The following is a 115,343-nucleotide window of genomic DNA, read 5'->3' as shown; positions in this document are numbered from 1 at the left end:
GGCAGAGCGCTCTTGTCTCGACCGCAGCTTCTCTTGTTGGACGAGCCTTCTCTAGGATTGGCTCCACTGATTGCCAAAGAAATCCTGACGATTGTGCAGGAGATTCGCTCGGAGTGGGGCACCACGGTGCTGTTGGTCGAGCAAAATGCTCGCGCAGCGCTCGCTATTTCCGACCGGGCATACGTACTCAGTACGGGCACCGTCATGCTGGAAGGGAACGCAGACGAGATTAGCAATGACCCGCGTGTACAATCTGCTTATTTGGGAAGCTCACATGAAGCTGTTTGACAAAGATAAACCACATACATGAGGGGGAACACCCATGAAAAAACAAACATTCAAAAAATGGCTATTTCCAGCAGCAGTCGCTTCGCTCGTATTCTTGAGCGCCTGTGGAGGCGGCGCTACGCCAGCAGCAGAGTCAGGCACTGGTGGCGCTAGTAAGGACCCGATCAAGGTCGGCGCTATTTTCTCTCTGACTGGTCCGAACAGTCCGCTCGGCGTACCGGAGAAGCAGGCGGTAGAGCTGTTGGTAAAAGAAATCAACGGTGCAGGCGGTGTGGATGGCCGACCGGTGGAAGTCATTTTTGAAGACGACAAGTCTGATAATACGGAAGCAGTAAAAGCAATCAAAAAGCTCGCTTCGAAAGAAAAAGTCGTAGCTGTACTAGGCTCCTCAGGCAGCGGTCCGTCTCTCGGGATGGCTGAATATGCCGCAGCAGAAAAGCTCCCGCTGATCTCGATGGCAGCGGCAAACCAAATCACCAATCCGGTTCGTGCAGGCATCTACAAAACACCGCACACGGATGTGCACGGAACGAAGCGAATTTTTAAATATTTGAAGGAAAAAGGCATTACAAAAATTGCTACGCTCAATGACAGCAATCCATACGGAAGTGGCTGGACGACGCAATTGCAAAAATATGCGCCTGAATACGGAATCACGATTATAGCGGAAGAAAAATACGGCACAAAAGATCCGTCCATGAGCTCCCAATTGACCAAGATCAAAGGGACTGATGCGCAGGCGCTGATTGTGGCAGGTACGAACCCTGGACCCGCTACGATTGTGAAGGAAGCCAAGCAACTGAACCTCACTATTCCGATCATTAGCAGCCATGGCTCTGCGAACAGCAAATTCCTCGAACTGATTGGAGACGCAGGCGAGGGTGTCCTGATGGTAGCTGGAAAACTGCTCATTCCTGAACAAGTAGCGGCAGACGATCCGCAATCTGCGATCATCAAAAAATTCGTGGATGGCTATCAAGCTGCCTACAATACACAGCCAGACGGCTTCGCGGGATACGGATACGACGGCTTGAATTTGCTCGTGGAAGGCTTGAAGCAAGCAGGCGGCGACACATCCAAACTGGGCGAAGTATTGGAAAAGGTGAAATACGTAGGGGTAACCGGAGAATTCAAGTTCACGGCTGATGATCATAACGGTCTGACGGAAGATAGTATGATCATGGTTGAAGTGAAGGATGGAAAATTCCAGCTCGTTAAATAAGTGAAAGAAGTTCGTTCCCTCCGCGTACTGAAGAAGAATGCGGGGGGAATCGTTGTTTTCATCAGAAGGGTAGGAGGATCATGCATGTCTCAATTGCTGAATAGTGTCTTAATGGTCGCACCGATTTTACAAAAGGCATTTTTGTCCGAATGTATGGTAGGAGTCACTGACAAAGAGAAGTTTCTCGCCTATTATCCGGCACAGGGCTTGAACTTGGGAATTCGAGTAGGAGACGAATTGCGCCCGGGGAGTATTAATGCGACGGCTGTAAAAGAGAGAAAGCGGGTCGTGAAGAAGATTTCCCAAGAGCTCTACGGCATTCCTTATATCGCAGTTGGTTATCCGCTTGTCGAAAATGGACAAGTAGTCGGTTGCTTGGCGACAGGCGTGACGACTGATCAAGAGGATCGCTTGCACGGCTTGGCTCAAAACTTGACTGACGCGCTGGAAAATATTGCTCAGCACACAGAAAGTCTGGCAAAGGACGCGGACCATTTGGCACAAGCTAGCCACACACTGAGTGATGCAGCGGGTCAATTAGGACTGAAAATTGCAGAAACGACCCAGATCAACGAATTGATCCGCAATATCTCAACGCGCTCCAATGTACTCGGATTGAATGCCGTCCTCGAAGCGGCACGTGCAGGTTCTGCTGGTCGCGGCTTTTCCGTGGTCGCAGAGGAAATCCGTCAGCTTTCCCAGACAACCGCTACTTCAGCGAAGGGTATTTTTAGTCTGTTAGATGAAATGAATGCACTCGTCGGGACGGTAACGGGCGAAATGGAGAAGACGATGAATCACAGCGTACAGCAGTCAACGCGAATACAGGAGCTGGATGCAGTCATGCAAGAGCTGCGGCATATGACCGAGCAATTGAAAAAGGCAGCAGAAATAACTGGGCGTGGAGAATAGGAGAGTCCCTATGTAAGCGTATTGCAAAAACGTATGACGATATGTTATTATTGCGTTATAAAAACGTATTATAATTTTAACATAATGCATATCTGATAAAAGGAGGGCGTTCTCCATGCAAATGAGGCTCGAACATGCCGATCTGACTGAAAACGAAAAGTTGGAAGCGTTTTTAGCGAGAATCGATCGCGGGGAAAAAATAGAGGCAGACGATTGGATGCCAGACGACTATCGCAACCAGTTGATCAAGCTGATTTCGATGCATGGCATCAGTGAGATCATGGGTGCCTTGCCGGAAAAAGAATGGGTACCAAAGGCGCCAACACTGCGCAGAAAGCTGGCAATTATGGCAAAGGTCCAGGACGAGATGGGGCATGGTCAATTGCTGCTTCGTGTCGCAGAAGACCTGCTTGAGCCATTGGGCAAGACGCGCGAGGATATCATGAATGATTTGTTTACAAAAAGACTGAAATTTCACAATGTATTCCACATGGAAGCGCCTACCTGGGCTGATGCTGGTGTGATTGGTTGGCTGGTTGACGGAGCGGCTATCATTACGCAATCGATGTCCCTCGATACATCTTATGCACCGTATGCCCGCGCTCTGCATCGGATCTGTGCGGAGGAAAAGTTCCACGCCCAACACGGGGAGAGCATCGTCTTGGAGTTGGCAGAAGGCACCGATGAACAGCGGCAAATGCTGCAAGATGCCATTCATCGTTGGTGGCCTGCCCTCTTGATGTTTTTCGGACCGCCGGAAAACGGCAACATTACGAGCAATCAGGAAGCCAACATGCGCTACAAGATTCGTACACAGACCAATGAAGAATTGCGCCAAGTATTCCTGAAAAAGTATTTGCCGCGTATTTTCCACCTTGGCTTCACAGTTCCAGACGATACGATTCACTTCGACGATGCTGAAGACAAATGGGTCTACCAACAGCCTGACTGGGAAGAGTTCAAGCAAATCGTCAAGGGAAACGGACCTCGCTCCGCTCACCGTCTGAATCTTCGGGTAATGTCTTATGAGGAAACCAAATGGGTGCGCGACGCAATTATGTCGTACGGCCGACAAGTAGGGTAGGTGAATGTGGATGAGCAACGAGAACTTTTTCATATACGAAGTATTCAGCCAAAAAAGCGTAAATGCTCCGTTCGTCCAACAGTTCAGTTTGTTGGCACCCAATAAAGAAGTCGCATTGAGCATGGCGAGGGAGAACTTCCTGCGCCGCGAGCCTTGTTTTAATTTGTGGGTAGTCAAGCGCGACGACATTTTTGGACTGCCGCCAGAGGAGCGTCCTTTCCTAGAAAGACTCGACAACAAGAGCTATCGGGAGACCAGAGGATATGGCGACTTGCAGTCGAGATGGCGTAACCATCGCGAGCAGTACGAAGAAAAACAGAAGCATGCAGGCAACGGCAGTTAAGCAGGAGGGATACAATCATGGGCGACCGTTTACATGTAGAAACAGTGGAAGCAGCAAAACAAAACCCGTCATTTGCAAAAGCCTTGACCGACCTGTTGTTCCAGCTTGCTGATGACGATTTTATATTGGCATATCGCGGATCGGAATGGCTTGGGCTTGCTCCGCATATTGAAGAAGACGTGGCTTTTTCATCGATGTCTCAGGACATGATGGGCCATGCCGTGATGTTTTATGAAATGCTTGAGCAATTAGGGGTAGGCAAAGCAGACGATCTCGCACAGCTGCGTGAGGCGAAGGCGTTTTCCAATGCGATCTTGGTAGAGCGTAAAAACGGTGACGGCGATTACAACGATCATCCTCATTATGATTGGGCTTATGCGATTGTTCGCAGCTATGTGTACGGCTTATACAAGCAGGTTCGCTTGGAGGCTCTTACGCAGTCGTCATACGCACCACTCGCGCTGGTCAGTCGCAAAATGATGACAGAGCATCGCTATCATCTGATGCACTGGCAAGTTTGGTTGAAGCAATTGGCGAACAGTACGGCTGATGCGCGTCAGAAGCTGGAGGCAGCCATTGCAAAAGTTTGGAAGGATGCCGGGGAGCTGCCTCATCTAGGACAAAACCAGGGCGATATCGTTCAATTTGGCCTAATTGCAGAAGAAGAGCAACTGAAACAAAAATGGCTGACACTGACCAAAGACATTTTCGAAAAAGCAGGACTCAACTGGCCGGGTGAGCCAGGAGTGCCACAAGAACGCGGCCGTCACGGTGAACATACTGCTGATCTGGTGCAAGCTTTGGCTACCTTGTCTGAAGTGTATCGCATTGATCCGGCTGCAGGCTGGTAAAAAGGAGTGATTCTCTCATGGCGCAAGAAGAACTGCAACTGCATGAAGGGCTTGAAGCGACATGCTGGGAACTGCTGCAGCAAGTAACGGATCCCGAAATTCCGGTGATCAGCATGGTGGAGATGGGGATGATTCACAAAGTGCGCGTCGAGGCAGACGTCGTACATGTCGAGGTGCTCCCTACCTTTGTCGGCTGTCCGGCACTCGAGATCATGAAGAAGAACATCACAGAAAAGCTGGTGGAGGCAGAAGGAATCAATCAGGTTCAGGTAGCGTTCGTCTATGATCCAGCCTGGACATCTGATCGTATCGCCTTGGATGCTCGCGATAAGCTGAAAAGCTTTGGCATCGCGCCGCCACCGCTTGACTTCAAACCGGGAGATACATGGGAAGTGGCATGTCCCTACTGTGATTCCCCGTATACACAAATTGAAAATTTGTTTGGCCCTGCTGCTTGTCGAAGTATTTTGTATTGCCGGCACTGCAAAAATCCGTTTGAGGCCCTAAAACCAATCTATTGAGAGAGATTGAGAGGAGCGAATGTCATGGGAGAGTACAAGCAAATGTTTATTAATGGAGAATGGGTGACTGCCGAGAGTGGCGAGTCCATTCAGATTACGAATCCTGCTACAGGTGAAACAGTTGGAACAGTAACCTTCGGCGATGGGCGTGATGCCAACAAGGCCATCGACGCTGCTCATCAGGCATTTGCAAGCTGGTCTCGACTGACTGCTCGCGAGCGCGCCAAATATTTGTACAACTTGTCCGAGCTGGTGAAAAACAATCGGGATGAACTGGCGGGCATCATTTCTGCTGAAATGGGCAAGCCTTTGGGCGAGGCAAAAGGCGAAGTGCTGGGTGCCGCTGATAACTTTGTCTGGTACGCAGAAGAAGCAAAGCGTGTCAACGGAGAAACGATCCCATCCTCGGTTGCGAACAAGCGCATCATGGTGCTGCGTCAGCCAGTAGGAGTGGTAGGGGCGATTACCCCGTGGAACTTCCCAGTGAACATGGTTGCACGTAAGATCGCTCCGGCTTTGGCTGCGGGCTGCACGGTGGTATTAAAGCCAGCAGAAAGCACGCCGCTGTCTGCGATTCGCATGTTTGAGCTGATTGAGCAGGCTGGATTTCCAAAAGGCGTCGTAAACCTTGTCATTGGAAATCCAGAATCGATTGGGAAGGAGTTCATCGACAATCCGAAGCTCTCCAAAATCGGATTTACAGGCTCCACTCGTGTAGGCAAGCTGCTGATGGAGGGCGCAGCAAAGCAAGTGAAGCGCGTCAGCATGGAGCTTGGCGGTCACGCACCGTTCATCGTATTCCCGGATGCAGATCTGGATGCAGCCGTAAAAGGTCTATTTGAGAGCAAGTTCCGCAACTCCGGTCAAATGTGCATTTGCACGAATCGTCTGTACGTCCACGAGGATGTCGCAGATGCGTTCACAGAAAAGCTGGTAGAGCGTCTGAAGCGTGCGAAGGTAGGCGATGGACGCCAGAAAGAGACAGAGATCGGTCCACTGGTGAACGAGCGTGCCTTGAACAAGGTGCTCGAGCATATCGAGGACGCCAAGGACAAAGGCGGGCAAGTGGTATACGGTGGAAATCGTTTGGTTGAAGGTGATTATGCGAAGGGCTTCTATTGCGAACCGACCTTGCTTGCTGGCGTTACATCGGATATGAAAATCTCCTTTGAGGAAACGTTCGGTCCTGTCGTTCCACTCGTGCGTTTTACAGAGGAAGCGGATGTCGTACAGATGGCAAACGACACACGTTACGGCTTGGCTGCTTATGTGTACACCCGCGATAATCAGCGTTGCTTCCGTATGGCTGAGCTTCTCGAATACGGAATCGTTGGAATCAATGATGGTTCTCCTACGCAGACGCAAGCGCCGTTTGGCGGATTCAAGGAAAGCGGAATCGGCCGTGAGGGTGGTCGCTACGGAATGGATGAGTACCTGGAGACGAAGTTCGTTTCCTTTGGACTTTAATATTAGAAAGGAAAAAGAGTTCAGACAAGATCTGGACTCTTTTTTATTTTCATATAGGAAAGGTTTTACAAGGTAACGATGAACCAATAAAGCTGGTGAGAAGAAAAAGCACAGGGCTCGTAGACCTTGACAACGTCTACCCAGTCGGAACTTCAAAAAGGGGACCCGCTTGTCGAACACTTCTTCCCTGAGAATCTTCCGCCCGTAGGGTGGCTTTGGCTCGACGGTCCCCTTTTTGAAGTGGAGACGGCCAGTGATGCCCCCTTGCGGGCGTGTCAGAGTCGAAGAGAACTGTGCTTTTTCTTCTCCTCCACTATGTTGACTCCACTCATAAGGAGTTTTTTTGTGTAAATTTTGTGAATTGTATTGTTCAACACTTTGTTCATTTTTATCTACAAAGAAAAAGGGAATCAACGGTATAATGGAGATTGGATCAAGGGCAACATTTAATAGATAAAAATTGGTATTTCATATTGACACAAAACGTACATATGACGACGCCCAGCGAGAGTGGTATCGTCCAAGATTTTGCATTTGGAAGGGAGGATATAAAAATGGGAAATGAACATCAAATGCACGAGATGTCACCGGCTACCGGATCAGCAACCTTTTCGGATTTATGGAGTCCGGATGTGATGCTTTTGTCGTTGCTTGTGACTACTGTCTACTTTCTCGTAACAGGTCCTATGCATAAACGTTTTGAAAACGCTACACCGGCGACTGGCAAGCAAAGATTACTTTTTGTGTTGGCAATCGTGTTGTTTTACGCCGCACAAGGAAGCCCTATCAGTTATTACGGCCATCATTACATGTTTAGTTTGCACATGCTCCAACAATCGATCTTGTACTTTGCCCTGCCACCGCTTATGCTCCTGGCAATGCCTGAATGGCTTTTGGCCAAGATTTTCCGTCCGAAAGCACTGAAGTTCATCCTAAACTCTTTGACACATCCGTTAGTGGCAGCGCTGTTGTTCAACTCACTGTTTTCGTTTTACCATGTTCCGTTTATTTTTGATGCCGTCGCGATCAACCATGAGTGGATGACGTTTTATCATGTCATTCTCGTGATTGCCGCATTTGCGATGTGGTGGCCAATTGTGAGTCCGTTGTCTGATAACAAGCGACAACTGGCCGGATTGAAAAAGCTGTCGTACGTTTTTGCAAACGGTGTCTTGATTACGCCAGCCTGTGCGCTGATTATTTTTGCCTCGGAACCGCTGTACGCTACTTATATAGCTGCTCCACAGCTATTCGAGAGTCTCGACGCGTTTAACGACCAGCGTCTTGGCGGAATCATTATGAAGCTGGTACAGGAGCTTGTTTACGGCTGTGTGCTGGCCTATGTCTTCTACCATTGGTACAAGGCAGAGAAGCAGGACGACATGCCGATGGATCAATCATTCGGTGCTGAAAAGCCGACTTTTTAAATACGCGCGAACAGCAGAAACGTTTGTAGAATGAGGTGAAAAAATGGGGCTCATATTGCCTACGGTAAGTACGGCTTTTATCGTCATTAGCGGAATTCTCGTTGCGATTGGCTGGTACGCCATTGCGAAAAAACAAGTAGAAAAGCATATGAAGATTATGAAATGGGCTGCGATCTGTGCCACGATCTTCTTTATCACGTATGTCTCCAGAACGGTGTTTATCGGAAACACGCATTTTGGCGGACCAGACAGCATCAAGCCAATCTATCAGACGTTCTTGTTCTTCCACATCATCCTGGCAACAGTCGGTGGTGTGATGGGCCTGATTACACTCAGATACGCTTACAAGAAAAACTATGCTTCACATCGTAAAATCGGTCCTTGGACGTCCATTGTGTGGTTTGTCACTTCGATTACAGGAGCTGCGGTTTATTTGTTGCTGTACTGGGTTTATCCAGGTGGCGAGACGTCTGGCGTGCTGGATGTAATTTTTGGTAAGTAATCGTTTTCGTAGTTTTTTGGGCATTGGATACAATGTAGTTAGTTTATCCAGACAAGATTCGGATGTTCAGATAGAAGGAAACAGGAGGTACAAAACGTGGACCAGCAAATGACCGTGCAGGAATCGCTTGATGCCGATGCTTCTTTGCAGACACAGCCGGTAGGGCCAGCTACCTTTGGGGATTACGTACAACTAACGAAGCCTGGCATTACCCTGTCAAACTTGATGACCACTTTTGCTGCTTTATGGTTAGCGTCCTACGGTTATCCGAACTGGAAACTGGCTCTATTCACCATGCTGGGAACCGCTTTGGTCATTATGTCGGGTGCTGCTTTAAATAATTTCTACGACCGTGATCTGGACAAAAAAATGAAGCGGACGCAAAATCGTGCGGTAGCGACCGGAAGAATTTCTGCACGTAACGCAATCCTCTTAGGGATTGGCCTGCTGTTGGCAGGGGTTACCGTTTTGGCTGTATATGCGAATCCCTTGGCGGCGGTTTGGGGATTGATCGGTCACATTTTTTACGTGCTGATTTACACGCCGCTGAAGCGAGTGACGACTCTCAATACGGTGATTGGCGGTATTTCAGGTGCAGCTCCTCCGGTGATTGGGTGGGTAGCGGTAACAGGCACCATGGACATGACGGCTTGGCTGTTGTTCCTGGTCTTGTTTTTGTGGCAGCCTCCCCATTTTTTGGCGTTGGCCATGCTGAAAACAGAAGAATACCGTGCAGGTAATCTGCCGATGCTACCGGTAGTAAAAGGCTTTGCCGAGACGAAGCGACAAATGGTGCTGTGGGGTTCGGTATTGTTCCCAGCTTCTTTGCTGCTGTTTGTCCATGCTAGCCTAGGCTATGTGTATTTGCTCGTCATGGGCGTGATGGGGATTGTGTATATGGTTCTGCTTTTACAAGGGTTCAAAACCAAGGATGATCTTGCTTGGGCACGTAAACTGTTTGGCTTTTCCATCCTTTATTTGACCGTATTTTGTGCAGCGATCGTCATTAGTACCATGGTCAACTATTATTGACACGAAACACTCACTAAATGTTCACGGAACATCCCTTGCTTAGCAGGGGATGTTTCATTATCGTAAGAGAGGACATAGAACGAGGTGTTGTTTGATCCTCACAAGAAACAGGGTGAATTACTATGGAAAAATGGCTAAAGCCGTTAGCTTTTCTCGCTACCTTGATCATGTTTATCGTGATGGTAGCCGGTTCGCTTGTTACAAAAACAGATTCAGCACTCGGCTGTGGAAATGACTGGCCGCTGTGCAACGGTAAATGGGTTCCAGAATATACGTTGGCATCCATTATTGAATATTCTCATCGCCTGATTACAGGTGTTGCCGGTATTGTTGTCGCGATTTTCTCTGTACTTTGCTGGCGCTATTACAAAGGCAACCAAGAAGTTCGCAATCTCGCTATTTTTGGTTTGTTTTTCATCGTAGTGGAGTCCATTCTCGGCGCTTCTGCCGTTATTTGGCCACAGTCCTCATCTGTTTTGGCTCTGCATTTCGGATTCTCTTTGCTTGCTTATTCAGGCGTATTCTTGTTGAGTGTGTTCGTTTATCAGCGAGAAAAAACGCAAAGCTTGGTGAAAACGACCGTCTCAAAAGGCTTCCGCAACTGGATGTGGTTCGTCGCTATTTATACGTACGCTGTCGTTTATCTCGGAGCGTATGTCAGACATACAGGTTCAAGTATGGCGTGCAGTGACTGGCCGCTGTGTCAGGGACAGGTCATCCCAGAGTTATACGGACAGACCGGTATTCATTTTGCCCACAGAATCGCTGCGTTGGTGTTGGGATTCTTGTTGTTGGGGACAATGATTTACTGCATACGTCATTTCAAGGAAAAACGGCGTGACTTGTACGGTGCAAGTATCCTGAGCTTTATTCTTTGCATCGCGCAGGTGTTCAGCGGCGGCTTCGTCATTATTTTCAAGCTTCACCTGTACGCTACGCTGACTCACTCCATGATTATCACGATTTTGTTCGGGATCATCTGCTACATGTGCTTGCAGACGTTGAAGTCACCGACAAATGAAAAGCTGAGAAGGTAAGAGGAAAGCTGCGCTCCTGATTCGTGGGAGGGCGGCTTTTTTATCATGGAGCTGTGGTGGGGGAAGAAGTGCATTTCCAGTCTACGCTTCGGCCTACGCCCTGCAAGGGGGAATTCACTGTCCGCTCCGAAATGAATGGCAGGAGCGCTTCAAACGTTGAAGTTTCGAGGAAGGATCTCATAAGTGAAGCTGAAATTCCGCCCGAACGCAGAGAGGAAAAAGGCGACTGGAGAACATGTGGCAAGTCTTCGTCCCGACCCCAACGGATAGAGGACAGCGAATTACGAACCGTCAGGCTATTGCCCTGGCGGTTTTTCTGCATTCAAAGGAATAAAAACACCATTTTCCCAACGATACATTTGCAAAGTAGTCTCAGGCTTGCCCAGCAGTAGTTCACCTGTATCCGGGTTTAGCTCCTGCTTCGTTTGCCAGTGGTAGAGCAGTGGTTTTGCTTCGTCATCATGTACGATTTGATAACTGCCGACAGTTCGAAAAAGTTGACCACCCGGCACGGAAACGGTTTCCCGCAGCAGTCCTTCCCATGCTTTGACCAGACGACCTTTGTCCAAATACCACAGATTCGCCTCGTAGACCGATACGCCTGATCCGCCAGTATGCTGGACTGTTTCAAAAACCCGTTTTCCTGCGAGTAGACGCGGTTCATCTTCCGCGTTCTTATCAATCGCGGGGGAATTCACTTCACGTGTATAGTCCCAGTGGTCCAATTGCAGGCGCGGTGGATTCCATTCCTCTTCCGCGATGAGGGCATACGCACGATCTGGCCTTTGATCCAAAATGTAAAAGTTACCGATATGTACGCTACCGTTATGCTTGGCGACAATTTCTGGTACCGGGTCATCATCGAGATTGACGAGTTGAAAATCAAAGTTGTCGGTAACAATTGGAGCTTTGGCTTGCTTGTTAATCCATTCCATCACTTGTGATGTGGTAGGCTCCTTGGACGCAAGGGGCGCAGGGGTGGCTTGGACGAGATAAGGGGCGGCAAGTACAGCTGTTAAGCTAATTAGCAGGCGGGAAGTACGCAACGGTAACGAGCTCCTTTCCGGGATGAAATCGGGGATGACGATCTGTTCAGTTGGAAGACGAGCGGTCAGGAGCAAAAGTTACGGGGAAGTGGAGTAAATTTCAACCGCGAACAGCGCTGTCTTTTGTTACAATGAAAAGCAAACACATGATCGTGGAGAGTGATAGGAGTTATGCGGATATTACATACAGCCGACTGGCATTTCGGGCGGCAGCTGGAAGGGCGGGACCGCCGGATTGAGCAAGCAGCATTTGTGGACGAGCTTTGTCACATAGCTGATGAGCGGGAAGTAGATTTGGTACTCATTGCTGGGGATGTGTATGATTCGGTCAATCCGCCTGCTTGGGCGGAAGAGCTTTTTTATGATGCATTGGAGCGCTTGTCTTCGGAAGGCAGGCGTGGTGTTGTCGTGATCGCGGGGAACCATGACCAGCCTGAGCGGGTGCGAGCAGCAGCGCCGCTTGCCACAAAGCACGGGATCGTTTTGTTGGGCTTGCCGAAGGAAGCACCATTACTGACACAGGAGTCATCTTCTGATCGCGTGCAAATTGTGCAGGGAGGCCCTTCTTGGCTGGAAATGAAGATTCCCGGCTGCGCTGCGAATGCAGTAATTTTGGCCTTGCCTTATCCTTCTGAATCGCGATTAAAGGAGCTATTAAGCGAAAGCTTTACCCTGGAGCAGATGCAGCTTGCTTTTTCCGAGCGCATTGCACAATTGCTTGCTGATCTGTCTGTTCATTTTCGCGAGGATACGGTTAACCTGGTCACGAGTCACTTGTTTGTCATGGGCGGTAAGGAAACGGATTCCGAGCGACCGATTCAAATTGGGGGAGCGTTGACTGTATCGCCGCAGGCTTTTCCGAAGAACGCTGATTATGTGGCACTCGGCCATCTCCATCGACTGCAAAAGCTCAGTGACAAGCCGTTGGTGCGTTACAGTGGCTCGCCGATTTCGTACAGCTTTTCTGAAGCAGGTCAGAGCAAGGCAGTCGTACTGGTCGAGGTGGAGCCAGGGCAAGAAGTGCGTGAGGAGATCATTTATTTGACGAGCGCACGGCCATTGGCACGGTGGAAAGCAACGGAGGGAATCGAGCAAGTCGAGCGCTGGTTGGCAGAGGGACGCGATGCAGGGGCGTGGATTGACTTGGAGCTGCACGTATCTGGCGTGATCGACCCAGCAGAATTTCAGCGTGTCCGCAAGCTTTCGGATGATTTCTTGAAAATACAGCGTGTTGTTGTGAGGGAAGAGCGTGAGGAGGAAGAGGAACAGCGGGTCGAGCTGACAGAGCTGACGTCCGATCAATTGTTCAAGCGCTTCTATGAACGGAGACGGGGAGCAGAGCCGGATGAGCAGCTGGTGGCCTTGTTCCAGCGTCTATTGGCAGAAACCGGAGGAGAGGGGGAAGAAGAGTGAGACCGATACGATTGAAGCTGGCAGGGATGCACAGCTATCGAGAAATGCAAGAGGTCGATTTCGAAATGCTATGTCAGGCGGGATTGTTTGGGATATTCGGCCCGACTGGAAGCGGGAAATCGACGATCTTGGACGCGATCACCCTAGCGTTGTACGGGCAGGTCGTCCGGCTGGGCGGGGGTAACCACCCGAAAGAAGTGCTAAACCAGCTGGAGCAGCGCGTTTTCGTTTCCTTTACCTTTGAGCTGGGGACTGGCGAAGAGCGCAAGCAATATACAGTGGAACGAGAATTTGGTCTGGATAAAAAGGGGAACAAGCGACAGCCGGAAGTGAGGCTGATTCAGTCGGGAGCCTTGACCGGAGAGCCGGATGTCGTATTGGAGTCCAAAGCCACGTCCGCGACAGCCGCGATTGAGGCACTGATTGGTCTCACTTTGCAGGACTTTACCCGGGCGGTCGTTTTGCCACAGGGTCAATTTTCCCGCTTCTTGACGCTGAAGGGCAGTGAGCGCAATGAGATGCTGCAACGGATGTTCCGCCTACATATTTATGGGGAAAAGCTGAGTGAGCGCGTACGACACGCGTTGGAGCAGGTCAAGGAACAGATGCATCGTTTGCAACTGGCGAGTGCAGCTCTGGGTGACGCAGGTCCAGAAGCCTTGGAGCTGGCGAGACAAACGTGGGAGGAAGCTGCGCAAAAAGAGCAGGAATTCACCCAGCAAAAACAGGAGCTGGCCGGGAAGCTTAAAGAGCTGGAACAGCTTAACCAGTGGCATCAGGAGCTAATGCAAGTCCAGGCGCAACTACAGCAGCAGGAAGCAAATGAAGCGGAAATGGCATCCCTAACCGCGAAGATTCGTGAATGGGAGTCGAGTATTCGACTGTGGCCATTAGTCCAGCAATATGAGCGTTTGGATCAGGAATGGCATGCGACTGGTGCGGCATTGGAACGCAGCCGCGAACAGCAGGAGAGTGCTCGTTTGGCCGTAGATGAGGCAGAGCAAGCGTATCAGAAGGTCCATGCCGAGTTGGCTGAACAGGAGCCGTTACTGATTCAGCAAAAGGGTAGGCTGGTACAGGCGCAGGAGTGGGAAGAGGAGCTAAAGGCGATCCGGGAAGAGTGGACAGGTCTGGAGCGAGAGTGGAATGAAGTGTCAGTCGCCTTGACTAACACAGAACAACAGCTGGAAAAGGATGAAGCCGACTTAAAAAACTGGGAGCTTGCGTGGGCGGATCTGCAAGAACAGATGAAGCAGGTCACCATCTCTCCTGAATGGCGTGCACAAATAGCAGCAGCCAGAGAAGCGAAGCAGCAGTGGGAGCGGGACCATGCCAAGGTACGTGAGCTGGAAAAAGAACAACTCGCAGTACAGGAGCACATTCAGGAGGCAACCCATACTGCCGATGAGCACAAGCGCAGCTGGGAAGCGTGTGCGAACCGCTTGGCACAAAAAAGAGAAGAGCTGGCAGCACCAGCTGACTCGGCTTTGATGAGCGAAGCAGAATGGGAGAAAGCAAGAAATGTACTGGCAGACATGAAGCAGGTAGGTCGCCAGTGGCGGGAAGTATTGCAGGCTTTCTCATCCTGGCAGGAGAAGTCTCAACACATCGTCCAGGAGCGCAAGCAATTGGATGAGCGCAATCAAGAGCTGACTCGGGCAGTAGAGGCAAGCGAAGCACTTGTGAGGAGTCAGCTGGCCCAACGAGATGAGCTGCGCCAAGAATGGGAACGCTGGCAGCAGGAAAACATGGCGCGATTTTTGCGCGAACGTTTAGAGGAAGGCAAGGAGTGTCCGGTATGTGGTTCCGAACACCACCCACACGGCCACCAGAACGATACAAAAGCGACTGATGCGGGAACGGAGGGGGATGCCCTGCGTGCCCGAATCAAAGCGTCAGAAGAGGCTTTGCGTGCGGCTGAACAAGAAGCAGGTAAGACCAAGGAAGCCTGGTTGGCAGCAAAGGGAGCGATTGCTGCTTTTGATGAGCGCCTAGCAAGCGTAAAGGCTGAACAGGAACAGCTGGAAGCGCGCTTGGAAGCGATAAAGGCAGAGTGTCGCGGCTACGAACAGCCTTGGATCGTGGATTCTTTTGAAGAGCTTCTCGCTGTCTATCAGCGCGAGGAAAAAGAACTGATCGCCAAGCAAGCGGAAAGAGAGCGACTTAAAGCAGAGCGTGAGCAATTGCAGCAGCAGTTGGAGGTCTTGCGTGAGGAAGAAGCGGAAAAGAAACGCTTGATGGAGCGGAGCACGCTGTTGCTCGAGCAGGCACAGAAGGCAATCGATGAGAATAAAGCGCGTATGGACGCTGCTTTCACGCAAGAAAAGCACTCCAGAGAAGAGCTGGACGAGAAGCGTAATGAGCTTCCCATCGAGGAAATCGAACAGCGGTACGAGGAAATCGGAAAATCAGATCGCCGTTTGGCAGAACTGCAGCAGGTACGATCAGAGAAAGAAACACTGCGTGGAAAGCTGACGATGCAGGTAGAAGCCGCCAAGTCGCGTAAGGTAGAGGGCAAATCACGGGAAGCGGCTCTGAAGGAAAAGCTTGAAGATAGAAAGCGCATGTGGGAACAAAAGCATGCCCAATGGCTGGAGCGCACAGGAGGACTTACTGCGCAGGAGTGTTTGATGCGGGTAGAGGATTCTCTCCTCGGTTTGCGTCAGGCAGTCACGCTGGCAGAGACAAAGCGCAAAGAAACAGCCGAAGCGCGGGAAACGGTGCAAAACAATCTGGTCAAGTATTCGGAGACACTAGCCATCCTCACACGGCAACGCACGGAAGCTCACGAGACCTTGTACAAGGGCTTGCAGGAAACAGGTCTCGGTACTGTTGAGTATGTACGGGAGCGGTACGCAGAGCGCGAGCAATTGCCAAAGGCACAGGAACAAGTCGAGGCTTACACGCGAATCGCAGGGCAGCTTCGTTACGAGGAAGAAAGGCTGAAGCAAGCAGTAGCAGGCCGTTCGTTTACGCAGGAAGAGCTCACCACTGCAAAAGAGGCGTGGGATCAATGGGAGCAAGCCTTCCAGGAGGCGCAAAAGCAAGTCGCTGTCGCTAAAGAGCACGTGGATCGCATGGAAAAAAATCATGACAAATGGCAAGAGCTTCATAAAGAGATGGTACAGCAGCAGGATGAGCAGAGCCGCTTGGAAGAGTTGAAAAAGTTGTTCGAAGCCAAGGCGTTTGTCCAGTTCATTGCGGAGGAAAAACTGGTAACAATCGCAAGAGACGCTTCCTATCACCTAAAACGGATGACCGCCAACCGTTACGGGCTGGAAATCGGGGACGAGGGCGAATTTGTTTTGCGGGATGAGGGAGCTGGAGGAATGCGCCGTCCAGTAAGCACATTGTCTGGTGGGGAAACATTCCTGACCTCCTTGTCGCTGGCTCTTGCCCTGTCGATGGAGATTCAAATGCGTGGCGGGCGCCTGGAGTTTTTCTTCTTGGACGAAGGCTTTGGGACACTCGATCCGGAGCTTTTAGAAGTCGTTATGGATGCGCTTGAGCGACTGCGCATGGACGATTTCACCATCGGGGTCATTAGCCACGTCCCGGAAATACGTGTGCGCATGCCGCGTCGTCTGGTCGTGACACCTGCAGAACCGATGGGAAAAGGAAGCATGCTGCATCTGGAAATGGAGTAGGGAAGGGGAAAAATCATGGCAGTCCAATTTATACTGGGACGGGCAGGAACGGGGAAGACAGAATCGATTCATCGGCAGATGCAAGCCCGGCTGCGGGAAAAGCCGTTGGGTTCGCCTATGATTCTGCTCGTGCCGGAACAGGCCAGCTTTCAGGAAGAGTATGCGCTTGCTACACTGCCAGAGCTAGGCGGTGTGATGGGGACACAAGTGCTCAGCTTCGGTCGATTGGCTCACAGGCTCATGCAGGAGCTGGGCGATCTGACTACCGTGCCTGTTGACGATCTGGGTAAGCATATGGTTTTGCGTATGCTTTTGGAGCGGCACAAAGAAGAGCTGAACGTATTCGGGCGCTCGGCGACACAGCCTGGGTTTGCTTCTCAGCTCGGTCGCTTGATTAGCGAGTGCAAATCGTACGGGGTATCCTTCTCCCATTCCGAGAATCTGGAGTGGGGAGGAGCCAATCTCAATCAAAAAATACATGACCTTCGCTTGATTATGAATGCGTACGAGGCTTACTTGTCAGAGGGGTATTGTGATGCGGACGACATCCTGAACCGAGTGGCCACGATGGTGCGTGATTCCCTGTACATCAAGCAGGCTGAAATATTTATCGATGGCTTTACCGGGTTTACGAATCAAGAGCTGCGCTTGATCGAGCAGTTGATGCAGCACGCCAAGCAGGTGACGATTGCGCTGACACTTGACCCGAATGAACGTGACGCCTCTGTGGATGAACTGGGGTTGTTCCACCCTACGCTACGAACGTATCAAGCCTTGACACTGATGGCGCGTGAATCGGGTGTATCAATCGCCAAGCCGCTTTTATTGACCGAGGCGCAGCGATTCAAGAGCAGTCCATGGCTGCGTCAAGTCGAACAAGTATATTTCCAATGGGGAGACCCGCTGCTCCCGGATCAGCCCGGACGTGCGGACGAAGTGACGATGCTCTCAGCAGTGAACAGGCGGGCGGAGGTAGAGGCTGTGGCGCTGAAGCTCCTGACTCTGTCGAGAGAAGAAGGGTATCGCTGGAAGGACATGGCGATTTTGCTTCGGGAAATTGGGACGTACGCTGATGAGATTTCGGCTGTGTTTACCGAATACGGCATCCCGCACTTCTTGGACCAGAAGCGCTCCGTCATGCACCATCCCTTGGTAGAGCTGGTGCGCTCGGCATTGGAGGTCATTGTTACAAGGTGGCGATACGACGCTGTATTCCGCTGCTTGAAAACAGACCTGCTCCTGCTGGATATTACCGATGAGCATACAGCCCGGAAGGAAATCGACCGACTCGAAAACTACGTGCTGGCTCATGGTGTCTTTGGCTATCAATGGGCAGAAGAGTCCGCGTGGCATTTCCGTGGGCAAGCTGGTGCTGAGGAAGACGCGAAAATCGATGAGTTGAGACGCAAATACGCAGCGCCGCTCCTGTCCTTTGAAAAAGAGATGAAGCAAGCAACGGGCAAAAACGTACAGGAAATGACCCTTGCCCTGTACAACCTTCTGATCGCGCTGGATGTGCCTAACAAGCTGGAGCATTGGCAGCGAAAGGCAGAAAATGACGGTGATCTCGATGCGGCACAGGTGCACGGACAAGTATGGACGGGATTGATCGAGCTGATGGATCAGGTCGTGGAGGTCATGGGCGACGAGAGCATGGACCTGGCGACATTTGCCCGTGTGCTCGACAGCGGTCTGGAGACGATTGAATTGGGACTCGTTCCCCCGGCACTGGATCAGGTGCTGATCGGGGCCATGGAGCGCTCCCGTCAACCGGATGTCAAAGCTCTGTTTTTGCTTGGCGTAAACGAGGGCATTATTCCGTTGCGTCCAAAAGAAGAAGGGATTCTGGATGAGGCGGAACGTGAGCGCCTGGCTGAAATGGGCATGTCTCTGGCACCGAGTGCGAAGCAACGGCTGATGGCAGAGCCTTACCTGCTGTACCAGGCGATGACGAGACCATCGGAGAGGCTGATCCTGAGCTGTGCTTTAGCGGATGAAGAGGGCAAGGCACTGCTGCCCTCCTCCGTGTTTACCCGCATCCGGGAAGTGCTGCCGGATATCCCGCATCAGGTGTTTTACAACGAACCGACGGGGCAGCACGAGATAGATGCATTCCTGCTCGGACATCCGAGGCGTGTGTTCCGCCATCTTTTGACGCTATTGCGATCTATGAAGAAAACGGGTGAGCTGCCAGACTTCTGGTGGGAGGTATACGACTGGTATATTCGCGCTTCTCCCGATGTCAAACGGGAGCAGTGGCTGTTGTCCGGCTTGCGCTACTTTAATCGGCCGCAGGAGCTGGACTTGGAAACAAGCACGACCTTGTATGGCAAACAACTAAAAATGAGCGTGTCACGTCTGGAGCGGTTCCAGTCATGTCCGTTCTCGCATTTCTCTTCCCACGGTCTCAGATTGGCGGAGAGAACGATGTACAAGCTGGAGCGTTTCGATGTGGGGGAGCTGTTCCACGCTTCACTCAAGCGAGCCGTTGAAAAAATGAACGAAGACAATCTGGAGTGGAGCAAGCTGACGGAAGACAATAGCATGCAGCTTGCAAACGTGGTTGTAGAAGAACTGGTTCCAGCGACTCGCAGCAGCATTTTGACGCGGACAGCCCGGTATCGTTATTTGTCCGGCAAGCTGAAGCGAGCAGTCGGCCGCGCGATTTATGTCCTTGGGGAGCATGCGAAGCGCAGCCGTTTTGCACCAGTAGGGCTGGAGGTTTCGTTTGGGCCGAATTCAGATTTGCCGGGATTGGCTTTAACGCTTGAAAATGGCGTGGAGCTTCAGCTAATCGGACGGATTGACCGCGTTGACCAATCACTGGATAGTGAGGTCCCGTATTTGCGTGTGATTGACTACAAGTCCAGTCCCAAGCAGCTGTCTCTCTCCGATGTTTGGAATGGCCTGAACTTGCAACTGCTCGTCTATCTGGATGTCGTCGTGGCAAATGCCGAGGAATGGCTGGGGAAAAAGGCCGAAATGGGAGGCGTTTTCTACTATCAGGTAGCCGATCCTTTTGTGACGGCAAAACGCTTGCTAACGGCTGACGAAGCGGCAAAGGAGCGGGCAAAGCGCTTGCGTATGAAAGGCTTGATGCTCGCAGACCCAGAGCTGGCACGAATGATGGATGGCTATGTAGAGCAAGGTGCGTCAGAGCTGGTGCCATTTGAAATCAAAAAGGACGGAACGCTTTCGTCGCGATCATCTGTGGCAACAACCGAGCAGTTCCAAGCCTTGACCTCCTATGTTCGCGATACCGTGAAGCAAATCAGTACGCGCATGACCAACGGGGAAATCCAGATCGAACCGTACACAAATGGGACGATGACCGCTTGCGATTACTGTTCGTACAAGCCAGTATGCAAGTTCGATGGAGATGCAGGCGGGAATGAGCACCGACAGCTTGCCAAGTGGAACAACAAGCAAATATGGAGCATGCTGGCAGAGCAGCAGATGGCAGGAGAAGGAGGAATGACCGATGGCGGATCAGCAATTGCAGGCCAAGCCTGAGCAATGGACGGACGAGCAATGGCAAGCGATTATCCAGCGCGGGAATAATCTCCTGGTGGCAGCGGCGGCAGGCTCTGGGAAAACCTCAGTCCTGGTTGAGCGGATTATCCGACGTATCATGGACGAGAAGGACCCGGTTGGAGTCGATCAGCTGTTGGTGGTGACCTTTACCAATGCGGCAGCCGCTGAGATGCGTCACCGGATTGGCGATGCCTTGCGAAAGGCATTGAAAGATGACCCGCACTCTTCCCACCTGCGTCGACAACTGGCACTGCTCCAGCGGGCGACGATTACGACACTTCACTCGTTTTGCTTGGGAATTTTGCGCCAGTATTACTATCTGATTGAACTCGATCCTGATTTTCGCATTGCCGATCAGATGGAAGGGGAGCTTTTGCGGCAGGATGTCTTGGAGGAACAGCTGGAGAGCTGGTATGAGAATGACGTGGATTTTCATGCATTAGCTGATGTGATGCTGGATGGTCAGGACGATCATGCCCTTACCATACTACTACTCCGGCTCTATGAGTTTTCGCGCAGTCATCCAGCACCAGAACAATGGCTCGGGGAAGCGGCTGGTAAGTTTGTGGTTCATGATAAAAACGGTCTGGACGGGCTGGAGTGGACCAGAAGCGTGCTGCGTTCTGTGGAGCTGGCACTCGGTGGAATGACGGCTAAGATGCGCAGGTCAGTTCTATTGGCAGGCTCCCCGGAAGGGCCTGCTGGCTATTTGCCTTTGCTTGAGGCGGAAGCAGCTGCCCTGCACCGTGCTGGAGCGGCTTGCAGAGATGGCTGGGAAGCGACCGTCGAAGCGGTTCGAGGTGTTGTATTTGCCAAGCTGCCTCCAGTGAAAGGCACAGATCCGCTTGTGAAGGAGCAGGTGCAGGACCTGCGAAACAGCGTGAAAAAGGAACTGGCAGAGCAAATCGAGCAATACTTTTCTACGAGAGCCGAGCAGTACGTAGCTGATTTGCAGCGGATTGCTCCTCACATGCAGACATTGGCCAGGCTGGTGACAGCATTTTCGGATGCATTTCAATTGGAGAAGCGCTCGCGTGGCTTGGTCGACTTTGGCGACTTGGAGCATCTTGCATTGCGCGTTCTAACCGAAACGAATGAGCACGGGGAGACTGTTCCTTCTTCTATCTCCACTCAATTGCGTGAACAGTTCGCTGAAGTGCTGGTAGACGAATATCAGGATATCAACCTCGTGCAGGAGACAATCTTGCAAATGGTTTCCCGAGACGGAGCGAATGGTCAGCCACCGAATCGCTTCATGGTGGGGGATGTGAAGCAGAGTATTTATCGGTTCCGCTTGGCAGAACCGAAGCTGTTTCTCGAAAAATATGTGACCTATCAAAAAGATGGTGATGCTGACGAAGCGTGCATCGGTCGGCGTATCGATCTGGCGGCGAACTTCCGCAGTAGAAGGGAAGTCGTAGATGCCGTTAACTTTTTGTTTCGTCAGATCATGTCTCACGAGGTAGGTGAGATTGGTTATGATCCATCGGCGGAGCTGATCAACCGTGCGTCTTATCCTGAAGCACAGCCGAACCGTTTGCAGGCAGAGATGCATCTGATCGACCGGAATACAGCGATAGCGGAAGAAGGTCAGGCGGTAGTTGCAGAGGCGACAGATGAGGGCGAAGCAGGTATTCCCGAGGGAGAGTCCGCAGAGGAAGCGAGTGTAGCACAGCTGGAATCACGTTTAATCGCCAGCCGTATTCGCCGCTGGATGGAGCCAGGCGAGGGAGAAGAACCACTGCTCGTTTTCGATAAAAAGGCTGGAGGAATGCGCCCGCTGGCCTATCGAGATATCGTTATTTTACTTCGTGCGACCTCCGGCTGGGGGCAGACGATGCAAGAGGAGCTGCACGCTGCAGGAATTCCTGTGTATGCGGAGCAGACTGCGGGTTATTTCGCGGCGACTGAGGTAGAAACGATGCTCTCCTTGCTGCGTGTCATTGATAACCCGCTCCAAGATATTCCATTAGCAGCTGTATTGCGGTCTCCTATCGTCGGTTTGCGGGAGGAGCAACTTGCTCAAATCCGCATTCATTACACGACAGGGCCGTTTCACCAAGCCGTACTCCAATATGCTGAGGAACGCCCGGCCCAAGAGCCGTGGGAGAAAAGGCTGCGACAGTTTTTTGTCCGATTGGAACTATGGCGGACTGAGGCTCGCAGAGGTGCTTTAGCGGAGCTGCTGACGATGCTGTACCGGGAGACGGGCTATCTCGATTATGTGGCGGCTTTGGAAAACGGTCAGCAGCGACAGGCCAACTTGCGTGCGCTCTATGATCGTGCGAGACAATACGAAGCTGGCTCCTATCGTGGTTTGTTCCGCTTTTTGCGCTTTGTCGACCGTCTGCAAGAAGCAGGCAATGATATGGGCGAAGCACGAACCATCGGAGAAAATGAGGATGTCGTACGCATCATGACGATCCACAAAAGTAAGGGGCTGGAGTTCCCGGTTGTTTTTGTGGCGGGTATGGGCAAGCAGTTTAATACGATGGATTTGAAAAGCCAGTTTTTGCTGCATAAAGATCTGGGCTTTGGCCCGATGGCTGTTGAGCCCTCCATGCAGCTGCGCTATCCGAGTCTGGCTGCGCTAGGCATCCGGCAAAAGCTGCGCCGGGATATGCTGGCAGAGGAAATGCGTGTGCTTTATGTGGCTTTGACGCGTGCACGCGAGAAGCTCATTCTTGTCGGTTCATCCAAGGATCTCGCAAAAAGTGCGATGGACTGGGGCAGACAGGATGACAGCGAGCGGCTTAGTGACGAAGACTTGATTCAGGCAAAGGGATACCTGGACTGGGTAGGGCGTGCGATGCTGCGACATCCTGGTGCAGGATTGCTGCGGGCATATCCAGAGCAACAAGGCTCAGGTGAAGTCGTAAGAGTCAGAAGTGTGCCGGATGATTCGGTTTGGTCGTTTCACTTCTATCAGGCCGATGAGCTCCGTGCCCAAGGAGAGTCAATTAACGACGAGGTGTCACTGTGGGAGCGCATGACCAGACGAGAGGCGATCGAGGAACGACCGTCTGATGACACTTTGCGAGAGATTATCGACAAGAGATTAGGGTGGCAGGACCCACATCCAATTGCGCCACGCGTAGCTGCGAAATGGAGTGTCAGCGAACTAAAGCGACATGCCAAAGTTAGCAAAGACGGACAGCCACTCACACTGCCGTCGATTACGGAAAAGCCAAAGTTTTTGTCTGAGCAAAAATCCAATCGACTGACAGCAGCTGAAAAAGGGACAATCACGCACTTAGTGTTCCAGCATCTCGATTTGAAGCGTCTGCTGGATGAAGCAGATATTCGGGAGCAGGTGACAGCACTCGCCGCTCACCGCTTTTTGACTGACGAGCAGGTACAGGCAGTAGATGTTCCCCAGATCGCCCGATTCTTCGCTGATCCTTTGGGGCAGCGAATGAAGACGGCGGCGGTCGTGCATCGTGAACTGCCATTTACCCTCGTGCTTCCTGCTTATGAAGTAGAAGCGGAGTTAGGTGAAGAGAGCGACGAACAGGTTGTCGTCCAAGGAGTCATTGATTGCCTGTTGGAGGAGCAGGATGGAAGCCTCGTCCTGATCGATTTCAAGACAGATTGGATGGCAAAAGAGGCAACTGCTGTAGCCATCGAAGAGATGAAGAGAAGATACGAAGGCCAGATCAGGCTATACGTCCGGGCGATCAAACAGATCATCAAGCCAAAAGGGAACGTGTCTAGTTATCTTTATTTACTCTCAGGTGGATTCTCTCTTTCGTTTTCGGATGAAAGCATAGATTAGTATGTTGGACCGTCAGGGTTAATAGCTCTGGCGGTCTTTTTGTTTATTAGAGCTGCTGTGGTGGGGGAAGAAGCGCATTTCCAGTCTTCGCTTCGGCCTACGCCCCGCAAGGAGGGATTCACTGTCCGCTCCGGAATAAATGGCGGGAGCGCTTCAAACGTAGAAGTTTCGAGGAGGTAGTCCATAAGTGAAGCTGAAATTCCCTGCCATTTTTTCCTACGCTCGGTTGGGCTCTAGAGGCGCTTGGACTGGAAATGCGCTTCTTCCTACGCGGCTTTGGCTAAAAGGCTCAAGAGCAGATTCATGGAAGCAACTCTGAATTGCCCCTCCAAGATGATCTAAAAGACGGAAGAGGATCAAAGCCATACGAAAGTACTGTCACATGTTTGGAAGGAGACTGCCCGAACAAAGAGAGGATACAGGCGACTGGAAAACATGTGGCAGGGCTTCACCCGACCACTACGCTTAGAAGACAACCACTAATGGTTGTACGGAATGGGAACGTATGTGCTATAATGAGTTAAAATTTTCCTAATCTACATAATCATCAAACAAAGGGTGAACGCAATGAAGATGTTTTTCCAGTATAACTGGCAGGTACGGGACGAGTGGATGGAATGGTGTAAGCAGCTTACACCGGAAGAATTGCTGCGCGAGCGTACCGGTGGGGCTGGCACGATTTTGTATACCTTGTTTCACATTGCTGACGTCGAGTATAGCTGGCTTCGAGGTGTACAGGGGAAGCCGGATATTCAGGTATCGTATGAAGATTACAAGTCTCTGGAAAAGGTAAAAGAACTATCAGATGCATGGCGCATAGAATTGCGTGATTTCATCGAGAATTGGTCAGCGGAGATGGAGAACGAATCAGTAAAGGTCGCCTGGGATGATGAAGTGTACACGAAGGGGGAGCTGCTTCGCCATGTCATCGCTCACGAGATTCATCACATGGGGCAGTTGTCTGTTTGGGCAAGAGAGCTCGGGATTACTCCTGTTTCTGCCAATGTCATTGGGCGCGGATTAACACGCAGGTAGCCCTGACAAAATCCGATCCAAGCTGCACACATGCATAATTTTCCTCCAAACGGATCATACTCCAACTGTTTTCAATCACGGTTAGAAGTGAATGACCCGCTTGGGAGGTCGCACATGATGTCATGGAAAAATCAATTGCTGAGGAAAAAGTCAATTGCGCAAATGCTGGAGCAGGTGGATAAAAACGAGAGCTCTCTCAAAAAGTCTTTAGGTGCTTTTGACCTGACGATGCTGGGCATCGGCGCGATCATGGGAACAGGGATTTTTGTGTTAACGGGCGTTGCCGCAGCCTTGCACGCTGGACCGGCACTTGTTTTGTCTTTTGTTATTTCGGCACTGGCCTGTGTGTTTGCCGCGCTCTGCTATGCGGAATTTGCTTCGACTGTTCCGGTGTCGGGAAGTGCTTATACATACAGCTATGCGGCATTTGGCGAATTTGTTGCGTGGATGATCGGGTGGGACTTGATTCTCGAATACGGAGTGGCTTGTGCTGCGGTGGCAAGCGGATGGTCGGGGTATGCTCAGGGATTGTTAGCCGGGTTTAACATCTACTTGCCGCATGCGCTCACGAGTGCGTTTGATGCATCAAAAGGAACGATCATCGATCTACCTGCGGTCCTCATCATTGTCATCATTACAGCTTTGTTGATGAAGGGAACGAGAGAGTCAGCCAGCTTGAATACCATCATGGTGTTGATAAAAATAGCGGTAGTTGTCCTGTTCCTCGTCGTTGGAGTCATGTATGTCAAACCGGAAAACTGGAGTCCATTCATGCCGTTTGGTTTTGCGGGTGTGGCGACTGGTGCCGCAACGGTGTTTTTTGCTTTTATCGGATTTGATGCGGTGTCCAGTGCGGCCGAAGAAGTGCGCAATCCCCAGCGCGACATGCCAATCGGGATCATCTCGTCCTTACTCGTCTGCACGATTTTGTATATTGCAGTCTCACTGACATTGACAGGGATTGTTCCGTACAAATTGTTAAATGTCAAAAATCCGGTCGCGTTTGCGCTCACCTATGTCAATCAGAACTGGGTAGCAGGTTTCATTTCGTTGGGAGCTATCGTCGGGATCACGACAGTTTTGTTAGTCATGATGTATGGACAGGCACGGTTGTTTTTTGCAATGAGTCGAGATGGCTTGCTCCCCGGGCTCTTCTCGCACGTACATCCCCGCACACAGGTTCCACAAAAGAGCACGCTCGTCGTGGCAGCATTGGTAGCAACCTTCGGTGGATTATTGCCCCTCTCTAGCTTGGCCCAGCTCACCAACATCGGAACGCTGTTTGCTTTTATTTTGGTCTCGATTGGGCTAGTAGTATTGCGCCGCACTCATCCCCAATTACCGCGGGCTTTTCGCGTCCCATTTGTTCCGCTTGTTCCCTTGCTCTCGGTTCTCTTTTGCGGATATCTCGTTTTCAACCTGCCTACGCTGACCAAGTTCGGTTTTCTCGGTTGGCTGTCGGTCGGAGCGACCGTCTATTTCCTATATGGGCGCAGACACAGTCGATTGGCAACAAAAGACGACTCCTCCCAAACATAAATGGCAGGTTAATCCGTTTAGGCATGTTCTTCGTGAGCATGTCTTTGTTTGCTATCTGACAAAGAAATCCAATTCATGGTAGAGTAAAAGCAACCAAAACGACGAGGGAGAGCAGGCTATGAAGCGAAAACGAGCAGATCGACCTGGTTGGAGACGTGTAAAGCGATTGGGCTACCAGCAAAAATGGGTAGAATCTTTATCTTTCTCTGGGTACACTGTCCGCCTGTCACTGGACGAAGTCAGTGAGCCTGCCTACATGCCTGTCGGGGACAAAACTCTGTGTGTGGGCGATAAAGGATATGTGTACATGCAATATTTTCCCCATGGTCAAGCTTATGCCGTTACGAAAATGATGGATGAGTTAGGGAATACCGTGCAATGGTATATCGATATTTGCAGGGGACATGGCAAGGATGAGAACGGGCATATCTGGTATGACGATTTGTACCTCGACATCGTGGTACTGCCGACAGGAGAAGTATACCTGCTCGATCAGGATGAGCTCGATGAGGCATTGAAAAAAGGCGTTATCACGAGCGAGGATCACCAGTTTGCCTCCGAGACCGCTGATCTTTTATTACGAAATATTTTGGCGGGCAAACGGGATGACTTTGACTTTCCGAATTTTTTTGCATAAGCATATGAAAGAACGAAGGCGGTTGTTGCTTTCGTTCTTTTTTTTGTCGACGTACCGCTTTTGGAGTGGAGACGGAGGCCCAGAGCTTGCTCCGAGTTTTCTAATTTAGGAAGGTCACGATGGATGAAAGAGATCCTAGTCCAAAATAACCATGTTTTTATTTCGTGTAAAAAACTGTATGTTACGCCTAAAAAATAAAATACGATTTTTATGAACAAACAAACCATTTAGGAGGAGAAGTATGAAGAGTATATTTCAAGCCTTACTCGCAGTAACACTCATGTTCAGTCTAACGCTAAACAGCAACAACGTATCAGCTAAATCGGAACAAGAAGAGCTTGGTGTACCGAAGCAGTTCCTTGATGATGAGCAGCTAGAGGGAATTGACGCGCAATTTAAAAGTGAATACCAACTCGATAGCACGTATATTTCCGACAACCTAATCAGTTATCCAAAACCTGGGGATGTGTTCGTAACAGTTTCTAATCCTATTATTGCGCAGACAGATGTTCCTACAAACATTCAACCTGCGCTAACATTCTCGATGCCAATTGCTTTTGACAATGATCCGTCAACGGTAGTATCTCTCTATAAGGTTGAAGGAAAATCACCAGTCAGCGGAAAATTGGAGATTAAAAATAACACAATCTATATTCGTCCTGACAAGACTTTGGAATCAAATACGAAATATGCGATCGAGATCGACAAAGGAGCAATTGTAAGTACCACTGATTCTACTAAATCGATCGATAAGTATTTATCTCAGTTTGTGACCAGCAACAACGAAGCGCCTATAGTAATCGATGTAAAGCCGTATGAAGAGGAAACAAAAGTGGATGTAAATGCGGTGATTACAATTCAGTATGATCGCAAAGTGAAAAGTGGAACAAACGAATTCCTATTAATGGATGAAAATGCTGCGGAGGTTCCTGCAACTTTTATCGTCAATAATGATACTGTAACGATCCAACCGAATGCACCTTTAAAAAATAATGCAGAGTACTACTTAGCGGTAGTCCAAGGAGCAGTTAAGGATACATCAGGGAATGAAAGCTATAAATATTTTTCCGCGTTTTCAACAGGCACCCCATCTAATGGAGGGTCCATTCCTGAGAATCCAGAACCAACTCTACCAGAACCAATTGATCTAGAATTAGGTGACATTTCAACAGAGTTTGAGTAGAAGAAATCAGTGAAGAGTGAAATTCAAGGGTGAAATGTAAAGATAGAAGGGTTGTTTCTATTCCAGAGACGGCCTTTTTTCATTCATTACTGAATCCAATTTCCCCTCCCTACGGCTTTTTTGTTTACAATCGTTACAGGGATGTTTGACTAGGTTTGAAAGGTAGTCAGAAGGGATTTGCGTGTCATGGATCAGGCCGCAATGATTTTGGCCAGAGACCACCAATTACTGCTACACGTGTTAAACTTTGACCAGCCGGGAGCCATAGCGCAGATTTGTCGTGGGGAGCAGGTAGGAGACAGATCCTGATAAAAGAGACAACGGTAGCCTAGGACAAGAAAATAAAGTCCTAGACTGCCGCGGATCATTACATCTCACCTGGCGTTTTCTGCCCGATGGGGGGGATATGCCGAAGCTTGATCACGGTGAGTATGGCGATAGCGATCATGAGCCCGCCGCTAACGGCCACAACAGCATGCATGCCGTCTGTAAATGCTATCTGGGCGCCATGAAGAAGTGTTGAACCAATTGGTTCGGGTAATGCTTTAGCTGCCGAGACTGCCCCAGCCAGACTTTCGCGGGAGGCTCCGGCTGTTAACATCGTAACATCTCTCGGGATGAAGCTGGCAATTTGAGTGCGGTACACGTATGTTCCGATGCTGCCTAATACAGCGATACCAAGTGCGAATGCGAATTCACCGCTCGTTTGCAGCAAGGACGCTGCCGAACCCGCTTTCGCAGGTGGGGCCGAGCCGATAATTAGATCGCTGGATAAGCTCGCAAACGGGGCTACTCCCACATTAAAAAAGATATAACCGACGATCAGGGTAGAGAGTCCGGTTCCCGCGCCTACCTGGGACAGTAGAATACAACCAGTCGCCGAGACGGCAAGGCCTGCCCCGATAAGGAGTGACGGTCGAACCCGCCGAGCGATGATCGGCGACAACAACATGCCTGCCATCGACGCAACCACTCCCGGAAGCATGCACATCGCTGCCGCAAGCGGCGATAGTCCTTCCACGAATTGAAGATGCTGTGCGATGAAGAGCATGGAAGCGCCTGTCAAAGTGATCCCGAACAAGCCGCCCAGTGCTGTGCTGAAGGAGGGGTTTGCGAATAGGCGCAAATCCATTAGCGGACTGTCCAACCGTTGCTGCCGTCTTACGAATAACGTCCCACAAACAACTCCTGCCGCGATGGCAATGAGCGGCAAGATCTGTAGACCTTGCTTAGCGATTTCCTTTAGGCCGTATATTGCCGGTAGAATGGTGCACATCGACAGCATGACGCTAGTCATATCCAAATGACCAGGTGCGGGATCCCGATATTCAGGCAGAAGATGGGATGCAGTCAACAACAGCAGCGCCATGACTGGAACGCCGAGTAGAAAAATCGAACCCCATGAAAAATGCTCCAGCATCATCCCGCCGACTACTGGGCCAAGCGCCATGCCTCCCATCGAGCACATGAACCATATGCCTATGGCGAGGGAGCGCTGCTTATGATCACGGAACATATTGCTGATTAAAGCCAGGGACGAAGGCGATACCGTCGCCCCGGCTATGCCGAGCAGCGCCCGTGCTGCAATCAGCATGCCAGAGGTGCTGGAGTAAGCGGCCAACACCGAAGCCGAACCGAATGCCGCTGCGCCGAACATCAGCAGCTTTCGGCGGCCGAGTCGATCTCCGAGCGAGCCCATCGTGATCAGAAACCCCGAGAGCATGAAGCCGTATATGTCCATGATCCAGAGCTGTTCTGTACTGTCAGCGCCGATAGAGAGGCTTATGTGAGGAAGTGCGAGAATCATGACGGACAAGTCTATCGTAACGAGCAGTGCAGGCAATGAAAGCACGGCAAGTCCAATCCATTCGTTCAAACCGGCTCGTTTACTCGATTCAAACGCAACAGCTTTCATTGGGCGTCCAGAACCTCTCCGAGCCGATCCAACATCACCTTTGTTCCGTGCTCACGCTGTTCAGGCGTATCGAGACCATCCAGAAAAACGCCCTGCTCGGTATAGATCAAGCGCGTACCGCCGTCTACGGAATCGAATTCCACCGTCGTCACGGAGACAGACATCCGCTTGTCCTCCATGTCCAGCGTGTATGAGTATACAATTCGCCTATTCTGAACGATTTCCTGATAGCAGGCATCGAATGTGTAAACGGGTCCCCCAGGCGGACCACCGCGATTGAATTCGCGGCCGCCGACGCGGAAGTCGAACTCGTCGGCTTTAGGAAACCAACTAGCTTTGGCTGCTTGACCCGCCCATGCAGCGAATACATGGGCAGGGGAATGCTTATAGTTCCTTTCGATGACAAATGTGGAATGTTTGGCTGATCTTTCACTCACAGTTGAAACCTCCTTGTCATGGTTCTTCCGGATGCTCATCTAAATATTCACCAAGTCGGTCGAGGTGGCGATCCATACTCGATTTTCTCTCGGCGAAAAATTTCTCATGCTTCATTCTCATCGTCCGTATGATGTTCATGAAATGCTCAACGGTAAACGGTTCGTTCCTTTGCATCCGACTCGATACATTCTCAAGCTCATGCAAGAGTTTCTGCTGCATGCGGATACTTTCTTTCAGGCTGTCTATTTGAATGGTAACAATGTCTGACAGGCTGAGTTGGTCTCCGGCCATAACGGCTTTAATCTGCTCCAGCGATAGACCCAACTCCTTTAAGGACAAAATTTGCTGTAGGCGTGAAATGTCCTTTTCGGTGTAGAGTCTGTATCCGGATGGCGAATAGTCGGATGGCGAAAACAAGCCTATCTGATCGTAAAAACGTAAAGTTCGTATCGTAATTCCCGCTATTTTCGCAAGTTCTCCGACTTTCCAATTTCGTTTCATGATCAGCCCCTTTCTTGATCGCTAGCGTTTCACCGGTAACTTCACTATAAACTGTTACGTTACGTAATGGTCAAGGAGCGCTTTGAAGTTTTTTCCAACACATCGCGTGAGCTTGCCCGTTAGCGTTTCATCACCCTAAGAGTCTAAAACTTTTTTTCTCGAAATATTTCTAAGCCCCTTCTTCCTGCTTTTTTGTTTACAATGGATACAGATAGTTGAATTGGTTTGAAAGGATGTCGTACATGAGTAAAACAGTTGTACTGGCAGAAAAGCCTTCGGTTGGACGCGACATTGCCAAAGTATTGCAGTGTCACAAAAAAGGAAATGGCTTTTTTGAAGGAGATAAATATATTGTAACGTGGGCACTGGGGCATTTGGTCACTCTCGCTGATCCTGAAGCGTACGGGCAGCAATTTAGCTCGTGGCGAATCGAGGATTTGCCGATTATGCCGTCCCCATTGCGCTTGGTCGTGATCAAGGAAAGCAACAGGCAATTCCAGGTAGTCAAACAACAATTGAGACGCAACGATGTCGGGCAGATCGTCATTGCGACGGATGCAGGGCGTGAAGGAGAGCTCGTTGCCCGGTGGATTCTCGAGCTGGTTCACGTGAATAAACCAATCAAGCGTCTGTGGATTTCCTCGGTGACAGATAAGGCGATCCGTGAAGGCTTCCGCAATCTGAAGGACGGCAAAAACTACGAAAACTTGTTTGCCTCCGCCGCCGCTCGTGCAGAAGCTGACTGGCTCGTAGGAATCAATGCCACCCGCGCTTTGACGTGCAAGCATAACGCCCAGCTCTCATGCGGTCGTGTCCAGACGCCAACACTCGCCATTGTAGCAACGCGAGAAGAGGAGATTCGTCGCTTTACACCCAAGCCATTTTACGGGCTGTCTGCGGTGGCCCAAGGTCCGATTCAGCTCCAATGGCAAGATCAGCAAACGAAGGATTTCAAAACGTTTTCCAAGGAGAAAGCGGATCAGCTAATAGGCGCTCTCAAACAGGAGAAAAACGCAGAAGTCATCGAGATTACTCGTGCGCACAAAAAGACGTATGCTCCACAGCTGTACGATTTGACGGAGCTGCAAAGGGATGCCAACCGGATGTTTGGCTACTCACCAAAGCAGACGCTGTCCATCATGCAAGGGTTGTATGAGCATCACAAGGCAGTGACGTATCCACGAACGGACTCTCGCTATCTCTCTGCTGATATCGTCGAGACGCTGCCGGATCGTATCAAGGCTGTCCAAATGAAGCCATATGCGCCCCTCGCGGCCAGAATCCTGCGTGTGCCGATCAAAACGAACAAATCGTTCGTAGATGACAGCAAAGTATCGGACCACCATGCGATCATCCCGACGGAGCAAGCTGTTTTTCTCGGTGATTTGAGCGATAAGGAACGCAAGATTTTTGACCTCATCGTGAAGCGCTTCCTGGCCGTTCTGTTGCCTGCCTTTGAATACGAGCAAACGACCATCCAGGCGAAAATCGGGAATGAAACGTTCCTGGCAAAAGGAAAAACCGTGCTCGCCCAAGGCTGGAGAGAGGCGTATGACCACGATGTAGAAGAAGACGACGCGAAGGACGGCGTAAAGGAACAAATCCTGCCTACACTTGCAAAAGGAGATCGTCTGCACATCCAGTCAGTATCCCAGACCAAGGGCGAGACGAAGCCGCCAGAGCCATTTACGGAAGCGAGTCTGCTGACAGCGATGGAAAACCCGGCGAAATACATGGCGAACGAGAGCAAGGATTTGATCAAAACGATTGGGGAAACAGGCGGACTAGGTACGGTAGCAACCCGCGCGGATGTGATCGAGAAGCTGTTCAACAGCTTTTTGCTAGAGAAGCGCGGCAAGCATATTTTTGTGACCGCAAAAGCCAAGCAATTGCTAGAGCTCGTCCCAGATGAAATGCAGTCGCCGACCTTGACCGCTCAATGGGAGCAAAAGCTCGGTGCCATCGCCAAGGGCAGCTTGAACAAGCGAGCGTTTATCGAAGAGATGAAATCGTACGCAAAAGAAGTCGTCCAACAGATCAAGAACAGCGATCAGACTTTCCGGCACGACAACCTGACCAGAAGCAGGTGCCCGGAGTGCAATAAGTTTTTGCTGGAGGTAAATGGAAAGCGCGGCAAAATGCAGGTGTGCCAGGATCGGGAATGCGGCTATCGCAAAAGCATTGCCAAGCAGACCAATGCCAGATGTCCAAAATGCCACAAAAGATTGGAGCTGCGCGGAGAAGGGGAAGGACAAACCTTTGTCTGCGCGTGTGGGCACAAGGAAAAACTGAAGACCTTCCAGGAGCGTCGCGACAAGGAAAAGGGCAGCAAGGTTTCGAAGAAAGAAGTATCCAAGTATTTGAAGGGGCAAGACAAGGAGCAGGACGAAGGAATCAACTCAGCGTTGAAAGACGCACTGTCCAAATTAAAGTTCGATTAAAGAGGCATGAAACAAAAGCATGAAACAAAAGCGTGAAACAAAAGGCGGCCGACAATTCCTGTCAGCCGCCTCCTTCTATTTACTTTTTCTCCAACACAGCAAAGTAATTTTCTTCATCGTCTGCGAAGTTAAAGACGCGGCCCGAAGGCATCGTAACAATGTCTCCAACCTTCACATTTTTATTCATGAGGTCGTTACGCAATTCCTCGATATTTTCCGAAAAGAGCAGGAGCGAAGGAGTGCCAAGATTCATTCCGGGCGACATTTTCGCAACAAATTCCTTATTGTGTAGAACGATGCTTGTTTCAGCGCCTTGAGCGGGAGCAATTTCAATCCATCTCATTTCACCGTTCTTCTCTTCTGAAACAACACGGAACCCTAGTTTTTCGGTCCAAAAGTTCACTGCTTGATCCTGGTTATTGACATACAGCATGATTTGACCGACTTTGCTAATCATCATAGACATTTTTCACTCCCTAAATAGTAGTTAAAAACCCGATGCTCCTAATCCTTTCCATCCCGATGGTATCTGATACCCGATGCCAAAGGACGTGGTCTAGCTTGTATTCATCATAGCATGAATAATCAGATAGGATTTCTTTTCAATTGCGCTTTTTAGAAAAAGGAATTGCATTTCGTAAAAGAGGAGCATATACTCACGAGTAAAAGTGAGTAATCACTCGCTAATCTAAAAAGGTCTTCTCGAGCCTGATTCTGTGGCTTGTTTTTTCATCATAAAAGAAAGTGATTACTCACTCGATTATGTAGCTAGGGGGAAGCGTTTATGAAACCAGTTGTTCGCTCCATTTGTATCGGGGGACTGTTACTGGCATTGTCGGGCTGCAATTGGACATCCGAAAATCATCCGTCTCTGTCCGGCACAATCGAGGCCATCGAGCTGCCGATCGTAGCTGAAGTAGGCGGATTGGTTACAAACGTTACGATAGAAGAGGGAAGTGCAGTAAAAAAAGGACAAGTGCTGGCCCAAATCGATAAACGAAGCTACCAAATTACTGTGGCAGAAGCGCAGGCAGCACTGGACCAAGCGACAGCCAGGCTGGAAGAGGCGAGAGCTGGTTCACGCGACACGACGATCCAAAGAAGCATTGCCAACGTCCAGCAGGCCAATGCGAATATCCAACTGGCACAAGCGAGAAAAAATCAGGCGGAAGCAGGAAAAGCACGTGCTGCTGAGCAGATGACACAGGCAGAATCGCAATGGCAGGGGGCGCAGCAGACCCTTTTGTATCAACAAAAAAGACTCGAGGAATCATCAGAGCTCTTCGAAAAAGGAGCGATCTCTGCCAAAGACCACGATGCGCAAAAAGAAGCAGTGAACCAGGCAAAAACGCAGGCAGATCAATGGGCGGCACAAGTAGCTCAGACACAGGCACAGTACCGTTCTGCACAAGGAGACATCGCTGCTGCTGCGGCCCAAATCGGTACAGCCCAAGCCGCGCAAGCCGGAGCGCAGGCGGATCTCGATCAGGTGAAGGAAGGAAGTACCGATTACGCGATTCGGGCACTGCTCGCCACCCAGCAGCAGGTGAAAGCGAAACTGGATCAAGCCTTATTGCAGGTGGAAAAGGCCCAGATTACGGCAACAGACGATGGTACTCTCTTGCGCTCCTCTATCGAACAGGGGGAAGTAGCCAAAACAGGCGCCACCTTGTTTACGATGATGAAGCCAGATCAGCTTAAGCTTGTCGTGTACATCCCGGAAGCACAATTGAATCGGGTGAAAAAAGGGCAAGAGGTTGGCATCAAGGTGGATGCCTATCCTGAAGAGACGTTTACGGGAACGATCAGTCGCATCTCGGAAAAAGCAGAGTTCACGCCGAAAAATGTACAGACGCCGGATGAACGCACCAAGCTTGTGTTCGCTGTTACGATACACATCACAGATGGACTCGACAAAATTAAACCAGGTATGCCTGCTGATGTGCTGCTGACAGACGAGGAGGGAGGTCAATGAACGCCGCCATCCAATGCGAGCAGTTGACGAAGCGTTTCGGTGATCGAGTAGCTGTGAACAGCTTGACTCTGACAGTTCCGCGAGGTTCGATTTACGGTTTTTTGGGCCCGAATGGCTCAGGGAAATCGACCACAATCCGGATGCTTTGTGGTTTGTTGACCCCGACGACGGGAAAGGGGACGGTTCTTGGCTTCGATGTCATGACACAGAGCGAGGAAATTAAGCAACGGATCGGATATATGTCGCAAAAGTTCAGCCTGTATGAAGATTTGACAGTGGAAGAGAATCTAGATTTTTATGCCGGGGTTTATCGATTAGGTGCAGCAGAACGCAAGGAGCGGAAAGCGGAACTGATTGAGATGGCAGGCCTGACAGGCAGGGAAAAGCAGCTTGCGGGATCGCTGTCAGGGGGATGGAAGCAACGCCTCGCCCTCTCCTGCGCTCTTTTGCACAAGCCGGAGCTGTTGATTTTGGACGAACCGACAGCAGGAGTCGATCCTGTTTCCCGCCGGATTTTTTGGGACGTTATTCATGAGCTGGCGAGACAGGGGATCACCGTGCTGGTGACCACACACTACATGGATGAGGCGCAGACATGCGATTGGATCGGCTTTATCTTTTTCGGCAATCTGCTTGCGGAAGGCACTCCACAAGAGTTGATCGATCGTATGGGAGTAGGCCATCTGGAGGATGTCTTCATCGATCTGGTTAGGCAGGAGGAAGCCAGACAGGCGGCGGAGGAGGGAGTCCGATGAGGCATTTTGTCTGGGAGCGTTACTGGTCTGTCGTGAAGAAGGAAGTCATCCAAATCAAGCGGGATCGTCCAAGTCTGGCGATTGCATTGGTCATGCCGCTGATGCTGTTGTTTTTGTTCGGATATGCTGTCAATACAGACGTGAATGACATCCAGATGGCAGTCTGGAATCAAAGCCCTTCTGCTGCCAGCCGAGAGCTGGTGGATCAGTTCGTCAATACGCGTGTATTCGAGGTGGCAGCCCATGTAAGTGGCTACGAGGAGATCGAAGCCATGTTAGACGATGGCTCCGTAAATGTCGCGCTCATTATCGGGCCAGACTACACCCGAAAGCGTGATCGCAACGAGCCGGTAGACGTGCAAATGCTCATTAATGGTTCTGATCCGAATATCGCCCGGACTGCCACTTCTCAAGCCCAGTTGATCGTCCAACATCAAGCGATCACGTTGCAGGAAATAAAACTGCAAAAACAAGGCTTGGGGGAACTGGAACAGCCACTCGGCTTGGATACACGCGTGCTGTTTAACCCCAATATGGAGAGTATTGTCTTCAATATTCCCGGTTTGATTGGCTTGATTATGCAAAACGTCACGATGATTCTGACGGCGTTTTCCCTCGTACGTGAGAAGGAGCGAGGAACAATGGAGCAGTTAATCGTGACTCCGATACGCCCATTGGAGCTGATGCTCGGCAAAATTACCCCATATGTAGGCGTAGGTCTCTTTTCGTTTTGTCTGGTGCTTTTGGTTGGAACGTATTGGTTTGGGGTCCCTGTCAAAGGTAGTATTTCGCTTCTGGTGACTTTGTCTGTCTTGTTTTTGGTGACGACGCTTCTCTTGGGCATTTTCATTTCTACGGTGGCAAAGACCCAGCTGCAAGCGATGCAAATGGCATTCGCCTTTATCCTGCCTAGCGTGCTTCTTTCCGGCTTTATGTTCCCGCGCGATTCGATGCCGCTCGTGATACAATGGTTAGGCGGGCTCGTCCCGTTGACCTATTTTCTGGAAATCTTGCGAGGAATTTTCTTAAAGGGCGTGGACATGGATGCGCTCTGGAAGGATGTCGTCGGAATGAGCAGTTTTTGTCTCTTGATCCTGACCGTCGCTATCCTGCGATTCCGCAAGAAGATCGAATAAGAGGAGCGTAATAGAAGGATGAACAAGCCGCCAACATTTGTAGAAGGCCTGTTGCAATATGTAGAAGAGTTGAAAGACGAGAGTGAGATGACGGAGAAGCAGCGCAATATTTTGCGTGCATCAGTGAAGCTATTCGCCGAAAAAGGCTTTCATGCCAGCTCAACCTCTGAAATTGCCAAAGAAGCAGGAGTGGCAGAGGGAACGATTTTTCGCCACTACAAATCGAAAAAGGATATTTTACTCGCTGTCGTAGCACCTGTATTGGTCAAATTCGCGGCGCCGTTTATCTTGAAGGATGTCCGTGAGATCTTCAAAGAGCAGAATAAAAAAACATTCTCCCAAATCGTGACAGAGCTGTACCGAAACCGGATCGACCTGGTGCTGGCGAATGAAAAGCATATTCGCATTTTGTTGCAAGAAGCCTTTTTCCATGACGAAATCAGAGAAGCACTGATCGCTACGGTTTTTACGGGTGTGAAGGAGATGGCAAATAAGCTGATCGAGGCAAAGGTAGAGGTAGGCGAATTGCGTCCGCTCCCGACACAGGCTGTCTTTCGGGCGATCCTGTCCTCGATGATCGGGCTCGTTTTGTTCCGGCAAGTTTTGGATACCGATGAATTTACGCAATTCAGCGATGACGAGCAAATCGCCTTGACCGTAGATATTTTGCTAAACGGGATTGGAAATCACTCTATCTAAAAATTTTTATCGATAAGTGAACATTTTTCTCTCCATTTGGGTATAGAAATCCCTTCAGGGAATGGTATAATTGCAAACAACTTTTTGCTGTTTTTTATTATGGAGGAGAGTAAACCATGCAATTGTTATCAGAGAGAGAATGGCTCGCGTATCGAGAGAAAAACAAAGATCGTGCGCGCATGCTGATTTCTTGCCCGGACCGCGCGGGTATCGTCGCGGCGGTGTCGAACTTCTTGTTCCAACAAGGAGCCAACATTGTTCAATCTGACCAGTACACGACCGATCCGGAAACAGGCCGGTTCTTCATGCGCATTGAATTCGATCTCATTAATCTGGACGAGCGCTGTGAAGAGATCAAGGAAGCATTCAGCCCTGTAGCCGAGAGCTTTGGCATGGAATGGTCCTTGGTCGAAGCAAACAAGCGCAAGAAGGTCGCGTTGTTTGTTTCCAAAGAAGATCACTGTCTATTAGAGTTGTTATGGCGTTGGAAGTCCGGGGAGCTGTTCGCGGATATCGCGGTTGTTGTCAGCAACCATCCTGACATGCAGGAGACTGTCGAGTCCTTCGGTATTCCGTATCGTTGCATTCCAGTCACGAAGGATAACAAGCCGCAGGCAGAAGAAGAGCAGATTGCAGCGGCGGAGGGTGTTGATCTGATCGTTCTGGCTCGCTATATGCAGATTTTGTCCCCTCGCTTTTTGGAGGACTACGCGATGCGGATTATCAATATCCACCATTCCTTCCTCCCTGCCTTTGTGGGAGCGAAGCCTTACGAGCAGGCGTATCGTCGCGGCGTGAAGCTGATCGGAGCGACAGCGCATTACGTCACGGAAGAGCTGGACGCAGGTCCAATCATCGAGCAAGACGTTCAACGTGTATCGCATCAGGAAGACGTCGAGGCATTGAAGCAGCTGGGACGTCAGGTGGAGCGTACGGTGCTTGCACGTGCGGTTCGTTGGCATCTGGAGGATCGGGTGCTGGTATACGGCAACAAGACGATTGTGTTTCCATAAGCATTGCGTATAAGAAGAGGCTATTCCTTTTGAGGAAAAGCCTCTTTTTTGCGTGTTTTCTGGAAGAAGGCTGCACTCACGAAGATCTCTCACGCTTGATCAACTCCAGAAACTGAGCAACAACAGGCCGCTGGTCTGTCTCATCGTCACGCGTGCAGACATACAAGGGACGCTTGATCTCTACCCCTGAAACGGTTACACGACCGACCTCACCCTGTTCTACCATTTCCCTAACGGCTAGAGCAGGAGCCAACATCGTCCCATATCCCGCGCGAATGGAGTGGATAGATTCGACCAGACCGTGATACTGAATACCGACCTGTGGACGTTTCACACCATGTTCGCGACAGAGGGAAAAAAGCCAATCGCGGGTAGAACTGCCTTGCTCCCGCAACAAAAATGGTTCCTCCACGAGTTGCTCCATACGAATCTCTTTTCCTGCAAGCGGATGCTGGGCAGGCAAAATAAACCAATAGGGTACATCCATCAAATGATACCGCTTGATAGGCAGCTCATCCCACGATTCCTTGAGAATGACGGCCACATCGACCTCACAGCTAAGAAGCAGTTCAATGGACTGCATGGAATTACGGGTGCGAATTTCCACATCGACTCCTTCATAATCGCGCTTGTACTGAGCGAGCCACTGTGGCACGAGATAATGGGAGGGGAGATAGGTAGAAGCAATCCGTAGCCGTCCCTTCTTCCCTTGCTTGATTTCTGTTAGCTGTGATTCGATTTCGCGTTCCCAGTCGTAAATGCGGCGTGCTTTTTCAAAAAGAAAGCGCCCCTCATAGGTAAGAGAAATTCCACGGCCATCCGGGATGAGCAAAGTGATTCCCGATTCATTTTCGAGCTTGCGGATTTGAGCACTTACAGCAGGCTGGCTGATCGAGAGTGCGATTGCTGCTTCGGTGACACTGCGTCGTGACGCTACTTCTACGAAAATGCGGAGTGCATGTAAGTTCATCATGTGCCTCGATTCATAACTTTTGTTTATGAGTGATAGATAAAGATGTATTAGATATGATGAGTGATTGCGCGTAAGGTATACCTCAGAAAGACAGAAAAAGGGTAGAGAGAAGGATCAGGAGATGAGAGAAGTCAGCGGAAAGACACAAGTCGTGGCAGTCGCACTGGTGACAGCATTATGTATGATAGGAGATTCGATGCTGTATGTGGTGCTTCCTCTTTTCTGGAAGGAGGCGGGATTAACTTCGCTGTGGGAAGTGGGGGTATTGCTTGCGGTGAACCGTTTCATCCGTGTACCACTCGGCCCCCTTGTTGGAAAATGGTATGAGCGCTCGGGCGGACGCACGGGTTTGATTGTGGCAGTGGTGCTGGCTTTTCTGACGACACTTTCGTACAGCTTGGAAGGTTTTTGGTTGTGGCTTGTGATGCGATGCTTGTGGGGAGTCGCTTGGACATTTTTAAGACTAGGTGCGTTTTCCTTAATCGTGAACGTTTCCGAAGGGCATAATCGTGGGCAGCTCATGGGCTTGTACAACGGACTGTATCGATTGGGCAGTCTTGGCGGCATGCTGGTTGGAGCGCTGCTGGCCTCTTGGTACGGGCTTTCTGTTGCCTCCATCGCACTTGCGGTACCTACCTTGTTTGCATTCATTCTTGTTTTTCGCTATATACGTCCTTCCTTTACCAGTCAGCATCCGGCAGACGTGAAGCAGATGGATACAGGAAAACGCTTGTGGAGTCAGGCGCAGGTACTGTTGACGCTGACGACGGCATTGCTCGTCACGATGGTGTACCAGGGGGTGTTTACCTCCACGTTAAGCAGAGTGATCGAAGTACGCGAACCGCTTATCATGATTGGCGGAGTCGTGCTGGGGGCAGCGGTGATTGCAAGTGTGATCCAAGGCATTCGCTGGGGGTGGGAGCCGTGGGCGGCCCCATTGGTAGGCAAATTGTCGGACAGGCATGGCCGGACGAATCTATTCATCGGGACATTGCTAGTCGCCTCCGTTCTGTTTGCCGCGTTGCAGGCAGCGTCTTCGCTTGTTCTATGGTTTGCGATTTTATTCGGCATCCAGCTGACCGCAACGATTATTACGACCGTGATGGATACCCTTGCGGCAGATGAATCTGCAAAACAGGCGAACAGCCAAGCAGTAATGACACAATACTCAGTTGTAAGTGACCTGGGCGCAGCGCTGGGGCCGCTCTTAGCCTTCTGGCTGGGTGAACAGGTTGGTTTGGGTCCAATGTACACCGGAATAGCGATCATCTTGCTTCTGGTCGGACTTGTATGGTTGGGCCGACCAAAGCTGATCAAGATGGAAAGCGCTTCTTAATAGTTGTCATGACGTAAGCAATGGCTGCCTCCTTGTCCGGACCGTGCAGCAGCATATGGTTCGAATGCTCGTACCAGGTGATTTGCGGGGAGGCCGATTCGTCTACGCTGGTTGCGAGTATTTGTGCGCTCACGGCGTGTACAGTGTCATCTCGCCTTGCTTGCAGCAGGAAGTAAGGGGTCTTAATTTGAGACAAAAGCGGCTTCGTTTCTGCCAATAGCCTGCGAAATTGCAGCATACTGCTAATAGGGATTCTGCCGATGCCATGTATGTAGCGTTTGGAGTGGGTAGAGAAATCCTCACGCAAATAGTGCATCGCCTCTTTGACATCCCAATATTTATAAGGGGTGTTGATGGTAATCAGCAGGGCGACGGGGTATTTCGTCGTCAAGTGAAAGGCGAGCAGTCCCCCCATGGAAAATCCGATAACCACGATGATGTCAGCGCGCATGGACAGTCGCTTGTAGCCTTCTTCTGCCGAGCGGAGCCAGTCGTGGCGGGTGCTTTTTGCCATGTGTCGACGAGTAGTCCCATGTCCCTCCAAGGTAGGGCATTCCACCTGATAGCCAGCTTCGCGAAGCTTTTTGGCGAGTGGGAGTATGTCGTTGATGTCTCCGGCAAATCCATGGATGAGTAAGCAACCGACTGTTCCTGACATGGAATCTCTTCCTCTCAGATACTGGGAAATTTGATGGATCATCCATATTATATACGAAAAGGTGAGAAGGAGGCGACCGCGCAAGTGTGCCCACACCAAGCAAAAAAAGAAAGAAAAAGCGACTTCACGCAGCTGCGATGAAGTCGGCTATTTACTAACGGGGGGTTCTGTACCTGAAAAATAGGTTACAGCCCAATTGTTTTCAGTTCTGGAGAGATAACTAGCGTAGGTTGTGTGCAGGCTTGGATATCTTCCGCTGTATAGCCTTCTGCTACTTCGACGAGGACGAGCCCATCTGGTGTGACGTCCATGACAGCTCTGTCTGTAATGATACGGTTGACAACCTTCTTGCCGGTAAGTGGCAGAGCACATTCATTCAAGATTTTTGTCTCACCATGCTTGTTGACATGATCCATGATGACGACGATTTTTTTCGCGCCGTGGACGAGATCCATGGCACCACCCATGCCCTTGACCATTTTGCCAGGAATCATCCAGTTTGCGAGATCACCCGCAGCAGAAACCTCCATCGCGCCCAAAATAGCGAGGTCGATATGGCCGCCGCGAATCATCGCAAACGATTCAGCACTGGAGAAGTAGGCCGCACCTGGAATAGCCGTAACGGTTTCTTTTCCGGCGTTGATTAGATCAGGATCGAGGTTTTCCTCTGTCGGGTAAGGGCCAATTCCAAGCAAGCCGTTTTCCGATTGCAGAACAACCGTTTTTCCTTCCGGGATGTAGTTGGCGACGAGCGTGGGCATTCCAATCCCCAAGTTTACGTAAAAGCCATCTTCTATTTCCCCGGCGGCACGAGTGGCGATTTGCTCACGTGTAAGCGACATCTGTGTTTTCCTCCCTTGAATGTAATCCGGTTCTCGCTTTTGCTACTTACGAGCGGATAGTGCGTCGTTCGATGCGTTTTTCGAACGAAGGTGCCTGTATCACACGTTGCACATAGACACTTGGTGTGTGAATATGCTCAGGGTCCAGTTCACCTGTCTCTACGATTTCTTCCACTTCGACGATGGTGATTTTTCCGGCTGTTGCCATCATCGGATTGAAGTTTTGGGCTGTTTTGCGGAAGACGAGATTGCCCATCTTGTCAGCCTTCCACGCTTTGATCAGTGCGAAATCACCCGTGATGCCATACTCAAGCAGGTATTCTTTCCCTGCGAAATCACGCGTTTCCCGTCCTTCAGCGATAGGTGTGCCGACTCCAGCTGGGGTATAAAATGCCGGAATACCAGCTCCGCCTGCACGAATTCTCTCCGCCAGCGTCCCTTGTGGCGTCAACTCGACTTCGAGCTCACCCGACAGAAATTGACGTTCAAATTCCTTATTTTCTCCCACATAAGAGGAGACCATTTTTTTGATTTGCTTTTCGCGTAAAAGGAGACCGAGTCCCCAATCATCTACCCCACAGTTATTTGAGACGACTGTCAAGTTTTTCACTGCTTTGTCCCGCAGGGCGATAATCAGATTCTCTGGAATTCCTACCAGTCCGAAGCCGCCCACTAATAAAGTGGCTCCATCGTGAATATCAGCCACGATGTCCGTGTAAGAAGTGTAAATTTTGGCCATGACGATCACTCCCACCATGAAAAAATAAAGGATTTGTGTAAGCGCTAACAATAGGGTCGGTGCAGATGCCCCGTTTCCCTGCCCTTCTATCATACTAGATACGAGTTACAAACAAGTGACGAGACATTTGGATTAGAAAAAATAATGTAAAATGACAGAAAAGTAGTACAACTATACCATTTTTTTCTGTAAAATATATTTTGTCAATATTCGTCGTTTCTTTGTCAGTATAGGAAGATTCAGGGGGAAATGTGGGGTTGCAGGAATGAAAAATACGAATAAATGGATAAGTCTCACGGTTGTGGTCCTGTTGCTCGTAGGGTGCGAAAAGCTAAATGAGGATGTTTCAAGTCTGAAACGAACGAAAGAAGAAACTGTCATCAAGGTGAAAACGGTAAGTGCGTATACGGTGGAGAATGGCAAGGATGAGCGACTGATGGAAGTAGCAGGTGTAGTGGCACCGCGTCAGGAGCTGGCATTATCGTTTGGCGCCTCAGGCAAAATTTCAGGCATTCTCGTTGAAAAAGGTGCCGCTGTCAAGGCAGGGCAGACGTTGGCGACATTAGATGGAACGGCCTTGCAGCAAGGAATTCACGCAGCCCAAGGACAAGTAGCAAGTGCTGCGATCAAGCGGGAAAAGGCCGCCAAGGGACCGGAGAGTCATGAGGTGCAGACCAAGAAGCTACAGGTAGAAAAAGCGAGAGAACAGATGCAAAAAGCTCGCGACGAGCTCTCCAAAGCGGAGATTCTGTATGCGAATGGAGCCATCTCGAAAGATGAAAAAGACAAGCTGACCTCAGTACTTCGACAGGCCGAGTTGAGTCTGGAAGAGGAGCAAGTTGCGTACAACAACCTGCTGAAGGGCGCCGATCCACTGGATATCGAAGAAGCGAATGCAAGTATCCAGCAGGCCAATGTTCAATTGAGCCGCGCGAAGCAGGAAGCGGCTGATGCGGTGATCAAAGCTCCGTTTACAGGTGTGGTAGCTGCGATCTCCAAGACAGCATCAGAGCAAGCTGGCCCTGGGACAGAAGTCATTCGGATGGTCGATACGAGCTCTTGGCTTGTTAAGTTGCACGTAGAAAGAGAGCAAGTCGCCCATTGGCAGGCAGGTAAAGTGGTAAAGGTAAAAGCTCCGGACGGCAGTGAAGTAGAAGGAAAAGTGACGTTTGTCTCACCTGTTATGGATACCAGCTTGGGGTCTTATCCAGTCGAGGTGACCGTAGACGGCAAGAATGTAGCGTGGAAGGGTGGCATGACTGTCACTTGTCAGTATCCGCTGCCAGCGTCAAATGTTGCGCTCGTTCCTGTTAGCAGCATCGGTGTCTCTGATGAAGAATATTACGTCATGAAAATCAATGAACATTCAGTGGAAAAGACGTTTGTCAAAGTGGGGGCATTGCAAGGAACCTTCTATGAGGTAGTGGAAGGCCTCGTGCCTGGTGACCAGATTGTTGCTGCAGGCTTGTCGTATGTAGTGGATGGTGAGGCGGTGAAGGTGGCGGATGAATAACAAGACATTTTTATCGATTATCCCCTCCTTTGCCCGCATCCTGGCGGTCATTTGCTGTCTACTTGCGGTAGGAGCTTGGTTCGGGCTTGATATCAAGACGTTTCCGGATCGGTCTGTGCCTGAATATACAATCAGTCTCTCAGCACCCAAACTCTCCTCTGCGGAAGTAGACGAATCTGTCGCGAGAAAAGTAGAGGAATCGGTACGTTCATTGGGCAGTGTGCTCACGATTGGTTCCGAATCTCGGACGGGGTCGGCGGTTATTACTGTAAAAACATCGGAACAAATCGGTTCGGATTACAAGGAACGGTTGGAAAAGAAGCTGGGAGAAATCACGAAGCAGCTGCCAGTGCAGGAGTGGAGCGTCAGTCAAAGCAATCTGGCAGATAGCAAAATTGGCTTTTATGTCCTGTACGGCACGGACTTGCAGACCTTGTCAGACGTTGCCCAAAATACCGTCTACGACAAACTGATCAATTTGCCAGGAATTGCTCGCATCGAAATGGACAAGCAAGCCTTGAAAGAGCAGGTAGATATTATTTTCCGACCGTCCATGCTACTCGCTTACGGGCTCACACCTGCTGATGTTCTGTCGCAACTGCCGACAGATGTGGTTGGAAAAGAGGTAGGCTCTGTTGGAGCTGATAAGGATCGAACCATTATTCAATGGACGAGTAAATCGGAAGGGCTGCAAGATCTGGGTAAGCACTTGATCTCCACCGATAAAGGATACGTGCCACTAAATACGTTGGCTGACATTCGTGATCGACGCGGGAGCAAAGGCGAACAAATCGGGATGTATCGAGGCTCGCCTGCATTAGGAATCAATGTGTACGCAGCAGATGTCGGGCAATTGCCTGTGATCAGCAAGCAAGTAAAGGAAGCGGTTGGCGAGTTGAATCAGGCTTCAGGAGGCAAGTACCGCCTCGATTTGTTTCGTGACGACGCGCAGACAATCACCGCTGCATTGAGACAGCTTGGGGCACTGGCTGTTCTAACCGCTGTCATTTGTTCGCTCTTTTTGTACCTGACCCGAAAACAATTGTCAGGGGCTGTACTCGCGCTTTTGGCAAACGTTCTAGCGGTCGGCAGTGTTCTTGGAGGCATGTGGCTTTGGGGCATCCCATTGACGCTCTCCACGCTTGGACCACTCGTATTGTTTTCGCTATTGTTCACAGGAGCAGGCAATGCGTTATTTCATCAGTTTTCTCGATTGCCCGCGTACTCGGTTGTTCGTTGTTTGCAAGTGGCGTGGGGGTTGATGAAGCCGTTTTTGCTCACGGTTGTCGTAGTGGCAGCCTGTTGGACAGGTGTCGTTTTCACTGATTTCCTCAAGGCAGAAGACAAGGTTGTCTTGTACGATGCTTGGCCAGTTCTTTTGCTGGGGGCGTTTGCTCTTCTTCTTATCTATGGATTTATCACGCCAGTACTGACAGGAACGTGGCTGGAAGCTTCCGAACGAGTAGAGGAGGATACACCACGGCCTTCCAATAAAGTGACAAGTTATTTTCAAGATCGCTGGGAACGACTGGTGGAACAAGGGTATTTGCCTTATGGAATCACACTGGTTGCCTCGCTTGTCTTTGTCTTTTTGCTCAAGTCGTTTATTCTTGTAGATCCGTACGCCAAGCTTGATTATGGCGACAAGTCGCTTTCTTTGCCAATGGTGCAGGGAAGCAGCATCGATGAGGCTATGCGGGCAGCACAAATAGCTGAGGAGCGCTTGCTCGCCATTGACGAAGTCCGAGATGTCTATACGATTGCCTCCGAAGAAAATCTAAGCTTTCAACTAAAGCTCGTGGACAAATACGACTGGACGCAATCGGTCTCGGAGCTGGAAAAAGTACTGGACAAAGAGCTGCGAGATATTCCTCAGACAGATCCGTTTGCGCTGGTCATTAATAAAGACAAGGCAACTCGTCTCGTCTTGACGATCATGGGGCCATCCTTGCAAACGACGCAGAACATTGCTAATGAAGTATTGGCATTCATGGAAAAACAGAGTGCGAAGGATAAAGAGGGGCGAGAACTGGTAACAGATGAACGAATCGGTCCAGGTGCAGAGGGGACCTTTATCGACATTCGTCCGAAACAAGAGATGCTGGCACGCTACCGGATTACGCAAGAGGAGATCAAGAGACAACTGGAGAGCTATTTGGGAGAAAAAACAGCTGGCAGTGTCTATTGGAATGAGCGTCAGGTACCTATCCACGTCCGATTCGCTGACGGGTGGATGGACTATCCGGATCAAGTGAAAAATATTTTGATTCGAACCTCACAAGGTACGGTGCGATTATCTGAGCTGGTAGATTGGTCGATCGGCAGCGAACCGCCCATTTATCAACGGGAAGACGGACTGTATGTCTTCAAGGTAAGCAGTGCCGTCTCAGACCCTAGTCGAATTGAGCTGTGGTCTTACATCATTCCTTATTCCATGCAAGAAAAGGTGACGATACCTGAAGGCTACACGGTATATAACGACGATGAGCTGAAGAAATTGGAGGAGAAAAAGCTCAACAAGGTTGATTGGAGCAGCCGCTTCTTGACGATTGGCAGTCTGGTTGCCCTCGTACTTATCATGAGCTTGCTTTTGCAACGCAGAACACGCGATGGATTGTTTGCCCTCGTTCTCTTGCCAGTCTTGTCTGGAGGCTTTGCGCTGGGATTGCTGTGGTTGGATCGACCCATGAACGTTATGAGCTTCTACGGTATGGTTGCTGCCATTGCCGTCATCGTTTTGCAGGCACTTCTTGCGATGGATGAGCTGTACAAGGCCCAAGCCGAACAGGAGCGGGTTTGGGTCGGTATCAAGCTTGGGGCCAAACGCACCATGGTCAATCAAGCGGGGATATATTTGGCGATCGCTTTAGCCAGCCTTCCGCTAGCTGGGGGCTTGGGTAATGGGAATGATTCGTTTGCGTCCTTTGCCAGCGTATTGTTGTTTGGCATTCTAATGGGGGCTTTTGCCACAATGGCACTTCTTCCTGGTATGCAACTTGCAGCTGTGCAAAGACAGGCTGCCCATTCTGAGATGTCCTTGCCGATCCTCGCTCGTCATTTGCGGATTTGGTGGGAAAACAACCAAGTACGTCGCCGCGATTTCAAAGAAAGAAAACGGGAACAAACCCGCTCACAAAAAACAGGGCAAGCCGAAGACTCGAACCACGATTCTCGGGGGTATGTGCCTGTACAAGAGGACTTCCTGCCTCTTTCTTCTTCTACACATGACGCCAACCGCTAAAATAGGTTGGCGTTTTTCTTTTTCAATCGTTCACGTAGCTGTAACCGACTAACCAGGTATGCGTCATGGTAAGATAGGAAAGAGAATCGAAAGCAGGGGGTAGCAAACACGTGCGTCGATATCGAAAAGTATGGGATTACTTGCTTTTGATTGCCATTCTACTCGGGTTGTTCATTTCTTCTTCGCAGCCATACGCTAAGCAAGACATGCGAGGGACGATAGACAAGCTCGTGGATGAACAGAGCTTACAGGACCGTATAGGCGACATATCGATTCCTTACGGAGGCAAGGATGTGAGCCTGGAAGAAAAGGGAGCGGCTGGTTTTATCGAGTTCTTGATACGGAAAGGAACACACTTTACAGTTTTTGCCCTCTTGGCTTATAGCTGGTATCGCGTATTTTCGCATCATCTCTCGTTTGGGCAAGCACTGCCCTGGAGCGCTTTTTGCAGTGTGATGACGGCAGTTTTGGATGAATGGCACCAGACGTTTACACCGGATCGAACTGGAATGGTGCAGGATGTTTTGCTCGATGCATCTGGATCTGTCACGATGTTGTTGATAATTGCTCTCAATTACCTGTATTCACGAAGAGCATATCGTTATAAAATGTAGGGAGCCTATCCATCCTATGAGGAGAGAAGGCTGCGATTGAATGATTGGAGAGTGGAGTAGATCGTGGTAGAAAAAAAGAATGTCCTTGTACTGAACTGCGGAAGTTCTTCGGTGAAGTACAAGCTGTATGAAATGCCTTCCAAAACATTGATTGCGCATGATTATTTGGAGCAAATCCAGCGTGACCAATATGAAGATGCTATTCGGGGAGTGTTTGAATCCCTCAAACAATATTCGATAGATATCGTTTCCCATCGTGTTGTCCACGGCGGGGAAGCATTTAAGCAGTCCGTTATTGTCAATGACCAAGTAAAAGACGAAATTCGTAACCTGTCCCGTTTCGCCCCGCTTCATAACCCCATTAACCTGACCGGGATTGAAGTTGCTCAAAGTCTGTTTCCTGATTTGATTCACGTAGCTGTTTTTGATACAGCGTTCCACCAAACCATGCCACCATCTTCTTATTTGTACGCACTGCCTTATGAATACTACGAGCAATACGGTATTCGCAAATACGGTTTCCATGGAACGTCTCACCGCTATGTCATGGGCCGTGCAGCAGAAATGATGGGTCGCCCGAAAGAGCAGCTTCGTCTGATCAGCTGCCACATCGGAAGCGGGGTAAGTATCACGGCGATCCGAAATGGTGAATCGTATGATACGTCGATGGGGATGACGCCGTTGGCTGGTTTGTCCATGGGTACGCGAAGCGGAAACATTGACCCAGGTATCATCCCGTATATTGAGGAAATTGAAAAGACCGACACGGCTGGCGCTATTAAGATTCTGAATAACAATAGCGGTCTCATGGGCGTATCGGGTGTATCCAACGATTTGCGCGACGTTATGAAAAAAGCAGAAGATGGACATCTCCGCAGTAAGCTTGCGCTGGAATTATTTACCACTATTCTGCATAAACATGTGGGACTGTACCTTGCTCGACTGAATGGAGTCGACGGCATTATCTTTACGGCAGGTGTCGGAGAGAATAGTGCTGCCGTGCGTGATTTGGTGTGCTCTGGTCTGGAGTTTGCCGGGGTAAACCTGGATCGTGAGGTAAACCGCACCAGCAAAGGTGAGACATTTATCAGCACGAAATACTCTCCGGTAAAAGTCATGGTAATCCCGACAAATGAAGAACTTGTAATGGCAATGGATGCATTCGAACTGGGGCATAACTAGCTTGGAGTAGGTGCCTAGAAAGAATAGGCTTTTCAGTATTGGAATTTCTCTGCTATACTAAGAGAATGAGGCTTCTGGTTTGAGGTTCTCACCATTTTTCTGAAAAAATAAAAGGAGTGCAAACTGAATGGCAGTACAAGTGGGAAGCATCATCGAAGGAAAAGTGACAGCGATTAAACCGTTTGGGATGTTCGTAGCAGTCAGCGAAACCGAGCAGGGGCTGGTCCACATTTCCCAAGTAGCAAACGGTTTTGTTAAGGATATCAATGATCACTTTACCGTGGGGGCACAAGTAAAGGTAAAAGTACTCTCCATTGATGATGCAGGTAAAATCTCGCTTTCGGTTCGCGCAGCACTCCCAGCGCCTGAGCGTCCGGAACGTGAAGAACGCCGTGGTGGTGGATATCGTGGAGGCGACCGCGGAGGGAATGCAAAACGAGAAAGCGGAGCTTCTTTCGAAGATAAGATGAAAAAATGGATGAAGCACAGCGAAGAGAACCTTGCGACAATCAACAAAAAGAACGCAAAACGCGGCTACTAAGCCTTGCGATAACGTGAAAAGGACGGGGATGATTCCCGTCCTTTTTTGCGTCTAGTGTTCCAGTGGATTTCCTTCTTTTAGCCAGTATTCAAACCCGCCGAGCATTTCTTTTACTCGAAAGCCAAGAGCGGCCAGTTTCGCGCACGCCTTCGCAGCACCGTTGCAGTTGGGGCCCCAGCAGTAGACGACCATGAGCTTGGTCGGGTCCAGAGCAGCCGTCGTTTCAGCGAAATTAGGGAATGGGGGAGATTCAGAGCCCCGGGAACGTGACCATCCCGATACGCTTTCTCGCTGCGAGCATCCAGGATGTAGAAGCCTTCCACTCGGTTTTGGATGTCATTCCATACATCAGCGACATCTGTCTCGAGAGAAAGCTTGTTGAGAAAATGAGTGAGGGCTACTTCATATGACGCGGCGGGTGTTTGTAAAACAAGGGACATATCAAAATCCTCCTCGGTACGTATGATGGTTATGTACAGAGCATAGCATTGAAGCATTCATCACAGTTATCTATACTATTCAATGAGGATCATTACTGATTTCTATGGGAGGAAGCGGGATGGAGCTGGTCTATTTACATACTTTTCGCGAAGTAGCTCGATATGGGAGCTTTACACGGGCAGCAGAAGAACTGGGCTATGCTCAACCGACGGTAACGGCACAAATGCAAAAGCTGGAGCAGTCGTATGGAGCCCCGCTATTTGAAAGATACGGACGTAAGCTGCGACTGACGCAAGCAGGTGAAGCCTTGCTGCCGTATGCACGGGAATTGATTCGTCTGTATGGGGAATCTAAAGAAGTGATTAAGCAACAGATGACAGGTCCGATTGCCATTGGAACGATCGATACATTGGCGGCGTTCTTTCTGCCGCCGTATTTGCAGGCTTTTTGTCAGCAATACCCTCAGGTTGATTTAGTATTGCGGACGGCTGGGGAAGCAGAAATTGTGCAACAGATCAGAGATGGTTATCTCGATTTCGGGATCATTTTCGATCGCCCTTGTACAGACCCTGAGTTAGTCACCCACGTTATTCGTGAGGAAGAATTGGTGATCGTCATGCCACCCGCACATCGATTCACAGCAGCAACGGCACTCACTGTCCATGATTTGAGCGGCGAGCCACTTGTATTGACCGAAGAAGGCTGTACGTATCGGGGCATGCTGCTGGAGGCCTTTGGAGAGGCTGGGATGAGTCAGCGAATCGCCTGCCAGTTCAGCAATCCGGAAGCGATCAAGCAGTGTGTACGCTGTGGCTTGGGTGTAGCTTTGCTGCCGCTCATGGCGGTCAAGAGAGAGCTAGCAGATGGGGTGCTCACAGCCGTCCCGTTTCAGTCAGATAAGCCGCCTTTTTCCATTCAGCTTGTTTATCATAAAAAGAAATGGCTATCACCTTCGATGGTTACGCTTGTGGATACGATTACGAGATCACAGAGAGAGGAATCGTGAGCAGGATGCAGCTAGATACTTCACCATTTGTCGCATGTACACCCGAGGAGACAGTCCATCCGGGAGTGCGACTCTATACCGTCAGCTACTACAGTCAAGGCTTGCTGGTAAAAGCTGCCTTGGCTGTACCAGAGGCCTATTTTCAGGAGGGAGCATGTTTGCCGGCTCTCCTGTATTGCCGAGGCGGGATAAAAGGAGTGGGACGTGTCAGACCCGAGCGAATCAGTCAAATGGCCGCCTTTGGCTACGTGGTCCTCGCTCCTCATTACCGTGGCAACGAAGGCGGAGAGGGCCGGGATGAATTCGGAGGGGCAGACAGGCATGATGTGTTTGCTGCATTTGAATTGCTCGGCAACCTAGAGAAGGTGGATAAGGGGAGAATCAGCGTCTACGGCTTTTCACGCGGTGGCATCATGGCCTTGTTTGCCGCAATTGAGTGCAAGGGCGTGTTGTCTTGCGTCGTATGGAGCGGTGTCAGCGACATGTTTTTGACCTATGAGGAGCGGGTTGATCTGAGAAGGATGCTGCGCAGAATCATCGGTCACCCGCGAAAGCAGGAGGATGCCTACCGCGATCGGACGCCTTTGTATCGGATGGACGAGATTTCTTGCCCTGTGCTGATCATACATGGAACGGAAGATGAGAATGTGGGAGTGGAGCATGCTCATAAATTGGCAGATGCGTTGACGCGAGCAGGCAAACCGTATGAAAAATGGCTGGCGCAAGGGGCCAGCCATCTGTTTGTCGGAGAAGATATAGAGATGTATACACGCAAGATGTTCGCTTGGCTGGATGCGCAAGCCTAATCTTCTTTTGGTGTAAGCGGTAGCGTGATGATGATTTCCGTTCCTTTCCCCAGCTTACTGTTCACGTGCAGCTCCCCACCGTGGTTTTCAACCATTCGTCGGGAAATCGGCAGCCCCAGACCTGTTCCATCCTCTTTTAAGGAGAAGAACGGATCGAATATACGCACCAGATACTCTTGGGAAATGCCTTCTCCCGTGTCTCTGACATGAATATGGACAGCCTGTTCGTCCAGGCGGCTTTCAATGGAGAGAACGCCGCCGTCTTTCATGGCTTCAATGCTGTTTTTCATTAAATTTAACAGGATTTGCTTTAATTGCTCGACATCGACGTGAATGCGAATGCTCGGATCACAGCGGTCTACGATTTGAATCCCGTGCAGCATAGCCTCGGCATTCATCAAGGGAAGAATCGAATGAACGACACCGGCTAACGGAACCTCGCGATAATCGGGCTTGGACGGTTTGGATAGCATCAACAACTCCGTCACAATGCGGTTGACCCGTTCAATTTCCTGCAAGATCAAGGGCAAGTAGTACAAATCGCGCTCTTGATTCGATAAACGCTGTTCCAATAGCTGAATAAAGCCGTAGATGACCGTTAGCGGATTGCGAATTTCATGAGCGGCTCCCGCTGCCAGCTGACCGACCATGGCCAGCTTCTCGGATTGATTCAAGTACTCTTGAATTTGCTCTTGCTCCGTAATGTCCAAGAAGGCGACCATCCACCCGGTTTCCTGATCGTGGTGATGATTGTGCAATGGGATGTAGGAGACAAGGGCAATGAATGGTGTGTCGTCTTTTTTGTACAAGGTCATTTTGCGATTGACGAACCAGGGAGTCGGCTCATTGCGTGTGGGTGCTTCAAAGGAAACCTTGGACACGGGGTAACCGTGATCGTCGAGCTTGACCAAATGCTGTGCCAACTGGTTTACATGAAGACCGACTGTCGCATGCGAATGAGTAATAATGCCAACAGGCAGAGAGTTTAAGATTTGCTCCCGGATGTTTTTTTCTTCGGTTAAAATTTGCCGTTGCCTTTCATCTTGTGCGAATAGATTGGCGATGCTGCTCGACATTTTATTGAACTCTTGCGCCAACTCAAGGAATTCATCTTGATGGGTATAAACGATTTGTTGGCCGAATGTTCCTTTCGATACTTCACGCGCTTGCTGCATCAGAGACTGGATCGGGCGCAGCAGCTCATTTCGGAAGTAAAACGTACAGAACAGCCCAAACAAGATAGAGGCTACAGAAACCGAATACGTCAGAATCAACGAGACTTTGATGCTCTCATTCGAATTCTGAAACTCTTTGTTCGTCTGATACTCCAGCTGATTGAGTGAGAAAGAGAGATCTCGTTCCAATCGATCAAGCAAGGGCTGTACTTCATTGGAAAGGACATAGCTGACGGCGGGAACATTCCCTGCTTGCAGCAACGGATTTATTTTGTTCAAAAAAATAAAGTCCAGTTTTGATATCGATTCAATAATGGTAAACAAGCCACTGTTCGCCTCGGTTTTGGGAAGCGAGGAAAAACGAGCGGTATCGATCAGATTTGTATAGTACTGATCCAGGTAAGACTCGTTGCGTGTCAATGTATACATGTTCAACGCATATGTCTTGGTGTAAATCTGGTTTTTGACTTCCAGTAAGGCGCTCGTTTGAGGTAAGAGGTTTTGCGTCAAATACACTTCATCAGAGGTGACCTTTGTCATTTGATAGCTGAACAGGGTCGTTACGCAACCGATGAGAAGCATCATTACGAGATAGCTGAGCATGATTTTTTTCTGAAATCCGAGATTGCTGAAAAGGGGCATGCTGATTAACCTCCATACGAGCCACGGGAAGGAATGAGATTTTGCAATTCCCGTTCTAAATCTTCACGTACATTTGCTGGCACCATGTGACCGAATTGACTGAGATGGTTGACTCCTTCGGCAAGTCCGTACATAACTTTTCCATTGGGGAGTTCCCCTTGAATAAACTGTTCCATGATGATGCGGTAGCATTGACGAACATCCTGCATCATGGAGACCAGCACGTAGTCTGGAGCGATGTAGCGCTGATCGGCAATGTATCCGATGGTGAATACTCCTGCGCGCTGCGCTTCTGTAATCACTTCAAGATTGAAGCTGTCGCCTGTGGTGTAAATGACATCCACACCTTGAGATATCATGTCGCGAGTCGTGCGAATGGCTCCCTCAATATCATTGAAGAAATCAGGAACTTTTCCCACGACAATAGACGTGTTGGGCGATGCCTTTTTCACACCCTCGATAAAGCCTTCTAATTGCAGGAGCTCTGTGGGCTTGTCTACCAAGATGTATCCAACTTTATCCGATTTCGACATCTTCGCCGCAAGTATGCCGACGAGCTTGCCAGCAGGCTTCATATCGTAACGAATCGTCGTCTGATTCGGATGCGGAGCCTCTCCGTTAAAGGAAACAAAATGTGATTTCGGATATCGAAGTGCCACGTCTGTAAAAGGATCAGAGAAGATGAGGCCATGACCGAGTATGAGATCATAGTCGTTGGCTGCATATTTCTCAGCCACCTTCGTGATCTGCTCCGGTTTTATATTATTAGCGATTTCGAGTGAAAAGTTAAATCTTTTTTGCAGTTCTGTCATACTCTCCAGTGCACTGCTGTTCCAGCCTTGATCATAAGTGGGGCCCTCCAGTAACAGGGCGACACGCACTTTGTCAGAAGAATGGCTGCTTTTATTTATGACTTTATCGAGATGCTTCATGCTTGTAACGAACTGACTGGTAATGAGCAGAAGCAGCCCGACTACCAAACCGGTAAATAAGACGGGAAATGGCAGCAGCTTTGGCATGCGGGATTCCTCCATAGAAAAAAAGCATAATCCACTTAAAAATATAAATACACGTCATGTCTATTATATCGGTTCTGTGAAGGTTGTGCATGGAAAAAAGGGATACGGACAGGCTAAGCGTATGGAGAACATCCTGCCAAGCGGGAACAGAAGGGAGGCGTACACGCGATGGAAAACGATATGGTGGAAATCCCCCAGATTCATATTCCTGATGAGGTAACACAGGTCGATCGACCGGAGATTGGAGAGACCACTCCACACCCGAAACCAGATAGTCCTCTGGCGTCGAGCGGGACAGCTGAACCCGCCAGTGACAGCGATTCGAAAGAGAGCAGCGAGCGAATCGGCTTTATTTCATAAAACCGATCGGAGTTCGCCACATTCGACAAAAGAAGTCATTTTCTCTCGTGGACAAGGCTTGCGATTTCTGCAAAAGTAGGAAGTAGAATAGCAAGCGAGATGCGAGGGGATAAGACTGCATGGCCCGATTGCTGATAGTAGATGACGCAGCCTTCACGAGAAGGGTGCTGACGGATATGCTAGGCGAACAACATGAAGTTTGTGGAGAAGCGAGCAATGGTTTGGAGGCAATTGAAAAGTACAAGGAGCTCAAGCCGGATATTGTCACCATGGATATTACTATGCCGCACATGCACGGGATTGAAGCCATGCATCACATCTTGGAATTTGACCGTGATGCCAAAATTTTGATCTGCTCGGCAGTCGGGCACCGGCAGAAGGTGCTGGAAGCGATGAAAACAGGAGCGAGTGATTTCGTCGTGAAGCCTTTTCAAAAAGAGCAGATACTCGATGCAATCGCACGACTTTTGTAAACAGGAAAAAGCAAACAGCCGCCAAAGCCCGGGTGGGAAGGCGGCTGTTTTTTATAAGCCAAGATTTACAAGCTGATTTCTGTTCCAATGCCGTTTGCTTTCGCACGTTCATAGACCGTTTTGGCAACGGCTGTGTCCAAATAGGCAATACCCACGGATTTGTACAGCGTGATTTCTTCATCGTTTTCTCGGCCAGGCTTTTTCCCAATCAGAATGTCTCCCAGCTCAGCGTGCAATTGTTCAAAGCTCCATTCGCCGCGTTCAATCGGAATGAGCAAATCGCCGGCTTCGTGCTGGGCTCCCTCGAGTGTATCGACCACGACTTTGCTGTTTTGTACAGTAGTCAAGTCGACCTCCTGCATATGGGGAAGAAAAGCACCGATGGCATTGATATGCGTACCAGGACGCAAGCGTGTTCCATCAAACAACGGACTGGTAGCCTTGGTGCTGCAAATCACGATTTCGGCATTCGCAACCGCTTCATTGGCATCATCCATAACCGCGATTTCGCCTTGCCACTCCGGGTAGAGCGAGAGTAGTGTTTGTTTCATTTCGTCCGCTTTCCCCCGTGTGCGGTTATAGAGATAAATGTTTGTCAGCGGACGGACTTCCATGACGGCTTGAATCTGTCCGATGGATTGTGCCCCGCATCCCAACACAGCACAGCTTTTCGCATTTTCTTTTGCCAAGTATTTGGTTGCAACGCCACTGCTTGCACCTGTGCGCATAATCGTCAACAGGCTCGCGTCCATCATCGCCACATGCTGTCCCGTTTTTGCTTCGGTCAACACGATCACGCTTTGGAGTGCTTTGATATCGTGCTTGTGATTCTCCGGGAAAATACTGATGATTTTTACCGCTACGTATTCGTCCGTTTCCAAATAGGACGGCATGTATAGACTGGTTGCTCCGTATTTCGGATGGTCAATAGCAGTTCGAACAGGGGTGGTGACGTTTCCTAGCATATGCTCACGGAAGACGTGTTCCACATCTTCCAAGCAATCTTTCATCGTATAGATTTGTTCAATGTTTTCACGGCTTAATACTAGCATCTCATTCTTCCTTTCCATCAGGATTCGTCCAAATCCAAATCCTTTGTTTCCTTCGTAGCAGAAATCGCAAGGAGAGAAATAACCCCGGAAATGACAATGTACAAAGCGATTGGCACCCACGAGTTGAATGAGCTTAACAAGGCAGTAGCGATCAGCGGAGCAGTACCGCCCGCTAAAGCAGCACCGAGCTGGTAGCCAACCGTTACCCCAGTATAGCGTACATTCGTACTGAAAATCTCGGAGAACATCGTACCCAATACAGCTGTGACCGGAGCCCAGAGAATCCCGAGTCCGATGACTGTAGCGACGGTAAGCCAAAGGGCTGATTTCAATGACAGCATATAAAAGTAAGGGAATGCAAACAGCATCATCGCTATAGTTCCCACGATATACAATGGCTTTCTGCCTACCTTATCGGACAGCATGCCCATGTACGGAATTGCGATGGTTGTCACTAATGTGGCGATCGTCACGGCATTGAGTACCGTTATTCGGTCGTAGCCCAAGTAGTTCGTCGCGTAGGCAATAATAAACGTCGAGAAAATATAGAACGGCGCCGTTTCTACCACTTTGGCTCCGACGGCAATCAGAACAGCTTTCCAGTGATAGCGAAATGTATCTACGATGGGAACTTTCGCAATGTTCCCCGTCTTTTTTGCTTCTTGAAAAGCTGGCGTTTCATCGATGCCATTGCGAATCCAGAGTCCTAAAAAGACAAGTGCTGCACTCAACAAAAACGGAATTCGCCAGCCCCAAGACATGAATTGATCATCGGGAAGCGCACTCATCAATGAAATAGCCAACGTACCGAGCAGCATACCGATCGTTACACCCATTTGCGGGATACTTCCAAAAAAGCCGCGTCTGCCTTTGCCGGAGTACTCTACGGCGAGAAGCAATGCACCACCCCATTCACCGCCGATCCCCAAGCCTTGAATCAAACGCATCAGGACGAGAAGAATCGGAGCCCAGATGCCAATGGCATTGTAATCAGGCAGCAAACCGATCAAGACGGTAGCGCCTCCCATCAGCGACAACGTCAAGACCAGCGTCTTTTTACGACCGATTTTGTCCCCGATATGACTGAAGATCACGCCACCCAATGGCCGGATGAAAAAAGGAAGACCAAATGAGAGATAAGAGAGCAGTAAGCCTACAGTTGGATCAGAAGAAGGAAAAAATAGCTTGTTGAATACGAGCGATGCCATGGTTCCATACAGGAAAAAGTCAAACCACTCAATGGAGCTGCCAATCAGGCTCGCGACCAACGCTTTGTTTTGAACCTTTTTGGAAACGCCCGCTTGTGTTTGTAATGCCATCGGGTAATCCTCCTTTGTCGGTAGATATTGAAGTGTCACTTCAATTTATGAGTGAAGTAACACTTCAATTTTTAAAAATAAAGCGATTACAAATCTGATAATAATAAAGATTATAAAATGCAATATAATTTGTAGCAATAGTAAAAATTGATTATGATAGACCTATCCTTTTTACGGCGAGGTATGCAAATGGAACCTACCATTGGTGTATTAATCAAATCGCTTCGTGTCGGCAAAAAGAAGACACTCAAACAAATTGCAGAAAAAACACAGCTGTCGATCAGCTTTTTGTCCCAAGTAGAGCGTGGGAAGTCTTCCATCACGCTGGAGTCATTGAAAAAAATTTCGGAAGCCTTGGGAGTGAGCCCAGGCTATTTCTTTTCGGGTGAGTCGAGTGGAGGGAATGGGCAGGTACGCAGGGCGAGCAAAGAGCGATCTGGGCTTTTTCATGCGCCTTTTGTGTATGAGGACCTGTCCGGTGATTTGGAGAATCCGTCGCTGGTACCGATTCTCGTCACGCTTTCACCGCATGGAGAAAAAGGCACGCCTTTTGTGCATAAGGGTCAAGAGTTTATTTACGTCCTCGAGGGTGTGTTGACTCTTTTGCTGGGGGAAGAGGAGCATGATTTGTTCCCTGGCGACAGCATTCACATGGATTCATCCGTACCGCACAACTGGGTGAACCGTACAGGCGAGGTCACCCGATTCCTTTGTGTCAATTCGCATGACAGCGACATGATTCCGACCGCTACTTATTAATTGACCGAGAGCGTTTAGCGAAGTCATGTTTTCTACTATAATAGAGGAACGCGTAGAAAAGAGCGGTAAAGAGGTGAAAGTGTGCCCGTAGAGCCTAACTATTTTCAACAGTATCAGCATGCTGATATCGACGAATTAGCTGATGTCATTGGAGAACTTTTGCAAAATCCGATAACGGTTGAAGATGCCGATCATAAACTGATTGCTTACAGCTCACACGGAGAAAGCACTGATGAAGCGCGCTGGTCTACCATCATGGGGCGACGGGTACCGGAAAAAGTACTGACGCGCCTCTGGAAGGACGGCGTATTCCAGGAGCTGTTAACGCAAGACGACCCCGTACACATCCCGGCCAAGGACGAAATCGGCTTGGGGAAGCGTGTGGCGATTGCCATTCGCAGAGGGAGCGACGTGCTCGGTTACATTTGGGCACAAGAGGTGAATCGACCGATTACCCGGGAAGATGATGAAATTCTTCGTCAGGCAGCACGCGTAGCTGTCTCGCGTCTCATCCAACGGCAGGGAAAACGCAAGGCGGAGGAGCAGCGACGCAAGGAATTTCTATGGGAGCTGTTGCTGGGGAATCACAGCAGTGAGGCTGTCATTCGCCAAAAAGCGGACACCTTGCAGATGCAGCTTCCAACCTCTTATCTCATTTGTATTATTGAAGCGGCAGGAGCGCGTCTGGACCAGTACTTGTATCCGTTATTAATGCGTGACAAGCTGCTCTGGGTTGTCGATGGCTCGCAAATTATCTTATTGATCGGTCTGTCCGATGCGAAAAAAGACAAGAGTGACGTGCTTATTCGCAAGGTGGAACAGTTCCTTTCCGACTCGCTTGGCAAGCTCGAAGCACATGTCACGGAAGGACGCCAGGTGATTGCCGGGTACGGGAGAGACTACAAGTCTTACACGGATATTGTGAAAAGCTACAGGGAAGCGCTGCATGCGCTCAAGATCAAGAAGCTGTTTCCGCAGGAAAATGAGGGGATTCACGGGTACCACGAGCTTGGGATTTACCGGTATCTACTACAACTGAAGCAGTGGGAAGAGGAGCAGGGCTATCAGAATGAACGGCTGGAAAAGCTCAGACAGTACGATCGCGACAACCAGACCACGCTCTTGACAACATTGGAGACTTTTTTGGATGCCGCCGGCAAGGTCAACAAGACAGCAGAGCGCCTGCATATCCACATTAATACGTTGAGCTATCGACTGAGACGAATTGAGGAGATCATGCGTGTCGATCTCGACAATATGAACCAGCGGGCTGCCTTATATTTAGAGTTGAAAATAGCCAAATTAGATGGGGAACAGTAGTTTGTTTGTGAATTTTCACAAATGAAAAGACGCTAAAATTAAAGGAATCTCCAAGGAGTATGCCCGAGGATACGCTGTACAATAATAGTAACCGCAAAGAAATTGGCGTTTCCAAGGAGGACATACTTATCATGATCGTTGGAATTCCAAAAGAAATTAAAAATAATGAGAACCGCGTAGCCATTACCCCAGCAGGTGTAGCTGCTCTGGTACAAAACGGCCATTCCGTTCGTGTAGAAACAAGTGCAGGGCAAGGCAGTGGTTTTACGAATGAAGATTACAAGGCAGTAGGCGCTGAGATCGTAGAAACAGCAGCAGAAGCATGGGCGTCTGACATGGTAATGAAAGTAAAAGAACCACTCCCTGCTGAATACGGATATTTCCGCGAGGGTCTGATTCTGTTCACGTATTTGCATCTCGCACCAGAGCCTGAATTGACTCGTGAATTGATCGATAAAAAAGTGATTGCAATCGCTTACGAAACCATCCAGCTCGACAATGGCGCTCTGCCACTGTTGATGCCGATGTCTGAAGTAGCGGGCCGCATGTCCGTTCAAATCGGCGCGCAATTCTTGGAAAAGCAATACGGTGGAAAAGGCGTTCTGCTCGGTGGCGTACCAGGCGTACCAAAAGGCGAGGTAGTCGTAATCGGCGGCGGAATCGTAGGGACAAACGCAGCGAAAATGGCGCTTGGACTGGGTGCAAATGTAACGATCATCGATGTAAACGCAGACCGTCTGCGCCAACTGGATGACCTGTTCCAAGGCCGCGTTCAGACGCTGATGTCCAATTCCTTCAACATCGCAAGCGCTGTGAAAAAAGCAGATTTGCTGGTAGGCGCTGTACTCATTCCGGGTGCTCGTGCTCCACGTCTGGTAACAGAAGATATGGTAAAAGACATGTCACCTGGTTCTGTGATCGTAGACGTTGCGATTGACCAAGGCGGATCGATTGAAACTGTTGACCGTATCACTACGCATGACAAACCAACCTATGAAAAGCACGGTGTGATTCACTATGCGGTAGCCAACATGCCTGGTGCAGTCGCTCGTACATCTACATTGGCCCTGACCAACGTAACCGTTCCTTACGCGGTACAATTGGCGAACAAAGGCTACGCACAAGCAATTCGCGACAACAAAGCATTGGCAAAAGGCGTAAACGTCATCGACGGCAAAGTAGCTTACAAGGCTGTAGCTGATGCGCATAGCCTGCCGTATGCTTCTATCGAGGAAGTTTTGCTGGTGAAAAACTAGCTTCAACGTAAATAAAAGAAGAAACTGCTTGTCCGAGTTTGCGGCAAGCAGTTTTTTTATTCATTCATTCGGCCCAAGCGGGTCAGGGTATTTGACCGAACCCATCTTCATTTTTCCGGAATCACTTAAGTGCACTTGCACCTGGATTTGGGTCAGGGAATCAGGTGTGAGCTTATTGCGCTTGCGTATTTCGTATTTTCGCCAAACCTGGTAGTCTTTTTTAAACAAACGTTCCTCCAAGCTATACAGATCGACCCCTGCTTTGACTCCTTTTAGAAACGTCCCGCGAATTTGCTCGGCTACCTGTTCTTCGGAGTTTTTTCGTACGAAAGCAGGCGTAACCGCACTCATCATTTCACGAACGAACCCCTTTAGTCGGACATTGACCTGATAACGAGGATGCTCTCCAGTGGTAATCGGAGTGATGTCCAATTCAACATGCTCAATGCGCATTGTCGCTTTGGGAGTGTTGTTTTGTCGGACAATGAGGCCAGCAAATTCCGTGTCACTATTCATCCACCGAATTCCCATTAAATCACGATTGGGGAAGTAACCCTGCCAATTTCCACGATGAATGGCGTGGATGCCATCGATGGAGAGACGAGAAATAAAACGGTTATTTTCTTTCCAGGAACGCTTGTAAAGTGTGATGTTTGGCAATAATACGGTGTTTGACGGCTCCCAAAAGTTCGAGATAAACCGATAAAATTGGATCGGTTCGATAAACGAACGCTGCTCGTAAACATCCTTTGGCTGATGCAAGAGAGAGTCCAATGGAGAAAATCCGACCAAAGAATGGGAGCTTAACACTTTTTCAATCGGCTCCCGCGTTCCGAATACCCACTTGGTGTAACGAATCAGACCGTATCGATTCATAATATCATGGGAGGTGATAACGCCCTTTTTCAAGAGGCGCTCATGAAATACGATGGAGGATACAAAGCCTAGAAACACAGGTACCTGTGCGTTTTTTTGCAGGTTATCGAAGGCAGACTGAAGCGTTTTCCCTTTTCCGATCGAAATGGTGGCAGGTGGAGCTTGAAGGGTAGTTGATGATTCCTGCTTGGCGACGGTAGACAGATCGGTGGATTGGGCGTAAAAAACATACTCATTGTTGATGTAATCAATGCCCATCGCAGATAAGTAGCGAAGGTCCTGAATGGCTTTCTGATCCCAACATCCGCTAAGAAGAGTGGTTGCCAACAACAGCATAGCCGACGCAATCCGCATGCACTTCATTTGTTATCGCCACCCTTAGCTGTTCTTGTCCGAAAAAAACTGGTCATGGATTTGAACAAGACATTGAACAGTGTGGACAAGGAGTTGGATGAACCCATCAAAATATACGATCTGCCAAAGGAGGTCAAGGTGGACAAGTAGTACACGATGGCAATCATCCCGAGGATAAAGCCGTACATGCCGATGATCGCAGAAAGGAAGAAAACAGCGAAACGCGCCACTGTTACCGCGCCGCTTAATGACTGGTTGACCAGTGTGAAGGAGGCGACGACGGTAAGGGAGCCGATAAACAACATCGAAGGCGAAGTCAGGCCTGCACGAATGGAAGCATCTCCTATAATCAGTGCACCGACCAGTGCCAGTGTTTGCCCGACGTTTTTGGGCAGACGGGCGCCTGCCTCACGCAGAAACTCAAAAATGAACAAGATGAGAAATAGCTCCATTGGCGCGGAAAAGGGCAACCCTTTTCTTCCCTGCGTAACGGTTGCGAGTAATTGAAAAGGAAATTGCTCTACATTAAAGGCGGATAGTGCAATCCAGAAGCCGGGCAGAAAGATTGCGATCCAAAATCCACCCAGGCGCAGCATGCGTTCCAGCCATACATAGGTAACAGGGTACTGATCGTCTTCAGGAGATTTGATTAGTTCGAGTAAGGTTACAGGTGCCACGAGTGCCAAGGGTGAGCCGTCTACCAATACGACGACCTTACCTTGCAGCAGCATATAAATGACATAGTCAGGGCGTCCAGTATAATCAACCAATGGAAATAGGGAGTGAGTGTTGTCACTCAGTATCTTTTCCAGAATGGCGCTGTTCACAATTTTTTTTGAGGTACATTTGTGTAGTCTCTCACGCATCATCTCTACCAGATCTTCAGATACCCCATCTGTGATATACATCATACCGATTCTTGTGCGCGAGCGCGTTCCGAGAATAAAAGGCTCATAGGCCAGAGTAATCGTTCGCATGCGCTTGCGAATGAGAGCAACGTTCGTGGAGAGATCCTCGACGAAGCCGTCCCGAGGACCTTTGATCGAAATCTCTGTATTGGATTCTTCAGGATTGCGCTCTGGACGATTGGAGATGTCCCAGGCAAACGGAGGAGAGTCTCCAATAAAAATCAGTAAATCTCCTGCAAACAGTCGCTCAACCCACAACTCTGGGTTCGTGAAGAGTGGGAAAAGAGGAAGCGAACGCAAATCACCAATAGCTAGGAATCGCTCCAATTGCGGCAAGGCCGTATCTTGTAATTGACGAACGTCTGCAAGTCCTTCGCAATAAAGCATCAATACAGGCTGATCCTCAGATGTGACCATGCGCAAAAAAACGACGTCCGCACAATGCGCGAATTTTTCCCGCAGTTCCTCTTCAAGGGTCATAAGGGGCCCCCTCCTGTCTGGATGGTTTGCGCAGGGATATCAGGATGAGCGCGAGTGAGACAACAACCATGATGACGAAGTAAAGTGGGTAGTATACACGCGATAAGAAGGCTACGAATTGCATGTCGCTGTAAGGGAGGCTGGTGAAGGCGATCATGCTTCCACCGAAAAACAGCATCATGAATTTGCGTTGCTTTCGGGTTCGTATCGTGATCAAATCTCCTAAAAGAATCAGGCAAAGCGTTATTCGAATAAAAGCACCAGAAAGCCACTGAAAAATCGAGAAAAACTCCATGTTCTCGATGTCTTTTCCGATCGTGAGTAGCCGCCATTGTTCAAATGCAGGAAAACGTTGACGAGCGGACTCCACAGGTCCAAATTCTGCAATTGCCCCTGTCAGTGGGCTGAGTGTCAACAGCAACGTGATACCGAGCATGACAAAAAAGTGTATGAGTCGAAACGGCTTTCGTACGTGATGCTGGAGCAACAGGAGCAGAAACATCTCGGTGAAACCGCCGCCAACGTAAAGCATCCCATGTAACAGCGGACGAAAACCGTTCTGGAAAAGCGGGAGCAAAAGACTATAATCCTTTTTGGGAATATTGCCAAAAGCAACGAAAAATCCGAGCAACACGACTATGGGGAGCAAGATGCCTGCTGTGATTCCAACGGAGGTCATACCTCCAATAGAAGCGAGTACACATAGCCCCATCAAGGCTAAAGCGGTCACCCACTCGGGTGTTCGAGGCAAGTAGTTTACGGTTGTCCAAGTTTGCGTATCGATCAGATTCGTTAGCGCCATTAGGTACAGGCAAATCATGATTGGAACGAGCAAGAAATTGCTGACGATTTTTCCTGATCGTTGTGAAATCCACTCATACAAAGACTGTTGAACCAAACTTCGATTAATTACAAACAGCAGATACGCCCAGAAGGAAAAGGGGATACCTGAAAGCAACACGCTCAACCAAGCATCTCTGCCTGCTTTACTAAGTACGAGGGGGATGACGGTTACGTGGTTCGTAATGCCGATCGTCAGCATCATCACCATAATGGCTTGACCAATCCCGATTTTTCCGTCCACTTTCATGAAAGACTTATCCCCCTGTGCGTGGTGGTGTTGTTAGGATTTGCCTGCTTGCTTGGAAATATGTATCAGGTATAAAGGTTACATCCTCCCGAAAAAGTATGGTATTCTACTATGAGGTAAAAAGGTAGAAACGGAGTAAGGAGTGCAGCCGATGTATCAGCTCATAAGAAAATATCTATTCCAGCAAGATGCGGAAGAGATTCATGAAAAGACAATTGGTGCCTTAAGGCTAGTGGAGGATTCTGCTCCAGGCAAAAGCATCCTGAAGATGATCTATCAGGTAAAAGACCAGCGGTTGGAGAATAAGCTGTGGGGAATGACGTTTCCGAATCCAGTCGGACTTGCAGCCGGTTTTGATAAAAATGCAGAAGTCTATCATGCGTTGGGTGCTCTTGGTTTTGGGTTTGTGGAAATCGGGACGTTGACGCCGCAGGGGCAGCCAGGCAATCCGAAGCCGCGTTTGTTCCGATTGCCGGAACATCAAGCTGTCATTAACCGGATGGGCTTCAACAATCACGGTGCGTATTTGGCTTCCCAGCATTTGGTCGGTTACGCATACTCAGATGTTCCGATTGGGATTAACATTGGGAAAAACAAAGTAACGCCGAATGAAGAGGCGGCCATCGACTATAGCAAATGTATGGACATGCTCTATGCATACGGTCACTATTTCGTCATTAACATCAGCTCTCCGAATACCCCGAATCTGCGTGACTTGCAGGAAACAGAGAGCTTGCGTCATTTGGTGCGTGCAGTAAGGGAAAAGGCGACCGAAATGGAAGCGCGTGCCATCAAGAAAAAACCGATATTGCTGAAAGTAGCACCAGACATGTCGGATGAGCACATGCGCGATGTTGTTCACGCTGCTGTTGAAGAAGGCATTTCCGGAATTATCGCTACCAATACGACACTGTCACGCGAGGCGGTTTCCGGACATCGATTTGCCGAGGAAGCTGGTGGCTTGAGCGGAAGACCTCTTACGGAGCTTTCCACTGCTTGGGTGAAGGAGATTTATCAAGAAGTAGGAGACAAGGTACCAATCATTGGTGTCGGAGGCATTTATAACGGCGAAGACGCCTACGCGAAAATCCGAGCAGGAGCCAGTCTCGTTCAGGTGTATACGGGGATGATTTATCAAGGCCCAGGTATTGCCAAGCAAATTAACAAAAAACTGCTCAAGCTCATGCAGCGCGATGGTTTTAAACATATTAGTGAAGTAATTGGCGTAGACGCAAAAGAATAGATAGAACAAGCACGCATAGGTCGATGGCTCCGTTTGTAGTGGGGCATCGGCTTATGCGTTTTTGCTTATATTCTTCCGATTTATGTAGTGATCCGGTATAATGATGTGGGACAAACATGAATTGTCTGTCAATTGCATATTGTCGGCGTTAGGTGCCTTTATGTGACGCATAAAGGGTAACAGGGAATCGGGTGAAAGTCCCGAGCGGTCCCGCCACTGTAACCAAGGAGCTCTCTTTGAGAAGGAAACCACTCATTTTCGTATGGGGAAGGACAAAGAGCGCATGGATCTGGAAGCCAGGAGACCTACCTAGTAGCCACACCACAGAACCTTCGCGGAAAGGAGCGGTGAATACGAGGCAATGAGGCTGTATAGTTAGTCTGTTGTTTTGTGTGCACATCTCGTCCATTGATGGATGGGATTTTTTTATTTGTAGGAAAGAACGAAAGTCAGTGAAGGAGGAATGAACATGAATCGATCTCGTCTCGTATCGACTTGTCTGATGATCGCGGGCTTTGTCCTGTATTTTTTGCTCAATGAACCAGAGACAGGACATGCGATGCACATCATGGAAGGGTATTTGCCATTGTCCTGGGCCCTATTTTGGTGGGCTGTCTTCTTGCCATTTTTTATGCTTGGAATTCGCTCGATTAACAAGATTGTAAAAGAACATCCTGAAATGAAGCTCCTTATTGGCGTTGCTGGAGCGTTTGCGTTTGTTTTATCTGCACTGAAAATACCTTCGGTTACAGGCAGCAGCTCTCATCCGACTGGAACGGGGCTTGGCGCCATTATGTTTGGGCCTTTTGCGATGTCTGTGTTAGGGAGCATGGTGCTCTTGTTTCAAGCTTTGCTTTTGGCACATGGAGGTTTGACTACGCTAGGGGCAAATGCTGTATCCATGGCTGTAGTAGGACCACTGGTGGCATACGGAATCTATCGGATGATCATGAAGGTCAACGGAAGCCAACGTCTGGCTGTTTTTGCGGCGGCTGCTTTGGCTGACCTCACTACCTATTTGGTGACTTCGATTCAACTGGCACTCGCATTTCCAGCTGAATCTGGCGGAGTGTTGGCCTCGTTTGCCAAATTTGCAGGAATTTTTGCATTCACGCAAGTACCGCTCGCAATCAGTGAAGGTCTGTTGACTGTCCTTGTTTGGAACTGGTTGTTATCTTACAACGCAAAAGAGCTTACACAGCTTCGTTTGCTCAAACGGGAGGAATCGCTGTGAAAAAAGGATGGAACTGGCTTTTACTCTTGGGGGTAATCGTATTGGCGATTGTCCCGCTGTTGCTGGTGCAGGATTCGGAATTTGGCGGCGCAGACGGCGTAGCGGAGGAAGCGATTAAGGAAATTGCTCCGAATTACGAACCGTGGTTTCAACCGCTGATAGAACCACCAGGGGGAGAGACGGAGAGTCTATTGTTTGCGGTGCAGGCGGCGTTGGGAGCGGGAGTGGTTGGCTACGCTGTAGGCTTGTACAAAGGTCGGTTGGATAAGCGGAAAAAATGAACGGTCTGCAGCTTGATTCACTTTCTTATCAAAGCAGGCTAAAACGTCTGCCGCCAGCTCATAAGTTATTGCTGGCGAGTGCATTGTTACTACTCGTCTTGGTGGGACATGTATGGATGCAGATGGCCGTCGTTGTTTGGATGACGGTATGGGTAGTGGTGTATGCCCGTATTCCTGTCCGTATCTATTGTGCCTTTATGATCGTGTCGCTCTCGTTTTTCGTGGCGGGGCTCCCTGCCCTATTGGTAGAAGGGGCGAGAGCAGGAGAAGTACACGTCCAGGTCGCGGCAGCATGGGAGTTGGGTTCGTATGTGCTCTATGTGCCTACGTCATCATTTAGTAAAGTTTGGATTTTATTTTGGCGTACCATGGCGAGCTTATCTTGCTTTGCTTTCATTTTGTTTACCGTGCCGTTTGCTGAAATCTTGCAGGTGCTTCGCCGACTTCGTATGCCTGTCCTTGTGACTGACTTATTAATGATCATGTATCGCTTTATTTTTGTGTTGGTAACGATTTCTCACCAGCTCTGGATTGCCCAACGTTCTCGGGGAGGTCATCGCGGTTTCCGCGCGACGCTTCGAGATGCAGGGGTTCTCGTTGCGCAATTGTTTGTCAGAGCGATGCGCAAATACGAAGCTTTGCACAAAGGAATGGCGGCTAGAGGCTTCGGGGAGAGCATGCAGGTGCTCGCGTTCCATACCCATGCTCGCTCGCGCCGCTATGAGTGGGAGTCAATCGCAGGCTGTATGCTGCTGGTACTGCTTGAGTGGTGGACAGGAGGTTGGTGGTTATGACATCACGGTTGTTGGAGTTCATCGATTTGCAGTACACGTATCCGGGAGGGCGGGAACCCGTCCTGTCAGGGTTGTCCTTATGGATTCCAGAGGGGAAAAAATGTGTCCTTTTGGGACGAAATGGCTGTGGGAAGTCGACCTTGTTCTTGCATGGAAACGGGATCATCGAGCCACAGCAGGGACAGGTGCTGTGGAAGGGGAAACCGCTTGTCTATAAACGAGCCGCACTGCAAGAGATGACGCAAAAGGTAGGCTTGGTCTTTCAAGATCCCGAGCATCAGCTGATTGCAAGCACGGTTGCGGAAGATATATCCTACGGTTTATGCAATCAGAAGCTGTCTGTGGACGTAATCCGGGCAAAGGTAGAAAAGGTGCTGGATGCATTCGGGTTGAGGGAGCTGGCAGAAGCTCCGATTCATCATTTGAGCCTGGGACAAAAACGACGTCTGGCACTCGCGGGGGTCATGGTCATGGAGCCCGAGCTTTTGCTGTTGGACGAGCCTACTGCATATCTGGATCGCTATCAGACAAAAAATTTGCTGCGGGAGCTCGATGCCATTCACCAGCAAGGAACGACTGTTTTGATGGCGACACACGATATGGATATTGCGTTTGAATGGGCAGAGTGGATCTGCATCATGGATAAAGGCAGGCTTGTGTTCGCGGGAGATCCGCAGGAGGCATTGGAAAATAGAACCATGCTAGAGAGTCTTCATCTGGGTATGCCGTTGCTCGTTGATGTGTGGGAGGCACTGCCTGAACAGTGGAAGCGGGAACTTGGCGGTGATATTCCACGCTCGGTCGACGAACTGCGAAAAATGCTCAGTGTTCAGCGGGTGTGGTGAATGGAGTGGGCGCTTTCGGGTAAGCTAACCCCAAAAAGCCATGGAGGTACACAGTATGGAACAAGACTCTGTCACGAGCACATCGGTCCCGAATCATCAGGAAAAAGGAATCTCCCGTCATGTAAAGGATGAACTGATGTATCAAGTATTGGAGAAAGAGATGACTACAGACGAGAAGGAAAAGAAGCTAAAAGATGATTATTTAAAAGGCAAGGCGTAAATTTGCGCCAAAAAGCCCTTCTCGCCACATAAAGGCGTGAAGGGCTTTTTACATGGAATGGTCTGAGTAATATTCACGGTCACGGTAGAGCCAATCTTGACCGCGGAACAGTGAAAAAAATAAAATATGGTAAAATTTGATTCTCGCAGAAAAGGTAAGAAGATTTGTGCGAATTTTGTAGGGATATGTCCATTCATCACGAATAACGTAAAGAAGGCACTTACTTACAATGGGAGAAGTGATGAGGTTGTGATTTCAACTTTGAATAAGACGCTATGCGTTCAGCAGCTCGTAGAAAAATTAAGAGACAAGCAGCTTCTTCATGTACCAATCGCTGATCTTCGAGAATCCAATAAAGTGTTGTATGAATACGTCAATCAGCTCAATGACTCGATTGCGATCATTCCGACCACGATTAATTCTGTCATTACAGGCGTCATCCGTTTCCAGGAAGGGTACTTTATTACCTTGGGCATGCTCATTTGGAAAGACGCCAACAAAAAAGGGGCGTTCAAAGAAGGGACATTTCTTTTTTACAAGCATGACGCTCATGATTCGATTGAGGATTGCGTCCATATTACCAATTCCATCGAAAATCACAATCTGATGGAAAGCTTGTTCTTTGCATGCTGCGAGAGCAAGGATGGCGATTCCGTACTTTCCTATTCACATATCGAGCATGCGATTACATACGGAGAGCTGTATCGTGACATGAAGTCCAAAATCCAAAAAGGGTTTGCGTAATCGCTGCAAAACGAGATCACGGTCATTCGCACACACAATCGGGGAAGAATAGATATGTTGGATGTCAGAGCAACTTTACATGCCAAGTTTTGGATGATATACTACTGAAAATTTATAAAATATTCCAATTGAAGAGGAGTTTTCCTACTTGATGAACAAGAAGTAACGTCTTGCCATTCACCAGTTGGCCCGACCCCCTCCATGTAAATGGTTTTGTCTACTCACAAATAAGAACCAATTACAACAAAATGGAGGAATATCACGATGAGTAAACCTGAAATGAATGTTGCCTTAGTAGTCGGTCCGGATACGGACCTGGATAGTCAAGCAATTCGAAATACACTTGAGTATTTTGGAGCTCGAGTCTTTACGTACTGGATTGGTCGACCAAGCGATTTGATCGATGTATTGAATAGCAGCGACCTATACCCAAATACTGACATGATTATTCTGAATTTCCATGGCGATGAGGGAAGCCTCATCATGCCAGAGCTGGGTGAGGACGTTTACGAGGAAGGAGAACCAAAGGGTGATTTTGGTCCTGACGAGGTTAGACGTTTTGCCAAGCTGGATGGAAAAATCGTGTTAGGTAACGGATGCTCGCTTGGTGATCCCGAATTAGCGAAGGCCTTTCTGGACAGTGGTTGCCAGACGTATATCGGGCCAGAGGATTACCCGGACGGAAATTCTGCGCTGATGTTCGCACTGCGCTTTTTCTACGAGGTAATTCAAAACAAGAAAAGCGTGGAAGAAGCTTTTCGAATCGCAAAAGCAACTGATGAAGAAACCGAGATGTATCAGCTTTATGTAAAAGAGTAATTACCACGCAAAGGGAGCCTTGAACTAGGCTCTTTTTGCATTCTTATGCCCGAAAAGTCTTAGGTGTACCATTCGTCTTTGTCGAAAATTGTCAGGCTATTATTCTTGTTGACAGTCATACTTTGGATTATGGTAGGGGAGATTCACTTCAATAAAGGAGGTATTCCCTTGAAAAAAATGGCATTTTTCATAGTGGCTTTTGCCATCATGTTGGCTGGATGTAGCTCCGGGCAATCAACGGATAAGGCAGCACCTGCGCTAGCAACACCAACTGGTACGGCTCCAGTACCTGAGGCAACCGCGCCAGCTACCTCAGCAACACCTGCCGCAGAAGCGACTGCTCCTGCGGCGACAGAGAAAGCAAAGATCACGAAGAGTGAATTTGAACAGATTGAAAATGGGATGAGCTTTGAGGAAGTAAAAAAAATAGTGGGCGGGGAAGGCGAACTGCTCGCTGAGGTTGGTAAAGCAGGAGAGGAAGGACACACGATCGTCTACATGTATGAGGGAGAAGGGACGATTGGAGCAAATGCGAATTTCTCTTTCCGAGGCGGGATTCTGCAAGTAAAATCGCAAATCGGATTGCAATAGGGAGGGCTATTTCATCTTCAATAAAAATGTAAGTAACATTTCATTACAAAAGTTTACACTACTGTATGATTCAGCAAGCGAACATGATCCTCTGATAAAATGGAGACAAGCAAATAGGAACTAAGCCACTCGGGACGCCGGGTGGCTTTTCTGTTTGCATTCTAATCGAAATTTTCGATTAACAGACCGAAGGAGAGATAGTATGAGTAAAAAAGAACTGCGAAACAGAGAGTGTTCTAAAAAGATTCCCCAGCGTTATATCGTTAACTTTATCGACGGGGTTAGTGAGAAAGAGCAAGATAAAATCGTTAAGCAATTTGGTGGTAAAGTACTAAAAAAATTCCGTACACCAGCCTTTGATCGTTTCGCTGTGATTCATATTGATGATGAACAGGTTGAACAACTGCTAGCACACAAACTTGTTGAGAGTATTGACCAAGACACCGAGGCAGAAAGCCCATCTAGCACTGAAGTAGAAACATGGGCACATGCAACGGCTCAAGCATTTAACTTTTGGAATGCTGGCTACACTGGTGCTGGAGTAAAGGTGGCAATTATTGACAGTGGAGTAACTCCTCACCCGGATCTACCGACGCCTCTTAGTACATGGAATGTGGTAACCGATTCTACTGATGCAACAGATGTTAGTCCAGATATGCATGGTCATGGAACTTGTAGTGCTGGAGTAATTGCAGCTCGCAATAATGGCTCTTATGTAAAAGGTATTGCTTATGACTCGGACATTCACGTTATTAATTGTTACTACCAAAAACAAGGAGACACTCAAGATGCTTATACAAATATTTCTAATACAACCGAAGCACTCCAACATGCTGCGACTCTGGATGTCGACGTTGTACTTTGTAATGTGCAATTGAGCTTTGGAGGTGCTTCTCTGCAAGCTGCCTGTGATGTACTAGAGGAGAAAGGTATTCCCGTCTTAGCCCCTGCAGGTAACTATGCTGATGAAAAGGGGGATGTTACCAAGGACACAGTAAGATACCCTGGACATTACGATAAGGTCGTCGCTGTTGGAGCAGTCGATATAAGCTCGCGAGCTCCTTATATAATGCGAGAATCATATTCAGGTACTGGACCCTATTTGGATATCGCAAGCTTTACAAATCTGGAGACGACTAGTAAGTCTGGTGGTTATAACTACTCCTATGGCGGAACGTCGTGTGCAACTCCATTTGCTACGGGTGTAATGGCGTTGCTAAAACAGGCATATCCGCACCACACTGCACAGCAACTGAGGGATAAATTATATGAAGGGGCTACTCCTTTCGGTACAAAAAATGAGTACGGTGTTGGTCTGATTGGCCTTCAGGCATCACTTCTACCATCAAACACGCTGTCATATCCGGTACTATCAGCATCTACAACGGAAGATTTCTCTGATTCAAACTTTAATTTTAATCTTACGGGTGATTTTGTAATCGGAACGGATAGTGGCCGGACAGTTTTAAGAACTCCCGCATATTCCAATACAGGCACGGGTATTAGCCGGTTCACTTTCCAAGTGCCAGGGAATGCAGTGAATCCTCAGATTAGTATTACCCATAGGAGTGATTGTAGATGGACTGATGTCATGGTGGTGACCGTGAACGGAATGCCTTTAACCCACACTAGCAATATTGAATCCAACTATGAAACGGATACACTTACCTTATTGCCAGGTGGAAAGTATCTCGTGGAACTTCGGTGGGATAAGTATGAATCCTATTCAGCTGGTTTAAATGCGGTATTTATCGACAGCATTTCTGTTAACTTCACTACTAGTGGAAGTGGCGGGGGAACTCCAGGAGATACTTTCACCAACCCTATTGTGGTTTCCGGAACGAATGCGAACGGAACCTTGCAGGATACAAAAGATCTATATTTCAGATACACTGCACCAAACACAGGAAGTTACAATTTCACAACATCAGCATCGTTTGATTCTTACATGCAACTTCTTGATAGTTCCCAAAACATCTTGGCTCAAGATGATGACGGTGCAGGAAGCTCGCAACCAAAAATCACATATGCGCTTTCCGCTGGTCAAGTGGTGTACTTGAAAGTGTACGGTTATAACCATGGAGCAGGTAAATACGGTCCAATTACATTGAACATTACACAAGCTTCTTCAGGATCTGCTCCTGGAACTCCTAACTTGACAGTAAGTTCTCCAACAACGTCTAGCTTAACCTTGAATTATTTTGCAACAGGGGCAACGAGCTATGATATCTATCGTAATGGTGTTCGTATCGTACCAGGAACTACTCAAACCAGTTATCAAGACGCCGGTCTTTCTGCAAATACGACCTACAGCTATTTTGTCATCGGGATTAACAGTTACGGAACTACAACTAGTACTTCGGTATATGGTACAACCTTGTCAAGTGGTGGCGGTGGAGTAACACCAACAACTATCCTGGAAGACTTTGAAGATACAAACATGAACTTTAATTTCTCTGGAGATTGGACACGAGTAACTCGAGGATATCAATCGACTTACGCTTTTATCAGTACAGTACCAGCTGTAGGAGCCTCTTCTTCGACCCAATTTACCGTTTCCGTCCCAGCGGCTGCAACTACTGCACAATTAAAGTTCAATGCAAGGTGTGACTCTTCCAAAAACACAACTCCATTATGCGACTTGCAGGTGTTCGTCAATGGCTCTCTTAAACTTACACTCCCTGCAAACGCCACCACATGGTTTGTAGATCAAGTTGTGGCACTTGGTACTGGTGACCAAACAATCAAATTCCAATGGAACCGTAACAATAATAACACCTCCTTCTTAAAGCAAGCGATTATTGATTCCGTAGAGGTAAAGTGGTCGTAAAGTAAATTAAATCAGTAATAGACTGAGCCCAGACTCTAATAAGAAGAGTTCTTGGGCTCTTTTTTTATGTACGAATAAATCAGTCCATTCTTGCTTCGCTTATCCATATCAGGTAAGGCACAGGCAAATGCTTGCGCCCTTTCTACCTTTATAGGTCATGGTACAGGCAAAACACCCGCGATGCGCATACAGTAGTGTGTCTAAGGAAAGGAGGAGGCAGAATGGGTTTCTTTAATGGCTTTGATGACTTTGCTCTGATCCTAGTTCTGTTTGTTTTGCTTGTCATTGTCGGATGTGATTGTGATTAGGAAATGGGTTTAAGCAAAAGAGTAATGCAAAGGGAGACATACAATCCCTTTGCATTATTCATTTATGAAACGAGGTGAGAGTGAAAAGTGGCAAGACAAATGAATGGCTTTAGCCCTGAATTTGCAGATTGGCTGAAATCAAATAAGGTCTCGATCAGAAAGCTACAGAAGAATCCTGAATCCCTTGGGCAGTATTATCAAGAGTGGACAAAAACGAGCCGTCGGACGAAAAAAGAGTCTCGACCACCACGGCTTTCTAATCTAAATCTTGATATAGGCACAATCCTCAATGGTGTACGCGTTGCGAACGAGGTATTTAAAACTTTCCAAGGAACGAATGGGATTGGAAGTATGTTTAGAAGGTTTATGTAGTGGAATCACGAACCTTGCTAGGATTTATTCCACTAATCCCAACTCTTCATAAACCTTGCTTGATACGACACCGATTGGCTTTAATTTTCGATCCCGTTGAAATTTCTTTAGAGCTAAAGTTGTCGAGGATCGAAACTTGCCATCGCATACCCCGTGATAATAACCAGCGCTCTTCAATCGAGATTGGATGAGCTGTACATCACCACCAACATCGCCTTCCGCTAAATTTCTAGGATCATGGCTTGGGTCCCCCAATATATGCCCATAAATCGTTACTTTTGTTCCGAGTGGAGTCATCTTGAATAATTCGATGACGTCATTGTTTCTCATACGAATACAACCGTGGCTCAAATGCTGGCCAATTGAATGAGGCTTGTTTGTGCCGTGTATGCCATATATTCCCCATGGGACGTTTAACCCCAGCCATCTCGGACCAAATGAGGGTCCCCAATCTTTTCCTTTGTCTATGATTTTATATTCTCCAACAGGTGTAGGTGTAGAGGGATTGCCAACTGCAACCACATAGGTTTTCAATACTTTCCCATGCTTCCGTATGATTAGCTGATGTTTTCTCGGATAGACCTCAATTGAATAAATACCTTGATCACTTATGATTGGTAACGAGTGATCGGCGTAAGCCATTTTCTGACCGATAGCGGCTGACATGCTTATGGTCAGAAGAAGAATGGCAGAACCTTGTATGAGAGAGCGGGTTATCTTTTGAATCAACATAATCAATGCGCATCCCATCATCTGTTTTTCGCAATACGATTTTAATTTGTGATGGGGAGTCGCCTTTTATTCGAACGCAAAGAAACAGCCCTCCTCATCAGAGAAGGGCTGTTTCTTTGCTTATAGGTCGTAATACAGTTCATACTCTTTCGGATTCACAGTCCGCTCAACTTGCTCAATCTCACCGCGTTTTTGTGCAATCCAGCCTTCAATTACTTCTTTTGTGAAGACATCTCCCGCGAGCAAGAAGTCATGGTCTTGTTCAAGTGCGACAAGTGCTTCTGCGAGAGAGGCGGGAGCGCTCTTGATTTCGTGTTTTTCCGCATCGGACAAGTCGTAGATGTTTTTATCCATTGGGCCAAAGCCCAGTTCACGCGGGTCGAGCTTGCGCTTGATACCATCGAGGCCAGCCATCAGCATAGCAGCAAAAGCCAAGTACGGGTTAGCGGTAGAGTCCGGGGTGCGGAACTCAATGCGGGACGCTTTTGGCGTAACGGCAGCAATCGGAATTCGAACGGCAGCAGAACGATTTCCTTTGGAGAAGACCAAATTCACGGGTGCTTCGTAGCCGGGAACCAGACGCTTGAACGAGTTGGTGCTTGGGTTCGTCAAGGCGATCAGTGCAGGGGCGTGGTGCAAAATACCGCCAATGTAGTGTAGTGCAGTCTCACTTAGGTTTGCGTAACCGCCTTGCTCATAGAACAACGGGGTATCGCCGTTAAACAAGCTTTGGTGAACGTGCATCCCAGATCCATTGTCTCCAACGATTGGTTTTGGCATGAAGGTAGCAGTTTTGCCGTGTTTGGCAGCTACGTTGCGCACGATGTATTTGAAAAGCAATAAATTGTCTGCTGTACGAGTCAGTGTATCGAAGCGGAAATTAATCTCACCTTGACCGGCTGTCGCCACCTCATGGTGATGGCGCTCCACATACATGCCGCATTTCGTCATCAACGTGCACATTTCATTGCGGATATCCATTTGGGAGTCGGTTGGTTGAACAGGGAAGTATCCTCCCTTGTTACGTACTTTGTAGCCGAGGTTTTGTCCTTCTTTTCCTGTGTTCCAGAAAGCTTCTTCTGAATCGATGTGGAAGAAGGAGCCGGACGGACCAGAGGCATAGCGTACGTTGTCAAAGAGGAAAAACTCGGATTCTGGACCAAAATAAGCAGCGGTAGCGAGGCCGGATTGTTGCAGATAGGCTTCGGCCTTGAGTGCAATGCCACGAGGATCGCGTGTGTAGACGGTGTTGTCTGGATTGACGATGTTGCAGATGATATTCATGGTTTTGGCTTCTACGAATGGATCGATGAAGGCCGTTGCTGGATCGGGCATCGCTACCATGTCGCTTTCTTCAATGGACTTGTAGCCGATTAGACTGGAGCCGTCAAATGCAACGCCATTGCGGAATGTTCCCTCATCTACCGCGTAGGCAGGAACTGTGACATGGTGTTGGCGGCCGAGCAGGTCAACGATGCGAAAATCTACATATTCCACTTTTTCTGCGTCAATTGTGGACAAGACTGTTTTCATATCCAATATGATTCACTCCATTCACGAATTAAATTTATGAATTCATTATCAACGTTCGGCTTTTTCTTGATTTCTATATTCCGAATTATATCGACAATTCGTATTGTTCGTCAAGAAGTTTTCTGACGTTAGTTGTGAGGTTTTCTAACATTGTATTGTGGGGTTTAGAAAATGGTTACTTTCTAATAAAATGTAGACAAACCAAGACTTATAAACGCGGAGGCGATATAGATGAAGGTTCTCGTACTGGGAGCGGGGGGCATTGGCGGTTATTTTGGTGGCAGGCTGGTTGAATCGGGGGTAGATGTAACATTTCTTGTGCGCGAACGTAGATACAAACAGCTGCAGGAGCGAGGCTTGCGCATTCAGAGCGTTCATGGGGATTTGCTTTTGGAACAGCCACAACTGATTCAAGCAGGGGAGGAAGCAGGACCTTTTGATGTTGTGCTTTTGTCCAACAAAGCTTACACGCTGAAAGATAGCGTCGATGCCATCGCTCCGTACGTAGGCGAGGACACGGTCGTCATTCCGCTATTGAATGGAATTGCGCATATGGAGCTGCTGTGGGATCGTTTTGGCCGGGATCGTGTTCTTGGGGGTCTTTGTTTCATTGAGACGACGCTGAATGCTGACGGAGATGTCGTGCAGACAAGTCCTATTCATGATACGGTTTTCGGTGAGTGGGAAGGCGGCAAAAGCGAGCGTGTAGAGCGAATCGAGCAAGCCTTTTCCAAGATCAATGGAACGATGCGTGCAAGCGCAAATATTCAACGGGAAGCCTGGCACAAATACTTGTTTATTGCGACGTTTTCCGGTATTACCACGCTGATGAATTCCGCTGTCGGACCTATCCGAGAATCGGCTTGGGGCGTAGAGTTGACACGTCAGCTCGCTGAGGAAATCACATCTGTCATGAACGCTTTGGAGGCACCAATCAAGCCGGATATCGTCGACAAGCAGATGGAGACTTTCCAGAATCAGCGTCCTCAAACGAAATCTTCGATGCTGCGTGATATGGAAAAAGGCCTTCCGGTGGAAGCGGATCATCTTCAAGGTTATCTCTTGGAGAGAGCGGAACAAAAAGGCTTGTCCACGCCACTTTTAAAAGTTGTCTACAATAATCTGAAGGTTTACGAACAGAAGCGTGCAGGAGACAAATAAGGTATAATACGGGGTGAAATGTCTTTCGCTCACGCATTATAAAAAGTAGGAGGGGTAAAGATGGAAGTCATCAAGATTTCCCCCCGTGGATATTGTTACGGTGTAGTGGATGCCATGGTCTTGGCACTGCGAACAGCGCAAAACTTTGACTTGCCCCGCCCGATTCATATCTTGGGCATGATCGTACACAATGCTCACGTCGTGGAGGCGTTTGAAAAACAAGGGATAAAAACATTGGATGGAGAGGATCGACTGGCTCTCTTGGATCAGATCCATGAAGGAACGGTAATCTTCACTGCCCATGGCGTGTCTCCTGAGGTGCGCAAGAAAGCGCGCGATAAAGGCTTGACCGTCGTCGACGCGACTTGCCCGGATGTAACGAAGACACATGATTTGATCCGTGAAAAAGTAGCAGAAGGCTACCATGTGCTCTACATCGGCAAAAAAGGACATCCAGAGCCAGAGGGCGCTATGGGGATCGCGCCGGATCACGTCCATCTGGTTCAAAAGCTGGAAGAGCTGGACGCGCTCGATCTGCCGACAGACAAGCTGATCGTAACGAACCAGACGACAATGAGCCAATGGGACGTCAAACATCTGATGGACGCCATTCTTCAGCGTTTTCCAGGCGTGGAAGTGCATAATGAAATATGTCTCGCTACGCAGGTTCGTCAGGAAGCTGTAGCGGGGCAAGTAGGAGAGGCAGATTTGTGCCTCGTCGTAGGCGATCCGCGCAGCAACAACTCCAATCGTTTGGCACAGGTCTCGGAAGAAATCGCGAATGTTCCATCGTATCGAATCGCTGATTTGTCTGAACTGGACATTGAATGGTTGCGTGGAAAGAAGAATGTGGCGGTTACTTCTGGTGCTTCGACGCCGACTCCATTGACGAAGGAAGTCATCTCCTTCCTGGAGCAGTTCGATGAGTTCAACCCGGCTACATGGGAGAAAAAACGGACCGTCAACATGGCGAAAATATTGCCAACGGTAAAATAAATAATGTAGGCATGCTCTGCGTTATGTTTTCTTACACGGTTAATTAACCTCAAAATAGGAGAGTTATATGCCAGAATCACTTTCCGGTTTAGGGCTGGGGGGCGCAAAAGGCAGATACGTAAGTCTTTGCGCCCTTTATCTTTTTATTTACTACGGGTTTGGTGCTTTTGCCCCGCTCATTACGCAATACTACGAATCCATTCATCTAACTGGGACCCAAATCGGTCTCATCAGTGCAGTCGCGCCGATTGTTTCCATTGTGGCACAGCCGATGTGGGGTATGATCTGTGATCGCTATCAAATTCGAAAAACTGTGCTGATTCTGACATTGATCATCACGGGCTTGGTGGGACTTCTCTTTACGGGTGTTTCCACCTTTGTTTACGTATTTTTGCTCTACATACTGCTGTCGTTTTTTCAAAGTGCCGTCGTTCCCATCTCAGATAGCTTGGCTCTTGGTTATGCCAAGGGACATGGCATGCAGTTCGGCGACATTCGCTTGTGGGGAGCCATCGGCTTTGCATTAGCGGCATTCATCACAGGTCTTCTCGTCGAGCAGTGGGGGCCACATGTTCTTTTTTACTCGTTTTGTTTGGCGTTTCTGCTTGCCATTCTGTTTCTTCAGAAGGTTCCGGAAGAAGTGACAGAGGCTTCGCGGTTTCGTGTCAGTATGCTTGCGGGGATCAGGGATTTGGCGCGTATTCCACGATTTGCACTGTTTTTGATTTCATCGTTTTGCATGATGGGCTCTGTAAACGCCAATAATATTTGGTTTTCCCTGTTTTATCAGGATATCGGAGGAACCATTGCCGGAATCGGTCTTGCCTTCTTGTTGTTTGCAGGCAGCGAGGCTCCTTTTATGAAGCTGGCGGGTTATATTGTCCGCAGGTGGGGACTGGAGTTGACGCTCTTGCTATCTGCGATTTTTTGCGCGATGCGCTGGTTCTGGTATAGTTCAGCTCCGAGTACCACTGCCGTAATTGCTATGTTCTTTGTGCAGGGGATTTCAGTAGGTTTTTATTTGGCGACAGCAGCCCAATTTGTGCGCGAAAATACGCCCGCATCCCTTCAGGTGACGGCGTTGGCCATCTTCTTTTCAGTAGGAGGCGGGCTTGGTGCGATGTTTTGTAATTTGGTAGCAGGGTGGATCAAAGATTCGTTTTCGGTGCTAGCCATTTATTTGTTTTTTGGAATCATCACCGCGATCGGGATCATTCCTCTGCTCATGATAAAATTCGGACGGTGGAAGCAAATCTCACCAGACGAAGAAGTACAGGCTAGTCAATGACGAGCATGCCTTGGAATCCTGTCTCCGGATAACCAGGTGCGTCTGATACGAAATGAAACCGGCCGCGTTTGGCTGCTGAAAACTGTAAAAGTGTCGATTGGGTCGGCTTCAATTCTGTGGATGCAAGGTTCAAATCACGAATGGATAGATTGTGAGGGCGCGTATCGGTGTTGACGATCATCAACGAGACTCGCTCTCCTTCATGTGCAGTCAATTGATTGGGCAAAAAGCCAGCGCTAGAAATCGTAACGGTATGTGTCCGCGTCGCGACAGCGTACGAAGCGGGCAGGCGATGGTGATGATGTGTCCAAAGTAGCGTTAATGTCACAGCCAGAGCGATGATTGGATAACGAAGCTGCCGATACCAGTGACGAGACATTTTGCTTTTCAACTCCTTCGAGGACAATAGCATGGGGAAGTTACTATTATCCTGTCCCCGGAGTGAGGGGGATAAACACCTTTTTCCTATTCGGATGAGGTCAATAACTAGATCTCTTACATGAGGAATGTCTCGTGTAGGGCTAGCCTACTAATCCCGATGAGCCGATGTCGATCCGCTTAAGACCACCTCAACTTTATTTGAGGGGTCTTTTTTTATTCAGTGAAAAAGCAATTCGACACATATTACTTCGTTATACATAGTAATATGTGTTATGCTATAGCTGCGAGGTGAACGAGATGAGTGACAGCAGTATCAGCAGTGACATTATCCGCGGTCATATCGATACGATTATTCTCCGTGTCCTGTGTGAAGGCGATAACTATGGATACGAAATTATCAAAGCCATTTTCAAAAACAGCGGCGGGCGTTACGAACTGAAAGAGCCTTCCTTGTATACCAGTCTGAAAAGATTAGAGTCACACAAGCTGATCGCTTCGTACTGGGGAGATGAGAGCCAGGGGGGCAGACGCAAATATTATCAGGTGACAGAAGCAGGGAGAGAGGCGTACGAAAAAGCGCTGGCATCTTGGAAAGTTGCCAAAGAATTGATTGACCAGCTCATCGAAAGGCGGGAGGAAGTGTGATGGAGAGTTTACAGCACTATGTCGATCAATTGTTTCAAAAATATAGAGGAAGTAAGCAAATCGAGGAGCTCAAATGGGAAGTATTGAGCAATCTGGAGGCAAAGGTCGCCGACTTGGTTGCAGATGGGCTATCACTGGATGAAGCGGTGAAAAAAGCAAAAGCCAATCTCCCTTCGATTGATTCGATTGTCGGAGAACGCCGCCAGGTATACATATTTCTACTTGTACAAGAGTTGTTGCAGCTCGGATTGTTGTACGTACTTATTGCCTGGATTGTGACAATGCCTCTGCGAATTTGGGGCATGGGGATCTTTTTGAACTATAGTCTGTTTGCGATTTGCATCCTTATCGGTATCGTTTATTTGATCTTGCTAGGGATCAACCGACCGGCTTCCTCACATCATTTGACCAGCATGAATGTGCGGTTTGCCTTTTTGCTACGAAAAACAGGCTGGATGCTGTGGGCGCTTTATATTGTCGGGACACTCGTTTTTACGACTGCGCTCTATTTTGGCAGCAATCTATGGTTTTCAACGCCAGTGAATCTTACTGGACCGTATCAATTCGCTAACGTTGTCGTATCCTATGCGCTGCCTTTTCTCTCAATCCTTATACCATTGTGGCTCCATGCCATTCCGCGGCTTATTTTGAAATACGATGCAGGGGAAGGTGACGTCATTGCGAAATAAAATCATACTTGCCTTGGTTCTCATCGGGGTTGTCCTGTTCATGGTCATTCAGATCGTCATTATCCCGGAGAACGAAGCGCAATCCGAGCAATATCAATTAGCTCAGCAAAGCCCACTGACTCACGATTTGGAATCCATTTTGCCATACAAAAACAAGTACATGGGCGCTACTTCGAATCTGGTCATGTTCAATCATCTGCCGTTGAGCCATCTCAAGCGCACCTTTCAGCTCCGTCCGGAGAAGTTTACGATTGAGATTCATTACGAGGACATGACGACTGATGTCGAGGCGAAATTGTTCAAGCAAGCGATGCTGTATAACTCCGTGTCAGCCTTTGCGTTGGTAGACAATTTGCAAACAATCGAATACCGTTTTTCAGATACTACGATTGTTGCCACACGAGTTGTCATGCAAGGTCTGTTCGGTGAGGATTTGGCGTCGCTGTTGACAAAAGAAAAGTGGAAGACAAGTGTGCAGGACAAGTTGCGAGATGACCAATTTGTTGAAGAGGGTATGAAAAAGCTTGTAAAAAAGTAAGCCATGCAAAGCAGCTTTTACAGAACGGAGAGTCTTACTTAGGCTTTCAATTAAAATAAAAGAAAAAAGGGGCGAGCCTGTTACTCGTCCCTTTTGCTGTTAGATAAATATATGTAGCAACAAATACGTAGCCGCAGCGAGCAAGGCAGAGATCGGCAGCGTAATAAACCACGTGATCACGATGCGTTTGGCGACGCCCCAATTGACGCTCTTCAGCCGTTTGGCTGCGCCGACCCCCATGATCCCGGAAGAGATGACATGGGTAGAGCTGACAGGCAATCCTAGCTGCGTAAAGGTAAAAATGATCGAGGACGAGGTGAGGTCGGCCGTGGCTCCATTGATTGGTTCAATCTTGGTAATTTTGCCCCCGACCGTCTTGATGATTTTCCAGCCTCCGACAGAGGTTCCCAAGCCCATCGCGAGCGCACAAATGAACTGCACCCAGAAAGGAATCGTGCTCGTATCTGCATGCAGGTCAGCGGCTACGAGAGCAAACACGATAATACCCATCGCTTTTTGTGCGTCATTGGTTCCATGTGTAAAGGATTGCAGGGCCGCCGTGAAAATCTGAAAGAGGCGAAAACCCCGATTGACCTTGGTAGGGGGAATCATGATCCGACTAAAAATGAAATAAACCAAATTCATCATGAGGTAAGCGGCAACCAGCGCGATAACCGGTGATACAATCAGCGCTTGAAAGATTTTTAAAAAACCAGCCCAGTTGATTTGCGCGCTCCCGGCGGAAGCGAGGACTGCCCCTACGAGTGAGCCGATGAGAGCGTGAGACGAGCTGCTGGGGATACCGTACCACCACGTAATCAAATTCCAAAGGATCGCAGACAAAAGAGCAGCCATGACCACAAGTACACCGAATTCCAGCTTGGCTGGATCGGCGATATCTCCACCGATCGTTTTGGCGACCCCGGTAAATGTCAGGGCACCGATAAAGTTCATGATAGCTGCCAGAGCAATGGCAATTTTAGGCGGGAGAGCTTTGGTGGATACGGTGGTTGCAATGGCATTGGCTGTATCATGAAATCCGTTGATAAAGTCAAAGGAAACAGCCAGGATAATAACCGCAATAACAAGAGGAAGGCTCGTCTGCATGAAAGTAGGTCTCCTTGGTTTAAGAGTTGCCCATGATCACGGATTCCATCGCATCGGCGACATCCTCGCAATGATCCATGACATCTTCGAGCACTTCGTAAATCTCTTTGAGCTGCATAATGTGAATCGGATCGCTCGAGGTCTTGAACAATTGCCGGATGCTCTCCCGCACCAATTCATCCCCATCGCTTTCCAAATCGTTAATGCGGATGATGTACTCCTTCATATCAGACAGCTTTTGCTTTTGAAGCAGCTCGATGGCGAGAAGAATTTGCTTGGTAGCTTCTTCGATGAGTTGCCCAAAACGCACCATCGTTTCATCTGCTTCCATGATGTCGTACATATAGAGCCTCGAAGCGCAAAACTCCAATCCGTCCAGCACATCATCCAGCTTGACGGCAAGGTCCAGGACGTCCTCTCGCTCGATGGCGGTAATAAATGTCTTGTTGATTTGTACGATGATTTCATGGATGAGCTTGTCGCCTTTTGTTTCGTATTCCTTCATCTCTGTAGAAAAGGTTTTGACAGTCTCCAATGAAGTTATCTTGTATTCATTAAAATAGATCGCTGTTTGATGCACATTTTTCGCAATCTCATACAAGTCATCCAAGAGTGCGTCCGATTTGGTAAAAAGCATAAAACAAACCTCCACTTCGAAAACCCGAATAGGAGTATTTTGAGTGGAGGAGGTGGGGATTATGCACTTTTTCACTAACTCTTTACGTCGTGAGTAATTGGGCTGCCATATAGACGGCCACTCCCCACATAATCACAGCTGAAAACATATTCAGGCCACGCTGCAATTTTCCAGAACGATCCAATCGTCCTGCCGTACGACCAGCTACGGAAAGGCCGAAAAACCAGAGGCAGGATACGAGGATGCAGGCAATCGTAAAGCCCCATTTCTCTGTTCCGGTATAGCTGAGTGAGCTGGTGCCGATCACGCCGATCGTATCGAGAATCGCATGCGGGTTCAACAAAGAGACAGAGGCAGCAAACATGATTTGCTTTTTGGCCGAAAAGCGTTCTTTCTCTCCATTCTCCGTATTGGGACGGCTACGCCACGTTAAATATCCCATGTACACCAAAAAGAAGAAGCCGACGACATACAGAACCGTTTTTAGCCATGTGACTGTCAATACAACCAAAGAGACTCCCAATACTGCCAATAAAATGAGCAGGGTATCGCAGAGTGCCGCAGTCAGTACGACGGGCATGGCGCGAAGTAATGTAGGTTGTAGGGCCCCCTGATTAAAAACGAAAACATTTTGTGCGCCGAGTGGTAAAATAAGTCCAAAAGCAAGTACAAAGCCGTGCAAAATCGCTTCCAGCATGATCATTTCCTCCCCGTTTCTCTCTGGATGCAAAGGCTATTTGCATTACTGTCATTATTCACGGTTGTGAATCTGTTGTCTCCAGCCAATTGGTTTACATGCAAACCAACCAATTTGTACAATGATAAGACGAGGAGGAATGTACCTGTGCTGACGATAGACTGGAAGCCTGACAAATCATCTGACATACCGATCTACGCGCAGATCGTGGCTTATATCAAGGGGAAAATTGCAGGCGGTGAGTGGCCGATCAATAGTAAATTGCCAACACAAAGAGCGTTAGCACAAGCCTTTGATGTAAACCGCAGCACGGTGGTGACGGCGTTGGAAGAGCTAAAAGCGGATGGCTTCATTGAAGCAACAGTAGGCAGTGGCTCCGTTGTTAGCAACAACACCTGGTCCTTGCTAACGACCACACCCCCACCCAATTGGCTGGGCTACGTTCAGGCAGGGACGCATATCCCCAATTCGCCGACGATTCAGGATATCAATCGTTATGAGCCAGACTCGAGGTACATTCGTTTGGGGACAGGTGAGCTGTCGCCTAGCTTGATTCCTGCTGCGGAAATGGAAGAGGTCATGGCTAGCTTGCAGGGCAAAATGACTCATCTCGGATATTCGGAGCCAAAAGGGCTATTGCCTTTGCGTCAGGCGATCAGCAATCATTTGCGGATCAGGGGGATTGAAGCTTCTCCGGCGTCTATTTTGGTCGTTTCAGGGGCCCTTCAAGCCTTGCAGTTGATATCGATTGGTATCCTTCACCGTGGATCTGCCATCTTGCTCGAACAGCCTTCGTATTTATTCTCACTACCTTTGTTTCAATCATCGGGAATGCGTCTGGTTGGTGTACCGATGGATGCAGAAGGAATCTCTCCCCAAGGGCTAACGAGACAAAAACAGGCGCATAACGCGGCACTACTCTATACGATTTCGGCTTACCACAATCCGACGGGGATTAGCCTATCAGAGAATAGAAGGGAGCAAGTGCTGGCGGCATGTGAGCGGGAGAGACTGCCTGTGTTGGAAGACGATGTTTATGGAGAATTGTGGTTAGACGAACCGGGGCCATTGCCGTTGAAGGCGAGGGATCAGAGCGGGCTGGTCTTGTATTTGGGCAGCTTGTCCAAAACACTCAGTCCGGGGCTGCGGATTGGCTGGATTGTAGGGCCTGAGCCTGTCATTGAACGCCTCGCGGATGTGAAAATGCAGACAGATTACGGAGCGAGTGCTATTTCCCAATGGGTGGCGACAGAATGGCTCACAAGCGAGAGATATTCCCGGCATTTGGATCAGCTGAGAGCTTCATTGCGACACAGAAGGGACAGGATGTGCGAATGGCTTACTCGTTGGTTTGACGATCTGGCAGATTGGCGTATTCCACATGGCGGTTTTTATATTTGGCTGCGTCTGCATCAGGCTGTTTCGATGCGCAAGCTTTTTACGGAAGCATTGGCAAAAGGGGTCCTGTTAAATCCCGGCTTTGTTTATGATCAGACGGATAGTCATCATCTTCGCTTGTCCTACGTGTACGCGGAGGAAGCTGACATGGAAAAGGCGCTATTTGTCTTATCGCAGCTCCTGCGTGGCAAGGGGTAATGGAAAGAAGACACCTGCTTGGGTCAGGTGTCTTCTGCTATTTCAATGATAAGGGAACTGTGTGGAGTACCCGCTAAACTGCTGATATGCTTGCTGCAGTTGTTGCTGTTCGGCAGCCTCCAGCTTATACCATCCTTTTTGGAACATGAGATTGAAAGCCTCGCGTGCTGACTGATGGGTTTCATTCAAAATTTGTACCATGTCATCATAAAGCTGCTGGTGGCTGGCTTCACGAACGGCGATGTTAAAGTTATCCGTCAAATACTTGCACGTAGCCAGACAGTCGTTGAGGTAGTCACGATCGTTCATTTGCGGGCCTTTTACTTGTGGCAGCTGCCCGGATTGCGGATTGGCGATCTGGTTTTGGTTTGGCATCCCGATTCCTCCTTTATTGCATTTGATGTTGTGGTTGCTGTTGCTGGGACTGTGTCTGTGTCTGCGGAATGGTCGCCATCACTGCGGTGTTGTTGTTTTGCAGGTGACTCAGCAGTTTTTGGTAGTGTCGCTGATGCATTTGTCCTTGCTGTTCCAGACATTGCTTGACCTGGGGGTCAGTGGCTTGCTGTGCGAAAGCATGCAGCTTTTTGAAAGCGATCAGTTCCCATGACAAAGCATCCTTGAGATAGCTCAAGTCCTTTGTCGTAATGACCTTGGGCGGTTCGGGAATCGGAGCTTGTGTAAAGGGCTTGGAAGACAGGAGGGATGGCATCGGGTTGCTCCTTTCAGATGGAATCATGTATAGGATGAGCAACAAGTCAGGATGTAACCCGTGAGGATTGCAGCCAAAAAAATCCGGTCGCAAAGGACCGGATCAGGTTAGCTCCAGCGAAGAAACGACGATGTCGATGCTGGCGGGAGCGATATTGAGACAATATTGAGCTTCTTTGTACAACGTAGATTGAAGGGCATAGATAAGTGCTGGAATATTTGTCATGAAAGGCAGTTGAAGAGCAATCGAAACCTGAAACCGAGGCAAATCCTCAAAGCTGGAGACGATCTTGACCACATGATGGACCTCATCAAACTGGTCGCAGGCCGCTTCCACGATTTTTCGCAACACCTGAGGATGAATCATGATGCGTCCACCTGAAAACGGAGGATGAACCACGGTTGTTTCCCCAATGACTTCTTTTTTCGAGCTGAAAATTTGTTGGGCAGAAGAGATGAGTCGCTGGAGGAAATCTTTTTCTACCTCCACACGCGGAATCGGTATCGTGTGCTTGCCCATTGTTTCCCGCACGTAGCGGGCAGCCTCGATTTCCTGCGGAGGCTTGATGGATTCAATCGGGATGAAGTCCACCTGAAAAGGCAAATGCAAGGCTTCGACGATACGACCAATCATCCGCTGCGAAGTTCCTAACACGAGTAGTCGGCTTGGTTGAATATCGCCAAGACTTTGCCGTACTTCTTCAGCGTGCTCCTTATAATGAAAAATAGCTCGTTTTACCGCCTGAATTTTTGTCTTCTCATATTTGGCAGAGGTTCCGGCCACCTTGCGTCCCTGGTAAATCAGGATACCATCATCAATAATGGCGTCGATGTTCATTCGGTGAGCAAGTTCTAATGCACTGGTGCTTTTTCCTGTTCCACTGGTGCCGTACAAGGCGTAAATTTCCATGGGACCTCCTTCGTCATTTTTCTCGACTATGCTTGATCTTTTTTATTATACATGACAAGGAGGAGGGACAAAACGACTTTACTGGTATTGTGCCCCCATCTCCCGCGATCTTTCCGCAGCACGCAGAATGGCTGCAGTGACAGCCTCCTGGAATTGATAGGCTTCCAATACTTCGAGTCCTGCCTGAGTCGTTCCACCCGGACTCGTTACTTTTTGGCGGAGAATTGAAGGTTCTTCGCGAGTATCGAGCAGCATATGTGCCGCGCCGATCACGGTTTGCAGCGTTAATTGGCGTGCCATTTCACGATCTAGCCCCGCTGTGGCACCTGCCCCCATCATAGCTTCTACCAAATAGTAAATATAAGCAGGGCCGCTTCCAGACAATCCAGTAATGATGTCCAACTCTTCCTCGGCGACTTCATATACAGTGCCAATTGCTTCGAAAAGTTTGGTAGCCAGCTCGCGGTGCTCTTCCTGAACAAAAGGATTCGCGCACAGTCCTGTAGCAGACAAACCAACGGCAGACGAAGTATTGGGCATCGTGCGGATGATCGGACACTCTGCACCGAGCCACTCTCCGATCAAGCTGGTAGAGACGCCAGCGACCACTGAAATGATCAATTGGTCGGAACGAACGACCCCACGCAAATCATGCAAAGCCTCTGCAGTATCCTTAGGCTTGATGGCCAAAATTAAAATATCGGAAGAGCGGACTACCTCAAATTTGTCTTGGGTAGCAGTTATCCCGTAGTCATTTGCCAACTGCTCCAGACGCTCCATATTGTTGCGGTTGGTAACGGAAATACGCTCAGAAGGGAGTAAGCCTTTCTTTACAATACCGGAAAGCATGGCCTCCACGATCGAGCCTGCACCGAGAAAACCGATCCGCCCTTCTGTAATCGCTGTTGCTTGGTTACTCATGGTGATTCCCTCCTTTTGGACTATCGGATTTGGCCGTTTCCGCGTACGACATACTTGTAAGAAGTGAGCGCGGGCAAGCCCATTGGCCCACGAGCGTGAAGCTTTTGCGTACTGATGCCGATCTCGGCACCGAAGCCGAATTCTCCACCATCTGTAAAGCGGGTAGAGGCGTTATGATAAACCGCTGTGGCATCGATCGAAGTCAAAAACTGACGGGCTGCGATTTCATCTTCCGTTACGATTGCCTCGGAATGGCCGGAAGTATGCGCTGTAATATGTTCAATGGCCTCGCTCAGGCTATCGACAGTGCGCACCGCCAGAATCAGCGCAGAGTATTCTGTATCCCAGTCTTGTGCCGTTGCATGGTGCAATTGATCGGCGAGGTCGGAATGCAGCTCTATCGTACGCTCACAAGCACGGAGCTCAACGCCCTTCGCTAGTAGCTTTTGGAGCAAGGCTCGTTGATTTTCCTGTGGCCAACTGCGGTGCACGAGGAGTGTTTCGGCAGCATTGCATACGGCTGGCCGACTAGTTTTGGCATTGATCACGATGCTTTCAGCCATGTCATACTGAGCCGCTTCATCCACATAAATGTGGCAATTGCCAACGCCTGTTTCGAGTACAGGAACGCTTGCGATTTGCAGAACCCGCTGGATCAGTCCTGCACCACCTCGAGGGATGATGACATCGACGAGACCATTGGCGGTGCACAAGTAATCGACAGAGGCATGTTCGGCAAAAGGCAAATACTGCACCGCTTCTGCGTCAAGTCCGGTCGCAGTGAGCGCTTGACGAATGCTAGTCACCAACGCGAGATTGCTGTGAACAGCGCTGTGGCTGCCGCGCAAGACGATCGCATTGCCCGTTTTGATGGCGATAGCTGCAGCGTCAACGGTGACGTTCGGTCTTGCTTCGTACACCATTCCAATAACACCGAGAGGGACGCGGATTTGTTCGATGAAAAGTCCGTTTGGCCGTGTCCACGAGTCGATCCGTTCCCCGACCGGATCATCGAGAGATACCAGCTGCGCCAGGCTATCCACGAGCTGTGCAATTCGCTCCGGCGTCAACAGGAGACGATCCAGATAGGAGGTAGGCTGACCGTCTGCTTCCGCGAGAGCGATGTCCTTGGCGTTTTCTGAGAGAATGACGGCTTCATCAGCCAGCAGCTGGTTGCCGATTGCGATGAGCACCTCGTCTTTTTCTTTGCGTGAGAGTATTGCCATTTTTCGAGAAGCCTGTTTGGCCAGGCTTATTTGTGTATGCACTTTTTCTTTCAAGCTTTCCATGGTTTCTCCAACTCCTATCTTTCTATCTACATGGATTCGTTTATCTGACAGGTGTCCATTCATCTCGGTGTATAACGGTACCGCTGTGTCGCGTTACGTTATCAGGGGAAAGAAAATCACTTAACTGTGTGGCAGTGAATCTGCTGATACCGCGACCGATCAACATACCCTCACAGTAAACCTCGATAACCTCACCTTGCTCGAACATGCCGGATACATCGCGGACACCTGCCAAGAGCAAGCTTTTGCTGTTTTCCAAAATCGCTTCCGCTGCACCGCTATCAACCGTGATTTTTCCGCGGGTAGGGGAGTGAAGCGCAATCCATTGCTTGCGTGTAGGAACGCCGTTTGTTGCAGGCGCTTCTGGATGATAGTTGACGTAGGTGCCATTCCCGTTGCCAGTAAGGACATCCACCAAATCAGTGGTATTCGTCAATTTTCCGATAAAGCTCGGGATTCCTAATGATTGGGCGGTTTTTGCTGCGATCAGCTTGGAGCGCATACCACCTGTTCCCAGTTGGGAAGCTCCGCCTGCAAGTGCCTCGATTTGGTCCGTCACACATTCGAGCCAGCCCATGTGTTTGGCATCAGCATGATAACGAGGGTCTTTATCGTACAAGCCATTCGTATCAGTCAGGATTGTGTACAAATCGGCATGAATGAGACCAGCGACGAGTGCGCCAAGCATATCATTGTCTCCGAAGGTCAATTCCGCTACGGATACCGTGTCGTTTTCGTTGATGATTGGCAAAATATTTTTATCCAATAGCAGTGACAACGTGGAGAATGCGTGCTGATACCGTTCCTTGTGTGAAAAGTCACCGCGTGTCAGCAAGATTTGCGCCACGCTGAAGTTATGGGCGCCGAACATTTGCGTATAGGTTTGCATCAACAAGCTTTGCCCGATGGCAGCCGCTGCTTGCTTGGCTGCCAAGGATCGCGGTCGCTGCTGGTAGCCGAGACTTTGATAGCCGCTGGCGACAGCTCCCGAGGAGACTAAGACAACCTGATGACCCGCTTCGCGCAATTGGCTGATAGCAGAGACGAGCAGCGACATTTTCGCCGGATCAACACCGCCTGTAGCTGCTGCAATCGAACTGCTCCCCACCTTTACTACCAAACGCAACTTCCCCTTTTTCATGCGAAAAACCCCCTTCTTGCATACAAAAAAGCCCTCTCGTCTCTTTGATAAGGACGAAAGGGCTTGATAACCTCACGCGGTACCACCTTATTTGACGTTTTGGACTGAAGGCATACTTCAGCCAAGAAACGCCCGGCTCTCTTTCTTTGATAACAGGTGAAAGAAACCTGTCCAGGTCTTCCCTGGATGCTCTGGGGTGGGTTCAAACCGATTCAAGGACGAAACCTCTCAGCCGGTGGATTTCGCTCTCTGGACCTGAAGGGCGGTTTTACTATTCCCCGTCATTGCCGCTCACTATGTGCTTATTAATTCACTATTATTCGCTTGGTCCGCAAGAAATGTCAAGAGGCTTATTGAAATTGTTCATTCCCATAAGTGCCCATCCGTGATTTGATTTCGAACCGTTTGGTTTTTTGATCACGCACGAGTCGGTAGCGCAGTGTGCGGTCAGAAGCAAAGGAGGAATCGGTTACATCTTCCACGGTCACACTGAGTTCTCCATTGTTTTTTTGGACATTCGTGTTTCGTACCGAGATCAAAGTCGGATAGTCGACACGGGGGATTGCTACGTACACTTTTTCCTTCACCAGCTTGGTTGTCATGTTATCGTACATGGCTTCTGCCAGTGGACGGCTCCAAAAACGAACGAAGTAACCCGTTATCTTGTCTTTACTGTCGAAGCGCTTAGGCAATTCACGAAAGACGAGACCATCCTCAAACACAGTTTTGCCCTTCGCATTGTCCGCAGCAGCATAATATACATTTTCTAGCTGATGCTCGGCTTGCTTCAAAAAGAGGACGACATCCATTTTGTTATCGCCAAGCTTTTGGATGGCAGACTGCTGGGGAGGCTTACTCTGCGTTTTGGCCTTGGTTTTTGCCTGCTCCAGCTTTACTTGCGTCACGCATCCTGTGACGAGCAAAGAGAGAGCGAGAATAAACATCCAGTTTTTCCAATTCACTTTCATGGCGCACCTCACTTGGGAGCAGTCGTTTTACGTTAGCGTGTGTGTCAAAAAAGACAAATAGCCCAGTTAATATATGGATAGGGGTTGTCTGACTCTCGGATTATGTCTATCATGGAGAGAGTTGGACAGATCGAACGATTGAGGTGGAATATATGTTTGGGTTTGGCAAAAAAGCAAAAAAACTGGACGGTATTGATGTTTTGATAATCAAAACCGAGGAAGCGAAAAATCGCAACTTTTATCAGGTTGCTTTTCCAAGCGTGGTAGCGAATGATATTTTGTCCATGCTGCAAAAATTGGAGAAATCAAAAATGAACAAGCAAGAGTTCCTAGGGGAAATCGGCGGTTTCCGTATCGTGACCCACTTGGAAGCCTTGACTGGTTTTGAAATTTTGGATGAGGCAGATATGGAGGCACATCCAGTACAGATTCAAGATTTTGCCAACATGCTTCTGCGTCGTTTGGAAGCTTTGGAAGAAAGTGGCAAGTTGGACGGAAACGAAGATTTAGCATTCATCATGGGCGAGTTGACTATGCTGCGTGATGGCAGCTTTGTACCACAAAACTAATCATGAGGGCCGTTGGGATAACCGACGGCTCTTTTTCTTTTCCCGCTGGTAATAGGCCTTATGGCAGGAGGCCTAGTCGTCCTCGCCAGTTTTTCGCTTGGGACATCCATGTTAGGGACCACTCTTGGGATTATTGTCCTGTTCACTCTCATCAACATTTTCTTATATCGGTTGCTTCTGACCAAGGGACCAGGATGGTTAGAGCAGATTGAAGGATAGTCAGCGTATAGAGAAAAAGGATATAATTGGGCCGCTACTACAAAGTGCGGCTCTTTTTCATTTGTTTTGAAAAAGTATAACAAAGTCCCGTTTTCATCCCGATACAAGAAAGGGAGAGATCAGACCCAGGAAAATAGACCAATATGGCAGGAATGGATGCTATTGGGGACGAATTCCAAAAAAAGGGAGTAAGGAAATGATCATGGTAAGAGAGGAGTTATCGTAAGTCATGGTAAAGCGTTTTGCTATCGTTTTTCTCTTGGCACTGCTAGTGGTGCAAAGCGTTTTTTCAGGGAGTGCGAATGCGGCTGCACCTGGTATGTATACGGACATACAGGGACATTGGGCGCGTGAGCAAATCAACGAAATGGCGGATTTGGGCATCGTAAAGAGGAAGGGATATCAGCCTTTTTACCCAAACAAGCCAGTTACTCGAGGCGAAGCTTTGGCTATGTTGAATCGCGTATTTGAGACGGTATATGGACCGATTGAAAAGCCAAAACGCAAGCCAAACCTGGATCACCGCTATCTACTCCGGGGGGAAGTAGATCAACTGCTGAGCAATCTAAAGACCATGATGAAAATCGAAACGGACGATCTGGGCAAGTTTGATCCAGGAGACCGGATGCTGTACTATCTATATTTGGCTGAAACCGGGCACCTGATGAAAAAGCAAGAGAAGGAAAATCCGGACTGGTGGATGTCCAGTGCCGGGATGCAGTGGCCATTGACGAGAGAAGAGGCCAGCTTGATGCTGTTTCATATGCTGGCACCACAAAAATTCCGCACAGCCAACATTAAACCACAAGATACAGTCTCTTTCTTTAACAGCCATTACGAATGGAAGCGCGACCGATTCTATCGGGATACATATTCACCGTACCCACTGGCGATCCGGGAATTCAATCTGTTTCTGACGGACAAGACCTTTTCTCCGAATAAGATCCTGACGCGTGCAGAATATGTCGTTGTGATGGATCGACTGATTGATTATTACCGGATGGATGCAGCTTCGCAGTTCCGTGGTTCACCTGCGAATCAGCAGCACATCGCGCAGGTGTATTTACGAGCAGCGAATTTGGCGTACGAAACCAAAAATCAGAAGCAGCTGTCTGTGCTCTTTACAGATGATGCACTCAAAAGCATGGCAAAGCTGGAACAAGTGCCCACGTACAACGGACCAGTAAAAGTATCGGTCAAGGCAGACGAAAACAATTCGAAAGCCCTCTGGGTGATTGCTCATTATTTAGATCCGAAAAACGGTGACTTCCAGATTGAATACCGATTGGAAGGAGACGCGTCCAACGCTTACGGACGCAAGATCACCACGCTAATTTACTCACAAAAATAGGACAGAAAAAGGGGCACTGGACAACTGGATGCCCCTTTTCTTTTCTTTCGTGAAGTGACGATTGCAACTGACAGAATTTTCGATTACAATAAAAACTGAACGGTGATTCAGTTGGTGGGAGCGTAGCATCTCCGGGCATGTAACACAGCCAAAACGTGGGATGTCATTTTTTAACCCACATACTGAATGAGCATTCATTCAACGGGAGACATGTGCTGATGTACACAGGAATATCTATGGAGAAAGTAGAAGTTTTAAAAATGCTCTGCTAGTCTGAATATTAGGTATTCACTGTTGTGAGGCCATTCTTTTGACCATGAATAAGCCATGACTAGGTTTTTAAAAAGGAGGATTTGGAGATGGAACGCAAAATTCGCAAGGCGGCAGTTCTCGGTTCAGGCGTCATGGGCGCTGGGATCGCAGCACATTTAGCCAACGTCGGTATTCCCACTTATTTACTGGACATCGTGCCGCGTGAATTGACAGCAGAAGAGAGTAACAAAGGACTTATTTTGTCTGATAGCGTGGTGAAAAACCGGATAGCACAAGCGGGCCGTGACCGACTTTTGAAGGAGAAGCCGGCGCCGCTCTACGATAAAAAGAACATCGACCTGATTACAGTTGGTAACTTCGAAGACCATCTCTCTTGCTTGTGCGAGGTTGATTGGATTATTGAGGTAGTTGTCGAGAACATCGAGGTGAAGAAAAGCGTCTTCGCTATGGTAGAAGCGCATCGCAAGCCAGGGACAATCGTGTCTTCCAATACGTCCGGTGTTTCTATCAACGAAATGGCAGAGGGACGCTCTGATGACTTCCGCAAGCATTTCCTCGGCACACACTTTTTTAACCCACCGCGCTACTTGAAACTGTTGGAGCTGATCCCAGGTCTAGATACAGACCCGCAAGTCATCTCTTTCATGAAGCATTTTGGTGAGCATGTGCTCGGAAAAGGAATGGTTGTTTGCAAGGATACGCCTAACTTCATCGCTAATCGCATCGGTACATATGGATTGCAGGTTTCGATCCACGAAATGGTGCGACTGGGGCTTGGGGTAGATGAGGTAGATGCGTTGACAGGACCAGTCATCGGCCGTCCGAAGAGCGCTACGTTCCGCACACTCGATGTCGTCGGACTTGATACGTACGTGCATGTGGCGGGTAACGTCAGGAACAAAAGCACGGATGAGCAGGAGCGCTCGGTTTTTGAAGTGCCGGAGTTCGTTCTGCAAATGGTGGAGAAAAGATGGATCGGCCAAAAGGCTGGTCAAGGCTTTTTCAAGCAGGTGAAGACGGAGAAAGGCAAAGAGATTATGGCACTGTCGGTTGACACGCTGGAATACCGACCAAGTGTGAGGCCGAAGTTCGCTTCCCTCGAAACAGCCAAAACAGCCAAGACATTGCCTGAGAAGTTGAGAGCGCTCGTATACGGCAAGGACAAGGGCAGTGAGTTTGTCTGGAGTGTTTTCAAAAAGGTACTGCTGTACTCTGCTGAAAAGGCTCATGAGATCGCAGAAGATATCGTCTCTGTTGACCAGGCCATGAAGTGGGGCTTCGGCTGGGAGATGGGGCCGTTCGAAACATGGGATGCCATCGGTCTCGAAAAGTCAGTGGCAAAAATGCGTGAGGAAAACGAGAAGATTCCGGCACTCGTCGAGGAGCTGCTCGCGAGTGGGAAAACCTCCTTCTACCAAAAAGAGCAAGGGAAGCGCAGCGTGTTTTCCATCGGAGGCATCTACAAAGACGTCGAAGAGAGCAAGGAAAACATCAACTTGGCAGCACTTAAGGAGCAAGGCAAGCTGATCAAGAAAAATGCGGGTGCTGCCTTGATCGATTTGGGCGATGGAGTCGCATGTCTGGAATTCACCTCCCCGCACAATGCACTTGGGATGGATGTCTTGAACATGGCAAGTCAGGCGGCAGAGGAAGTGCAAAAGAACTTCGCCGGTCTGGTTATCGGTAATCAAGGTAAAAACTTCTGCGTCGGGATGAATCTCGCAATGGCGTTGATGGAAGCACAGGATGAGAATTGGCTGGAGCTCGACATGCTCGTCACGAATTTCCACAAAACAGCACGGGCACTGCGCTATATGCATCGTCCAGTCGTCGCAGCACCGTTCGGCATGACGCTGGGCGGCGGTGTCGAGGTGGTCTATCTTGCGGATCGTGTACAGGTATCGGCAGAGACGTACCTTGGACTGGTAGAGGTGGGAGTAGGGCTTCTGCCAGGTGGCGGAGGAACGAAGGAGATGCTGTTCCGAGCAATGGAAAACGTTCCAGAGGGAGGCAGCATGCCAGTTGATCCGTTCCCATTCGTTGCGAAGGCGTTTGAAGCCATTGCCATGGCAAAGGTATCAACGAGTGGTCAGGAAGCCATCAATCTGGGGTACTTGCGACCGACTGACCGCATCAGCGTGAATGCTGATCATCTGCTATACGATGCGAAGCAGCTGGTGCTTGCGATGGATAAAGAGGGCTACACGCCGCCAGCGCCACGCAAAATTCGCGTCATTGGAGAAACGGGTTATGCGAACCTGCGCCAAAATATTTATGCCATGAAGAAAAGCGGATATATTTCCGAGCATGATGAGCTGATTGCAAGCAAAGTTGCCTATGTCATGTCTGGTGGTAACGTGCCTGCGGGTACAGAAGTGACAGAAAGCTACATTCTGGAGCTGGAAAAGCAAGCGTTCCTCGAACTGATCAAGACACCGAAAAGCCAGCAACGGATGCAGCACATGCTGACCAAAAACAAGCCTTTGCGTAACTAGGGAGAGGGAGGGATAATGATGAGAGAAGCAGTTATTGTCGCGGGCGCCCGTACCGCTATCGGTAAATCGAAAAAAGGAAGTCTCAAGGATTTTCACCCAGTCGATATGGGAGCCACAGTTGTAAGCGACCTGTTGCGCCGCGTGCCACAGCTCGATCCGGCTGATATCGAGGATATTATCATGGGGACGGCTGTACCGGAAGCTGAGCAAGGCATGAATATGGCTCGCCTGATCGGACTGCGTGCCGGATTGCCGACAAATGTATCGGGAATCACGATCAATCGCTTTTGCTCCTCCGGTTTGCAGACGATTGCTTACGCTGCTCAGCAGATCATGGTCGGTAGCTCCGATGTAGTTGTCGCTGGCGGGGTAGAGAGCATGAGTCTGGTGCCAATGCTCGGTCACAAAATCGCACTCAATCCGACTTTGGTAGAAACGAAGCCAGAAGCGTACATGAGCATGGGTCATACGGCAGAAGAAGTAGCGAAGAGGTACAACATTTCTCGTGAGGATCAGGATGCTTTTGCTCTGCAAAGCCATCAGCGTGCAACGGCTGCGATTGCTTCAGGGAAATTCCAGGATGAAATCGTACCATTGACAGTCAAGCAGCATTTTGTAGATGAAGCTGGCAAGGTTCACGTCCAGGAACGTGTTTTCGACAAGGATGAAGGAGCGCGCTCGGACACGACGATGGAGGCACTCGCCAAGCTTAGGCCGGTCTTTCATGTGCAAGGTAGCGTAACAGCAGGAAACTCCTCGCAAACGAGCGACGGCGCGGCGGCAGTTCTCGTGATGTCTGCCGAAAAAGCAGCCGAGCTGGGTGTCGAGCCGATTGCCAAGTTCCGTTCCTTTACGGTTGGCGGCGTAGACCCTGATGTCATGGGGATTGGTCCGGTTGTCGCGATTCCAAAAGCATTGAAGCTAGCGGGAATCAGCTTGGAGGATGTCGATCTGTTTGAGTTAAACGAAGCGTTCGCTTCTCAATCGATTGCCGTCATTCGCGAGCTGGGACTCGATCCTGAAAAGGTCAATGTAAATGGTGGGGCAATCGCATTAGGGCATCCGCTCGGTTGCAGTGGTGCCAAGCTGACCGTCCAGCTTTTGAACGAAATGAAGCGCAGAGGCGGAAAATATGGAGTCGTTACGATGTGTATCGGTGGTGGAATGGGAGCAGCTGGCGTTTTTGAGATGATCTAATTTTAAAATAAGGGAGAGGGATAGTAATGGCAGAAACAAAAGATTTGATCCGCGGTGGAAGCTTTTTGATCGATGCAGGTTCAGCTGATGATGTATTCGTGCCAGAAGAATACACCGACGAGCAAAAGATGATTGCCAAGACGACGGAGGATTTCGTCAACAATGAAGTTCGTCCTCATCTGGAAGAGCTTGAAAACCACCAATTTGATATTTCGGTTCGTCTGTTGAAGGAAGCAGGGGAGCTCGGTCTGTTGGCTGGAGATGTTCCGGAGAAATACGAGGGACTGGGGCTGGATAAAGTCAGCACTGCACTCGTAACAGAGAAGTTCTCGCTGGCTCGCGGCTTTGCGCTCAGCTACGGCGCCCATGTCGGTATCGGGTCACTGCCGATCGTGTACTTTGGAAACGAGGAACAAAAACAGCGTTACCTGCCTGATCTGGCGTCTGGAAAACGAATCGCTGCCTACTGCCTGACAGAGCCAGGCTCTGGCTCAGATGCGCTGGGTGCGAAAACGACAGCGACTCTCTCCGCAGATGGCACGCACTATATTCTCAACGGAGAGAAGCAATGGATCACAAACGCTGGCTTTGCTGATGTGTTTATCGTATACGCGAAAATTGATGGCGAGAAATTTACAGCCTTTATCGTCGAGCGCACATTCCCAGGTGTTTCGTTTGGACCGGAAGAGAAGAAGATGGGGATCAAATGCTCCTCAACACGCACGGTTATTTTGCAAGATGTACCTGTGCCGGTAGACAATCTACTCGGTGAGCCTGGAAAAGGTCACGTGATCGCGTTCAACATCTTGAACGTTGGTCGTTACAAGCTCGCGGTGGGCGCAGTCGGCTCCGCGAAAAAAGCGGTGGAACTCGCGACAAACTACGCAAAAGAGCGTAAGCAGTTCAAAACGCCAATTGCCAACTTTACCTTAATCAAAAACAAACTGGCGAACATGGCAGTGAAAACGTATGCGGCTGAAAGCTCCGTCTATCGGACGGTGGGTCTGTTCGATACAGCGCTGACTCGCTTGGGTGAAAAAGCGGATGATGGCGCGGAGGTTGCGAAGGCGATTGCTGATTATGCAATCGAATGCTCGATCAATAAAGTATTTGCCACTGAGGTTTTAGATTACTGCGTGGACGAAGGCGTGCAAATCCACGGTGGATACGGCTTTATGTCCGAGTATGAGATCGAGAACATGTACCGTGACTCTCGGATTAACCGTATTTTCGAGGGAACGAACGAAATCAACCGCATGCTCATCCCAGATACGCTCGTGAAAAAGGCGATGAAAGGCGAACTGCCGCTCATGCAAGCAGCAAGCAGTCTGCAAGCAGATCTGATGAGCTATTATCCAGAAGAGATTGAAGATGCACCATTGGCTATGGAGAAGCATCTGATCAACATCACACGCAAAATCATTTTGATGGTGGCTGGTTCTGCGTTGATGAAATACCAACAAGCGATGTCCAAAGAACAGGAACTCTTGGCATTCGCGGCTGACATGCTGATCGAGCTGTATGCAATGGACAGCATCGTGAAGCGGACAGAGAAAGCAATGGCGGCAAATGGCCTCGAAGCCGAGCAGCAAAAGCTGGAAATGACCGCTGTGTATGTGCATGAGGCATTCGATCGTATCGAAGGCTGGGCGAAGGAAGCATTGGCGACAATGGAAGAGGGCGACGAGCTTCGTCTGCGCCTCTCGATCCTGAAAAAGCTGACCCGCCGCACGCCGATCAACACGGTGGCACTCAAACGTTCAATTGCGGATCGTGTGATCGAAGCGGGAGCATATTTGGTGTAGTTCATAATAAAAGACGAAAAAAGGAGCAAAGCTCAATGCTTTGCTCCTTTCCCATTTAACGCACTTGCTTCACCTTTGATATCCCGCCATCGTGAATCGTCACTTTGACATTCACCGCCCCCAGAGAAGATGGCTGAAGCGGTAGTGCTCCATTTTGCTGCATTCGTTTCCATTCTTGTGGATATTTGCGATAAAGGGTGTGACCGAGCTGTAGCGTGTCCATCTGCTGCTTCCGACCTTTTTCGTACAGCCCCCGAATCTCCTCTTCGATTTTTTTCGCAGCTTCTTTCTCGATTTCCCGAACGGGGCTTATGTGCTGGTATTGTGGCATGAAAGCCAGCATCTCCACATCAATCTGAAACGTGACTTGATTGTCTCGCAACAGTGGCTGCATCTTTACTTTGGGTTTTAGCAGGACGAGATTTGCCAGAGGTTGCTTGCCCTTTTTTACGGTCAGTAACGATCGATTGGTGTGTTCGTCTAACCAGCGCAATCCGAGCAGCTCAGAGCGCGGCCAGCATCCCTTGACCTCCTTGTTTTGCAGCATGCAGGCACCCGTTGTTTTTAGCTGGGGTAAGGGTTTGTTGTCCTCCGACCAGGTCTTTCTGTTAATGGAGAGCATTGGCAAATAGACGACCTTGTTGGGCTCATCTCTTTTGCTGACAAATTGAAACAGCTTCATCGGGTAAATCACCGAGTTTTGCTTGTGAAGATCCTGTGGATTGGACAATTGCGAGTAAATGACAGGCTGGTTGAAGACTTGCTTAGGCGTAAGAATATCCATTAGTGGATCTTTGGTCGCATACGTCCAGATCGTGTAACGAAATTCGTAAAACCGATCAAGCTCATCGATGACTTGATCGAGAAGCGGGCGTTTCAGTACTTGTTCACTGAGAACAAGTGAGCGAATATGACTCCAAGTCATTTGCTCCTGATTCGCGGGATACAGACTAAAGAGGGCGCTCACAAAAGAATCGCCGCTTCCTTTTGCAATGGCTACCCCGCTCGCAGATCGTTCTCCTCCCGCTTCTTGTTTGGCGATGGTAGAGAAGCTCAATATTTGGGCGTATACCTCGAATTTATTGTCCACATAATCGACCCCAAGCGCATTGACATAGAGCAGATTCTCAATTTCACGCGCATTCCAGCAGCCGCTTAGCAGGAGTGGGAGGAGGATGATGACAGCCATTGCGCGGATGCGAGCCATGTCAGGAGCCCTTCCTTTTTTCAGGATTATGCAGGAATTCAGGGCCTTTCTCCACTTTGCGCCATGGTGTGCGGAACAGCGTTTTATACAAGTCATGCCAAGAGGTCGGCGCAAGCGGCGACAGATAGTAAACGCCAAAGGAGCGCATGTTGGAAAAGAACAGAACCATTGCCAGTAGCGACATCATGAAGCCAAACATCCCGAGAAGTGAGCATAAGAGCAATATCCCGAACCGAAACAGTGTGACCGACGAGACGATATGCTGATTGGATAACGTAAAGGTAGCCATTACGGAAAGTGCGACAATGACAAGACTGCCTGTGGAGGTCAAACCAGCCGATATCGCTGCCTGTCCGACGATGAGGCCACCTACAACAGACAGCGTTTGACCGATGGACAGAGGAAGGCGCAAACCAGCCTCCTTGAATAGATCAAACAAGAGCACCATGAGCAAAACCTCCAAGGCAGCTGGCAATGGAACACCTTGTCTCGATTTGACGATGGTGGCAATGAGTGTATAGGGAAGCTGTTCTTGATGATACGTAATGAGTCCGACCCAAAAGCCGGGTAAAAAAAGGGCCATGATGACACAGGCGAGTCGCAGAATCCGAACAAATACGACGGAAAAAACAGAGGAGCTGGTATCTTCAGCAGCGTTTAGCAGCATGAAAAAGTTAACGGGACCAATGAGCGCAATGGGAGAGCCATCAACCAAAACGGCAAATCGTCCCTTTAACAGGGCATTTACCACATAATCGGGTCTTCCCGTGTATTGAAACTCTGGCAAAAGAGTAAAGGGCGATCGAGATAATCTTTCTTCTATTTGCATACCACTAATGATGCCTTTGCTATCAAGAGAGTTCATTCTGTCTTGAATTTCCTTCAACAACTGCGGGTCGATTTGGTCCTGCAAATATAACAAACCAACACGCGTATGCGTGTGGCTGCCGATGATATACGGGACGAATTTTAATTGATACGTCCGCAGCCGTTTACGGATGAGTCCCAGATTCGTATTAATTTCTTCTGTAAAGCCATCTCGGGGGCCGCTAATTGATGCATCCGTATTCGTTTCCTCGGGCTCGCGCCTAGGAGGATTGCCAGTCTCCACATAATAGACTGCTTGAATGTCTTCAAACACTAGCAACAAATTTCCGGAAAAAACGTGCCTGCATATCCAATCAACATTCGTCGGCTGCGTCAGCTCATTCATGAAAAAGAGCCGTTTCTCAAATAACTCTTCTGCATCGAGAATGTCTTCGTTGACAAAAAGCTGAATGAGCTGTGGCATCAAGTACTCACTGATGTGATTTAAATCGCAAATGCAGTCGGCGTAGATAAAATGCACGCGAGTGGGAGAGCGTCCTGGGACAAGCGTGTGTGTATCGATGCATACGTCATTGCAGCTTTCAAACAAATCTTGAAACGCCTGTACAGAAATCGAGGGCAATTCTTTAACGGCTGATGCTGGCGTATACCCTTTGACCTTGGCAAACCTACGATTCTTCATGTTGTTTCCTCCTAGGGGCGAAGGCTGTCAAGAGAGCAAAAACGACGGAAAGAGACAGGGCCAATACCAAAAGACTAGGCATAATCTGTTTCGATAAAAGGCTGTAATATTGAATCGCACTTATCGGATAGAGGGAGAGGGCAGATGAGAAGAAAAAGAGCCCGATCAACCACCAAATCCGTTTCTTCCCATAAGGAATCATCAGAATCTCTACAATGAGCAAAAGCGAGAGAGAAATTCGCGTAAAGGCACCGCTAAACCATTGGTATATGCTCAGGAAATCGAGATGCTCGATATACAGGCCAATATTGGCGAGTCGCCATTCTTCATAGGCAGGATAGCGCAATTTTCCGGCTTTATCAGGTCCGAATTCTACGATTGCTCCTAAGGTTGGGCCGAATGTCAGGCCAATCATGACAAACGCCAAAATGAATAGTTGATAGTACGGCACTTTGGATTGAAGGTGATGTTTCAAAAATAAAAAGAGGAGCAGCTCGACAAAGCCTGTGCCCGCATACATCATTCCCTTTAAAACAGGGGGCATCCCATTTTCCATGATGGGGAGGAGAAGACTGTAATCCTTGTTTGGAAAGTTGGTAGACATGACGAAAAATCCTAAAAGCACGACGAATGGCAAAAGAACAGATGAGGTAATAGCGATAGAGCGGATTCCAAACATGGCATTTACGAGACACAGGACTGCAAACAAAATCGTATGTACCTCCAGTGGTGTTTCTGGAGCAAACGATAAATTGATCCAGGTAATTGTATCGGTCATCGTCATGGTAGCGATTGCGAAGCAGTAGACACATGTCAGTAGCGCCAAAACGAAATACAGAGGGAAGCCGTAAGTCTTTTTCATCCACTGGAACAGATGCTCATTCTCTGTTTTTTTATAGACCGTATAGAGTAAACCAGTCCACAACAAGTAAAGCAGCCCAGCTAACAAAACTGAGATCCAGGAGTCTCTTTTGGCCGAATCTAGCATCATCGGAATGACGATGACATGGTTCATCAATCCGTTGGTTAAAAGCAGCATGACGACGATTTGTGTAAAAGATAATCCGTTTTTCATGATTTCCCCGCCAAAGTAATCTCGTACTCCCAACAGTATTTGCAGGGCGTTGGGATTTATTCGATTCAGCGGCAGAATGTGCCAAGTCGCATGCATATTTTGGGAAGCTCTCACGAACGCTAATGGAACATACTTCGTAAAAGGGCGGGAGCTGTAGGAGATGGCGATGAGAGGGTGGCTGAGAAGAAAAAAGACATCTGTCAAAGACAGGATGAGCCACTCGAGTGAGCCTATCCGTGTTCGGGAGATCAGTGAACGATTAAGTGATAACCTTGCGGAGCTAAATGCGATTTTCACGCTGACACCCGATTTGGTCATTCGAACGTTTGCGTGCCAGCATATAGAGGGCATGGTTACACTCGTCTACTTGAATGGCTTGGTTGACAAAAACTCGATTAACAACAATGTGCTTCGTCCACTTTTGTCACATCCAGCGGGTGAGAAATCGAGTGTTTTTGACCTGTTATCTGTCGGAAAGGTATCAGTTGCCTACGACTTTCGGAAAGTAGAAACCGAGATTTTGCTTGGGAGCAGTCTTTTATTTATCGAGGGTCGAAAAGAAGTGCTTGTGATCGAAACGAATGGATGGCCGCAGCGGGCGATAGAAGACCCGCAGTTGGAGGCTGCGCTGAAGGGCGGACACCAAGGGTTTGTCGAAACGGACACGCATAACATTGCCCTCATTCGCCGCTATATTCCCAACCGTGAAATGAAAATAAAAGAAATGTGGTTAGGAGAAAGAGGCCTTTCAAAGCTTTCGATCATCTATTTGGCTGATGTGGCGAATCCGGAAATATTACAGGAGCTGGAAGATCGGCTCAAGAGCATCAAGGTTGACTCGATTCTCAATGCGTCTGAACTGGAGGAGTATATCGAGGATAATCCTTACTCTCTGTTTCCTCAGTTTTTGACTTCAGAACGGCCAGATACAGTCGCCTCTCACATCTTGCAAGGGAAGATTGTCGTCGTTGTCGATCGCTCTCCAAGCGTATTAATCGGTCCGGCTACTTTCGTTTCCTTTTTTCAAAACGTTGACGATTACGGTACGCGCTGGCCAGTTGCTACGTTCATCCGCTTGCTTCGGTACTTGGCATTCTTGATTGCTACTTTTTTACCCGCGATTTATATTGCGGTGATTTCTTTCAATTATGAGGTGATCCCACTCGATTTGATTTTGTCAGTCGGAGAGTCCCGCGAAAAGGTTCCATTCCCTCCCTTGTTAGAGGCATTCATTATGGAGCTCACACTGGAAATGCTCAGGGAATCGGGGATTCGCTTGCCAGCGCCTATCGGACAGACCGTCGGTATCGTAGGGGGTATCGTGATCGGTCAAGCGGTCGTACAAGCGGGGATTGTAAGCAACATTATGGTGATCGTCGTTGCATTTACAGCGATCTCATCCTTTATTATCCCGAACTACGATATGGCTTCGGCAGTCAGGCTTATTCGTTTTTTGATGATGATACTTGCTGCCATGTTTGGGTTCGTTGGAATTATTGTTGGCTTAATGGCACTGATCGGCCATTTGGTTACGCTGGAATCATTAGGCGTTCCTTATGGAAGCCCTCTGGCCCCTGTGCGTTTTGGAGATTGGAAAGATTTGTTTGTCCGCCTGCCACTATGGAAAATGAAAGATCGTCCCCTGTCAGCCCACACGATTGAGGAGCAAAGACAAGGGGATAATCGGCCAAGGGAGGACGGGTGATGAAAAAGTATACGTACAACCAATTGAGCATCCTCCAGTACATTCTCCTCATTCATGGGGCACAAGTGGGGATCGGAGTATTGACGATTCCCAGAGAATTGGCGGAGAAGGCGAGCACCGATGGATGGATATCGCTTTTGATTGGATGGCTTGCGGCAACGCTAGTCAGTCTCGTCATCACGAACATGATGAAGCAGTACCCGGAGAAGACAATTATCGATATATTTCCATTGATCCTGGGCAAGTGGCTCGGTCGTGTCGCTATTGCTTTGATGTCCATTTATTGCGGGATAGCGGCGTTCGTTTTGATGATAAATGCCACGGGAATCATTAATGTGTGGCTCCTGTCTCAGACACCGGCCTATGTCGTCGTATTCCTTTTTGCTCTGCCGACCTATCTTGTTCTCCAGGGAGGGGTTCGCGCGATTGGAAGGTACGCCGAGCTCGTGTTCTATCTTACACTTTGGATACCTTTTGTTCTCACGACAGCTTACCGAGAGGTTCATTGGTTAAACTTGCTGCCAGTAATCAAGGAGGGCTGGCACCCGATATGGGAAGCGAGCAAATCCACGGTACTCTCGTTTCTTGGTTTTGAGTTTGGTTATTTTGCCTACCCTTTTCTTCAAAAAAAGCAATATGCGACTATCGGCATTGTCGTTGCGAATACATTGACATTGCTCGTGTATCTGTCTGTCGCTGTCGTTTGCTTTGCTTACTTTAGCCCCGATGAAATCACGGAGTATACATGGCCTACGCTCAATTTATGGAAAGCCATTGAGTTCCGCTTTTTGGAACGTGTCGATATTCTTTTTCTCTCTAGTTATTTGTTTATATTGTCAACCACTGCTTTGCCGTACACTTATTTTTGTGTCTTTTCATCCAGTCAGTTATTCGGCATGAAGGATCATCGCAAGCATTTGCGTCTGTTCCTTCTTCTGGTTCCAGTGGCGCTATGGTTTTATACGCCATCCTTTATCGATCTGAAGAAATCGGCAGAAATTTGGAGCTATGCAGGCTTGTGCTTTGCTTATGTGCTTCCTTTACTAGCTTGGGGGCCGATCAGGCTTTCGAAACGAGCAGAAGGGGTGAAAAAAGCATGAGGGCATTTCAGATTCTGTTATGTAGCTTCCTGGTAATCATGTTGGCGGGATGCAAGGACCAGATCAATTTGGAGGATACCACTTTAACGCTGATGCTCGGAATCGATTTGAACGAAAAAAACGAGCTTCTCTATTTTATCTCAAGCCCCGTGTTCAATCGGGAGGCAAAGGAAAAATCTGAGCAATACGGTATCCGGTCATCTACAATTAGAGAGGCAAGAATGGGCTTTGATGAGCGAGTGACAGGCTTGACCCAACCAGGCAAGATTCAGGTGCTTGTAATGGGGAAAAAGCTGCTGGCTCACCCGGACTGGTTTCGGTTGCTGGATGTCGTTTTTCGGGATGCAAAGTTCAGTGTCAACGCCCGCATGGCTGTGCTTGATGGTCGATTGAATGAGTTGTTTGATTATAAACCAAAGGACAAGCCTCGTCTGTCCATTCATGTAACAACGCTGATTGACACAGCCAATAACAGAAATCTGACGGTAAAAACGAGGGCGCAGGAGCTCCATCGGCAAATGTATGAAAAAGGGATGACGCCTACCCTGACTGAGTTGAAGAAAGAAAAGAAGGCGGTCAAGGTAATGGGGACGGCTTTGTTAAAAGAAAATGGAACGTACGCAGGCTCGATAGAACCGCGGGATACGATTCTTTTGCAAATGTTTCTCCATGAAAAACAAGGGGAACTGTCCGTCACCATCCCGATTAAAGAGCCGAACGAGCACAATCAAATTGTGAAAGACAGGATCAGTTTTTTTATCAAGGGCGTCAAAAAAAAAGTAAAAACAACCTATCAGAACGGTCGATTTCATTTTGACGTTCATTTCAAATTGCGAGTGTCCGTATCGGAGCGAATGTTTCCGTACGACATGAAAAAGGACTACAAAAAGATGGAGCGAATGATCAGTGACGAGTTACAGAAGGATTACATGAAGTTAGTCAAGAAATGCCAGGAAAGCGGTGTAGACCCATTTGGGTTTGGTCTCTATGCGCGTGCCTATGAATATAAGGAATACAAAAAGGTAGAGGATGATTGGACGAAAGCCTTTTCCAATGCCACAGTTGAAATCAAGCCTGACGTATCGATTAAGGGAAATGGCGTCATAAAGTGAAGGGTGAAAGACAAAACCCCCTGGCAATCAGTAAATGCCAAGGGGTTCGTTATTAATAGATCGCTTCCCAGCCTGCAGGAGTGACGAACAGGCGAATCGCCTTGATTTTGCGGTCGTCCATCAGGGTGAAGTAGTGGCGGTAGTTCGGTGGTACGGAGATCAGATCGCCTGGCTCCAGCTCGACGTCGAAGTAGCGGTCATCTTTGCCTTTGATGGCGAAAATGCCGTGACCATCGACGCAGAAGCGGCACTCATCGTCGGTGTGGTGATGCTCGCCCTTGAATTTCACCAACAGCTCGTCGAGGTTAGGCGTTTTGTCAGAGAGGACGATAATGTCCGCTGTCAAGTAACCGCGACGTTGGCTGATCGCATCGATTTCTGGCTTGAAGGTGTCGAGAATCTCTTGTTTTTCCTCGTCTGTCGGGCTGTAGTTATCACGGTGCTTTGGATCAAGGCGATCCAAGCCCCATTTTTCGTAAATGATCTCTTGGGTGTCCAGGAAGGAGACAACTTCCTCGGGTGCTGAGATGTACTCATTGTTGTCGTGAAAACGAATTTGTGCCATCGTTTATTCCTCCTTAATTGGTGGTTGTAGTGGACACGACTGCTTGGCGCAATTGCAGCCAGCGGGCGTGATACTCGAATAGGAATTCAAAAGCTTCCAGGTGGCGCTTGGCCTCGAAGTCATTGCCGCCCCACGTGTAGATACCGTGGTTACGGATGAGTACACCGGGAACTTCTGGTGTGATCACTTTTTCAATTTCGGTAGCCAAGGTCGGAATATCGGCAAAGTTCTCAACAATCGGAACAGTAATGCGCGCGTTTTCTTCCCAGATTCCGAGTCCCTTGATCAGCTCTTGTCCTTGAATGGAGAAAGCGCGTTGTCCAAAGTACAGCTCGGAAATGAGGTTATTCCATACGGTATGCACGTGGAAGCAAGCCCCAGCCTTCGGGAACGTTTTGTAGACGACGGCGTGGATAAGCGTTTCCGCGGACGGCTTGAGAGCAGTTTCATCCACTGGACGTGAGTCTTGATCCACGACCAGATAATCTTCGGGAGACAGCTTGGTTTTGTCTTTGCCGCTTGCCGTTACGGCAAATTGCAAAGGATCGTTTTGTATTTTTATGGAGAGATTGCCACTGGTGCCGGGAAACCAGTCCCGGCGGGCAAATGTCAGCTTGGCGTCATCCAGACGGCGAAAGGCATCCAGACGTTGTTCGAGTGTTGCAGTCATGAATTAGACGACCTCCTGTTGGACGTGCTGTAAAATGCGAATCACATCGTGGAATGTGGCAAACTTACTATGCGGCAATTGCAGCTCTTCCGCCTTGTCAGCGAGGAAGTGACGGGCAATCACATAGTCAGCGATTTTGGCTCCAGCCAAATCAGTGATAGAGTCGCCGATGACGATACGGAAATGGTTCTCTGGATCGTAACGACGGATAATCGTCGTCTTGCACATGCCGCAGCCGTTCGTGCACTGTTCATCGCAAGCGTTTGGCCACGTAATGGTGATCCGCTCCCCGCTGAAATCACTGCCATTGCAGTAAATAGGCACATCGGAGAGATCAAAAGGTGCCAGGATAGGCTCCAGGAAAAAGTCGATGCCGCCACTCGTGATCAACAGCTCGATGCCTTCTTCGCGGCAATAGCTCACGAATTCAGCAAATCCCGGGCGAATCGTCGCTTCTTGGACAATAAAATCAATAATGTCCTGGCGCAAGGAGGAGGGCAAGAGTTGAAACAGCTTGCCAACCCCTTCTTGAACGCTTATTTTTTGCGAAAGGATTTGCTCCGTCAAGGCTTCCCACTCAGGGGGAGCAAACTTGCGGACAATCGCTACAATGTTGTCTTTTTCGGTAATCGTTCCGTCGAAATCGCAGAACAGGACGAGCTTCTTGCTCATCGTGCGCCACCCCACTTTTCCAAGGCGATCGCCAGCTCTTGTGATTCCGCGGCAGCTTCTTCCAATGTTCGGCCTGCGGTGACTGCATGAATTGCGGCAACGAATGCTTTCGCTCCTGCGGTTGCTCCACCGGGATGACCGTGGATTCCGCCTCCTGCATTGACGATTTGATCCAGACCGAAGTCTTTATACAGCTGTGGAACCAACCCTGGGTGAATGCCGGCAGACGGAACTGGGAAGGAACGGCGTACACCATTCAGTGGGTCAGTCAAATGCTTGGCGAGCTGCAACGCTTCTGTTTTGTCCAAGGCGACATTGCCATATGGAGATGGGAAGAGCACCAAATCTGCCCCAGCTACACGCATCAACGTTCCGAGCAGAAGCGGGGTGGCGATACCGTAGTCAGGTGATGGATAGTAAGCGCCTGCCAATGCTGGATGCGCCATGATCGGTACGTGTACATCAGGATCGGCTGCCAAACGGTGCAGGGCATCGAATCCAAAGGCCAGTACATTGAACAAGAGGCAGTCAGCACCTGCATCTACCGCACGTTTCGCTTTTTCGTTCAGCTCATGCACAGGTCCAGTCAGGTTGGCTGCATAAAGGACAGGCTTGCCTGTTTCGGCTTCTGTCTCCTGAGCGATCTGCTTGAACGCTTTGATCCGTTCGATAAAAGGAGCGCGCTCATCTGCAAAGAAGATTTCGTCATCTTTCACCAGATCGACTCCGCCCAAGGCTTGTGCCCGGAATTGCGTTTTCAGGTCGTCGAAAGGAAGGCCTAGGCACGATTTGAAAATGCTCATCAAGAGCGGACGGTTATGTGCCCCTAAACGTTCGCGCAGACCATCGATGCCGAACTTCGGTCCAGGAAAAGCCTGAAGGAATGAGTCGGGGAAAACGATGTCGATGAGCTTGATTTTGCCATCCATCGACAGTTTGCCGAATATTCCGGTCAACAAGGATGGAATGTCTGCTGTAAAATTGCGGGTCGGATAGCTGACGGTAATCAAACCGCGTGTTTCTCCGTTTTCCAGTGTTTCAAGTGGTGTCGCGCTCACGGCTTCACCGAGATACGGCGCTAGCTCAGCTTGCTTGGCAAGCGGCAGGTCCGTCCAGGAACCGACAGTCATGCCGACAGCAATGGCTTGCGCTTTCTTGTTCAAGTCTTTTGCTTGTGTGAGGTAGGTGACGAGGATACGTTGTTCACTCATGGTACGTCTCATCCTCCTTGAATGATTAAAAAAAGCCTCCCCATTGAGCGGGGAGGCGGTTGTCGACTTATGAAAGCGTCTCGTCTCCTCTCATCTCTCGGGTCAGTAGCCGAAACGAGCCAAAGATGCTCTATCTCGACTCTTATCCGTTGGAATTAGCACCGTTTCGCTATCCAAGGTACGCATCATCCGCGTACGATTCATGGTATAGCGCCGGTTGCCGGGCATCATAGGGCCAGTCCCTCAGCCAGCTCGCGATAAGAGTTATTCGTTTCCCCCATGATATGACGTTCATTCTCAGGAGTCAATCTTTGTTTTTGTAGAGAATGTGCAGCAGGTTATCAGAAAAATGAGATGAAGGTGAAACTTTTTGACAATTCCTTCGTGGTAAGGGATGAAGGGGTGTGAACGGCTTGGGAAAGTAGGTCTGGAGGATGTGTACCAGCTGCATGTAAACGATATTTACCGCTATCTTTTCCGGCTGACACGAGATGAGAGGCTGGCAGAGGATTTGACACAGGAAACCTTTTGTCGCGCCTTCTCTTCCTTGGACGACTACCGTGGGGAAAAAGTACGGCCTTGGCTATTCAAGGTGGCCTATCACGCTTTCGTGGACGGCTATCGCAAGAAGACGAAACAACGGTTTGCATATGTGGAAGCCCTGCCAGAGCGACGTGATCATTCGGCGGTTGATCCGGCAGAGCATGTCGTGAACAAGGAGCTGTGGGAAGTGGCCTATGACTATTTGGAGCAACTTCCGGAAAAGCAGAGACAGGTCATTTTGTTGTCTACCATGCAGTTTTCCTACGCGGAAATGGCAGAGGTACTCGGGATCGAGCTGGCAGACGTCAAGCGTTCCTTGTTTCGGGGGCGACAAAAGATGCGGCAGTTGTGGAGGGAGGAAAGGTAATGAGGGAGCAAGATGGCAACAATCGCGAACAAAAGCTGCTGGCTTATTTGCGTGGCGATATGTCGGGGGAAGAGGTAAAACGATTCGAAGAGGAAATAGCCGCTGACGAGGAATACGCACAGCGGTTGGAGAGGCTTTTACTGGGGGAAGAAATGGGAGAGGACAACTCGAAAACAAAACAGCCTGAAACGCTGTCGGCCGAAAAACAGCGCGCCATTGTTCGCCGGGGGAAATGGAAAAATCGGTTGTCCACCGCTGGATTCACTATAGTGCTACCCTTTTTGGCTGGAGTTGTATTGCTGATTCTGAATGGCTGGGTTGGGTCACTGATGCATGAAGATCTGTTCCGCGTTGCGAAGTCGATGGTCAATTTCACCCAGCCAGGTGTGAGCGTGGGGAGTAGTGGTTCACAGGTCGGATTGCTGTACGGAAACATCAGCATGGAACTACGCGAGCGGGTTGGGGGAGAAGAAAAGAACGCGGGCCGTTTTGAGAGTACGAATGTGCTAAGGAACGTGAATGCGAAGCCGCAATGGACGAACGGGGTCAGGGAGCAAAAGCTGTTTTTCCGTTATCCGACAGAGGGAGAAACGGAGGATACCATGTCTCTCACTTCACCTGCCTGGACGACAATGGAGAAGCTGCCTGAGGGAACCGTTTCGCAGCTTGCAATATCTTTTGACCACTTTCTGACGTACGAGGAGTATTATGCACTGATTTCCCGCCATGTTACCTCTTCAGGACAAGATACAGTTTGGTTTGCGGTAGATACAGGGGTGGAGCTCAAGCAAGCAGAGAGTGATGTACCCTATCTGTTGCTTGGTGCCGGGGACGTATGGGGATTTGCTCAGAGAGAACTCGATTACGGAGGTGCGCCCATCCGGGTAAATGGGGAAGGGGCAAGAAGAATGGCGACCTATCTGAACGAAATGAAGTACTTATCTGAGCAAGAAGGTCTGACTCGCGATATTGGCAAAGCCTTGGTATTTGGTAGCGACCCTCAGATAGCAGAACGATACAACTACATGCAACAAAACGGAGTGCGAATCTACGGTGCCGTCTTGACCGGACCTACGAAAGAACTACTGAAGCTCAAGGCCGAAAAGTCAATAACAGCAGCGTTTCTAGGCAAGGTA

104 protein-coding genes, 2 pseudogenes and 2 riboswitches (2 of these 108 cut by a window edge) are annotated in these 115,343 nt (G+C 49.0%); of the genes and pseudogenes, 69 read left to right on the top strand and 37 right to left on the bottom strand.

Going from position 1 to position 115,343, the window contains the following annotated elements; translation table 11 throughout:
• The 12 genes from ACFVS2_RS15125 to ACFVS2_RS15070 form a co-directional block, all read left to right on the top strand.
• A protein-coding gene (locus ACFVS2_RS15125) for an ABC transporter ATP-binding protein (RefSeq protein ID WP_390235153.1) crosses the window boundary here: on the top strand, positions 1-288 show its 3' end. Its footprint begins 456 nt before the window's first position; only the last 288 of its 744 coding nucleotides appear in the window; its start codon lies beyond the left edge, outside the window; it ends in the stop codon at positions 286-288.
• 34 nt (positions 289-322) lie between these two features.
• On the top strand, positions 323-1,510 hold the full coding sequence (locus tag ACFVS2_RS15120; protein WP_390235150.1) for an ABC transporter substrate-binding protein: 1,188 nt from the start codon (positions 323-325) through the stop codon (positions 1,508-1,510).
• 84 nt (positions 1,511-1,594) lie between these two features.
• A complete protein-coding gene (locus tag ACFVS2_RS15115) occupies positions 1,595-2,422 on the top strand; it encodes a methyl-accepting chemotaxis protein (RefSeq protein ID WP_173616694.1) in 828 nt (275 codons plus the stop codon).
• Positions 2,423-2,537: 115 nt separating this feature from the next.
• Entirely contained in the window at positions 2,538-3,506 is a 969-nt protein-coding gene (paaA, locus tag ACFVS2_RS15110; protein ID WP_390235146.1) for a 1,2-phenylacetyl-CoA epoxidase subunit PaaA, read from the top strand.
• A gap of 10 nt (positions 3,507-3,516) precedes the next feature.
• Positions 3,517-3,849, top strand: coding sequence for a 1,2-phenylacetyl-CoA epoxidase subunit PaaB (gene paaB, locus ACFVS2_RS15105; protein ID WP_173616692.1), 333 nt, complete (start codon positions 3,517-3,519; stop codon positions 3,847-3,849).
• A gap of 17 nt (positions 3,850-3,866) precedes the next feature.
• Positions 3,867-4,700, top strand: a complete 834-nt coding sequence (gene paaC, locus ACFVS2_RS15100) for a 1,2-phenylacetyl-CoA epoxidase subunit PaaC (RefSeq protein WP_173616691.1) — start codon at positions 3,867-3,869, stop codon at positions 4,698-4,700.
• A gap of 17 nt (positions 4,701-4,717) precedes the next feature.
• Positions 4,718-5,221: a 1,2-phenylacetyl-CoA epoxidase subunit PaaD gene (gene paaD / locus ACFVS2_RS15095; RefSeq protein ID WP_106782499.1), complete on the top strand. Its 504-nt coding sequence runs from the start codon at positions 4,718-4,720 to the stop codon at positions 5,219-5,221.
• A 24-nt stretch (positions 5,222-5,245) separates the two neighbouring features.
• Positions 5,246-6,688: an NAD-dependent succinate-semialdehyde dehydrogenase gene (locus tag ACFVS2_RS15090; RefSeq protein ID WP_048034702.1), complete on the top strand. Its 1,443-nt coding sequence runs from the start codon at positions 5,246-5,248 to the stop codon at positions 6,686-6,688.
• Between the two features lie 554 nt (positions 6,689-7,242).
• On the top strand, positions 7,243-8,115 hold the full coding sequence (locus tag ACFVS2_RS15085; RefSeq protein ID WP_007728157.1) for a cytochrome c oxidase assembly protein: 873 nt from the start codon (positions 7,243-7,245) through the stop codon (positions 8,113-8,115).
• A gap of 43 nt (positions 8,116-8,158) precedes the next feature.
• Complete coding sequence (locus ACFVS2_RS15080) at positions 8,159-8,617, top strand: DUF420 domain-containing protein (protein ID WP_173616690.1); 459 nt, start codon at positions 8,159-8,161, stop codon at positions 8,615-8,617.
• Between the two features lie 96 nt (positions 8,618-8,713).
• Entirely contained in the window at positions 8,714-9,649 is a 936-nt protein-coding gene (cyoE, locus tag ACFVS2_RS15075; protein ID WP_390235141.1) for a heme o synthase, read from the top strand.
• A 122-nt stretch (positions 9,650-9,771) separates the two neighbouring features.
• The gene (locus ACFVS2_RS15070; RefSeq protein WP_390235138.1) at positions 9,772-10,686 is read left to right on the top strand and encodes a COX15/CtaA family protein; all 915 of its coding nucleotides are present in this window, start codon (positions 9,772-9,774) and stop codon (positions 10,684-10,686) included.
• Between the two features lie 296 nt (positions 10,687-10,982).
• Here the strand turns inward: ACFVS2_RS15070 and ACFVS2_RS15065 are convergent, their stop codons facing one another.
• Positions 10,983-11,732 (bottom strand): hypothetical protein, encoded by a 750-nt coding sequence (locus tag ACFVS2_RS15065; RefSeq protein ID WP_390235137.1) that lies wholly within the window; start codon positions 11,730-11,732, stop codon positions 10,983-10,985.
• 171 nt (positions 11,733-11,903) lie between these two features.
• On the opposite strand from ACFVS2_RS15065, the gene ACFVS2_RS15060 reads away from it, so the two are divergent.
• From ACFVS2_RS15060 to pyrH, 9 genes and pseudogenes are all read left to right on the top strand, one after another.
• Positions 11,904-13,145: an exonuclease SbcCD subunit D gene (locus ACFVS2_RS15060; protein ID WP_390235135.1), complete on the top strand. Its 1,242-nt coding sequence runs from the start codon at positions 11,904-11,906 to the stop codon at positions 13,143-13,145.
• The gene (locus tag ACFVS2_RS15055) at positions 13,142-16,792 is read left to right on the top strand and encodes an AAA family ATPase (RefSeq protein ID WP_390235132.1); all 3,651 of its coding nucleotides are present in this window, start codon (positions 13,142-13,144) and stop codon (positions 16,790-16,792) included. Before ACFVS2_RS15060 ends, ACFVS2_RS15055 begins: the two co-directional genes overlap by 4 nt.
• Positions 16,793-16,807: 15 nt before the next feature.
• Complete coding sequence (gene addB / locus ACFVS2_RS15050; protein WP_390235130.1) at positions 16,808-20,305, top strand: helicase-exonuclease AddAB subunit AddB; 3,498 nt, start codon at positions 16,808-16,810, stop codon at positions 20,303-20,305.
• The gene (addA, locus tag ACFVS2_RS15045; RefSeq protein WP_390235127.1) at positions 20,274-24,101 is read left to right on the top strand and encodes a helicase-exonuclease AddAB subunit AddA; all 3,828 of its coding nucleotides are present in this window, start codon (positions 20,274-20,276) and stop codon (positions 24,099-24,101) included. The genes addB and addA overlap by 32 nt, the downstream gene beginning before the upstream one ends.
• Positions 24,102-24,668: 567 nt before the next feature.
• Positions 24,669-25,136 carry a DinB family protein gene (locus tag ACFVS2_RS15040; protein ID WP_390235125.1) on the top strand — a complete coding sequence of 156 codons (468 nt, stop codon included), beginning with the start codon at positions 24,669-24,671 and terminating at the stop codon, positions 25,134-25,136.
• A 117-nt stretch (positions 25,137-25,253) separates the two neighbouring features.
• Entirely contained in the window at positions 25,254-26,675 is a 1,422-nt protein-coding gene (gene bcaP / locus ACFVS2_RS15035; protein WP_390235486.1) for a branched-chain amino acid transporter BcaP, read from the top strand.
• 118 nt (positions 26,676-26,793) lie between these two features.
• Positions 26,794-27,312 (top strand): ribonuclease FAU-1 family protein, encoded by a 519-nt coding sequence (locus ACFVS2_RS15030; protein WP_390235122.1) that lies wholly within the window; start codon positions 26,794-26,796, stop codon positions 27,310-27,312.
• Between the two features lie 241 nt (positions 27,313-27,553).
• A complete protein-coding gene (locus ACFVS2_RS15025) occupies positions 27,554-28,495 on the top strand; it encodes an Ig-like domain-containing domain (RefSeq protein WP_390235119.1) in 942 nt (313 codons plus the stop codon).
• A gap of 162 nt (positions 28,496-28,657) precedes the next feature.
• Positions 28,658-28,804 (top strand): annotated as a pseudogene (gene pyrH, locus ACFVS2_RS15020) (UMP kinase); the annotation flags it as partial.
• 58 nt (positions 28,805-28,862) lie between these two features.
• On the opposite strand, the gene ACFVS2_RS15015 reads toward pyrH, so the two are convergent.
• From ACFVS2_RS15015 to ACFVS2_RS15005, 3 genes are read right to left on the bottom strand one after another with little or no spacing between them, the layout of a single operon-like run.
• Complete coding sequence (locus tag ACFVS2_RS15015) at positions 28,863-30,410, bottom strand: MFS transporter (RefSeq protein WP_390235117.1); 1,548 nt, start codon at positions 30,408-30,410, stop codon at positions 28,863-28,865.
• Entirely contained in the window at positions 30,407-30,847 is a 441-nt protein-coding gene (locus ACFVS2_RS15010; RefSeq protein ID WP_173616677.1) for an SRPBCC family protein, read from the bottom strand. Before ACFVS2_RS15010 ends, ACFVS2_RS15015 begins: the two co-directional genes overlap by 4 nt.
• Positions 30,848-30,863: 16 nt before the next feature.
• The gene (locus ACFVS2_RS15005) at positions 30,864-31,349 is read right to left on the bottom strand and encodes a MerR family transcriptional regulator (protein ID WP_390235114.1); all 486 of its coding nucleotides are present in this window, start codon (positions 31,347-31,349) and stop codon (positions 30,864-30,866) included.
• A gap of 242 nt (positions 31,350-31,591) precedes the next feature.
• On the opposite strand from ACFVS2_RS15005, the gene ACFVS2_RS15000 reads away from it, so the two are divergent.
• A complete protein-coding gene (locus ACFVS2_RS15000; protein ID WP_390235111.1) occupies positions 31,592-33,790 on the top strand; it encodes a DNA topoisomerase III in 2,199 nt (732 codons plus the stop codon).
• A gap of 79 nt (positions 33,791-33,869) precedes the next feature.
• Here ACFVS2_RS15000 and ACFVS2_RS14995 read toward each other — a convergent pair whose 3' ends face one another.
• Entirely contained in the window at positions 33,870-34,247 is a 378-nt protein-coding gene (locus ACFVS2_RS14995) for a VOC family protein (protein WP_173617000.1), read from the bottom strand.
• Between the two features lie 327 nt (positions 34,248-34,574).
• Here ACFVS2_RS14995 and ACFVS2_RS14990 point away from each other — a divergent pair, with 327 nt between their 5' ends.
• The 5 genes from ACFVS2_RS14990 (at position 34,575) to purU (ending at position 39,368) form a co-directional block, all read left to right on the top strand.
• The gene (locus ACFVS2_RS14990; protein ID WP_390235109.1) at positions 34,575-35,765 is read left to right on the top strand and encodes an HlyD family secretion protein; all 1,191 of its coding nucleotides are present in this window, start codon (positions 34,575-34,577) and stop codon (positions 35,763-35,765) included.
• Complete coding sequence (locus ACFVS2_RS14985) at positions 35,762-36,520, top strand: ABC transporter ATP-binding protein (protein ID WP_390235108.1); 759 nt, start codon at positions 35,762-35,764, stop codon at positions 36,518-36,520. The genes ACFVS2_RS14990 and ACFVS2_RS14985 overlap by 4 nt, the downstream gene beginning before the upstream one ends.
• A complete protein-coding gene (locus ACFVS2_RS14980; RefSeq protein WP_390235106.1) occupies positions 36,517-37,656 on the top strand; it encodes an ABC transporter permease in 1,140 nt (379 codons plus the stop codon). The genes ACFVS2_RS14985 and ACFVS2_RS14980 overlap by 4 nt, the downstream gene beginning before the upstream one ends.
• A gap of 18 nt (positions 37,657-37,674) precedes the next feature.
• Positions 37,675-38,355, top strand: a complete 681-nt coding sequence (locus tag ACFVS2_RS14975) for a TetR/AcrR family transcriptional regulator (RefSeq protein ID WP_007728114.1) — start codon at positions 37,675-37,677, stop codon at positions 38,353-38,355.
• 116 nt (positions 38,356-38,471) lie between these two features.
• Complete coding sequence (gene purU, locus ACFVS2_RS14970) at positions 38,472-39,368, top strand: formyltetrahydrofolate deformylase (protein ID WP_048034680.1); 897 nt, start codon at positions 38,472-38,474, stop codon at positions 39,366-39,368.
• Between the two features lie 76 nt (positions 39,369-39,444).
• On the opposite strand, the gene ACFVS2_RS14965 is transcribed toward purU, so the two are convergent.
• On the bottom strand, positions 39,445-40,338 hold the full coding sequence (locus tag ACFVS2_RS14965) for a LysR family transcriptional regulator (protein ID WP_390235103.1): 894 nt from the start codon (positions 40,336-40,338) through the stop codon (positions 39,445-39,447).
• A 124-nt stretch (positions 40,339-40,462) separates the two neighbouring features.
• On the opposite strand from ACFVS2_RS14965, the gene ACFVS2_RS14960 reads away from it, so the two are divergent.
• Positions 40,463-41,677, top strand: a complete 1,215-nt coding sequence (locus ACFVS2_RS14960; protein ID WP_390235100.1) for an MFS transporter — start codon at positions 40,463-40,465, stop codon at positions 41,675-41,677.
• On the opposite strand, the gene ACFVS2_RS14955 is transcribed toward ACFVS2_RS14960, so the two are convergent.
• The 3 genes from ACFVS2_RS14955 to ACFVS2_RS14945 all read right to left on the bottom strand — a co-directional run bounded on the left by ACFVS2_RS14955 (position 41,655) and on the right by ACFVS2_RS14945 (position 43,916).
• Complete coding sequence (locus ACFVS2_RS14955) at positions 41,655-42,419, bottom strand: alpha/beta hydrolase (RefSeq protein WP_390235098.1); 765 nt, start codon at positions 42,417-42,419, stop codon at positions 41,655-41,657. The two genes, ACFVS2_RS14960 and ACFVS2_RS14955, sit on opposite strands and share 23 nt — an antisense overlap.
• A gap of 101 nt (positions 42,420-42,520) precedes the next feature.
• Entirely contained in the window at positions 42,521-43,177 is a 657-nt protein-coding gene (locus ACFVS2_RS14950; RefSeq protein WP_007718547.1) for a CoA transferase subunit B, read from the bottom strand.
• A 46-nt stretch (positions 43,178-43,223) separates the two neighbouring features.
• On the bottom strand, positions 43,224-43,916 hold the full coding sequence (locus tag ACFVS2_RS14945) for a CoA transferase subunit A (RefSeq protein WP_173616667.1): 693 nt from the start codon (positions 43,914-43,916) through the stop codon (positions 43,224-43,226).
• 265 nt (positions 43,917-44,181) lie between these two features.
• Here ACFVS2_RS14945 and ACFVS2_RS14940 point away from each other — a divergent pair, with 265 nt between their 5' ends.
• The 5 genes from ACFVS2_RS14940 (at position 44,182) to ACFVS2_RS14920 (ending at position 51,007) form a co-directional block, all read left to right on the top strand.
• Positions 44,182-45,429, top strand: a complete 1,248-nt coding sequence (locus tag ACFVS2_RS14940) for an efflux RND transporter periplasmic adaptor subunit (protein ID WP_390235096.1) — start codon at positions 44,182-44,184, stop codon at positions 45,427-45,429.
• A complete protein-coding gene (locus ACFVS2_RS14935) occupies positions 45,422-48,670 on the top strand; it encodes an efflux RND transporter permease subunit (RefSeq protein WP_390235093.1) in 3,249 nt (1,082 codons plus the stop codon). Before ACFVS2_RS14940 ends, ACFVS2_RS14935 begins: the two co-directional genes overlap by 8 nt.
• A gap of 110 nt (positions 48,671-48,780) precedes the next feature.
• Positions 48,781-49,284, top strand: coding sequence for a VanZ family protein (locus tag ACFVS2_RS14930; protein WP_390235090.1), 504 nt, complete (start codon positions 48,781-48,783; stop codon positions 49,282-49,284).
• Between the two features lie 63 nt (positions 49,285-49,347).
• Positions 49,348-50,466: an acetate/propionate family kinase gene (locus ACFVS2_RS14925; protein WP_304502539.1), complete on the top strand. Its 1,119-nt coding sequence runs from the start codon at positions 49,348-49,350 to the stop codon at positions 50,464-50,466.
• A gap of 127 nt (positions 50,467-50,593) precedes the next feature.
• Positions 50,594-51,007, top strand: a complete 414-nt coding sequence (locus ACFVS2_RS14920) for a S1 RNA-binding domain-containing protein (protein WP_007718541.1) — start codon at positions 50,594-50,596, stop codon at positions 51,005-51,007.
• Positions 51,008-51,058: 51 nt separating this feature from the next.
• Here ACFVS2_RS14920 and ACFVS2_RS14915 read toward each other — a convergent pair.
• Positions 51,059-51,447: pseudogene (locus ACFVS2_RS14915) on the bottom strand (rhodanese-like domain-containing protein).
• 119 nt (positions 51,448-51,566) lie between these two features.
• On the opposite strand from ACFVS2_RS14915, the gene ACFVS2_RS14910 reads away from it, so the two are divergent.
• Both ACFVS2_RS14910 and ACFVS2_RS14905 read left to right on the top strand, forming a co-directional pair.
• Entirely contained in the window at positions 51,567-52,454 is an 888-nt protein-coding gene (locus ACFVS2_RS14910) for a LysR family transcriptional regulator (protein ID WP_390235089.1), read from the top strand.
• A 5-nt stretch (positions 52,455-52,459) separates the two neighbouring features.
• Positions 52,460-53,260: an alpha/beta hydrolase family protein gene (locus ACFVS2_RS14905; protein ID WP_390235484.1), complete on the top strand. Its 801-nt coding sequence runs from the start codon at positions 52,460-52,462 to the stop codon at positions 53,258-53,260.
• Here ACFVS2_RS14905 and ACFVS2_RS14900 read toward each other — a convergent pair.
• Together ACFVS2_RS14900 and ACFVS2_RS14895 are read right to left on the bottom strand one after the other, a co-directional pair.
• Positions 53,257-55,077, bottom strand: a complete 1,821-nt coding sequence (locus ACFVS2_RS14900; RefSeq protein ID WP_390235086.1) for a sensor histidine kinase — start codon at positions 55,075-55,077, stop codon at positions 53,257-53,259. The two genes, ACFVS2_RS14905 and ACFVS2_RS14900, sit on opposite strands and share 4 nt — an antisense overlap.
• Positions 55,078-55,082: 5 nt before the next feature.
• Positions 55,083-56,096 carry a BMP family ABC transporter substrate-binding protein gene (locus ACFVS2_RS14895; RefSeq protein ID WP_390235084.1) on the bottom strand — a complete coding sequence of 338 codons (1,014 nt, stop codon included), beginning with the start codon at positions 56,094-56,096 and terminating at the stop codon, positions 55,083-55,085.
• Positions 56,097-56,264: 168 nt separating this feature from the next.
• Here ACFVS2_RS14895 and ACFVS2_RS14890 point away from each other — a divergent pair, with 168 nt between their 5' ends.
• Positions 56,265-56,456 (top strand): hypothetical protein, encoded by a 192-nt coding sequence (locus tag ACFVS2_RS14890; protein WP_048034665.1) that lies wholly within the window; start codon positions 56,265-56,267, stop codon positions 56,454-56,456.
• Positions 56,457-56,575: 119 nt separating this feature from the next.
• Positions 56,576-56,929 carry a response regulator gene (locus tag ACFVS2_RS14885; RefSeq protein WP_390235082.1) on the top strand — a complete coding sequence of 118 codons (354 nt, stop codon included), beginning with the start codon at positions 56,576-56,578 and terminating at the stop codon, positions 56,927-56,929.
• 65 nt (positions 56,930-56,994) lie between these two features.
• On the opposite strand, the gene ACFVS2_RS14880 is transcribed toward ACFVS2_RS14885, so the two are convergent.
• Positions 56,995-57,981, bottom strand: a complete 987-nt coding sequence (locus ACFVS2_RS14880; protein ID WP_390235079.1) for an ornithine cyclodeaminase family protein — start codon at positions 57,979-57,981, stop codon at positions 56,995-56,997.
• 17 nt (positions 57,982-57,998) lie between these two features.
• Positions 57,999-59,300: an MFS transporter gene (locus ACFVS2_RS14875; protein ID WP_390235076.1), complete on the bottom strand. Its 1,302-nt coding sequence runs from the start codon at positions 59,298-59,300 to the stop codon at positions 57,999-58,001.
• Positions 59,301-59,489: 189 nt separating this feature from the next.
• Here ACFVS2_RS14875 and ACFVS2_RS14870 point away from each other — a divergent pair, with 189 nt between their 5' ends.
• The 3 genes from ACFVS2_RS14870 (at position 59,490) to ald (ending at position 62,635) form a co-directional block, all read left to right on the top strand.
• Complete coding sequence (locus ACFVS2_RS14870) at positions 59,490-60,059, top strand: helix-turn-helix domain-containing protein (RefSeq protein ID WP_390235074.1); 570 nt, start codon at positions 59,490-59,492, stop codon at positions 60,057-60,059.
• An 81-nt stretch (positions 60,060-60,140) separates the two neighbouring features.
• The gene (locus ACFVS2_RS14865) at positions 60,141-61,379 is read left to right on the top strand and encodes a PucR family transcriptional regulator (protein ID WP_173616655.1); all 1,239 of its coding nucleotides are present in this window, start codon (positions 60,141-60,143) and stop codon (positions 61,377-61,379) included.
• Positions 61,380-61,510: 131 nt separating this feature from the next.
• Positions 61,511-62,635 (top strand): alanine dehydrogenase, encoded by a 1,125-nt coding sequence (gene ald, locus ACFVS2_RS14860; RefSeq protein WP_390235072.1) that lies wholly within the window; start codon positions 61,511-61,513, stop codon positions 62,633-62,635.
• Between the two features lie 60 nt (positions 62,636-62,695).
• Here ald and ACFVS2_RS14855 read toward each other — a convergent pair whose 3' ends face one another.
• The 3 genes from ACFVS2_RS14855 to ACFVS2_RS14845 are packed head-to-tail and all read right to left on the bottom strand — an operon-like array spanning position 62,696 to position 66,343.
• The gene (locus ACFVS2_RS14855) at positions 62,696-63,874 is read right to left on the bottom strand and encodes a Ger(x)C family spore germination protein (RefSeq protein WP_390235069.1); all 1,179 of its coding nucleotides are present in this window, start codon (positions 63,872-63,874) and stop codon (positions 62,696-62,698) included.
• Positions 63,871-65,253, bottom strand: a complete 1,383-nt coding sequence (locus ACFVS2_RS14850; protein WP_390235067.1) for a spore germination protein — start codon at positions 65,251-65,253, stop codon at positions 63,871-63,873. The genes ACFVS2_RS14855 and ACFVS2_RS14850 overlap by 4 nt, the downstream gene beginning before the upstream one ends.
• Positions 65,243-66,343, bottom strand: coding sequence for a GerAB/ArcD/ProY family transporter (locus tag ACFVS2_RS14845; RefSeq protein ID WP_390235065.1), 1,101 nt, complete (start codon positions 66,341-66,343; stop codon positions 65,243-65,245). Before ACFVS2_RS14845 ends, ACFVS2_RS14850 begins: the two co-directional genes overlap by 11 nt.
• 151 nt (positions 66,344-66,494) lie before the next feature.
• Here ACFVS2_RS14845 and ACFVS2_RS14840 point away from each other — a divergent pair, with 151 nt between their 5' ends.
• The 12 genes from ACFVS2_RS14840 to ACFVS2_RS14785 all read left to right on the top strand — a co-directional run bounded on the left by ACFVS2_RS14840 (position 66,495) and on the right by ACFVS2_RS14785 (position 76,624).
• Positions 66,495-67,586 (top strand): quinone-dependent dihydroorotate dehydrogenase, encoded by a 1,092-nt coding sequence (locus ACFVS2_RS14840; protein ID WP_390235063.1) that lies wholly within the window; start codon positions 66,495-66,497, stop codon positions 67,584-67,586.
• Between the two features lie 133 nt (positions 67,587-67,719).
• Positions 67,720-67,913, top strand: a riboswitch (cobalamin riboswitch).
• Positions 67,914-68,055: 142 nt separating this feature from the next.
• Complete coding sequence (locus ACFVS2_RS14835; RefSeq protein ID WP_390235061.1) at positions 68,056-68,820, top strand: energy-coupling factor ABC transporter permease; 765 nt, start codon at positions 68,056-68,058, stop codon at positions 68,818-68,820.
• The gene (locus ACFVS2_RS14830) at positions 68,817-69,101 is read left to right on the top strand and encodes an energy-coupling factor ABC transporter substrate-binding protein (protein ID WP_007718520.1); all 285 of its coding nucleotides are present in this window, start codon (positions 68,817-68,819) and stop codon (positions 69,099-69,101) included. Before ACFVS2_RS14835 ends, ACFVS2_RS14830 begins: the two co-directional genes overlap by 4 nt.
• Positions 69,098-69,895, top strand: a complete 798-nt coding sequence (cbiQ, locus tag ACFVS2_RS14825; RefSeq protein ID WP_390235058.1) for a cobalt ECF transporter T component CbiQ — start codon at positions 69,098-69,100, stop codon at positions 69,893-69,895. Before ACFVS2_RS14830 ends, cbiQ begins: the two co-directional genes overlap by 4 nt.
• Positions 69,892-70,740: an energy-coupling factor ABC transporter ATP-binding protein gene (locus tag ACFVS2_RS14820; protein WP_390235056.1), complete on the top strand. Its 849-nt coding sequence runs from the start codon at positions 69,892-69,894 to the stop codon at positions 70,738-70,740. Before cbiQ ends, ACFVS2_RS14820 begins: the two co-directional genes overlap by 4 nt.
• Before the next feature lie 55 nt (positions 70,741-70,795).
• On the top strand, positions 70,796-70,960 hold the full coding sequence (locus tag ACFVS2_RS14815; RefSeq protein WP_390235055.1) for a hypothetical protein: 165 nt from the start codon (positions 70,796-70,798) through the stop codon (positions 70,958-70,960).
• 249 nt (positions 70,961-71,209) lie between these two features.
• Positions 71,210-71,704, top strand: coding sequence for a hypothetical protein (locus ACFVS2_RS14810; RefSeq protein WP_390235053.1), 495 nt, complete (start codon positions 71,210-71,212; stop codon positions 71,702-71,704).
• A gap of 264 nt (positions 71,705-71,968) precedes the next feature.
• Positions 71,969-72,523, top strand: coding sequence for a delta-aminolevulinic acid dehydratase (locus ACFVS2_RS14805; protein ID WP_390235051.1), 555 nt, complete (start codon positions 71,969-71,971; stop codon positions 72,521-72,523).
• A 177-nt stretch (positions 72,524-72,700) separates the two neighbouring features.
• Positions 72,701-73,114: a hypothetical protein gene (locus ACFVS2_RS14800; protein ID WP_390235481.1), complete on the top strand. Its 414-nt coding sequence runs from the start codon at positions 72,701-72,703 to the stop codon at positions 73,112-73,114.
• A 202-nt stretch (positions 73,115-73,316) separates the two neighbouring features.
• Positions 73,317-75,944, top strand: coding sequence for a S8 family serine peptidase (locus ACFVS2_RS14795; RefSeq protein WP_390235050.1), 2,628 nt, complete (start codon positions 73,317-73,319; stop codon positions 75,942-75,944).
• A gap of 221 nt (positions 75,945-76,165) precedes the next feature.
• Positions 76,166-76,252: a sporulation protein YjcZ gene (gene yjcZ, locus ACFVS2_RS14790; RefSeq protein WP_017251504.1), complete on the top strand. Its 87-nt coding sequence runs from the start codon at positions 76,166-76,168 to the stop codon at positions 76,250-76,252.
• Between the two features lie 87 nt (positions 76,253-76,339).
• Positions 76,340-76,624 carry a hypothetical protein gene (locus tag ACFVS2_RS14785; RefSeq protein ID WP_390235048.1) on the top strand — a complete coding sequence of 95 codons (285 nt, stop codon included), beginning with the start codon at positions 76,340-76,342 and terminating at the stop codon, positions 76,622-76,624.
• A 24-nt stretch (positions 76,625-76,648) separates the two neighbouring features.
• Here the strand turns inward: ACFVS2_RS14785 and ACFVS2_RS14780 are convergent, their stop codons facing one another.
• On the bottom strand, positions 76,649-77,290 hold the full coding sequence (locus ACFVS2_RS14780; RefSeq protein WP_390235478.1) for a L,D-transpeptidase family protein: 642 nt from the start codon (positions 77,288-77,290) through the stop codon (positions 76,649-76,651).
• 186 nt (positions 77,291-77,476) lie between these two features.
• On the bottom strand, positions 77,477-78,895 hold the full coding sequence (glnA, locus tag ACFVS2_RS14775; RefSeq protein ID WP_390235046.1) for a type I glutamate--ammonia ligase: 1,419 nt from the start codon (positions 78,893-78,895) through the stop codon (positions 77,477-77,479).
• A 225-nt stretch (positions 78,896-79,120) separates the two neighbouring features.
• Here glnA and ACFVS2_RS14770 point away from each other — a divergent pair, with 225 nt between their 5' ends.
• The 3 genes from ACFVS2_RS14770 (at position 79,121) to ACFVS2_RS14760 (ending at position 82,334) form a co-directional block, all read left to right on the top strand.
• Positions 79,121-80,050: a ketopantoate reductase family protein gene (locus ACFVS2_RS14770; protein ID WP_173616640.1), complete on the top strand. Its 930-nt coding sequence runs from the start codon at positions 79,121-79,123 to the stop codon at positions 80,048-80,050.
• Between the two features lie 60 nt (positions 80,051-80,110).
• Positions 80,111-81,046, top strand: coding sequence for a 4-hydroxy-3-methylbut-2-enyl diphosphate reductase (locus tag ACFVS2_RS14765; protein ID WP_390235044.1), 936 nt, complete (start codon positions 80,111-80,113; stop codon positions 81,044-81,046).
• A 67-nt stretch (positions 81,047-81,113) separates the two neighbouring features.
• Positions 81,114-82,334, top strand: coding sequence for an MFS transporter (locus ACFVS2_RS14760; protein WP_390235042.1), 1,221 nt, complete (start codon positions 81,114-81,116; stop codon positions 82,332-82,334).
• Here the strand turns inward: ACFVS2_RS14760 and ACFVS2_RS14755 are convergent.
• Positions 82,324-82,713, bottom strand: coding sequence for a cupredoxin domain-containing protein (locus ACFVS2_RS14755; protein ID WP_007718499.1), 390 nt, complete (start codon positions 82,711-82,713; stop codon positions 82,324-82,326). The two genes, ACFVS2_RS14760 and ACFVS2_RS14755, sit on opposite strands and share 11 nt — an antisense overlap.
• 299 nt (positions 82,714-83,012) lie before the next feature.
• Between ACFVS2_RS14755 and ACFVS2_RS14750 the strand changes: the two genes are divergently transcribed.
• Genes ACFVS2_RS14750 through ACFVS2_RS14740 form a run of 3 tightly spaced genes read left to right on the top strand, consistent with a single transcriptional unit; the run spans position 83,013 to position 84,587 of the window.
• Entirely contained in the window at positions 83,013-83,360 is a 348-nt protein-coding gene (locus ACFVS2_RS14750) for a PadR family transcriptional regulator (RefSeq protein WP_390235040.1), read from the top strand.
• Positions 83,360-84,049, top strand: coding sequence for a permease prefix domain 1-containing protein (locus ACFVS2_RS14745; protein ID WP_390235039.1), 690 nt, complete (start codon positions 83,360-83,362; stop codon positions 84,047-84,049). The genes ACFVS2_RS14750 and ACFVS2_RS14745 overlap by 1 nt, the downstream gene beginning before the upstream one ends.
• A complete protein-coding gene (locus ACFVS2_RS14740) occupies positions 84,030-84,587 on the top strand; it encodes a DUF4825 domain-containing protein (RefSeq protein ID WP_173616636.1) in 558 nt (185 codons plus the stop codon). Before ACFVS2_RS14745 ends, ACFVS2_RS14740 begins: the two co-directional genes overlap by 20 nt.
• 99 nt (positions 84,588-84,686) lie before the next feature.
• Here the strand turns inward: ACFVS2_RS14740 and ACFVS2_RS14735 are convergent, their stop codons facing one another.
• The 3 genes from ACFVS2_RS14735 to ACFVS2_RS14725 form a co-directional block, all read right to left on the bottom strand.
• On the bottom strand, positions 84,687-85,694 hold the full coding sequence (locus ACFVS2_RS14735) for an inorganic phosphate transporter (RefSeq protein ID WP_173616635.1): 1,008 nt from the start codon (positions 85,692-85,694) through the stop codon (positions 84,687-84,689).
• 19 nt (positions 85,695-85,713) lie between these two features.
• Positions 85,714-86,331 (bottom strand): DUF47 domain-containing protein, encoded by a 618-nt coding sequence (locus ACFVS2_RS14730; RefSeq protein WP_173616634.1) that lies wholly within the window; start codon positions 86,329-86,331, stop codon positions 85,714-85,716.
• 82 nt (positions 86,332-86,413) lie between these two features.
• The gene (locus ACFVS2_RS14725) at positions 86,414-87,028 is read right to left on the bottom strand and encodes a LysE/ArgO family amino acid transporter (protein WP_390235034.1); all 615 of its coding nucleotides are present in this window, start codon (positions 87,026-87,028) and stop codon (positions 86,414-86,416) included.
• A gap of 147 nt (positions 87,029-87,175) precedes the next feature.
• Between ACFVS2_RS14725 and ACFVS2_RS14720 the strand changes: the two genes are divergently transcribed.
• Positions 87,176-88,624 carry an aminotransferase-like domain-containing protein gene (locus ACFVS2_RS14720; protein WP_390235032.1) on the top strand — a complete coding sequence of 483 codons (1,449 nt, stop codon included), beginning with the start codon at positions 87,176-87,178 and terminating at the stop codon, positions 88,622-88,624.
• Between the two features lie 42 nt (positions 88,625-88,666).
• On the opposite strand, the gene ACFVS2_RS14715 is transcribed toward ACFVS2_RS14720, so the two are convergent.
• The 7 genes from ACFVS2_RS14715 to ACFVS2_RS14685 all read right to left on the bottom strand — a co-directional run bounded on the left by ACFVS2_RS14715 (position 88,667) and on the right by ACFVS2_RS14685 (position 94,561).
• Entirely contained in the window at positions 88,667-88,999 is a 333-nt protein-coding gene (locus ACFVS2_RS14715; RefSeq protein ID WP_390235030.1) for a spore coat protein, read from the bottom strand.
• 13 nt (positions 89,000-89,012) lie between these two features.
• On the bottom strand, positions 89,013-89,333 hold the full coding sequence (locus ACFVS2_RS14710; protein ID WP_390235027.1) for a ferritin-like domain-containing protein: 321 nt from the start codon (positions 89,331-89,333) through the stop codon (positions 89,013-89,015).
• A gap of 102 nt (positions 89,334-89,435) precedes the next feature.
• Positions 89,436-90,242 carry a hypothetical protein gene (locus ACFVS2_RS14705; protein WP_173616630.1) on the bottom strand — a complete coding sequence of 269 codons (807 nt, stop codon included), beginning with the start codon at positions 90,240-90,242 and terminating at the stop codon, positions 89,436-89,438.
• A gap of 78 nt (positions 90,243-90,320) precedes the next feature.
• The gene (gene proC, locus ACFVS2_RS14700) at positions 90,321-91,163 is read right to left on the bottom strand and encodes a pyrroline-5-carboxylate reductase (RefSeq protein ID WP_390235024.1); all 843 of its coding nucleotides are present in this window, start codon (positions 91,161-91,163) and stop codon (positions 90,321-90,323) included.
• A 20-nt stretch (positions 91,164-91,183) separates the two neighbouring features.
• Entirely contained in the window at positions 91,184-92,452 is a 1,269-nt protein-coding gene (locus ACFVS2_RS14695; RefSeq protein ID WP_390235022.1) for a glutamate-5-semialdehyde dehydrogenase, read from the bottom strand.
• Between the two features lie 40 nt (positions 92,453-92,492).
• A complete protein-coding gene (proB, locus tag ACFVS2_RS14690) occupies positions 92,493-93,593 on the bottom strand; it encodes a glutamate 5-kinase (protein WP_390235021.1) in 1,101 nt (366 codons plus the stop codon).
• 350 nt (positions 93,594-93,943) lie between these two features.
• Complete coding sequence (locus tag ACFVS2_RS14685; protein WP_173616626.1) at positions 93,944-94,561, bottom strand: hypothetical protein; 618 nt, start codon at positions 94,559-94,561, stop codon at positions 93,944-93,946.
• 152 nt (positions 94,562-94,713) lie between these two features.
• Here ACFVS2_RS14685 and ACFVS2_RS14680 point away from each other — a divergent pair, with 152 nt between their 5' ends.
• The 5 genes from ACFVS2_RS14680 to ACFVS2_RS14660 all read left to right on the top strand — a co-directional run bounded on the left by ACFVS2_RS14680 (position 94,714) and on the right by ACFVS2_RS14660 (position 102,470).
• Positions 94,714-95,130 carry a hypothetical protein gene (locus ACFVS2_RS14680; protein ID WP_390235019.1) on the top strand — a complete coding sequence of 139 codons (417 nt, stop codon included), beginning with the start codon at positions 94,714-94,716 and terminating at the stop codon, positions 95,128-95,130.
• 448 nt (positions 95,131-95,578) lie between these two features.
• On the top strand, positions 95,579-96,700 hold the full coding sequence (locus ACFVS2_RS14675; RefSeq protein ID WP_390235016.1) for an S-layer homology domain-containing protein: 1,122 nt from the start codon (positions 95,579-95,581) through the stop codon (positions 96,698-96,700).
• 359 nt (positions 96,701-97,059) lie between these two features.
• Positions 97,060-99,468 carry a 3-hydroxyacyl-CoA dehydrogenase/enoyl-CoA hydratase family protein gene (locus ACFVS2_RS14670; RefSeq protein WP_390235014.1) on the top strand — a complete coding sequence of 803 codons (2,409 nt, stop codon included), beginning with the start codon at positions 97,060-97,062 and terminating at the stop codon, positions 99,466-99,468.
• A gap of 18 nt (positions 99,469-99,486) precedes the next feature.
• Positions 99,487-100,665: an acetyl-CoA C-acetyltransferase gene (locus tag ACFVS2_RS14665; RefSeq protein ID WP_390235012.1), complete on the top strand. Its 1,179-nt coding sequence runs from the start codon at positions 99,487-99,489 to the stop codon at positions 100,663-100,665.
• A gap of 26 nt (positions 100,666-100,691) precedes the next feature.
• Positions 100,692-102,470 carry an acyl-CoA dehydrogenase family protein gene (locus ACFVS2_RS14660; protein WP_390235009.1) on the top strand — a complete coding sequence of 593 codons (1,779 nt, stop codon included), beginning with the start codon at positions 100,692-100,694 and terminating at the stop codon, positions 102,468-102,470.
• Between the two features lie 55 nt (positions 102,471-102,525).
• On the opposite strand, the gene ACFVS2_RS14655 is transcribed toward ACFVS2_RS14660, so the two are convergent.
• The 3 genes from ACFVS2_RS14655 to ACFVS2_RS14645 are packed head-to-tail and all read right to left on the bottom strand — an operon-like array spanning position 102,526 to position 106,358.
• Positions 102,526-103,677 (bottom strand): Ger(x)C family spore germination protein, encoded by a 1,152-nt coding sequence (locus tag ACFVS2_RS14655; RefSeq protein WP_390235006.1) that lies wholly within the window; start codon positions 103,675-103,677, stop codon positions 102,526-102,528.
• A gap of 1 nt (position 103,678) precedes the next feature.
• Complete coding sequence (locus ACFVS2_RS14650; protein WP_390235002.1) at positions 103,679-105,187, bottom strand: spore germination protein; 1,509 nt, start codon at positions 105,185-105,187, stop codon at positions 103,679-103,681.
• Positions 105,174-106,358 carry an endospore germination permease gene (locus ACFVS2_RS14645; protein ID WP_390234999.1) on the bottom strand — a complete coding sequence of 395 codons (1,185 nt, stop codon included), beginning with the start codon at positions 106,356-106,358 and terminating at the stop codon, positions 105,174-105,176. Before ACFVS2_RS14645 ends, ACFVS2_RS14650 begins: the two co-directional genes overlap by 14 nt.
• Positions 106,359-106,422: 64 nt before the next feature.
• Here ACFVS2_RS14645 and ACFVS2_RS14640 point away from each other — a divergent pair, with 64 nt between their 5' ends.
• The 3 genes from ACFVS2_RS14640 to ACFVS2_RS14630 are packed head-to-tail and all read left to right on the top strand — an operon-like array spanning position 106,423 to position 110,179.
• Entirely contained in the window at positions 106,423-107,967 is a 1,545-nt protein-coding gene (locus tag ACFVS2_RS14640) for a spore germination protein (protein ID WP_390234996.1), read from the top strand.
• Entirely contained in the window at positions 107,967-109,067 is a 1,101-nt protein-coding gene (locus tag ACFVS2_RS14635) for a GerAB/ArcD/ProY family transporter (RefSeq protein ID WP_390234994.1), read from the top strand. The genes ACFVS2_RS14640 and ACFVS2_RS14635 overlap by 1 nt, the downstream gene beginning before the upstream one ends.
• Positions 109,064-110,179: a Ger(x)C family spore germination protein gene (locus ACFVS2_RS14630; RefSeq protein WP_390234992.1), complete on the top strand. Its 1,116-nt coding sequence runs from the start codon at positions 109,064-109,066 to the stop codon at positions 110,177-110,179. Before ACFVS2_RS14635 ends, ACFVS2_RS14630 begins: the two co-directional genes overlap by 4 nt.
• A gap of 52 nt (positions 110,180-110,231) precedes the next feature.
• Here the strand turns inward: ACFVS2_RS14630 and ACFVS2_RS14625 are convergent, their stop codons facing one another.
• Genes ACFVS2_RS14625 through ACFVS2_RS14610 form a run of 4 tightly spaced genes read right to left on the bottom strand, consistent with a single transcriptional unit; the run spans position 110,232 to position 113,297 of the window.
• The gene (locus tag ACFVS2_RS14625) at positions 110,232-110,744 is read right to left on the bottom strand and encodes a 1,2-dihydroxy-3-keto-5-methylthiopentene dioxygenase (RefSeq protein WP_390234991.1); all 513 of its coding nucleotides are present in this window, start codon (positions 110,742-110,744) and stop codon (positions 110,232-110,234) included.
• 13 nt (positions 110,745-110,757) lie between these two features.
• A complete protein-coding gene (locus ACFVS2_RS14620) occupies positions 110,758-111,414 on the bottom strand; it encodes a methylthioribulose 1-phosphate dehydratase (protein WP_064201529.1) in 657 nt (218 codons plus the stop codon).
• A 3-nt stretch (positions 111,415-111,417) separates the two neighbouring features.
• Positions 111,418-112,086: a 2-hydroxy-3-keto-5-methylthiopentenyl-1-phosphate phosphatase gene (locus tag ACFVS2_RS14615; protein ID WP_390234989.1), complete on the bottom strand. Its 669-nt coding sequence runs from the start codon at positions 112,084-112,086 to the stop codon at positions 111,418-111,420.
• Complete coding sequence (locus ACFVS2_RS14610) at positions 112,083-113,297, bottom strand: 2,3-diketo-5-methylthiopentyl-1-phosphate enolase (RefSeq protein WP_390234987.1); 1,215 nt, start codon at positions 113,295-113,297, stop codon at positions 112,083-112,085. Before ACFVS2_RS14610 ends, ACFVS2_RS14615 begins: the two co-directional genes overlap by 4 nt.
• Before the next feature lie 87 nt (positions 113,298-113,384).
• Positions 113,385-113,561: riboswitch (SAM riboswitch) on the bottom strand.
• A 130-nt stretch (positions 113,562-113,691) separates the two neighbouring features.
• On the opposite strand from ACFVS2_RS14610, the gene ACFVS2_RS14605 reads away from it, so the two are divergent.
• Positions 113,692-114,207 carry a sigma-70 family RNA polymerase sigma factor gene (locus ACFVS2_RS14605; protein ID WP_390234985.1) on the top strand — a complete coding sequence of 172 codons (516 nt, stop codon included), beginning with the start codon at positions 113,692-113,694 and terminating at the stop codon, positions 114,205-114,207.
• Positions 114,207-115,343 carry the 5' portion of an anti-sigma factor gene (locus tag ACFVS2_RS14600; RefSeq protein WP_390234983.1) on the top strand. 54 nt of this gene lie beyond the right edge of the window, so only the first 1,137 of its 1,191 coding nucleotides appear in the window; it begins with the start codon at positions 114,207-114,209; its stop codon lies off the right edge, out of view. The genes ACFVS2_RS14605 and ACFVS2_RS14600 overlap by 1 nt, the downstream gene beginning before the upstream one ends.

The organism is Brevibacillus sp. NPDC058079 (genome assembly GCF_042885155.1).
Classification (GTDB): domain Bacteria; phylum Bacillota; class Bacilli; order Brevibacillales; family Brevibacillaceae; genus Brevibacillus.
This window is presented reverse-complemented; position numbering and strand designations above follow the sequence as displayed.

Bases quoted from the DNA above. Each gene is read 5' to 3' on its own strand.
- proC (WP_390235024.1), bottom strand. From the start codon at position 91,163: ATGAGTAACCAAGCAACAGCGATTACAGAAGGGCGGATCGGTTTTCTC.
- ACFVS2_RS14990 (WP_390235109.1), top strand. From the start codon at position 34,575: ATGAAACCAGTTGTTCGCTCCATTTGTATCGGGGGACTGTTACTGGCA.
- ACFVS2_RS14755 (WP_007718499.1), bottom strand. From the start codon at position 82,713: ATGTCTCGTCACTGGTATCGGCAGCTTCGTTATCCAATCATCGCTCTG.
- ACFVS2_RS14670 (WP_390235014.1), top strand. From the start codon at position 97,060: ATGGAACGCAAAATTCGCAAGGCGGCAGTTCTCGGTTCAGGCGTCATG.
- ACFVS2_RS14800 (WP_390235481.1), top strand. From the start codon at position 72,701: ATGGCATTTTTCATAGTGGCTTTTGCCATCATGTTGGCTGGATGTAGC.
- ACFVS2_RS14965 (WP_390235103.1), bottom strand. From the start codon at position 40,338: ATGAACTTACATGCACTCCGCATTTTCGTAGAAGTAGCGTCACGACGC.
- ACFVS2_RS14855 (WP_390235069.1), bottom strand. From the start codon at position 63,874: ATGAAGTGCATGCGGATTGCGTCGGCTATGCTGTTGTTGGCAACCACT.
- ACFVS2_RS14725 (WP_390235034.1), bottom strand. From the start codon at position 87,028: ATGCTGGAAGCGATTTTGCACGGCTTTGTACTTGCTTTTGGACTTATT.
- ACFVS2_RS14940 (WP_390235096.1), top strand. From the start codon at position 44,182: ATGAAAAATACGAATAAATGGATAAGTCTCACGGTTGTGGTCCTGTTG.
- ACFVS2_RS15060 (WP_390235135.1), top strand. From the start codon at position 11,904: ATGCGGATATTACATACAGCCGACTGGCATTTCGGGCGGCAGCTGGAA.
- ACFVS2_RS14610 (WP_390234987.1), bottom strand. From the start codon at position 113,297: ATGAGTGAACAACGTATCCTCGTCACCTACCTCACACAAGCAAAAGAC.
- ACFVS2_RS14850 (WP_390235067.1), bottom strand. From the start codon at position 65,253: ATGACCCTTGAAGAGGAACTGCGGGAAAAATTCGCGCATTGTGCGGAC.
- ACFVS2_RS15000 (WP_390235111.1), top strand. From the start codon at position 31,592: ATGAGTAAAACAGTTGTACTGGCAGAAAAGCCTTCGGTTGGACGCGAC.
- ACFVS2_RS14750 (WP_390235040.1), top strand. From the start codon at position 83,013: ATGAGTGACAGCAGTATCAGCAGTGACATTATCCGCGGTCATATCGAT.
- ACFVS2_RS15080 (WP_173616690.1), top strand. From the start codon at position 8,159: ATGGGGCTCATATTGCCTACGGTAAGTACGGCTTTTATCGTCATTAGC.
- ACFVS2_RS14735 (WP_173616635.1), bottom strand. From the start codon at position 85,694: ATGCAGACGAGCCTTCCTCTTGTTATTGCGGTTATTATCCTGGCTGTT.
- ACFVS2_RS14745 (WP_390235039.1), top strand. From the start codon at position 83,360: ATGGAGAGTTTACAGCACTATGTCGATCAATTGTTTCAAAAATATAGA.
- ACFVS2_RS14885 (WP_390235082.1), top strand. From the start codon at position 56,576: ATGGCCCGATTGCTGATAGTAGATGACGCAGCCTTCACGAGAAGGGTG.
- ACFVS2_RS14795 (WP_390235050.1), top strand. From the start codon at position 73,317: ATGAGTAAAAAAGAACTGCGAAACAGAGAGTGTTCTAAAAAGATTCCC.
- ACFVS2_RS14680 (WP_390235019.1), top strand. From the start codon at position 94,714: ATGTTTGGGTTTGGCAAAAAAGCAAAAAAACTGGACGGTATTGATGTT.
- ACFVS2_RS14950 (WP_007718547.1), bottom strand. From the start codon at position 43,177: ATGTCGCTTACACGTGAGCAAATCGCCACTCGTGCCGCCGGGGAAATA.
- ACFVS2_RS15015 (WP_390235117.1), bottom strand. From the start codon at position 30,410: ATGAAAGCTGTTGCGTTTGAATCGAGTAAACGAGCCGGTTTGAACGAA.
- ACFVS2_RS15085 (WP_007728157.1), top strand. From the start codon at position 7,243: ATGGGAAATGAACATCAAATGCACGAGATGTCACCGGCTACCGGATCA.
- ACFVS2_RS14630 (WP_390234992.1), top strand. From the start codon at position 109,064: ATGAGGGCATTTCAGATTCTGTTATGTAGCTTCCTGGTAATCATGTTG.
- addA (WP_390235127.1), top strand. From the start codon at position 20,274: ATGGCGGATCAGCAATTGCAGGCCAAGCCTGAGCAATGGACGGACGAG.
- paaC (WP_173616691.1), top strand. From the start codon at position 3,867: ATGGGCGACCGTTTACATGTAGAAACAGTGGAAGCAGCAAAACAAAAC.
- ACFVS2_RS14660 (WP_390235009.1), top strand. From the start codon at position 100,692: ATGGCAGAAACAAAAGATTTGATCCGCGGTGGAAGCTTTTTGATCGAT.
- ACFVS2_RS14640 (WP_390234996.1), top strand. From the start codon at position 106,423: ATGGCGATGAGAGGGTGGCTGAGAAGAAAAAAGACATCTGTCAAAGAC.
- ACFVS2_RS14625 (WP_390234991.1), bottom strand. From the start codon at position 110,744: ATGGCACAAATTCGTTTTCACGACAACAATGAGTACATCTCAGCACCC.
- ACFVS2_RS15005 (WP_390235114.1), bottom strand. From the start codon at position 31,349: ATGAAACGAAATTGGAAAGTCGGAGAACTTGCGAAAATAGCGGGAATT.
- ACFVS2_RS14730 (WP_173616634.1), bottom strand. From the start codon at position 86,331: ATGCTTTTTACCAAATCGGACGCACTCTTGGATGACTTGTATGAGATT.
- ACFVS2_RS15090 (WP_048034702.1), top strand. From the start codon at position 5,246: ATGGGAGAGTACAAGCAAATGTTTATTAATGGAGAATGGGTGACTGCC.
- ACFVS2_RS14935 (WP_390235093.1), top strand. From the start codon at position 45,422: ATGAATAACAAGACATTTTTATCGATTATCCCCTCCTTTGCCCGCATC.
- ACFVS2_RS14655 (WP_390235006.1), bottom strand. From the start codon at position 103,677: ATGGCTCGCATCCGCGCAATGGCTGTCATCATCCTCCTCCCACTCCTG.
- ACFVS2_RS14760 (WP_390235042.1), top strand. From the start codon at position 81,114: ATGCCAGAATCACTTTCCGGTTTAGGGCTGGGGGGCGCAAAAGGCAGA.
- ACFVS2_RS14605 (WP_390234985.1), top strand. From the start codon at position 113,692: ATGAAGGGGTGTGAACGGCTTGGGAAAGTAGGTCTGGAGGATGTGTAC.
- ACFVS2_RS14905 (WP_390235484.1), top strand. From the start codon at position 52,460: ATGCAGCTAGATACTTCACCATTTGTCGCATGTACACCCGAGGAGACA.
- purU (WP_048034680.1), top strand. From the start codon at position 38,472: ATGCAATTGTTATCAGAGAGAGAATGGCTCGCGTATCGAGAGAAAAAC.
- ACFVS2_RS14620 (WP_064201529.1), bottom strand. From the start codon at position 111,414: ATGACTGCAACACTCGAACAACGTCTGGATGCCTTTCGCCGTCTGGAT.
- ACFVS2_RS14695 (WP_390235022.1), bottom strand. From the start codon at position 92,452: ATGGAAAGCTTGAAAGAAAAAGTGCATACACAAATAAGCCTGGCCAAA.
- ACFVS2_RS14900 (WP_390235086.1), bottom strand. From the start codon at position 55,077: ATGCCCCTTTTCAGCAATCTCGGATTTCAGAAAAAAATCATGCTCAGC.
- ACFVS2_RS14645 (WP_390234999.1), bottom strand. From the start codon at position 106,358: ATGCATGCGACTTGGCACATTCTGCCGCTGAATCGAATAAATCCCAAC.
- ACFVS2_RS14945 (WP_173616667.1), bottom strand. From the start codon at position 43,916: ATGGCCAAAATTTACACTTCTTACACGGACATCGTGGCTGATATTCAC.
- ACFVS2_RS14635 (WP_390234994.1), top strand. From the start codon at position 107,967: ATGAAAAAGTATACGTACAACCAATTGAGCATCCTCCAGTACATTCTC.
- ACFVS2_RS15025 (WP_390235119.1), top strand. From the start codon at position 27,554: ATGAAGAGTATATTTCAAGCCTTACTCGCAGTAACACTCATGTTCAGT.
- ACFVS2_RS14870 (WP_390235074.1), top strand. From the start codon at position 59,490: ATGGAACCTACCATTGGTGTATTAATCAAATCGCTTCGTGTCGGCAAA.
- ACFVS2_RS14880 (WP_390235079.1), bottom strand. From the start codon at position 57,981: ATGCTAGTATTAAGCCGTGAAAACATTGAACAAATCTATACGATGAAA.
- paaB (WP_173616692.1), top strand. From the start codon at position 3,517: ATGAGCAACGAGAACTTTTTCATATACGAAGTATTCAGCCAAAAAAGC.
- ACFVS2_RS14875 (WP_390235076.1), bottom strand. From the start codon at position 59,300: ATGGCATTACAAACACAAGCGGGCGTTTCCAAAAAGGTTCAAAACAAA.
- ACFVS2_RS14975 (WP_007728114.1), top strand. From the start codon at position 37,675: ATGAACAAGCCGCCAACATTTGTAGAAGGCCTGTTGCAATATGTAGAA.
- ACFVS2_RS14920 (WP_007718541.1), top strand. From the start codon at position 50,594: ATGGCAGTACAAGTGGGAAGCATCATCGAAGGAAAAGTGACAGCGATT.
- bcaP (WP_390235486.1), top strand. From the start codon at position 25,254: ATGTCATGGAAAAATCAATTGCTGAGGAAAAAGTCAATTGCGCAAATG.
- ACFVS2_RS14995 (WP_173617000.1), bottom strand. From the start codon at position 34,247: ATGATTAGCAAAGTCGGTCAAATCATGCTGTATGTCAATAACCAGGAT.
- ACFVS2_RS14705 (WP_173616630.1), bottom strand. From the start codon at position 90,242: ATGGAAATTTACGCCTTGTACGGCACCAGTGGAACAGGAAAAAGCACC.
- ACFVS2_RS14650 (WP_390235002.1), bottom strand. From the start codon at position 105,187: ATGAAGAATCGTAGGTTTGCCAAGGTCAAAGGGTATACGCCAGCATCA.
- cbiQ (WP_390235058.1), top strand. From the start codon at position 69,098: ATGAACGGTCTGCAGCTTGATTCACTTTCTTATCAAAGCAGGCTAAAA.
- ACFVS2_RS15030 (WP_390235122.1), top strand. From the start codon at position 26,794: ATGAAGCGAAAACGAGCAGATCGACCTGGTTGGAGACGTGTAAAGCGA.
- ACFVS2_RS14845 (WP_390235065.1), bottom strand. From the start codon at position 66,343: ATGAAAGTGGACGGAAAAATCGGGATTGGTCAAGCCATTATGGTGATG.
- ACFVS2_RS14895 (WP_390235084.1), bottom strand. From the start codon at position 56,096: ATGCCAAAGCTGCTGCCATTTCCCGTCTTATTTACCGGTTTGGTAGTC.
- ald (WP_390235072.1), top strand. From the start codon at position 61,511: ATGATCGTTGGAATTCCAAAAGAAATTAAAAATAATGAGAACCGCGTA.
- ACFVS2_RS14815 (WP_390235055.1), top strand. From the start codon at position 70,796: ATGGAACAAGACTCTGTCACGAGCACATCGGTCCCGAATCATCAGGAA.
- ACFVS2_RS14685 (WP_173616626.1), bottom strand. From the start codon at position 94,561: ATGAAAGTGAATTGGAAAAACTGGATGTTTATTCTCGCTCTCTCTTTG.
- paaA (WP_390235146.1), top strand. From the start codon at position 2,538: ATGCAAATGAGGCTCGAACATGCCGATCTGACTGAAAACGAAAAGTTG.
- ACFVS2_RS14835 (WP_390235061.1), top strand. From the start codon at position 68,056: ATGAATCGATCTCGTCTCGTATCGACTTGTCTGATGATCGCGGGCTTT.
- ACFVS2_RS14765 (WP_390235044.1), top strand. From the start codon at position 80,111: ATGGAAGTCATCAAGATTTCCCCCCGTGGATATTGTTACGGTGTAGTG.
- ACFVS2_RS14805 (WP_390235051.1), top strand. From the start codon at position 71,969: ATGAGTAAACCTGAAATGAATGTTGCCTTAGTAGTCGGTCCGGATACG.
- ACFVS2_RS14780 (WP_390235478.1), bottom strand. From the start codon at position 77,290: ATGTCAGCCGCTATCGGTCAGAAAATGGCTTACGCCGATCACTCGTTA.
- ACFVS2_RS14715 (WP_390235030.1), bottom strand. From the start codon at position 88,999: ATGCCAAACCAAAACCAGATCGCCAATCCGCAATCCGGGCAGCTGCCA.
- ACFVS2_RS14615 (WP_390234989.1), bottom strand. From the start codon at position 112,086: ATGAGCAAGAAGCTCGTCCTGTTCTGCGATTTCGACGGAACGATTACC.
- proB (WP_390235021.1), bottom strand. From the start codon at position 93,593: ATGAAAAAGGGGAAGTTGCGTTTGGTAGTAAAGGTGGGGAGCAGTTCG.
- paaD (WP_106782499.1), top strand. From the start codon at position 4,718: ATGGCGCAAGAAGAACTGCAACTGCATGAAGGGCTTGAAGCGACATGC.
- ACFVS2_RS14770 (WP_173616640.1), top strand. From the start codon at position 79,121: ATGAAGGTTCTCGTACTGGGAGCGGGGGGCATTGGCGGTTATTTTGGT.
- ACFVS2_RS14820 (WP_390235056.1), top strand. From the start codon at position 69,892: ATGACATCACGGTTGTTGGAGTTCATCGATTTGCAGTACACGTATCCG.
- ACFVS2_RS15070 (WP_390235138.1), top strand. From the start codon at position 9,772: ATGGAAAAATGGCTAAAGCCGTTAGCTTTTCTCGCTACCTTGATCATG.
- ACFVS2_RS14710 (WP_390235027.1), bottom strand. From the start codon at position 89,333: ATGCCATCCCTCCTGTCTTCCAAGCCCTTTACACAAGCTCCGATTCCC.
- ACFVS2_RS14960 (WP_390235100.1), top strand. From the start codon at position 40,463: ATGAGAGAAGTCAGCGGAAAGACACAAGTCGTGGCAGTCGCACTGGTG.
- ACFVS2_RS15120 (WP_390235150.1), top strand. From the start codon at position 323: ATGAAAAAACAAACATTCAAAAAATGGCTATTTCCAGCAGCAGTCGCT.
- ACFVS2_RS14980 (WP_390235106.1), top strand. From the start codon at position 36,517: ATGAGGCATTTTGTCTGGGAGCGTTACTGGTCTGTCGTGAAGAAGGAA.
- ACFVS2_RS14985 (WP_390235108.1), top strand. From the start codon at position 35,762: ATGAACGCCGCCATCCAATGCGAGCAGTTGACGAAGCGTTTCGGTGAT.
- addB (WP_390235130.1), top strand. From the start codon at position 16,808: ATGGCAGTCCAATTTATACTGGGACGGGCAGGAACGGGGAAGACAGAA.
- ACFVS2_RS14665 (WP_390235012.1), top strand. From the start codon at position 99,487: ATGAGAGAAGCAGTTATTGTCGCGGGCGCCCGTACCGCTATCGGTAAA.
- ACFVS2_RS14840 (WP_390235063.1), top strand. From the start codon at position 66,495: ATGTATCAGCTCATAAGAAAATATCTATTCCAGCAAGATGCGGAAGAG.
- ACFVS2_RS14910 (WP_390235089.1), top strand. From the start codon at position 51,567: ATGGAGCTGGTCTATTTACATACTTTTCGCGAAGTAGCTCGATATGGG.
- yjcZ (WP_017251504.1), top strand. From the start codon at position 76,166: ATGGGTTTCTTTAATGGCTTTGATGACTTTGCTCTGATCCTAGTTCTG.
- ACFVS2_RS15040 (WP_390235125.1), top strand. From the start codon at position 24,669: ATGAAGATGTTTTTCCAGTATAACTGGCAGGTACGGGACGAGTGGATG.
- ACFVS2_RS15115 (WP_173616694.1), top strand. From the start codon at position 1,595: ATGTCTCAATTGCTGAATAGTGTCTTAATGGTCGCACCGATTTTACAA.
- ACFVS2_RS14890 (WP_048034665.1), top strand. From the start codon at position 56,265: ATGGAAAACGATATGGTGGAAATCCCCCAGATTCATATTCCTGATGAG.
- ACFVS2_RS14675 (WP_390235016.1), top strand. From the start codon at position 95,579: ATGGTAAAGCGTTTTGCTATCGTTTTTCTCTTGGCACTGCTAGTGGTG.